This window comes from Nostoc sp. XA010 (assembly GCF_020829625.1).
Taxonomy (GTDB): Bacteria; Cyanobacteriota; Cyanobacteriia; order Cyanobacteriales; family Nostocaceae; genus Nostoc.
Genome location: NZ_JAIVFX010000010.1, coordinates 81,782 through 197,124, shown reverse-complemented (window position 1 = coordinate 197,124; position 115,343 = coordinate 81,782). Strand labels below are relative to the sequence as shown.

99 protein-coding genes, 4 tRNA genes and 3 pseudogenes are annotated in these 115,343 nt (G+C 41.7%); 57 read left to right on the top strand and 49 right to left on the bottom strand.

All coding sequences use genetic code 11. The features are described from left to right. Positions 1-118 precede the first annotated feature (118 nt). The gene (locus LC608_RS17115) at positions 119-1,501 is read left to right on the top strand and encodes an aldehyde dehydrogenase (RefSeq protein WP_229554673.1); all 1,383 of its coding nucleotides are present in this window, start codon (positions 119-121) and stop codon (positions 1,499-1,501) included. Between the two features lie 125 nt (positions 1,502-1,626). Here the strand turns inward: LC608_RS17115 and LC608_RS17110 are convergent, their stop codons facing one another. The 3 genes from LC608_RS17110 to LC608_RS17100 all read right to left on the bottom strand — a co-directional run bounded on the left by LC608_RS17110 (position 1,627) and on the right by LC608_RS17100 (position 3,253). Next, positions 1,627-2,229, bottom strand: a complete 603-nt coding sequence (locus tag LC608_RS17110; RefSeq protein WP_229554672.1) for a sulfite oxidase-like oxidoreductase — start codon at positions 2,227-2,229, stop codon at positions 1,627-1,629. Between the two features lie 269 nt (positions 2,230-2,498). Continuing rightward, positions 2,499-2,672 (bottom strand): 50S ribosomal protein L32, encoded by a 174-nt coding sequence (gene rpmF, locus LC608_RS17105; protein WP_094328804.1) that lies wholly within the window; start codon positions 2,670-2,672, stop codon positions 2,499-2,501. A 113-nt stretch (positions 2,673-2,785) separates the two neighbouring features. After that, entirely contained in the window at positions 2,786-3,253 is a 468-nt protein-coding gene (locus LC608_RS17100; RefSeq protein WP_229554671.1) for a hypothetical protein, read from the bottom strand. Between the two features lie 200 nt (positions 3,254-3,453). Here LC608_RS17100 and LC608_RS17095 point away from each other — a divergent pair, with 200 nt between their 5' ends. Continuing rightward, complete coding sequence (locus LC608_RS17095; protein WP_229554670.1) at positions 3,454-5,301, top strand: caspase family protein; 1,848 nt, start codon at positions 3,454-3,456, stop codon at positions 5,299-5,301. 85 nt (positions 5,302-5,386) lie between these two features. Here the strand turns inward: LC608_RS17095 and LC608_RS17090 are convergent, their stop codons facing one another. Further along, positions 5,387-5,764 (bottom strand): Mo-dependent nitrogenase C-terminal domain-containing protein, encoded by a 378-nt coding sequence (locus tag LC608_RS17090; protein ID WP_229554669.1) that lies wholly within the window; start codon positions 5,762-5,764, stop codon positions 5,387-5,389. Positions 5,765-6,291: 527 nt separating this feature from the next. On the opposite strand from LC608_RS17090, the gene LC608_RS17085 reads away from it, so the two are divergent. Then, positions 6,292-7,488 (top strand): anion transporter, encoded by a 1,197-nt coding sequence (locus LC608_RS17085; protein WP_229554668.1) that lies wholly within the window; start codon positions 6,292-6,294, stop codon positions 7,486-7,488. An 18-nt stretch (positions 7,489-7,506) separates the two neighbouring features. Here the strand turns inward: LC608_RS17085 and LC608_RS17080 are convergent, their stop codons facing one another. From LC608_RS17080 to LC608_RS17065, 4 genes are all read right to left on the bottom strand, one after another. After that, positions 7,507-8,067: a Uma2 family endonuclease gene (locus tag LC608_RS17080; RefSeq protein WP_229554667.1), complete on the bottom strand. Its 561-nt coding sequence runs from the start codon at positions 8,065-8,067 to the stop codon at positions 7,507-7,509. Positions 8,068-8,215: 148 nt separating this feature from the next. Next, the gene (locus tag LC608_RS17075; protein ID WP_229554666.1) at positions 8,216-9,988 is read right to left on the bottom strand and encodes a ribonuclease J; all 1,773 of its coding nucleotides are present in this window, start codon (positions 9,986-9,988) and stop codon (positions 8,216-8,218) included. A gap of 279 nt (positions 9,989-10,267) precedes the next feature. After that, complete coding sequence (gene dapA / locus LC608_RS17070; protein ID WP_229554665.1) at positions 10,268-11,152, bottom strand: 4-hydroxy-tetrahydrodipicolinate synthase; 885 nt, start codon at positions 11,150-11,152, stop codon at positions 10,268-10,270. Positions 11,153-11,285: 133 nt separating this feature from the next. Next, on the bottom strand, positions 11,286-12,332 hold the full coding sequence (locus tag LC608_RS17065) for an aspartate-semialdehyde dehydrogenase (protein WP_229554664.1): 1,047 nt from the start codon (positions 12,330-12,332) through the stop codon (positions 11,286-11,288). Positions 12,333-13,208: 876 nt separating this feature from the next. Between LC608_RS17065 and tig the strand changes: the two genes are divergently transcribed. From tig to LC608_RS17045, 4 genes are all read left to right on the top strand, one after another. Further along, entirely contained in the window at positions 13,209-14,657 is a 1,449-nt protein-coding gene (tig, locus tag LC608_RS17060; RefSeq protein ID WP_229554663.1) for a trigger factor, read from the top strand. 363 nt (positions 14,658-15,020) lie between these two features. Further along, on the top strand, positions 15,021-15,719 hold the full coding sequence (clpP, locus tag LC608_RS17055) for an ATP-dependent Clp endopeptidase proteolytic subunit ClpP (protein ID WP_229554662.1): 699 nt from the start codon (positions 15,021-15,023) through the stop codon (positions 15,717-15,719). A 9-nt stretch (positions 15,720-15,728) separates the two neighbouring features. After that, positions 15,729-17,069 carry an ATP-dependent protease ATP-binding subunit ClpX gene (clpX, locus tag LC608_RS17050; protein WP_229554661.1) on the top strand — a complete coding sequence of 447 codons (1,341 nt, stop codon included), beginning with the start codon at positions 15,729-15,731 and terminating at the stop codon, positions 17,067-17,069. Between the two features lie 104 nt (positions 17,070-17,173). Next, positions 17,174-18,094 carry an alpha/beta fold hydrolase gene (locus tag LC608_RS17045; RefSeq protein WP_229554660.1) on the top strand — a complete coding sequence of 307 codons (921 nt, stop codon included), beginning with the start codon at positions 17,174-17,176 and terminating at the stop codon, positions 18,092-18,094. Positions 18,095-18,108: 14 nt separating this feature from the next. Here the strand turns inward: LC608_RS17045 and LC608_RS17040 are convergent, their stop codons facing one another. Next, positions 18,109-19,320, bottom strand: a complete 1,212-nt coding sequence (locus LC608_RS17040; protein WP_229554659.1) for an FAD-dependent oxidoreductase — start codon at positions 19,318-19,320, stop codon at positions 18,109-18,111. 126 nt (positions 19,321-19,446) lie between these two features. Beyond that, a complete protein-coding gene (locus LC608_RS17035; RefSeq protein ID WP_229554658.1) occupies positions 19,447-20,430 on the bottom strand; it encodes a GntR family transcriptional regulator in 984 nt (327 codons plus the stop codon). Between the two features lie 286 nt (positions 20,431-20,716). On the opposite strand from LC608_RS17035, the gene LC608_RS17030 reads away from it, so the two are divergent. The 4 genes from LC608_RS17030 (at position 20,717) to LC608_RS17015 (ending at position 25,325) form a co-directional block, all read left to right on the top strand. After that, on the top strand, positions 20,717-21,457 hold the full coding sequence (locus tag LC608_RS17030; protein WP_229554657.1) for a dienelactone hydrolase family protein: 741 nt from the start codon (positions 20,717-20,719) through the stop codon (positions 21,455-21,457). 115 nt (positions 21,458-21,572) lie between these two features. After that, the gene (locus LC608_RS17025) at positions 21,573-22,475 is read left to right on the top strand and encodes a S1 RNA-binding domain-containing protein (protein ID WP_229554656.1); all 903 of its coding nucleotides are present in this window, start codon (positions 21,573-21,575) and stop codon (positions 22,473-22,475) included. 353 nt (positions 22,476-22,828) lie between these two features. Beyond that, a complete protein-coding gene (locus tag LC608_RS17020) occupies positions 22,829-23,704 on the top strand; it encodes an SDR family oxidoreductase (protein WP_229554655.1) in 876 nt (291 codons plus the stop codon). A 124-nt stretch (positions 23,705-23,828) separates the two neighbouring features. After that, the gene (locus LC608_RS17015; RefSeq protein WP_229554654.1) at positions 23,829-25,325 is read left to right on the top strand and encodes an HlyD family efflux transporter periplasmic adaptor subunit; all 1,497 of its coding nucleotides are present in this window, start codon (positions 23,829-23,831) and stop codon (positions 25,323-25,325) included. A 576-nt stretch (positions 25,326-25,901) separates the two neighbouring features. Here LC608_RS17015 and LC608_RS17010 read toward each other — a convergent pair. Next, a tRNA-Arg gene (locus tag LC608_RS17010) sits at positions 25,902-25,974 on the bottom strand. Between the two features lie 146 nt (positions 25,975-26,120). Here LC608_RS17010 and LC608_RS36885 point away from each other — a divergent pair. The 5 genes from LC608_RS36885 to cutA all read left to right on the top strand — a co-directional run bounded on the left by LC608_RS36885 (position 26,121) and on the right by cutA (position 29,322). Then, the gene (locus tag LC608_RS36885; protein ID WP_267871103.1) at positions 26,121-26,246 is read left to right on the top strand and encodes a hypothetical protein; all 126 of its coding nucleotides are present in this window, start codon (positions 26,121-26,123) and stop codon (positions 26,244-26,246) included. A gap of 85 nt (positions 26,247-26,331) precedes the next feature. Further along, on the top strand, positions 26,332-26,991 hold the full coding sequence (locus LC608_RS17005; protein WP_229554653.1) for an Npun_F0813 family protein: 660 nt from the start codon (positions 26,332-26,334) through the stop codon (positions 26,989-26,991). 124 nt (positions 26,992-27,115) lie between these two features. Continuing rightward, positions 27,116-27,967: a hypothetical protein gene (locus tag LC608_RS17000; protein ID WP_229554652.1), complete on the top strand. Its 852-nt coding sequence runs from the start codon at positions 27,116-27,118 to the stop codon at positions 27,965-27,967. A 21-nt stretch (positions 27,968-27,988) separates the two neighbouring features. Beyond that, positions 27,989-28,990, top strand: a complete 1,002-nt coding sequence (locus LC608_RS16995; protein WP_229554651.1) for a transposase — start codon at positions 27,989-27,991, stop codon at positions 28,988-28,990. A gap of 5 nt (positions 28,991-28,995) precedes the next feature. Beyond that, positions 28,996-29,322, top strand: a complete 327-nt coding sequence (gene cutA, locus LC608_RS16990; protein ID WP_229554650.1) for a divalent-cation tolerance protein CutA — start codon at positions 28,996-28,998, stop codon at positions 29,320-29,322. A gap of 354 nt (positions 29,323-29,676) precedes the next feature. On the opposite strand, the pseudogene LC608_RS16985 reads toward cutA, so the two are convergent. Together LC608_RS16985 and LC608_RS16980 are read right to left on the bottom strand one after the other, a co-directional pair. Further along, positions 29,677-30,182, bottom strand: a pseudogene (locus LC608_RS16985) (ADP-ribosylglycohydrolase family protein). A gap of 87 nt (positions 30,183-30,269) precedes the next feature. After that, positions 30,270-31,211 (bottom strand): ADP-ribosylglycohydrolase family protein, encoded by a 942-nt coding sequence (locus LC608_RS16980; protein WP_229554649.1) that lies wholly within the window; start codon positions 31,209-31,211, stop codon positions 30,270-30,272. A gap of 391 nt (positions 31,212-31,602) precedes the next feature. On the opposite strand from LC608_RS16980, the gene LC608_RS16975 reads away from it, so the two are divergent. The 5 genes from LC608_RS16975 (at position 31,603) to LC608_RS16955 (ending at position 37,170) form a co-directional block, all read left to right on the top strand. After that, on the top strand, positions 31,603-32,142 hold the full coding sequence (locus LC608_RS16975) for a porin family protein (RefSeq protein WP_229554648.1): 540 nt from the start codon (positions 31,603-31,605) through the stop codon (positions 32,140-32,142). 263 nt (positions 32,143-32,405) lie between these two features. After that, positions 32,406-34,322, top strand: coding sequence for a sulfite reductase, ferredoxin dependent (gene sir, locus LC608_RS16970; protein WP_229554647.1), 1,917 nt, complete (start codon positions 32,406-32,408; stop codon positions 34,320-34,322). 327 nt (positions 34,323-34,649) lie between these two features. Continuing rightward, positions 34,650-35,294, top strand: coding sequence for a Uma2 family endonuclease (locus tag LC608_RS16965; protein ID WP_229554646.1), 645 nt, complete (start codon positions 34,650-34,652; stop codon positions 35,292-35,294). Positions 35,295-35,307: 13 nt separating this feature from the next. Continuing rightward, positions 35,308-36,036, top strand: a complete 729-nt coding sequence (locus tag LC608_RS16960; protein ID WP_229554645.1) for a 16S rRNA (uracil(1498)-N(3))-methyltransferase — start codon at positions 35,308-35,310, stop codon at positions 36,034-36,036. Positions 36,037-36,096: 60 nt separating this feature from the next. Then, a complete protein-coding gene (locus tag LC608_RS16955; RefSeq protein WP_229554644.1) occupies positions 36,097-37,170 on the top strand; it encodes a tetratricopeptide repeat protein in 1,074 nt (357 codons plus the stop codon). A 189-nt stretch (positions 37,171-37,359) separates the two neighbouring features. Here LC608_RS16955 and LC608_RS16950 read toward each other — a convergent pair whose 3' ends face one another. Next, positions 37,360-37,896 (bottom strand): hypothetical protein, encoded by a 537-nt coding sequence (locus LC608_RS16950; RefSeq protein ID WP_229554643.1) that lies wholly within the window; start codon positions 37,894-37,896, stop codon positions 37,360-37,362. Positions 37,897-38,405: 509 nt separating this feature from the next. Between LC608_RS16950 and LC608_RS16945 the strand changes: the two genes are divergently transcribed. Further along, positions 38,406-39,041, top strand: a complete 636-nt coding sequence (locus LC608_RS16945) for a triacylglycerol lipase (protein WP_229554642.1) — start codon at positions 38,406-38,408, stop codon at positions 39,039-39,041. A 43-nt stretch (positions 39,042-39,084) separates the two neighbouring features. Here the strand turns inward: LC608_RS16945 and LC608_RS16940 are convergent, their stop codons facing one another. Beyond that, a complete protein-coding gene (locus LC608_RS16940; protein ID WP_229554641.1) occupies positions 39,085-39,516 on the bottom strand; it encodes a VOC family protein in 432 nt (143 codons plus the stop codon). Between the two features lie 428 nt (positions 39,517-39,944). Between LC608_RS16940 and LC608_RS16935 the strand changes: the two genes are divergently transcribed. The 4 genes from LC608_RS16935 (at position 39,945) to LC608_RS16920 (ending at position 46,814) form a co-directional block, all read left to right on the top strand. Next, on the top strand, positions 39,945-40,742 hold the full coding sequence (locus LC608_RS16935) for a TIGR00297 family protein (RefSeq protein WP_229554640.1): 798 nt from the start codon (positions 39,945-39,947) through the stop codon (positions 40,740-40,742). Positions 40,743-41,291: 549 nt separating this feature from the next. After that, entirely contained in the window at positions 41,292-42,074 is a 783-nt protein-coding gene (locus tag LC608_RS16930; RefSeq protein WP_229554639.1) for a peptidylprolyl isomerase, read from the top strand. Further along, positions 42,023-44,725, top strand: a complete 2,703-nt coding sequence (locus LC608_RS16925) for a type I secretion system permease/ATPase (protein ID WP_229554638.1) — start codon at positions 42,023-42,025, stop codon at positions 44,723-44,725. The genes LC608_RS16930 and LC608_RS16925 overlap by 52 nt, the downstream gene beginning before the upstream one ends. Before the next feature lie 442 nt (positions 44,726-45,167). After that, positions 45,168-46,814: a S8 family peptidase gene (locus LC608_RS16920; RefSeq protein WP_229554637.1), complete on the top strand. Its 1,647-nt coding sequence runs from the start codon at positions 45,168-45,170 to the stop codon at positions 46,812-46,814. Here the strand turns inward: LC608_RS16920 and LC608_RS16915 are convergent. Then, on the bottom strand, positions 46,793-48,478 hold the full coding sequence (locus LC608_RS16915; protein ID WP_229554636.1) for an NAD(P)/FAD-dependent oxidoreductase: 1,686 nt from the start codon (positions 48,476-48,478) through the stop codon (positions 46,793-46,795). The genes LC608_RS16920 and LC608_RS16915 overlap by 22 nt on opposite strands. A gap of 925 nt (positions 48,479-49,403) precedes the next feature. On the opposite strand from LC608_RS16915, the gene LC608_RS16910 reads away from it, so the two are divergent. Further along, positions 49,404-50,510, top strand: coding sequence for a site-specific integrase (locus tag LC608_RS16910; protein WP_229554635.1), 1,107 nt, complete (start codon positions 49,404-49,406; stop codon positions 50,508-50,510). Between the two features lie 231 nt (positions 50,511-50,741). After that, on the top strand, positions 50,742-51,734 hold the full coding sequence (gene xerC, locus LC608_RS16905) for a tyrosine recombinase XerC (protein WP_229554634.1): 993 nt from the start codon (positions 50,742-50,744) through the stop codon (positions 51,732-51,734). A 565-nt stretch (positions 51,735-52,299) separates the two neighbouring features. Here the strand turns inward: xerC and LC608_RS16900 are convergent. Further along, on the bottom strand, positions 52,300-52,500 hold the full coding sequence (locus tag LC608_RS16900; protein ID WP_229554633.1) for a ribbon-helix-helix protein, CopG family: 201 nt from the start codon (positions 52,498-52,500) through the stop codon (positions 52,300-52,302). Between the two features lie 352 nt (positions 52,501-52,852). Between LC608_RS16900 and LC608_RS16895 the strand changes: the two genes are divergently transcribed. Next, entirely contained in the window at positions 52,853-53,875 is a 1,023-nt protein-coding gene (locus LC608_RS16895; RefSeq protein ID WP_229554632.1) for a hypothetical protein, read from the top strand. Positions 53,876-53,951: 76 nt separating this feature from the next. Here the strand turns inward: LC608_RS16895 and LC608_RS16890 are convergent, their stop codons facing one another. From LC608_RS16890 to LC608_RS16880, 3 genes are all read right to left on the bottom strand, one after another. After that, on the bottom strand, positions 53,952-54,491 hold the full coding sequence (locus LC608_RS16890) for a hypothetical protein (protein ID WP_229554631.1): 540 nt from the start codon (positions 54,489-54,491) through the stop codon (positions 53,952-53,954). A 148-nt stretch (positions 54,492-54,639) separates the two neighbouring features. Next, positions 54,640-55,173: a hypothetical protein gene (locus LC608_RS16885; RefSeq protein WP_229554630.1), complete on the bottom strand. Its 534-nt coding sequence runs from the start codon at positions 55,171-55,173 to the stop codon at positions 54,640-54,642. Then, positions 55,163-55,603: a hypothetical protein gene (locus LC608_RS16880; protein WP_229554629.1), complete on the bottom strand. Its 441-nt coding sequence runs from the start codon at positions 55,601-55,603 to the stop codon at positions 55,163-55,165. Before LC608_RS16880 ends, LC608_RS16885 begins: the two co-directional genes overlap by 11 nt. Before the next feature lie 112 nt (positions 55,604-55,715). On the opposite strand from LC608_RS16880, the gene LC608_RS16875 reads away from it, so the two are divergent. From LC608_RS16875 to LC608_RS16865, 3 genes are read left to right on the top strand one after another with little or no spacing between them, the layout of a single operon-like run. Further along, entirely contained in the window at positions 55,716-55,967 is a 252-nt protein-coding gene (locus tag LC608_RS16875; protein ID WP_229554628.1) for a hypothetical protein, read from the top strand. After that, positions 55,960-56,484, top strand: a complete 525-nt coding sequence (locus LC608_RS16870) for a hypothetical protein (protein WP_229554627.1) — start codon at positions 55,960-55,962, stop codon at positions 56,482-56,484. Before LC608_RS16875 ends, LC608_RS16870 begins: the two co-directional genes overlap by 8 nt. A 5-nt stretch (positions 56,485-56,489) precedes the next feature. Then, positions 56,490-56,714 carry a hypothetical protein gene (locus LC608_RS16865; protein WP_229554626.1) on the top strand — a complete coding sequence of 75 codons (225 nt, stop codon included), beginning with the start codon at positions 56,490-56,492 and terminating at the stop codon, positions 56,712-56,714. 208 nt (positions 56,715-56,922) lie between these two features. Here LC608_RS16865 and LC608_RS16860 read toward each other — a convergent pair. The 3 genes from LC608_RS16860 to nadA all read right to left on the bottom strand — a co-directional run bounded on the left by LC608_RS16860 (position 56,923) and on the right by nadA (position 58,266). Then, positions 56,923-56,994: transfer RNA gene (locus LC608_RS16860), tRNA-Thr, on the bottom strand. Positions 56,995-57,081: 87 nt separating this feature from the next. Then, a tRNA-Tyr gene (locus LC608_RS16855) sits at positions 57,082-57,167 on the bottom strand. A gap of 124 nt (positions 57,168-57,291) precedes the next feature. Continuing rightward, positions 57,292-58,266, bottom strand: coding sequence for a quinolinate synthase NadA (gene nadA, locus LC608_RS16850; protein ID WP_229554625.1), 975 nt, complete (start codon positions 58,264-58,266; stop codon positions 57,292-57,294). Between the two features lie 149 nt (positions 58,267-58,415). Between nadA and LC608_RS16845 the strand changes: the two genes are divergently transcribed. Together LC608_RS16845 and LC608_RS16840 are read left to right on the top strand one after the other, a co-directional pair. Continuing rightward, positions 58,416-59,336, top strand: a complete 921-nt coding sequence (locus LC608_RS16845; protein WP_229554624.1) for a TIGR04168 family protein — start codon at positions 58,416-58,418, stop codon at positions 59,334-59,336. Between the two features lie 131 nt (positions 59,337-59,467). Further along, positions 59,468-59,552, top strand: a tRNA-Ser gene (locus LC608_RS16840). A gap of 169 nt (positions 59,553-59,721) precedes the next feature. On the opposite strand, the gene LC608_RS16835 is transcribed toward LC608_RS16840, so the two are convergent. Genes LC608_RS16835 through LC608_RS16825 form a run of 3 tightly spaced genes read right to left on the bottom strand, consistent with a single transcriptional unit; the run spans position 59,722 to position 62,003 of the window. After that, a complete protein-coding gene (locus LC608_RS16835) occupies positions 59,722-60,489 on the bottom strand; it encodes a hypothetical protein (protein WP_229554623.1) in 768 nt (255 codons plus the stop codon). A gap of 7 nt (positions 60,490-60,496) precedes the next feature. After that, positions 60,497-60,862, bottom strand: coding sequence for a hypothetical protein (locus tag LC608_RS16830; RefSeq protein ID WP_229554622.1), 366 nt, complete (start codon positions 60,860-60,862; stop codon positions 60,497-60,499). A 4-nt stretch (positions 60,863-60,866) separates the two neighbouring features. Further along, complete coding sequence (locus LC608_RS16825; RefSeq protein WP_229554621.1) at positions 60,867-62,003, bottom strand: hypothetical protein; 1,137 nt, start codon at positions 62,001-62,003, stop codon at positions 60,867-60,869. A gap of 179 nt (positions 62,004-62,182) precedes the next feature. Between LC608_RS16825 and LC608_RS16820 the strand changes: the two genes are divergently transcribed. Further along, positions 62,183-62,449, top strand: a complete 267-nt coding sequence (locus LC608_RS16820) for an Arc family DNA-binding protein (protein ID WP_174710242.1) — start codon at positions 62,183-62,185, stop codon at positions 62,447-62,449. After that, a complete protein-coding gene (locus LC608_RS16815) occupies positions 62,446-62,904 on the top strand; it encodes a type II toxin-antitoxin system VapC family toxin (protein WP_229554620.1) in 459 nt (152 codons plus the stop codon). Before LC608_RS16820 ends, LC608_RS16815 begins: the two co-directional genes overlap by 4 nt. Positions 62,905-63,031: 127 nt before the next feature. On the opposite strand, the gene LC608_RS16810 is transcribed toward LC608_RS16815, so the two are convergent. Then, a complete protein-coding gene (locus LC608_RS16810; protein WP_229554619.1) occupies positions 63,032-63,898 on the bottom strand; it encodes an aldo/keto reductase in 867 nt (288 codons plus the stop codon). Between the two features lie 857 nt (positions 63,899-64,755). Here LC608_RS16810 and LC608_RS16805 point away from each other — a divergent pair. Further along, positions 64,756-65,025, top strand: a complete 270-nt coding sequence (locus LC608_RS16805; RefSeq protein WP_372726526.1) for a DUF3146 family protein — start codon at positions 64,756-64,758, stop codon at positions 65,023-65,025. Positions 65,026-65,077: 52 nt separating this feature from the next. Here LC608_RS16805 and LC608_RS16800 read toward each other — a convergent pair whose 3' ends face one another. From LC608_RS16800 to ntcA, 3 genes are all read right to left on the bottom strand, one after another. Next, entirely contained in the window at positions 65,078-65,530 is a 453-nt protein-coding gene (locus LC608_RS16800) for a Holliday junction resolvase RuvX (RefSeq protein ID WP_229554618.1), read from the bottom strand. Between the two features lie 117 nt (positions 65,531-65,647). Continuing rightward, positions 65,648-67,138 (bottom strand): DUF3084 domain-containing protein, encoded by a 1,491-nt coding sequence (locus LC608_RS16795; RefSeq protein ID WP_229554617.1) that lies wholly within the window; start codon positions 67,136-67,138, stop codon positions 65,648-65,650. A 168-nt stretch (positions 67,139-67,306) separates the two neighbouring features. Next, positions 67,307-67,978 carry a global nitrogen regulator NtcA gene (gene ntcA, locus LC608_RS16790; protein ID WP_017652326.1) on the bottom strand — a complete coding sequence of 224 codons (672 nt, stop codon included), beginning with the start codon at positions 67,976-67,978 and terminating at the stop codon, positions 67,307-67,309. 381 nt (positions 67,979-68,359) lie between these two features. Here ntcA and fabI point away from each other — a divergent pair, with 381 nt between their 5' ends. The 5 genes from fabI (at position 68,360) to LC608_RS16765 (ending at position 75,666) form a co-directional block, all read left to right on the top strand. Then, positions 68,360-69,136 (top strand): enoyl-ACP reductase FabI, encoded by a 777-nt coding sequence (gene fabI / locus LC608_RS16785; protein ID WP_229554616.1) that lies wholly within the window; start codon positions 68,360-68,362, stop codon positions 69,134-69,136. A 135-nt stretch (positions 69,137-69,271) separates the two neighbouring features. Then, a complete protein-coding gene (gene hisB / locus LC608_RS16780; RefSeq protein WP_196526286.1) occupies positions 69,272-69,913 on the top strand; it encodes an imidazoleglycerol-phosphate dehydratase HisB in 642 nt (213 codons plus the stop codon). A gap of 154 nt (positions 69,914-70,067) precedes the next feature. Continuing rightward, positions 70,068-71,051 carry an ABC transporter ATP-binding protein gene (locus tag LC608_RS16775; protein WP_229554615.1) on the top strand — a complete coding sequence of 328 codons (984 nt, stop codon included), beginning with the start codon at positions 70,068-70,070 and terminating at the stop codon, positions 71,049-71,051. 507 nt (positions 71,052-71,558) lie between these two features. Continuing rightward, entirely contained in the window at positions 71,559-73,031 is a 1,473-nt protein-coding gene (locus tag LC608_RS16770) for an SLBB domain-containing protein (RefSeq protein ID WP_229554614.1), read from the top strand. 1,192 nt (positions 73,032-74,223) lie between these two features. Further along, positions 74,224-75,666, top strand: a complete 1,443-nt coding sequence (locus tag LC608_RS16765) for a right-handed parallel beta-helix repeat-containing protein (RefSeq protein ID WP_229554613.1) — start codon at positions 74,224-74,226, stop codon at positions 75,664-75,666. Between the two features lie 648 nt (positions 75,667-76,314). Here LC608_RS16765 and LC608_RS16760 read toward each other — a convergent pair. From LC608_RS16760 to LC608_RS16740, 5 genes are all read right to left on the bottom strand, one after another. Further along, positions 76,315-78,531: a polysaccharide biosynthesis tyrosine autokinase gene (locus LC608_RS16760; RefSeq protein WP_229554612.1), complete on the bottom strand. Its 2,217-nt coding sequence runs from the start codon at positions 78,529-78,531 to the stop codon at positions 76,315-76,317. 254 nt (positions 78,532-78,785) lie between these two features. After that, positions 78,786-80,036 carry an O-antigen ligase gene (locus tag LC608_RS16755; RefSeq protein ID WP_229554611.1) on the bottom strand — a complete coding sequence of 417 codons (1,251 nt, stop codon included), beginning with the start codon at positions 80,034-80,036 and terminating at the stop codon, positions 78,786-78,788. Positions 80,037-80,363: 327 nt separating this feature from the next. Continuing rightward, entirely contained in the window at positions 80,364-81,353 is a 990-nt protein-coding gene (locus LC608_RS16750; protein WP_229554610.1) for a glycosyltransferase family 2 protein, read from the bottom strand. A gap of 59 nt (positions 81,354-81,412) precedes the next feature. Continuing rightward, positions 81,413-82,816 carry an oligosaccharide flippase family protein gene (locus LC608_RS16745; RefSeq protein ID WP_229554609.1) on the bottom strand — a complete coding sequence of 468 codons (1,404 nt, stop codon included), beginning with the start codon at positions 82,814-82,816 and terminating at the stop codon, positions 81,413-81,415. Positions 82,817-83,118: 302 nt separating this feature from the next. Beyond that, on the bottom strand, positions 83,119-84,561 hold the full coding sequence (locus tag LC608_RS16740) for a sugar transferase (protein ID WP_229554608.1): 1,443 nt from the start codon (positions 84,559-84,561) through the stop codon (positions 83,119-83,121). A 1,279-nt stretch (positions 84,562-85,840) separates the two neighbouring features. On the opposite strand from LC608_RS16740, the gene LC608_RS16735 reads away from it, so the two are divergent. Beyond that, entirely contained in the window at positions 85,841-91,804 is a 5,964-nt protein-coding gene (locus LC608_RS16735; protein ID WP_229554607.1) for a non-ribosomal peptide synthetase, read from the top strand. A 533-nt stretch (positions 91,805-92,337) separates the two neighbouring features. Beyond that, positions 92,338-93,519 (top strand): aldo/keto reductase, encoded by a 1,182-nt coding sequence (locus LC608_RS16730; RefSeq protein WP_229554606.1) that lies wholly within the window; start codon positions 92,338-92,340, stop codon positions 93,517-93,519. Between the two features lie 77 nt (positions 93,520-93,596). Here the strand turns inward: LC608_RS16730 and LC608_RS16725 are convergent, their stop codons facing one another. Beyond that, positions 93,597-94,925: a hemolysin family protein gene (locus tag LC608_RS16725; protein WP_229554605.1), complete on the bottom strand. Its 1,329-nt coding sequence runs from the start codon at positions 94,923-94,925 to the stop codon at positions 93,597-93,599. Positions 94,926-95,165: 240 nt separating this feature from the next. Here LC608_RS16725 and mfd point away from each other — a divergent pair, with 240 nt between their 5' ends. The 6 genes and pseudogenes from mfd (at position 95,166) to LC608_RS16695 (ending at position 100,522) form a co-directional block, all read left to right on the top strand. Further along, entirely contained in the window at positions 95,166-98,753 is a 3,588-nt protein-coding gene (mfd, locus tag LC608_RS16720; protein WP_229554604.1) for a transcription-repair coupling factor, read from the top strand. A 124-nt stretch (positions 98,754-98,877) separates the two neighbouring features. Beyond that, complete coding sequence (locus tag LC608_RS16715; protein WP_229554603.1) at positions 98,878-99,141, top strand: hypothetical protein; 264 nt, start codon at positions 98,878-98,880, stop codon at positions 99,139-99,141. Continuing rightward, positions 99,125-99,430, top strand: coding sequence for a type II toxin-antitoxin system RelE/ParE family toxin (locus LC608_RS16710; RefSeq protein ID WP_229554602.1), 306 nt, complete (start codon positions 99,125-99,127; stop codon positions 99,428-99,430). Before LC608_RS16715 ends, LC608_RS16710 begins: the two co-directional genes overlap by 17 nt. Positions 99,431-99,497: 67 nt before the next feature. Next, a pseudogene (locus LC608_RS16705) lies at positions 99,498-99,815 on the top strand (TRCF domain-containing protein); the annotation flags it as partial. Between the two features lie 56 nt (positions 99,816-99,871). Beyond that, on the top strand, positions 99,872-100,132 hold the full coding sequence (locus LC608_RS16700; RefSeq protein ID WP_229554600.1) for a hypothetical protein: 261 nt from the start codon (positions 99,872-99,874) through the stop codon (positions 100,130-100,132). 9 nt (positions 100,133-100,141) lie between these two features. Next, complete coding sequence (locus LC608_RS16695; RefSeq protein WP_229554599.1) at positions 100,142-100,522, top strand: PIN domain-containing protein; 381 nt, start codon at positions 100,142-100,144, stop codon at positions 100,520-100,522. A gap of 125 nt (positions 100,523-100,647) precedes the next feature. Here LC608_RS16695 and LC608_RS16690 read toward each other — a convergent pair whose 3' ends face one another. Further along, entirely contained in the window at positions 100,648-101,118 is a 471-nt protein-coding gene (locus tag LC608_RS16690) for a DUF29 domain-containing protein (protein ID WP_229554598.1), read from the bottom strand. 181 nt (positions 101,119-101,299) lie between these two features. On the opposite strand from LC608_RS16690, the gene LC608_RS16685 reads away from it, so the two are divergent. Together LC608_RS16685 and LC608_RS16680 are read left to right on the top strand one after the other, a co-directional pair. Then, the gene (locus LC608_RS16685; protein ID WP_229554597.1) at positions 101,300-101,518 is read left to right on the top strand and encodes a hypothetical protein; all 219 of its coding nucleotides are present in this window, start codon (positions 101,300-101,302) and stop codon (positions 101,516-101,518) included. A gap of 69 nt (positions 101,519-101,587) precedes the next feature. Further along, entirely contained in the window at positions 101,588-101,758 is a 171-nt protein-coding gene (locus LC608_RS16680; protein WP_308189886.1) for a toxin-antitoxin system HicB family antitoxin, read from the top strand. A 16-nt stretch (positions 101,759-101,774) separates the two neighbouring features. Here the strand turns inward: LC608_RS16680 and LC608_RS16675 are convergent, their stop codons facing one another. The 3 genes from LC608_RS16675 to LC608_RS16665 form a co-directional block, all read right to left on the bottom strand. Further along, a complete protein-coding gene (locus LC608_RS16675) occupies positions 101,775-102,206 on the bottom strand; it encodes an NUDIX hydrolase (RefSeq protein WP_229554595.1) in 432 nt (143 codons plus the stop codon). An 8-nt stretch (positions 102,207-102,214) separates the two neighbouring features. Continuing rightward, positions 102,215-102,667 carry a DUF3531 family protein gene (locus LC608_RS16670; protein WP_229554594.1) on the bottom strand — a complete coding sequence of 151 codons (453 nt, stop codon included), beginning with the start codon at positions 102,665-102,667 and terminating at the stop codon, positions 102,215-102,217. A gap of 74 nt (positions 102,668-102,741) precedes the next feature. Continuing rightward, on the bottom strand, positions 102,742-103,671 hold the full coding sequence (locus LC608_RS16665; protein ID WP_229554593.1) for a Sll0314/Alr1548 family TPR repeat-containing protein: 930 nt from the start codon (positions 103,669-103,671) through the stop codon (positions 102,742-102,744). Positions 103,672-104,178: 507 nt separating this feature from the next. Between LC608_RS16665 and LC608_RS16660 the strand changes: the two genes are divergently transcribed. From LC608_RS16660 to LC608_RS16650, 3 genes are all read left to right on the top strand, one after another. Then, positions 104,179-104,853, top strand: a complete 675-nt coding sequence (locus tag LC608_RS16660; protein WP_229554592.1) for an ABC transporter ATP-binding protein — start codon at positions 104,179-104,181, stop codon at positions 104,851-104,853. A 60-nt stretch (positions 104,854-104,913) separates the two neighbouring features. Beyond that, on the top strand, positions 104,914-105,648 hold the full coding sequence (rsmG, locus tag LC608_RS16655; protein WP_229554591.1) for a 16S rRNA (guanine(527)-N(7))-methyltransferase RsmG: 735 nt from the start codon (positions 104,914-104,916) through the stop codon (positions 105,646-105,648). Between the two features lie 155 nt (positions 105,649-105,803). After that, the gene (locus LC608_RS16650) at positions 105,804-106,418 is read left to right on the top strand and encodes a hypothetical protein (protein WP_229554590.1); all 615 of its coding nucleotides are present in this window, start codon (positions 105,804-105,806) and stop codon (positions 106,416-106,418) included. 46 nt (positions 106,419-106,464) lie between these two features. On the opposite strand, the pseudogene LC608_RS16645 reads toward LC608_RS16650, so the two are convergent. From LC608_RS16645 to LC608_RS16610, 8 genes and pseudogenes are all read right to left on the bottom strand, one after another. Next, a pseudogene (locus LC608_RS16645) lies at positions 106,465-107,420 on the bottom strand (reverse transcriptase domain-containing protein); the annotation flags it as partial. Between the two features lie 772 nt (positions 107,421-108,192). Continuing rightward, entirely contained in the window at positions 108,193-108,960 is a 768-nt protein-coding gene (locus LC608_RS16640) for a superoxide dismutase (protein ID WP_229554589.1), read from the bottom strand. A gap of 111 nt (positions 108,961-109,071) precedes the next feature. Next, positions 109,072-110,214, bottom strand: coding sequence for an ABC transporter ATP-binding protein (locus LC608_RS16635; protein ID WP_229554588.1), 1,143 nt, complete (start codon positions 110,212-110,214; stop codon positions 109,072-109,074). 51 nt (positions 110,215-110,265) lie between these two features. Next, positions 110,266-110,511, bottom strand: a complete 246-nt coding sequence (locus tag LC608_RS16630; RefSeq protein ID WP_229554587.1) for a hypothetical protein — start codon at positions 110,509-110,511, stop codon at positions 110,266-110,268. A gap of 7 nt (positions 110,512-110,518) precedes the next feature. Beyond that, positions 110,519-110,791, bottom strand: a complete 273-nt coding sequence (locus LC608_RS16625) for a BrnT family toxin (protein ID WP_229554586.1) — start codon at positions 110,789-110,791, stop codon at positions 110,519-110,521. A 7-nt stretch (positions 110,792-110,798) separates the two neighbouring features. After that, positions 110,799-111,017: a type II toxin-antitoxin system HicB family antitoxin gene (locus LC608_RS16620; protein WP_229554585.1), complete on the bottom strand. Its 219-nt coding sequence runs from the start codon at positions 111,015-111,017 to the stop codon at positions 110,799-110,801. A gap of 25 nt (positions 111,018-111,042) precedes the next feature. Continuing rightward, positions 111,043-111,771, bottom strand: coding sequence for a GUN4 domain-containing protein (locus tag LC608_RS16615; RefSeq protein WP_229554584.1), 729 nt, complete (start codon positions 111,769-111,771; stop codon positions 111,043-111,045). 91 nt (positions 111,772-111,862) lie between these two features. Further along, positions 111,863-112,126 (bottom strand): hypothetical protein, encoded by a 264-nt coding sequence (locus tag LC608_RS16610; RefSeq protein ID WP_229554583.1) that lies wholly within the window; start codon positions 112,124-112,126, stop codon positions 111,863-111,865. A 45-nt stretch (positions 112,127-112,171) separates the two neighbouring features. Between LC608_RS16610 and LC608_RS16605 the strand changes: the two genes are divergently transcribed. Continuing rightward, positions 112,172-113,593 (top strand): NADP-dependent isocitrate dehydrogenase, encoded by a 1,422-nt coding sequence (locus tag LC608_RS16605; RefSeq protein ID WP_229554582.1) that lies wholly within the window; start codon positions 112,172-112,174, stop codon positions 113,591-113,593. An 833-nt stretch (positions 113,594-114,426) separates the two neighbouring features. Here the strand turns inward: LC608_RS16605 and LC608_RS36880 are convergent. Continuing rightward, on the bottom strand, positions 114,427-114,624 hold the full coding sequence (locus LC608_RS36880; RefSeq protein WP_267871112.1) for a hypothetical protein: 198 nt from the start codon (positions 114,622-114,624) through the stop codon (positions 114,427-114,429). Between the two features lie 552 nt (positions 114,625-115,176). On the opposite strand from LC608_RS36880, the gene LC608_RS37565 reads away from it, so the two are divergent. Continuing rightward, positions 115,177-115,343 (top strand): FG-GAP repeat protein (locus LC608_RS37565; protein ID WP_374108407.1); only part of this gene is annotated, 167 nt, incomplete at its 3' end.

The window sequence follows — 115,343 nt, the reverse complement described above, 5'->3', positions numbered from 1 at the left end:
CACCGAAATGTTCAAATAAATGTTTTCGCTATAAAGTAAAATACTAAAAATTAACGAATCAAATATACTCACATAGCAACGCTAAGATTAAATAAATACTTTTTTAGGGTACAAAAGAATGATTACCACTGAATTATCTAACGTTGGCAATATTATCCAGAATCAGCGTGAGTTTTTTAATAGTGGCAAAACTAAAGATGTCACTTTTCGCATTGAGCAGCTTAAAAATCTCAAGCAAGCAATTATTGAGCATGAACAGTCAATAGTCGAGGCATTAAAAGCAGATTTACATAAACCAGAAGTGGAGATTTACCTTACAGAAATTGGTGTCATCAAAGAAATAGATTATGCCATAAAACACCTCAAAAACTGGACTAAGCCCAAAAAAGCACCCGTTTCTTTTGATTTTTTTTCCTACTCGGCGAGAATTTATCCAGAACCGTTGGGGGTTGTCTTAATTATTGGCCCTTGGAACTATCCATTTCAATTAATTATCTCACCGTTAGTAGGTGCGATCGCAGCCGGTAATTGTACCATTATCAAACCTTCAGAAATTGCTTCTCATACCTCTGATGTCATTGCTAAGATTATTACCAAACATTTTGATCCTGCTTATATTGCAGTGGTTCAAGGAGGCGTCGAAGCAAGTCAAAAATTACTGGCAGAAAAATTTGACCATATCTTTTTTACTGGTGGCACAGCCGTCGGCAAAATCGTTATGGCAGCAGCAGCAAAATATCTCACACCAGTTACTTTAGAATTAGGTGGTAAAAGTCCTTGTATTATAGATAGTGACATTAATCTTGAACATACTGTCAGACGAATTACTTGGGGTAAATTTATTAATGCTGGACAAACATGTATTGCCCCTGACTATCTTTTAGTTAATAAAACAATCAAAAAAGATTTAATAGATGGACTAGAAAAATGCGTAAAAGAATTTTATAGCGATAATCCAGCAAACAGTCCTGATTTTGCCAGGATTATCAGTCAAAAACACTTTGATAGATTGGTTAACTTTCTCAAAGATGGTGAAGTTATCATTGGTGGAGAAACTCAACCTTCAGAGTGTTATATCGCCCCCACAGTGATTGATAATGTCTCCTTAGAAGATTCTATAATGCAGGAAGAAATTTTCGGCCCCATTCTACCCATCATTGAATATACTGACATTGCAGAAGCGATCGCCTTGATTAACTCTAAATCTAAACCCTTGGCGTTATACTTATTTTCTCAAAACAAAAATCTACAAAATCGAGTCTTGCAGGAAACCTCCTCTGGTGGAGTTTGTATTAACGACACAGTGATGCAGGTTGGTGTCTCGTCTTTACCATTTGGTGGGGTGGGAGATAGCGGTATTGGCAACTATCACGGCAAAGCTAGTTTTGACACCTTTTCCCATAACAAAAGTGTATTGCAAAACTCTTTCTGGCTCGATTTAAAATGGCGATACGCACCATATCAGGGCAAATTGCCTTTAATCAAGAAACTTTTGGGTTAAAAAAGTTAGGAGTTATGAGTTAGGAGTTATGAATTAAGAATTATGAGTTATGAATTTTTAACTCTAAATTCCTAACTTCTATGTTCTAACTCCTAACTCTTAATTATTAAAACCCAAAACCGTTGCTACCCAAAAGCGTTGCTGTAACGCTCCTCAGCCCAAGGTTCACCACGGCGGTGGTAGCCATTGCGCTCCCAAAAACCAAGTTCTTCAGCAGCTAAAAATTCCAAGCCATTAATCCACTTAGCACTTTTCCAAGCGTACAAATGGGGAACAACTAGCCGCATCGGGCCACCGTGTTCAGATGGAAGGGGTTCACCAAAGACTTTAAAAGCAAAGAAGTTTTCTTCGCGCATAAAATCTTCTACAGAAATATTGGTAGTGTAGCCGCCGTAACAGTGTTCCATAATATGGGCTACTTTGGGGTCTAGTTCAATCAGACCCATGAAATCTGTTACTTTTATGCCAGTCCATTTGACATCCAGTTTAGACCAGCGCGTTACACAGTGAAAGTCTGCCGTGAATTCGTGTTGAGGCAGCGCCATAAAGTCTGACCAACTAAAAGTAGCAGGTTTTGCCAAACCCCAAACTCGAAATTCCCATTCCTCAATGCTGACTTGGGGAGTTGCACCGTAAGTTAATACGGGGAAACCTTTAGCTAAGTGTTGACCAGGAGGGACGCGTTCACCCTCTTCCTTCCCTGGTTTCTGAAAAAATTTTCCTAGCATAGTTAGAGAAAACTTATTTTTCTCAAGATGTGTACAAGCTTTTTTGCTGAGTTGCCAACAGCACCAGATGTTTAACTCTTTATATGATTACTTGATTGTTACTCGTAAATGATAGGTAATGGGTAATGGATATTCCCAATTACTCACTACCAATTTTTTCGATCTAATGAGCTTGTGTAGAGTATCTAAAATTCATAATGCAATCAGGAAAGCTAAAAAAAGCATTTATCCAATGGTCGGTGCTGTTCACGCTTTTCCTGACTGGGAAATTATGATTCTTCTTCCTCTTCTTCAGCAGCTGGATATACGAATGTAGAACGTCCAGTCAAAATTGATTTGCCCAGAGATAGGGCTTTTTGAGCTTCAACGACGGCTTTGTGCCTCCAGGTAGCTCGACGTTTATCTCGTTTTGATTTTGAAGTTTTCTTCTTAGGAACAGCCATGTCAGCAGATATCGCGATTCTTGACAACCTTACTATTCTAGGCCATCCACTGACGCGAAGGACAACAGTAAAGGCAATTAATCAATTGCCTCTACTGAAAATTAGGGTTTCGACTATTTTTTGGGTAAGCCCTGGTTACTTTCCAAGAAAAGTAGCGATCGCGCAGTTTTGAAGTAAGTTGCCCAATTTTGAGCATCGGGACGCGATCGCCACTGGGGACGACTGACATCTAATGTCAGAACGGGTGCGATCGATCCATTATTTTGTACGGACACAATGATTGAAACATCTGTCACCAAGATATCTTGATCGAAACTCCGTTGAGCAGATGCTCTAGCGGCTGCTTCCGCCCTTCTGAGAACGGTTTCATAGTTTTCATCTGGCAGGCGGTCAATAGCTAGATCAACTCTAGCTGTGTAAGCTCGTACAACCTGAGGTGCGATCGCTTCCATCAAAAACCACGCAGGAACAGTAGATATAAGCAAAACTACTAAAGGAATTATCCGGATTCTTCTGGCAATTTGGCTAATAACTGACAAGGGAGTGATCGATGATGGTAGGTGAGCAGAAATTTTGCTCATAACCTTCTATCTCCTTAGTAATAATCTTTTATTGAAATTAGGTAAAAGGTATTTTCCGGTCTATCTACGTAATAAAAATTACATTCTAACTTAAGATTCAATCAGAATCACCTAGACTATAAAACATAGGTTAGCTTTGTTTTTTGGGCAAAGCCAACCGCAATTTTAAGACCAGCAAACAATAACTGACAAATAGCGGGATGGCAAATTACTGGGCGATTGCGATTGGCATCAATCAATATCAGTTATTTCAACCTTTAAGTTGTGCCCAAGCAGATGCTGAGGCACTAGAGGATTTTTTGGTGACGGAGGCAGGTTTTCTCCCCAAACACTGTCTGCTAATGACGGATACCTCACCGCCGATTGGGGATAGATCAACTTATCCGACTAAAGAAAATATTTTGCTGCTGCTTGAGGATTTGGCAGCGACAAGTTGGCAACCAGAAGATTATCTGTGGTTATTTTTTAGCGGTTATGGGGTCAACTACAAGGGCAAAGATTACTTAATGCCAGCAGAGGGCAACCCCGATCTCGTGCAAGAGACTGGCATAGAATTGCGATCGCTAATGCAAAGTCTGCAACTTGCTGACTTGAATGTATTATTATTACTCGATATCAACCGCGCTTTTGGCACTCAAGCGGATGCTCCCGTTGGTGAAGAAACAATAGAATTAGCCCAAGAACTACAGCTGGCGACAATTCTTTCTTGTCAACCAGAGCAATTTTCTCATGAAAGTACCGAATTAGGTCACGGATTCTTTACAGCAGTCTTGTTAGAAGCTTTGCGTTCTGGTAATGGCAGCAACTTGGCAGATTTAGAAAGCTACCTAAGCCTGATCATGCCAAAAATATGTCACCACCACTGGCGTCCTGTCCAAAACCCTGCCACTATTATCCCATCAAGGCAGCAGGTAATCTTGCCAAAATTGGTGATGGAAAGCGACTTGCAATCAGAACCGGTGATTTATCCCGAAGAATCCTTTGCTGTTGCCCTTGCGGCTCCTCCCCTCGACGATTACCCTAAAACTTCAGCAGAACGGGGCAGATGGGGAGAAGCGACTATGAACTCCTCCCAACAGGTAAAAGCTCGCAAGGTAGAAAAATTTAAAGCTCAACAAGTCCAATCAGCTACCGGCTTAGTTTCCCAGCCAATGGCGGAAACTTCTTTAGGAGTGAATCCAAGCGGAAGATTTATCCCCAATTCCTCGAAAGGTTACGTTTCTCGATTGCCATCGAATCAGCCAAGCATCCCTTTTTGGAAACAGTTTATTTTATGGGGCGGAGGCAGCTTGCTAGTAGCAGGTTTAATCGCCGTAGTTTTTCTCCGTAATCAAGAAACTTTTAAAATTAAGCAAATATCAAGTACATCACCCAATGTTGCTGCAAGCGATCGCACTCCACCAGTTAGACTTAAAAATCAATCTAGCGCTCAAATAACTTCTAGTTCCGAGCCAGAAAAGCGGAATCAAGCAGTATTAGACTTGGCGAAGATGTCGCTCAGACAAACTCAGGCTAGCGATTTGAGCATGGCGATCGCTACAGCCCGGAAAATTCGACCTGGTGAACCACTCTACGATCAAGCTCAGGAGAATATTAAGATTTGGAGCCAGATGATTTTAGATTTAGCAGAGGGACGTGCTAAACAAAGACAGTATGCTAGCGCTATTGCTGCTGCTCGATTAATCACCAAAGATGAAGCCCCCTATGCCAAAGCACAAGCAGCAATTAACCTGTGGCGGTTAGAGGGCAAGCAGTATGTAAGTAACAAAACTCTTTTAGATGCAGCTAATGCCTTAATTAAGTCTGGACAGGCATCTACTTACAATCGGGCGATCGAAGTTGCGAAGAAAGTATTACCTGGTCAACCTGGTTTCGATACTGCCCAAAAATCGATCAATAAATGGAGTGAGAAAATTTTAGACCTGGCCAAGCGTCGCGCCACTGAAGGAGAACTTAATGCCGCAATTGCGACTGCTGCTTTAGTGCCAGAGGAGACAGGCGCTTACGAAGACGCTCAGGATGCTATTCAAAAATGGCAAAAAAAATAGCCAATTAATAAATAGTTAGGAGTTAGGAGTTAGGAGTTAGAAATTTTAATTCCTCACTCATCACTCCTCACTCCTCACTTTTCCCTCAGCAGTACTGTGATACATCTTCGCCGCATTCATCGGCTAGATAGCACAGTGCTCGGAAACGTAAACCAACCACTTCTTCATATAAGGGGTTGAGTTTGCACATGGGCGGAATGTGAAACAAGGTTTTCCCAAATAATTTGACATCTCGCTCAAAGGGGCACTGAGATGGAATCAGCTTGCACAAGCGGTGAGCTAGTTGGCGATCGCGGACTTGAATGTTTTCTACACGCTGCCGTAGGGGTTGGAGAATATCCCAGTAAGGCTTAGAAACAGAACGGTTTAGCTGGGTTTTTTGATGGTCACTAGTTTCTGCTTGATTGATTGATACCCAGCTTGCCAGAAAAATCTTTTTTGTGGTATTGTCGAATACCTTCATGGTTAATCCTCTGTGTTATTGAGGTTATTCATCTTTTGGATGAATATATACAACGTGGCAACGAACTTTCCCGGAAAAATCGCGTTCTGACTGCGATATAATGTAATACCTGATTAGCCACTTAAGTCAGAACCTAATTTATTACTACGTCAAGTTAATCGCAAATTTATGGGGATCGGTAGTGTAATATTCCGATCTTGTTCATAACTTGACACAGTTTAAATTTTAGTAAAGACATCCGTCATTGGATAGGTTTTAGTGTAACATTTACAAACCTTAATATAAGATTTTTCTGAAAGTATTTTTGCTAAGTATAAATATCAGTAATATCCTAGCAGCCGTCTTTCCTCCCCGTATTCCCACTTCCCCACGTTCCCGCATCCTTTTTATTCCTGGCTGAATCTTGTAGAAATAGAGAAAAGTCTGTAGACGCTGTTGCTGTTTAAAGCCAGGTGGGTTGGCTTTCTCAGTGGATGCAGAGCGGCTAGACATGAAACATCGGTCGTAGCAAAGTCTCGGTAAAGAAAGTGATTCTTCTCCAATTTGCAATCTATAGCGTCTTAGGGCTAACTTATCTGGGGTTAGCATTGGGCTACATTCCTGGTTTACGCATGAACCGCGCCACCATTGCTTTGGTCGGTTCTGCCTTTTTAATTGCTTTAGGTGTTCTGAATTTACAGGAAGCATGGCAGGCTATTGATGCCAATACCATCGTATTTCTCTTGAGCATGATGGTAGTTAATGCCAACCTATCCTATGCAGGGTTTTTTAGGCGATCAATCTCAGCGATATTGAGTATCACTCGCAGTCCTCTAGGTTTGGTGATTGCTTTAACTTTTGGTAGTGGTATTCTCTCCGCCTTTTTTCTCAATGACACTATAGCGTTGATTTTCACACCCTTAACTTTGAGCCTGACTCAAGCTTTGGGTTTAAATGCAATTCCTTATTTACTAGCGATCGCTGGTGCAACTAATATAGGCTCGGTAGCAACTTTGAGCGGTAATCCTCAAAATATCCTGATTGGCTCCTTTTCAGGCATCTCCTATCTAGATTTTCTGCGTGTATTGGCCCCAGTTGCCCTTGTCGGCTTGGTAATTCAGATGATATTACTGTGGCTATTTTACCCAGATGTGCGCTCAGTCAAACCTTGTCAACAGGTAATAGTTGATAACCAACGTATTTTTAAACCCTTATTTAAAAAAACATTAGTCATCACAATTGGGCTGCTAATTGCATTTACTGTCGGTTTACCGTTAGGGGAGTCTGCTTTAGTTGCTGCTAGCTTATTGCTAATCACTCGGCGGGTTAAACCGCAACGCATATTGCAAAAGGTCGATTGGAACCTGCTGGTAATGTTTTCTGGATTGTTTATCTTGACGCGAGTCACGCAAAAGTTGAATTTGCTCCAGCCATTTACCCATGCAATCAACTCTGCTGCAAGTTTTTTGGGTGTAACTGTTGTTTTATCTAACTTGATTTCTAATGTGCCTGCTGTACTTCTGCTGCATCCCCTGGTTCCTCCAGGTGACACTAAGTATTGGCTATTGTTGGCAGCCGGATCAACTTTGGCAGGGAATCTAACTTTGTTTGGTTCAGTCGCCAACTTGATAGTTGTAGAAGCTGCTGCTGATTTAGGCTACAAACTAACTTTTTGGGAACATCTGCGCTTTGGAGCGCCTTTAACAGTGTGTACTTTAGTTCTAGTATACCTTTGGGTTCATTGAGGATATGTAGCAACAACCCTAAGCTGAAAACACCTGCTGGGCTGTCAGGGTTAGTTCTGCGAATGTTTGAGAAATAATCTGCTGGTTTCCAGTAAATATAGTTTGCTTGTAACTATTATTGTCTAACAAACACACCGTTACCTTATTTTCCAGAGGATCAACAATCCAATATTCGACCACACCTATAGCTGCATACTCAAAAGTTTTTTGATTATAGTCTCGGTCAATAGATTCAGGGCTTACCACTTCAACTAAAAGGGGTGGGGCAGTTTTGAGAATAGCTGAAGTACTTTCAATACTTTTTGCCTGTTCATTGGTAATCACACAAATATCAGGTCTTCTAAGTTGTTTATTGATCAGTACCTCTGTACCGTTAGGGCGCGGTTGTAAAGGCAGTCCCATTTTTTGAATTTCTAAAAAAAAGCGAACTAACAGTAGGGTGATAATCGCCTCATGTTTGCCAGTACCAGGAGGCATTTCTACCAGCACGTCATCCTCAATTCCATAGCGCTTGTCTGTGCCATCATCAAAATTAATGTATTCTTCAAGAGTACTAATTTTTATTGGTGTTTTAGTCATAGCAATCGCTTCTAAGAACTATAGGCAAGTACTATTTACTGTGATTTCTATACCCATAATAAAAGACTATATCTCACGCGAAAGCGCAAAGACGTTAGAAAAACTCTACGTCTCTGCGCCTCTGCATGAGATTTTTATCTTAAATTCTCTATGATGCTACCTGAGCAGCAGTCCGAGTGCGTCGTCTTCTCCCATCGGCAACTTTCACAGGTGGTTCATCAGGGATTTGCATCAACAAAGTCACAGATGGCTGACATTGCAATTCCCGACGGATGGAACGTTGCAATTCTCTTTCTAAAGTTCCTTGCAATCCACCCCAGTCTATATCTGCTGCTTGACCTTCGCTAGGAGCAAATTCTGTCCAGCGCACAGTTAAGATTTCTTCAATCCGTTGTTTGACCCAGGTTTGTAGGAGCGATCGCTCTACACTTGTAACTACACCCCGTAGGTGGACTTCTGGTTTTGCCAACAGTTTACCATTCCAATCAATGGCAGCTGCGATCGTAATAATGCCTTCTGAAGCCATGCGTTGCCGTTCTTGCAGGACGTTGGCACTTACCATACCCGAACTAGTAGTATCTACCAATTCGATCCCAGATGGCACTTTACCAGCGATGCGAATGGCATCTTCAGTCAGTTCGACAATATCACCATTCTGAATAATGATCATGTTTTCTGCGGGAATACCCATACTCTGAGCCGTTTCTGCGTGCTTCACTAGCATCCGATGTTCGCCGTGAAATGGCACAAAGAACTTGGGTCGAGTTAAGGCAATCATCAGCTTTTGTTCTTCCTGACAGCCGTGACCGGAGACGTGAATCCCTTTATCCCGACCATAGACTACTTTTGCACCCTGAATCATCAACTTATCAATGGTGTTGACTACTGCGATCGTATTTCCGGGAATTGGGTTAGCAGAGAATACTACCGTATCTCCTTGGCGAATTTTAATGTGAGGATGTTCTTTGTTGGCAATGCGGGTCATTGCTGCCATCGTTTCACCCTGAGAGCCTGTAGTTAAAATTAGTACTCTCTCATCAGGCAGATTCCGGACTGCGTGCAATGGTTGCAGCAGATTATCTTCACACTTGATGTAACCTAAATTACGGGCATGAGCAATCAAGTTCAGCATCGAACGCCCGACAATCGTGACTACACGATTTTGCTTCTTCGCGATATCCAAAATCATGTTGATGCGATGGACGCTGGAAGCAAAGGTAGTGACAAATAATCGTCCAGTAGCTTGACTAAATACTCTCTCAAGATTGGGATAAACTGAACGTTCCGAAGGTGTAAACCCTGGTATCTCAGCATTAGTGGAATCACTTAGCAGGCAAAGAACGCCTTTTTCACCATGTTCTGCTAAACGTTGCAAGTCAAACTTTTCACCATCCACTGGGGTATGGTCAATTTTAAAATCCCCTGTGTGAATGACTACACCAAGGGGAGTGTGAATGGCAACAGTAAAACTATCAGCAATGGAGTGGGTATTACGGATATATTCAACTAAAAAGTTTTTGCCAATCCGCACCACATCGCGTGGTAGAACTGTTCTGATTTCTGTGCGATCGCGCACTCCTGCTTCTTCTAATTTACCCTCTAGCATTGCCATTGCTAGTCTGGGCCCATAAATTACGGGGATATCAAATTGCTTGAGATGAAAAGCAATCCCGCCAATATGATCTTCATGACCGTGAGTAACGATCATTCCTTTAATTTTGTGGCGATTTTCCCGCAGATAGGTCGTATCTGGCAGAACAATATTTACTCCATGCATCGCCTCTGTGGGAAAAGCCAATCCTGCATCTAACAGGATAATTTCATCGTCATACTCAAAAAGACAGGTATTTTTCCCAATTTCATGCAAACCGCCCAAAGGAATAATTTTCAAGGCGGAATTATTAGCTTCGTTTTTAGCCATTTTCTCCTTAGATTGTTACTTGTGGTTAATTTAGTTGATAGTTAACGAACTTGTATTTAAGACAACATCATTTGTCTCTTAATTCAGTCCCAAAGCAATCAAGTTTTAATTGAAGATTTCAATTTTTTATTCAATAAAATCGACTGTACACTGAAGAATTTATAGTATGTCTATCAGTCCTAACACAGATTTTTAAATTGCAACTTATAAACAATTATGACCATTGTTTATATGTATCTTTAGAAAGCAGCAGATTAGCAGCCTTTAACCAGATGATGGCTAGATTAAACTAAGTTCTTTCAGAACCGCTTCTAACTTTTGACTTACTTCTAAGTCAGCTTCACATAGGGGCGGACGAGTTGAACCAACTTCCCAACCTTGAAGTTTCAGTGCTTTTTTCACTGGAATGGGATTTGAAGTGAGAAATAAAGCTTTAAACAACGGAAAGAGTTGGAGATGAATGTCGCTTGCTACCTCAATTTTCCCCATTCTAAAAGCTTGAATCATCTGCTGTAGTTGGTTTCCTACCAGATGAGAAGCCACACTTACCACGCCCTTTGCCCCGATGGCTAACAAGGGCAAAGTCATGTAATCATCACCAGAGTAGATGTCAAATTCTTTTGGTGTCAAGCGACGAATTTCGCTTGCCTGATCTATACTACCAGTGGATTCTTTAATTCCGACAATATTGCTAACCTCAGCTAACCGGGCAACTGTTTCTGGCTGAAGGTTTTGTCCGGTACGGCCGGGGACATTGTATAACAACAAAGGTAAGTCGGGACAGGCTTGTGCTATAGCCTGAAAGTGCGCTTCCAATCCCGCTTGTGGCGGTTTGTTGTAATAAGGAACAACTTGTAAGGAACCATGTACTCCTATTTTAGACGCTTTTTGGGTGGCTGCGATCGCTTCTTTAGTAGAATTTGAACCACAACCTGCAATCACCTTCGCTTTTCCTGCCACGGAGTGCAATACCTCGACAAACAATTGGTATTCCTCATCCCAAGTTAGGGTAGGGGATTCTCCGGTTGTGCCGCACACCACCAATGTATCTGTACCGTTGTTAGCTAGATGTGCCGCCAGTTCTGCCGCTACATCATAATCTACACTACCGTCTGCTTTAAACGGCGTAATCATAGCGGTTAAAACATTGCCAAAATCTCCCACCCTGTTTTCACTCCTGATTACCCATGTTTTTATATCTTGGTGGTTTTCTATTGTAATAACCTATGTGCAAATTTCTTTCAACAGTAATTTGCACATTTGCTCTTTTTCATTAGTTGTTGGTTTTTACTAATGACTAGCTTGAAACGTAAGCTTTAGCTGATGGTTTGAGTAGATTTTTTTCTACGAGCAATTCGGCGATTTGTACTGCATTTAATGCTGCGCCTTTCCGGATTTGGTCACCACACAACCATAATTCCAAGCCACAGGGATGAGAAATATCCTGGCGAATTCTTCCCACTAAAACTTCGTCTTTACCAGTTGCTTCAATTGGCATCGGAAAATAGTTAGTTTCCCAATTTTCTACCAACTTCACTCCAGGGGAGGAATTTAAAATCTCTCTGGCTTCCTTTGCACTAAAGGGAGTCTCAAATTCTAAATTAATGGCTTCTGAGTGGGCGCGGAGTACGGGAACCCGTATACAGGTCGCAGTGATTCTGATTTGCTGCGTACCAAATATTTTTCGGGTTTCATTGACCATTTTCATTTCTTCCTCACAATAACCCAAATCGTTTAATGGTGAGTTATGCGGGAATAAATTAAATGCCAGTGGGTAAGGCAATACCTCAGCGACTGGCGGCTGTCCTTGTAGTATAGCGCTTGTTTGCCTTTTGACTTCTGCCATTGCTCTAGCACCAGCACCACTAGCAGATTGGTAGGTTGCGGCTACGATGCGTTGCACGGGTTTAACTTTATGCAATGGCCAGACTGCCACTGCCATTAAAATTGTTGTGCAGTTGGGGTTGGCAATAATGCCTTGGTGATTAGCTGCGGCTTCTGGATTCACCTCTGGCACTACTAAGGGAACTTCCGGGTTCATCCGAAAGGCACTGGAGTTGTCAATTACCACTGCGCCCTTTTCGACAGCAATTGCTGCCCAAGCTTTGGATGTGGAACCACCCGCACTAGCTAGTACTATATCCACATTTTCAAAGGCGCGATCGCTCACTGCTTCTATTGGTATATTTTCCCCTTTAAACCGCAGCGATCGTCCGACACTCCGTTCTGATGCCAATAGCTTCAAGTTAGCAATCGGAAAATCACGGCTTTCTAATAATTCCAGCAACTCTGTGCCAACGGCACCAGTCGCCCCCAAAATAGCTACACGATAGGATTTAGACAAACTCACTTCCTCCTTTAAGAGGTTTATTTGCAATTTGGAACAGTTGAAGATTTACTTATATTTAAATGGCGATGACTGCCTTGAAATACATTTTCAATAAGTTGAAATTTTTCTCTAATTTTAGTCTATTCTCTGCCAATCTCTAATTTATAAATATTTAATACATTTATTTTCTTGGCTATTTAATAATTTAAGTGACGTTGCACTTTACAACAATGACTATTCAATTTTTCCATCGATTTAAAGTATATATTATTATACAACAAACAGCCATTTAGCAGAAAAATAGAGATATCTGCACTTAGGCGTTTCATAGGCATCCCACTTGTAAGGCTAACAAACGTCTTAGCTTCAAAGTTACTGACCAAGATGATGAATATACTATGATCTCAATGAATAAAACCAGCAAAGCATAAAACTGAGCTATACGGTTAGGTAATAGATGCGCTCTTGTATCACAACTTAATAATAGCTAGACTCAATACTATATTTAACTTGGGAGTACTAACCAGTCGCTGAGAACCAGGATATCACGGCATTAGCCCAGTGGATAATTAATTCCTAAGTTTCAGAGCGAGTGGGGAGTGAAGAACAGAATAGGTTATGGGGTACAGATTATTCCCTATCACCTCTTACCTGTCACCTCTCCCCTAATCCCAATGCCCCCATTAACTAAATTGTTATGAAGGTAAAATGTCAAGTCCTTGGTGATTGGCAGTAAACTGGATCTTTGCCCCAGGACAAACATCCAACCTTGGATGTCATAAAGCCTTTTGGCATCCCATTTCCTTAAGACACATCAAGCCATAAACGCAAACAATTATTGCATCTTGTGTGTACTTGGAGTATAAAATACCAGAAAACTAGAGACTAAGCATGAAAGTTACCCAGGAAAAACTTCCCGCCAGCCAAATTGGCCTGGAAATAGAGATTACGCCGGAAATTACCAAGCAAACTTACGAACAGGTCATTAAAAACTTAGCCAGTACTGCCAATATTCCTGGGTTTCGTAAAGGCAAGGTGCCTCGGCCGATATTGCTACAACGGCTGGGTACAACTCGTATCAAGGCAGCAGCCCTAGAAGAACTAATTCAAGACGGTATTGAGCAGGCGGTTAAACAAGAAGCTATCCCAGCAATAGGTCAGCCGCAATTGCGCTCCTCTTTTGAGGATTTAATTAAGAATTATGAACCTGGAAAACCTCTGATAATTTCGGCTGCTGTCGATGTAGAACCAGAAGTAAATTTAGTTCAGTACACTGACTTGCAAGCTAAGGCTGAAGAAGTCAAGTTCGAGCCAGAACGAGTAGACGCAAACCTTGATAAGGAACGTCAAGAATTGGCGACATTGATTCCTGTGGAAGGACGTGCAGCCCAAATCGGTGATATTGCCGTAGTCGATTTTAAAGGTTCATTCGCCAGAGTTGAGGGCGAAGACGAAACAGCCGAACTAGAACCGATTCCCGGAGCCGAAGCAACTGATTTTCAAGTTGAGTTGCAGGAAGATAAGTTTATTCCAGGCTTTATTTCGGGAATAGTGGGGATGAATCCTGAAGAAACTAGAGAAATTGCGGCACAGTTCCCAGATCCTTATGCTAACGAAGATTTAGCTGGAAAAGCGGCAACTTTCACGGTGACGCTCAAAGAACTCAAAGAAAAGGAACTACCAGAAGTAAATGACGATTTCGCCCAAGAAATCAGCGATTTTGAAACCTTAGAGGAGTTACGCGCTTCTTTGGTCGAGCAATATCAAAAAGAGGCGGACGACAAAACAAAAACAAATAAACAGGAAGCGTTGTTAACGGAACTGCTTAAGCACGTAGAAGTTGACTTACCAGCAACCATGATTGAGCAAGAAGTGGATGCGATGCTAACGCAAACAGCAATGCGGCTGTCTCAGCAGGGATTGGATGTGAGGAAGTTGTTTACTCAAGATATTATTCCTCAATTGCGGGAGCGATCGCGCACTGAGGCAATTGAACGCATCAAACGCTCTTTGTCCTTGCGTGAAGTCGGTAAACGCGAATCTATCCAGGTAACACCAGAAGAAATTGCAACCAGAGTCACAGAACTTTTGGAACAGTACCCGGAGGAACAAGACGTTGATGAAGATAAACTACGCTCAATCGTGGAAAACGAACTATTAACCGAAAAAACCATCGATTGGCTCTTAGAACACTCCTCAGTTGAACTTGTACCCGAAGGCTCGTTAAATCCCATAGAGGAAATAGAAGCCACAGAATCAGATGCTGATGCTGATGTTGATGCACCTCAGACAGAGGAAGAAACCAACGAAGCTTCAACAACTGAAGTCACAGAAGGATAATTAAAAATCTCACAGCCATCAATTCACCAGTTCTGAGTTAAAGTACTGGTGAAATGGGTAAGCTAAAGGAGATGAGGGAGGAGGGGAAGCAGGGGAAGCAGGGGGAGAAATAACCAATGCCCCATGCCCAATACCCAATGCTCCATGACTCTTGAAAACTCAGGGATGAAGACAGAATTTAAAGAATTAATGAATTTTCAGCAAATTGTGACACATGTTATGGACTGAGCTTGATACTGTGTTCACGAGAGGAAATTATATGAGGCATAATGGTTAACACGTACCTATAAAAATCCCATTCGTCGAAAAGGCAGCATCCGCTGCTGAAACATTTGTCCTAAATTATCGTCAAAGAAAGCTTGTATGCTTGTATCGCAGTCGGGAAATAACCCCATCAGCAACCAAAGTCGAATAAACATTAACTCCCAGTTGAACAGCCCTAGCAACATCGTGCCGATGGTGGTGGAACAGTCTGGCATGGGAGAAAGGGCTTTCGACATCTACTCCCGCCTGCTGCGAGAGCGGATTATCTTTTTGGGAACGCCAATAGACGATACCGTAGCCAACTCAATTGTGGCTCAGTTGTTATTCCTAGACGCCGAAGACTCAGAAAAAGACATCCAACTGTATGTTAATTCTCCCGGTGGCTCAGTCTACGCAGGCATGGCAATCTATGATACAATACAACAAATTCGCCCTGATGTAGTTACCATCTGTTTTGGATTAGCCGCGAGCATGGGGGCATTTTTGTTAACAGCAGGGGCTGCCGGTAAGCGAATGTCTCTGCCCGACTCCCGGATTATGATTCACCAACCACTTGGTGGCGCTCAAGGTCAAGCCATTGACATTGAAATTCAAGCCAGAGAAATTCTTTACATTAAGGGTAAGTTGAATGAGTTAATGGCTCATCATACTGGTCAACCCATAGAAAGAATTGAAGCAGATACTGAGCGCGACTTTTTTATGTCGGCAGAAGAGGCGAAGAACTACGGTTTGATTGATCAGGTCATTTCCAGGCAAAATCTTCCCACAGCAGGGGAAAACGTCACCATTCTGAAATAAGAGGCTGGTATGTCTAAGTACGACTCCCATTTAAAATGTTCATTTTGCGGCAAGTCTCAAGAGCAGGTGCGTAAATTAATCGCGGGGCCGGGAGTCTACATCTGCGATGAATGCGTTGACTTGTGTAATGAAATACTAGACGAGGAGTTACTCGATACTAATGGTGCGGCAGCACAACCGGCACCAAGAGCAGAACCACCTCAAAAACGGCGTACCCAATCTTCTAGTATTTCGTTTAATCAAATACCCAAGCCAAGAGAGATTAAAAACTATCTAGACGAACACGTTATTGGTCAAGAGGAAGCCAAGAAAGTGCTGTCGGTAGCCGTTTACAATCACTACAAGCGGTTGGCGGTAATTCAGTCTAAAGCCAGTGGCAAAGGTGGGGCGGATGATGCTGTAGAACTGCAAAAATCCAACATTTTGTTAATTGGCCCGACTGGTTGCGGCAAAACTCTTTTAGCGCAAACCCTAGCGAAAATCCTGGATGTACCCTTTGCCGTCGCTGATGCTACGACGCTGACAGAAGCGGGGTATGTGGGAGAAGATGTGGAAAATATCTTGCTGCGACTGTTGCAAGTGGCAGATTTAGATATAGAGGAAGCGCAACGAGGAATCATCTACATTGATGAAATTGACAAAATTGCTCGAAAGAGTGAGAACCCGTCAATTACCCGCGATGTTTCTGGCGAAGGCGTGCAGCAAGCCTTGCTGAAAATGTTAGAGGGAACGATCGCCAATGTACCACCCCAAGGAGGGCGCAAGCATCCCTATCAAGACTGCATCCAGATTGATACAAGCAATATTTTGTTCGTCTGTGGTGGTGCTTTTGTAGGCTTAGAAAAGGTTGTGGATCAGAGAGTTGGCAAAAAAGCAATAGGCTTTGTGCAACCGGGAGAAGGGCAAACGAAGGAAAAACGGGCAGCAGATACTCTCCGCCATCTAGCACCAGATGATCTAGTAAAATTTGGCATGATTCCCGAATTTATTGGGCGCGTGCCAATGGTAGCAGTAGTAGATCCGCTAGATGAAGAAGCGCTGATGGCGATTCTCACCCAACCACGCAGCGCCTTAGTGAAGCAGTACCAAAAACTGCTGAAGATGGATAATGTCCAGTTAGATTTTAAACCAGACGCTTTACGAGCGATCGCTCAAGAAGCCTACCGCCGTAAAACTGGTGCGAGAGCGCTGCGGGGCATTGTGGAAGAATTGATGCTGGATGTTATGTACGAGTTACCATCTCGTAAGGATGTGACACGTTGTACAGTAACACGGGAGATGGTCGAGAAGCGATCGACTGCCGAACTGATAATACATCCATCTTCACTACCGAAACCAGAATCAGCCTAATAGTCATTGGTCATTAGTCATTGGTTATTAGTCAAAAACTAAAGACTAATAACCATGTATTAAGGGAAAATGACTAATGACAACTGACAAAGGATTAATGACTAATGCCTTATATTAAACTTCGTGGCGTTGAGCATTACTATGAATGGGTGAAAAAACCATCAGGTTCTTTGGTGAAACCAGTGATGGTTTTTATGCACGGTTGGGCTGGTTCGGCTAGGTATTGGCAAAATACCGCGAATGCTTTATCGGAGCAATTTGATTGTTTACTCTATGATATGCGGGGATTTGGGCGTTCTGGTGGGAAGCCAACCATAGCCGAAGCAAGTGAAGCTGTTGCCGAATCTGAATCTCCCCAGGAAGAATCACAAGCAATCAAAGAGTTAACCTATGAATTAGAGGAATACGCTGATGATTTGGCAGCTTTGTTAGATGGGTTGCATCTTCAGCGTGTTTATATCAATGCTCACTCAATGGGCGCGTCTGTTGCTACTTTATTTTTTAACCGCTACCCCCAACGAGTGGAACGAGGAATTTTAACCTGTAGCGGCGTTTTTGAGTACGACGAAAAATCCTTTAGTGCCTTTCATAAATTTGGTGGCTATGTAGTAAAATTCCGTCCCAAGTGGTTAAGCAAAATTCCATTTGTTGACCGGATGTTTATGGCCAGATTTTTGCATAGTTCCATACCACATTCTGAGCGACAAGCTTTTTTGGAAGATTTTCTCGAAGCAGATTACGATGCGGCTTTAGGAACAATTTTTACTTCAGTCAGTAAGGCTCAATCTGAAGTGATGCCGCAAGAGTTTGCGAAGCTGACAGTCCCGACTCTGCTTGTGGCGGGGGAGTATGACAAGATTATTCCAGCCGAGATGGGGCGTCAAGCAGCCGCACTGAGTGACAAAGTGGAATTTGTGATGATTCGTAACACAGCGCATTTCCCAATGTTGGAAGATGCGCCAACTTACTTGCAACGGGTACAAGAGTTTTTGCAAATTAACACCCCACAAACACAAGTCGGATAACTGATGACGGTTTTTTAGACAGTTAAGTGTACCTGTGTGATACCTTGACGCATTTTATATTGTCGCCTTAACCAAGACTTTTTAATTATTTTACGGAGTAAGGGAGCAAGTTGAATCAACAGCGATCGCAGCAGTGCATTTTTTCGCAGTAGTTCGCCTTGTTTAGCTTCCTCTAACTGGAGTTGCTGGGCGCGGATAATTTCTGGCTCACGTTCTGCTTGGATGTGCGATAATGCCATATCAATATCCTGGTGTCCAGCTTCTCTGTGCAACAGTGGCACAAGATAATTAGCAGCAACAATCACATCACGGAATGCTAGATTAATTCCTTGGGCGCGGACAGGAGACATTGGGTGTGCAGCGTCACCTAGAAGTAGTACCCCTGGTGCGTGCCATTGTGGACAATAACCAACCACAACAGAAAGCCGAATGGGGGATTCGATAGTGTCTGCATGATTCCGGAAATGCTCTGCTAGCCATGAGGGTGATAGTGAGGCAAAAATCTCTGCCCAGTTGGCTTGCTTGGAGTCAGTGCTTTCCGTTGCCGACATCACCCAAGCCAGATGCAGTTTACCTGACTCTGCTCCGTGAAAGATGCTAAATACGCGATCGCCATTTACAATAGTACGAAATACATTATCGGCTGCAAACTCAGGGCTGGCAGCAAGCTTAAACCAGAGAATATCAATATTTTTGGGCTGGCGTACCAATTCCAATCCTATACGTTGTCGCACCAGAGAATTTCGACCATCTGCCCCAATCACTAAGTCAGCAGTTAGTTCTCTCCCATCGCTCAGTACTACACCTGCGACACGTTGATTACTCCAGCGTAAATCTTTGACTGGAACACCCTGGATAAATTCAAACCCATCATTAGTTTGAGCTTCCGAAATGAGTGCATTGAGTAGCGGTGGTTGTGAAACCAGTGTACAAGGTCGGGTTGATCCAATTGGTTCATCAACTCGAAACAACTGCTTATCACCCAGAATGAATTCCCATGCGTCGAGTTGTCGATGGGGAATATCCTCTAACAATGGCGATAGACCCATTTGCTCTAGTGCATCTAACCCACTGGGCATTAATCCTTCACCGCGAAAAACACGATGAAAGTCTTTTGCTGCTTCAATTAACGTTACAGCAATACCACGTTTTGCAAGGAGCAGAGCAAGTGTTACACCTGTTGGGCCTGCGCCCACAATTACAATTTGCACTACCTCATCCCTCATTTTATAGATGTTGGTCGAATTATCTTTGGATTAATAGGACTTGGCAAGAGTTAGGGAATAACGAACCACAGAGGCGCAGAGGGCACAGAGAATGAGAGTTTGAGAAATATTTTGCGTAAGTCTTAATTAACCCAAACCCAGTTCTCGTTTTAGCAAGTTAATTGAGTTAGTACCTATATAATTTTCAACCTTAATCAACTTTGGTGGACGAATAATATCTTCATCACATGCTTGCACGGCTGCTTGCACTGCCGCAAAACTGGCTTGATCACTTATGATTACCTCAGCCCGTTTAACCATTGCCTGAAGTTTATAAACATCTTTTGGTTGCGAAGTCATCACTAATAGTTCATCTCCTCGCAGACCGTGGAGGATGACTTCTGCTGCTCGTGCAATCCCGGAACTGAGGCTAACTATACCTACACAGTTTTCTTTTGGTAGGGTTTTCAAGAGGCTGAGTTCTTTGCTGTAGTCGTAGATATCTAGAGGAATTACCCGTGCAGCTTTAGGAGCTGCGATCGCTTCTACATTACTGATAAAATACCGACTTGTGACTACTGTCGCAGAGGTAGTTTTATCTAACACAGCTGTTAATTCTTCCATTGCTACCAACTGGACTGGTATTTTTAGCGATCGCTCTAATTCATACACCATCAACTCACCAGCACCCATATCATAAGATGGAACTGCAACCAGTACCCGCGCACTACAACGCAAGCGCCAGTCAATTTCCGCTAAAAATAGCTCTCTGGCTTGATTGAGTGAACATCCTTGAGTAAGTAAATCATCGAGTGCTTTCTGGACAACTTGATATGCATCAGGATTTTGTTTGAGTATTGGTGATTGCAGCCTGCTACCGCCCTCATGACCTTGGGGACGAACATAAATCCCCGAACCAGCCATACTTTCAACAAATCCGTCTTCTTCTAGTTGACGGTAAACTTTGCTAATGGTATTGCGGTGTAACCCAGTTTGCATTGCCAGCGCTCTTGTGCTTGGCAATTTGTAAGCAGGGGGATATTGCCGAGAAGCGATCGCAAACCGGATTTGATTAAACAGCTGGGTTGATGCGGGAATTTCGCTGTCTGGCTGAATACGGAATTGAATCATCAGCAAACCTCCTGAATACTGAGTGGGGAGTGGGGAGTGGGGAGTAGGGAGTGAGGAGTGTTGGTTTACTACTCAGCACACAGCACTTTTAACTCAGCCCTCCTTTAGTGACCAGCTGCATTTGCTACATGTCAAATATTTTATTTACACATGAAGTTTTTCTGGTACAAATTTTTAATGCGCTCCTAGTGGTAATTGATAATTTAAATGGAAATGACCTGGGCATACTGGCATAGTTATATCAAATAAACACACGGCTAATCATACAGCACTAGCAAAAATTATTATGACAGAGCAAGCAATAATTACCACAACGGTTAATCTTTTGCAAGATAATATTCAAGTCTCTGCTTATTTAGCAGAGCCAAAAGAAGCTGGATCTTACCCAGGAGTGGTGGTATTACAAGAGATTTTTGGTGTTAACGTTCACATTCGGGATGTTACAGAGCGAATTGCCAAACTTGGGTATGTAGCGATCGCACCTGCACTTTTTCAACGGACTGCTCCTGGTTTTGAAACCGGATACACACCCGAAGATATTGAAACGGGTAGAGGCTACGCCATGCAAACTCAAGCCTCAGAGTTATTGAGCGATATTCAATTAGCAATTGCCTATCTCAAAAATCTGCCCCAAGTCAAAAAAGATAGTTTTGGTTGTATTGGTTTCTGCTTTGGCGGTCATGTCGCATATCTTGCAGCTACCTTACCAAATATTAAAGCTACGGCTTCCTTCTACGGCGCTGGAATTACCACTCGCACACCAGGAGGTGTAGCTCCCACTGTTACCCGCACCAGAGAAATTCCAGGCACTCTCTATGCCTTCTTTGGCACAGAAGATGCTAGCATCCCACCCGAACAAGTAGATGAGATTGAAGCAGAGTTAGAAAAATATAAAATTCCTCATCGTGTGTTTCGCTACGATGGAGCTGATCACGGATTTTTCTGTGACCGTCGTGCCAGTTATAATCCTAAAGCTGCTGCTGATGCTTGGGAGCAAGTCCAACAACTCTTTAGTCAACTGAACTAGTCATTAGTCATTAGTGAATAATAAACGACAACTGACAAATGACAAATGACAAGTGACTAATGACAATCTAAACTCCAGTTGCACCATATCAAATAACAATTAATCTTCAAAAGTCATGAATTCCGAATCGAAACTTTCTCAAACAGCCAATTCGCCGTTTACAATGGACGATTTTGCTAAAGCACTAGAAAAACACGACTACCAGTTTCAAAAGGGACAGGTTGTACATGGCAAAGTGTTCCAACTTGACCATGATGGAGCTTATGTCGATATTGGTGGCAAGTCGTCAGCTTTTCTGCCGCGCGATGAGGCTTCTTTGAGAGCAGTTACCGATTTATCGGAGGTGCTGCCATTGCAAGAGGAAATGCAGTTTTTGATTATCCGAGATCAGGATGCAGAAGGTCAAGTCACCCTTTCTCGAAAGCAGTTGGAAATTCAGCACATCTGGGAACGACTGGCCGAAATGCAGGAAAATGCTCAGACTGTGCAAGTTCGGGTTATGGGTGTGAATAAAGGTGGTGTCACCGTCGATATTCTCTCCTTGCGGGGGTTTATTCCGCGATCGCACCTGACAGAGCGTGATAATTTAGAAGCTCTCAAAGGTCAAAATCTGAGTGTGGGTTTTTTGGAAATTAATAAAAACACCAACAAACTCATCCTTTCCCAGCGATTAGCAACTCGTTCTAGCAACTTCAGCTTATTAGAACTAGGTCAACTGGTGGAAGGTAAAGTTACTGGTATCAAACCTTTTGGTGTGTTTGTTGATTTAAATGGTATGGGGGCTTTGCTTCATATCAAGCAAGTAAGCCAAAAATTTATCGACTCATTAGAAAAGGTATTTCAAGTTGGTCAGCAAATTAAAGCTGTAATTATTGACTTGGATGAGGGTAAAGGGCGGGTTGCTCTTTCTACCAGAGTTTTGGAAAACTTCCCTGGTGAAGTGTTAGAGAATATGGATGAGGTCATGGCTTCGGCTGAAGCGCGTGCCAATAGAGCTAATAACAAAGCTTCTGAATAGTTTTGAAGTGGGTTGTTTGCACAAAGCGTTTAAATACCCATGTGAAACAATTTTGAATTGTTAATACTCCCCCCTGCATCTACAAAGATGTGGGGGATAATTTTTTGAGATTAAGATAAATAAGGTGTGAGTTATTGGCTAATAAAGACCTAACCCCCAACCCCTTCCCTACCTCTCCCTAACCCTCTCCTACGAGGAGAGGGAAGCGGAAAAACTTTTGTTGCTGGAAGGGGAGTAAAATTCAAAGCCTCTCTCTTAAAAGGAGAGAGGAATGGAAGTGAGGTCAAAGTGTATTGCATACAAACGAGCGAACCCCTATATAAACCCTGTAACTATTCAATTTAGGTATTTATATGTTTCTAATAACTGGAGCAACTGGAGGAATCGGTCGCAGAGTTGTGCGACTACTACGGCGACAAGAACAGTCTGTGCGGGCATTTGTCCGCCTTACCTCGCGTTACAGCGAGTTAGAACACCGGGGTGCAGAAATCTTCATCGGTGACTTGCTAGAAGAAAGAGATATCCAGAAAGCTAGTCGGGGTGTCAAGTATATTATCAGCGCCCACGGTTCTAATAGCGATGCCCTATCTTTAGATTACCGCGCCAATATTGAACTAATAGACCAAGCGAAAGCCAATGGCGTAGAGCATTTTGTCTTTATTTCTGTACTGGGAGCCGATCGCGGATATGAAGACGCTCCTGTATTTAAAGCCAAACGAGCAGTAGAACGATATTTGGCAGCTAGTGGCTTAAATTACACTATTTTACGCCCATCTGGATTAGCATCTAACTTGCTGCCATTAGTAGAACAATTTCGGCAAACGGGATTGTATTTGTTAATTGGCGATCGCAAAAACCGTACCTCAATTGTCAGTACCGATGATTTAGCAAGGATAGTGGTGGATTCTGTGACAGTTGAAGGCGCTCGCAACCAGATTTTACCTATAGGAGGCCCGGAGATTTTATTACGAGAAGATATTCCCCGGATTTTTGGTCGGATCTTCAACAAACAGCCAGTAATAATTAACTCACCACTATTTGCTGTTGATGGGTTACAAAGTGCATTGGGTTTAATTAATCCCCAAATCCAAAAAGCTTTGGGAACTTATCGCACATTGCTAGCAAATGAATTTTTCTGTACAAAAGATGAAATTGCCAATTTGGAGGCGATTTATAACTTCAAGTTGGAGACATTAGAAAGTTTTTTGCGGCGTTATCTAGCAGTTTAAATGGGGAGTGGGGAGTAGGGTGAAGAAAAACACTATAAATGATAAATAAACAATAAATCATTCCCCCATTCCCCATTCCCTCACTCCCCACTCCCCACTCCCCATTTTTAAAATCTAAAATTCTATGAAATCTTCCTTAGCTGTAAATGCTGCTCAAGCACGTCAGACAAAAGAGCGATTCGCCCAACCAGAGGAACAGCTTACTTATGAGTTGGGGAAGGCGGTACAAGAATTGCCACCCCTGTACACGAGATTATTAGCGGGAACGATGAGCGTCATCGTATTTGGAACGATCGCCTGGGCGTACTTCTCGCAAATAGATGAAGTAGCAACAGCACCAGGGGAATTAATTGCTTCTACACAGGTAAGACCGGTGACATCCTTGGGTGGGGGGTCAATTGTTGCTGTTAAAGTGCGAGAAGGCGATCGCGTTACTAAAGGTCAAATTCTGGTTCAAAAAGATCCAGACTTGCAAATAACCGATGTTTCCCGCCTAGCCAAATCTTCTAGATTGATTCAAGACGATTTGCAACGTTTGGATGCAGAACGCACCGGAGGCAAAAGTACTGGGACGAAAGTGCAAGATGAACTGTTAAGTTCTCGCCTGCAAGACTTCCAAGCGCGGCAAGCAGGGGCGGAAGCAGAAGCAAATCGCCAATTAGCACTTATAGATCAAGCCAAAGTCCGTTTAACTCGGTTGCAAGACAACTTAGTGAATGCCAAAAGCAGCGTTGCCAATGCCAAAACCAACCTTGCCAACGCAGATAGCATCCGAATTAAAATTGAAAGTAATTTGGCACTTGCCGAACAAAGGGAAAAAAGCCTACGCACCCTAATGACTCCTGGTGCTGTACCTCGTGTCGATTACTTAGATGCCCAAGAAAGATTAACTCGTGCAAAGACAGAAATCACTAGATCGCAAGATGAAGTGACTAACGCCCAGAATAGAATCACAGAGGCTCAAGATAAAGTCACATCATTAGAAAAAGATATTGCTGCCCAAGTCCAAGAAATTCGCCAAGCACAACAAGCTTCCAATGCTGCACGTAGTCAAGCCCAGCGTGTAGCATCAGAACGCCAAAGTGAAATTTTGACCCAGTTTAACAAGCGTAAAGAAGAACTGACAACTGTTCAAGGTCAATTAGAACAGGCGAGGAAGCAGCAAGCTTTAGAAACGATTGAAGCTCCTGTTGCCGGTACAATTTACAGAGTTAAAGCCACCAAGGGGCCAGTGCAATCAGGTGAAGAATTGCTGTCAATTTTGCCGGAAGGGGAAGAAATGCTCCTAGAGGTGAAAGTTCTCAACCGCGATATTGGGTTTATTCGTCAAGGAATGAAGGCAAAAGTGAAAATGGCGACTTTCCCCTTCCAGGAATTTGGCACTGTGAATGGGGAAGTTATGCAAGTCAGTCCGAATGCAATTGTTGATAAAGAATTAGGCTTAGTTTTTCCGACCAGAATTAAGCTAAGTAAACACTCAGTTAACGTGCGGGGTCAAGAAGTAGAATTTACACCAGGTATGTCTGCTTCAGGTGAAATTGTCACTCGTAAAAAGTCAATTTTGACATTCATCACTGAACCTGTGACGCGGCGATTCAATGAGGCATTTTCCGTTAGGTAGGTTTATAGCCTCTGCTGTTCTTATAGCTATTTCAACAGCAAGACCTAGCATTCTATAAACCACATTTAAAATGTAAAGGTTTAGCATTGCTCATTGGTGTCATCTTAACGTGAAACCCCTGTAAAGACGTGATAAGTAGGTCAACCAAATATGTTTAATTAGGTTGACCTACTTAATTGAGAAAGTTCACCGTTTTAATTTTTTAAGTTTTGAAGAGTATATAGATTTTACAGTTGCATATACCAGTAGTCTTTTGGGAAGATGCTTTGAAAAAGCTAAGGATTATGACAAAAAACGAATTCCTTAATCTTAGATTATGAAGATTAATTATATCGTAGAAACATAAAACTTTATACTTTTTAGTATATTGGTAAATCTATTAGAAAAATATCAATTATGAGCAAGGTTTCCCATACCATCATAAACATAAAGATCATCTTTACCGAAAAGAGTGGCATGAAACAGAAGAAGGTTTTATCTCAGATTTAAGAAAAATGATTTATTCAATAATGAACTCTCAAGCCTATTTGGTAATTACCATGAAAAGGCTTTTTTAGAGTTCGTATTAAGTTAAAACGAGCGCGGCAGGGTTCGAACCTGCGACCAACGGATTAGAAATCCGTGGCTCTATCCACTGAGCTACGCGCCCAACATAAATTAATGGCTCCCAAAGGAGTCATCTACACTATTATATCGTCTTCACCTACCAAGAAGCAATCGAAAATTGCAGATTTACTACTAGCAAGGCTAAGATGCTAGTCGCTAGTTAGTTAATTTACACCGAAAACGAAACAGATGGAGTATTGGTTTAGATATATTGAGTTGTCAAGGGGTTATTTGCCTGTTAACGCCACCGTCTTCTGGGCGGCTACCTTCGGGAAGGAACTGGCGATCGCTAGACCCATTTCCACAGTATGCTAGGTAATTTCAGCCTTGCCGATGCTGCCAAATGCCATTATATATTCCATATTAAGAGTGCCCCTGTGAGGAGTTATTTGCTAGTGCCATGTTTATTCTCAAACGGCAGGATGTTGAAATATCAAGCATTCAGCACCCAAAAAAGGATCAGCAGGTGCCGATCCTCAGTTATCAAGGGCAGACTTTTCGCTTGATTAGTGTCTTCAAAGCTAGTCAAGAAGAAGAAGCTAGAGCCTTATGGAGAGAATTAACGGATAACCGAGGTAAAGCGTGTGTTTTACTAGAAGAACCCGAACGGTTTAGTGTTTGGGGTAAAATCCGTTTAGAGCAACTGGATACTGACACAGGTGGTCATGGCAAAACGGCGATTTTAATCCAAGCCAGTATTTTGCTGTTGCAGGGTGTTTCTATCGACATTGAAGAGTTTTTAGGTGCTAGGCAAGCTGCATTATTTGAAAAAGATATTGCCGAGGTGTTCAAGCAGAAACAATTTCCCCAAGCATCTTCCCTAGAAGCAGTTAAATATTTGGTATCTACTAATCCGTTACCGACAGCCAAAATACCTGATTGGCAAGAAAATCATGTAGTGATTCTGTTACAAGAACTGCATCGATTAGGAAAGGGCTATTTTGGCAACGCTAATTTTACCAAACAAGTGATTTATAAGCTAGAAGATATGCCAGAAGCCGAGCGATCGCTGTTTCTCAGTTGGCTAAATCAATCGCCACTGGGTAAACTATGGCAGTAACAAAATTCTCACCAATGGCACTTGCTTTTGGTGTCCGATTGTGCATCAGTTAGCAGACACACTGCTAGATATACAGTCCCTTAACTCAAAATACTGCCAGAGAGCATCTACATAGTCAAGTCTTATGAATAACTCTTACGAGAATTCGTTCTTTTCTAAATCCATTTTCAACACTCAGAACATTGTCTTAGCTAATATTGGCTGGGCCGTACTGGCACTGCTATACTTTTTGTTGTTTAGTGCCAAAGTTCCCGGAGCAGATGGCATAGAAAGCCGAGCCGAGTGGTATGTGATTGGCACAAATATTTTTGAAGCTTTAGCTTATTTGGCTGCCGGTATCTTATGCTTGAGGAACTGGCTGAGTCCGCAAATCGTCAGTGGTCGAAATGTTTGGCTCTTGATTGGCTTAGGTATGCTTTCCTATTTTGTCGGGGGGATAATTTTCGGCTATACGGAAATAGTTTTAAAAGATGAACCGGATGTGTCTGTAGGCGATATATTTTTTGTAGTTAGTTATCTATTACTTGGCGCAGGCATGATTTTAGCTGTGGCTTCCAGGCGAATCAATCTGGAAAAATGGCAGTGGCTAATTGTGTTAGCAATTGCAGTTTTCGGTAGTTTCTTAGCATGGTGGATTTCTATGCAACAGGAAAAACCCTCAGAACTACTAGTCGCTATTTTGAATTGGTTTTACGTAGTTAGCGATGTGGTTCTGTTAATTATTGCTACCACTCTGCTGTTAGCCTTTTGGGGGGGAAGAGTTTCCCAGTCTTGGCGAATGATTGCAGCCGCGGCCTTTTCGCTTTACATTGCAGATATGTGGTTTAAATATGCCCAAGGCGCCAATTATCAAAGTGGAGAGATATTAGAAGTGTTTTGGGTATTTAGTGGAGTGTTATTTGGCATGGGCGCTGTCTTAGAATATGACGCATCACTAAGACGAACGCGCCGTACCAGTGGACGAAAACGAGCTTAGTAAAGATTTTTGGTATCTACCGTGAGAAAATTAACAGACTCTGACAAGCAAGAAATTCTTAAGTTATATCGAGAGACTGCCGAAACAACCTCAACTTTGGCAGACCGCTATGGTGTGAGTAATTCGACAATTAGTCGCCTGCTCAAAAGCACTTTGCCAGAAGACGAGTATGAATACTTAGTCTCCTTAAAGCGGGCTGCGAGAACTCCTGAGGGTAGGGCGCAGGTAAGCTACGAGCAGTTACCTCTGCTGACTCAACCAGAGCCGGAGATAGAAGTTCCACCCATCGAGAGCCACCCTGTGGAAGTACCAAAGGTTGAGCCGCAGCCACGCCGGGTAATTCATGTAGAGCAGGAACTTTTCTCAGAGGAAACGGCGGAGTCACTCGCTGCTAGTAGACGGGTGCGGCGACGCCCCTCGGCGACGGAAAAACCCAAGCTCCGAGTCACAGAGAAATTAGAAACTCCAGAGCCAAAGCCGCCGGAAATAGTCAGTATTCCTATCCCACCGCTAAAGAATGAACATCCAGGAGCGGCTGTCATCGCGCAGATGCTGGGTGAAGATTTGCTCGACGAATCGGAGGATTTGGACGATTTAGAAGATGATGATTTAGAAGATGATGATTTTGAGGAAGAAGACTTTGATGACGATGACCTGGATGACCAAAGACCTTTAGTCACAAAACGTAGGCCAGGTGAAGCATCAGTTCAAGTTTTACCTCTGTCGATAGCCAATTTGCCAAAAACTTGCTATTTGGTGATTGACCGTTCTTCGGAATTAATTACCCGTCCTCTCAAAGACTTTGGTGATTTGGGGCAAATTCCTAGCCTGGAAACCCAGCAAAGAACTCTACCGGTGTTTGATAACCATCGCGTCGCCAAGCGCTTTTCTACGAAGCGCGATCGCGTGATTAAAGTTCCTGATAGTAAAATGCTCCATAAGGCTCGGACTCATTTGCAAGCTAAGGGCATCACCCGATTGCTAATTGATGGTCAGGTCTACTCCTTGTCTACGACGGTTTAGAGGTCATGGAGACACCGACTGGCTATGGTGTGGTATTGGTGACAACTGGCAACATGCAGGAGGCAGAAGCAATTGCAAATGCCCTTGTGGAAGCTAAACTAGCTGCTTGTGTGAGTCTGTTACCAATCCACTCAATTTACACCTGGCAAGGAGAACTGCATAAAGAGCAAGAATGGCAATTACTGATTAAAACTGATTTGGCGCAATTTCCGGCAATGGAAGCCAAAATTAAGGAATTGCACTCCTATGAAGTGCCAGAAATTATTGCTTTACCAATTGTTGCTAGTTCTCAAGCCTACTTACAGTGGATTTCTCAGCAAGTTAAAAGCTAGAGCGGTAAAACTTGCTAGAGTAGATTTTTAATGATTGAAATAGGCGTAAATAGGTAAACAAAAATTTTCAATAATAACGAATTTACTAGGTTTAAGTTTTTGCTCTAGCTAGCTTTGCCACTCTAGGTTAAAAGTAAAGATTGAGGAGTTAGGATTTTCATAACTCCTCAATCTTTACTCTCAACTAATAACTCTAAGTACAGCTTTGCGTAAAATCGTGGCGAATTGAGGGTTGAAATTTAAACGCATAGACGCTTCTCTACGAGACGCTACGCGTAGCTTGCTTCCCCGTAGGGGTACGCCTTCCCGCAGGGGTAAGCGCAGAGGGACGCAAAGAATTAATGAAATGTTGTACTAAGGGTAAACAGCCCTTGCAAAACGCTCGGCCAAGTAAATAATGTCTTGTCTACGAGCAATTTGATTTATCCATTGTTTGGGAATATTTTCTACCCCGTAATAAATTCCGGCTAACCCACCGGTGACGGCGGCGGTAGTATCAGTATCTCCGCCTAAGTTGACAGCTTTCAACACCGCTTCAGAATAAGACGAACTATTTAATAAACACCACAGGGATGATTCTAAAGTATCAATCACATAGCCACCAGAATTAATCTCTTCCACTGGTATCTTGGCAATCTCACCACTGAAAATCCCTCACAAAGACATTCTGCCAAGCAAAAGCTTAAGGAACTGTCATCTGACCATGTACCAGGAGGAACATCCCAAGTTCCATAACCCAACATGGTTGTCACTGGAGATTTTACTCGTTCAGCGCGGCTGGTGAACTCCACTGGCACACCCAAGGCATCACCAACACATAAACCCATCAAACCAGACAACGTTTTTGCAGAGGTTAGCATTGTTCAACCAGCATGAAACTTTTCTACAACTGATTTTACTTGCGAAAAAACATTGATTAAACGCTTGGTATAATTTTTAATTTCAAACTAACTGTAAACAGCCCTTGCAAAACGCTCCGCTAAGTAAATAATGTCTTGTCTACGAGCAATTTGGTTCATCCATTGTTTGGGAATATTTTCCACGCCGTAGTAAATTCCCGCCAACCCACCAGTAACGGCGGCGGTAGTATCGGTATCTCCGCCTAAATTAACAGCTTTCAGCACCGCCTCAGAATAAGACGAACTATTTAACAAACACCACAGGGATGATTCTAAAGTATCAATCACATAGCCACCAGAATTAATCTCTTCCACTGGTATCTTGGCAATCTCACCACTGAAAATTCTGCCAAAATGCGGCTTCTCTAACAAAAATTCTCGGACAGAATAAATTGTTTGGATGTCTTGCAGTGCTTGTAAATAAGCTGTTTGAAGGTCAGCCCCTTCCAAGAGCGCCACTGCAATACTAATATAAATGCCACAGGCCATTTGCGATCGCGCATGAGCATGAGTAATCGCCGAAACATCATGCACTCGCGCCAGCAATTCGCCTAAAGTTAAACTTCTGTGACAATAAGCCATCGGCAAGATTCTCATCAGCGAACCATTGCCATTACTATTTTCAACCTTCCCACCCGCCTGATGGGGAACAACTCCCTGCTTCAGGCGCATAATTGCTGTGTGGGTAGTTTGACCAATATCAAAGACATCGCCACGAGGAGTCCAGTAAGCCTCCTTGTACCAGCGCCAGAAGGAATTGGCTATGGCATCCAACGAATACCCCCTACAAAGGCATTCTGCCAAGCAAAAGCTTAGGGAACTGTCATCTGACCAAGTTCCTGGTGGTTGATTCCATGTGCCATAACCCTGCATCGTTGTTACTGGAGATTTGACTCGTTCAGCGCGGCTAGTAAACTCCACCGGCACACCCAACGCATCACCGACACATAAACCCATCAAACCAGACAACGTTTTTGTAGCGGTTAGCATTATTCAATCTCCACAATAATTGCTCAAAATTAACTTTATAGATTCCCTCTATAGCTTGTTGCAACGGATGCTACAGCCTACTTTTCATCATCTGTGAAAAGCTAGGCAAAAAATTGTTAATCAGGTATTTTTTTACCATATCCCAACTTAGTTTTAGTTCCAAATATTGTGCCAGTTTTAAAAGCGTCTATTTTTGGAACAAAGAACCCAGATGAAAAGACATTGAATGTAATTATAACAGCTTATTCTTGATTTTCCGGGTAGTTAACCTATAAACGTCAAGCATCAATAGCAACATTCATTTAATAAAATCTTGGAAATATTTGGAACATTCTCATACAATTTTCGACTTGGAATATACAAGTAAAAAATACAAAATTTGGTAAAAGATATGAAGCGCTTACTCAAGTCTCTCATGACAATTTCTGCATTATCTTCTTTAATAATTGCTCCTCTTGTTCTATCAGCTGGTCAAGCTTCTGCTGAAACAAAAAAAGGTACTGATGCTAGCTATGTTGGTGCTGGTGTTGCAGGTGGCGTTACCAGTGGCGGACAAGGTATCAACGATGATGCCACATTTGGTGGTAATGTCACAGGTCGCGTGAAATTAGGAACTACACCATTTTCTGCACGCGGTAATGTCCTCTGGAGTGATAAGACAAGTGCCATTATCCCAGAACTTTCTGTGGATGTGCCTATCGCTAATAAAACTAATGCCTATTTAACTGGTGGTTATTCTTTTGTAGAGAAAGATGGCTCACCAACTCCCATAGGTAATAAAGATTCAGTAGTGGTAGGTGCTGGTGTTGAATCGGAAGTTGCTAACAATTTCCTCGTCTACACTAACGCCAAGGTAGGAATTGGTGCTTACCAAAATAGCGATACTCCTGCTGTTAGCATCAATGGCGGTTTTGGCTATCGCTTCAAATAAAAGATTATTGAGTCCTCGGTCAGTTTATACTTTACTTAAGTACTCAGGACGGGCTAAACGCCCCGCTACCGCTAACAGCACTTAAAACTCACTACTTCAAAAAGCTGGTTTTGTTAAGTGTTACATCACTGGCAAAGCCTGCTTTTGCCGTGGTAAAATTAAACTATTCCTCATTATTCCGGCCGGATTACCGGGGATCAAATAGCCGAAAGGTGCTGATTCGGCGTCTACTAATGCTTTATTGAGAATACTATACAAGTCTAATGGTTAAATCTGCTCCTTCCCCCATCGCAACCCGTAAGCCTTCCAAAGTAGAAGGAATCAAGGAAAATAGTAATTTTTTGCGTGAACCTGTAGCAACTGAGATCCTTCAAGACACTACCCATTTTACTGAAAATGCGGTACAGCTTTTGAAGTATCACGGTTCTTATCAGCAGGATAACCGCGACAACCGCACCAAGGGACAGGAAAAAGATTACCAGTTTATGCTGCGGACAAAAAATCCGGGTGGTTTAGTACCGCCGCAGTTGTATCTAGCTTTAGATAAAATAGCTGATGAGTATGGCAACCACACGTTACGAGCAACTACCCGTCAAGGTTTCCAACTGCACGGAATTTTAAAGAAGAATCTTAAATCAGCAATCGCCACCATTGTTAACAACTTGGGTTCGACTTTGGGAGCTTGCGGCGACATCAACCGCAACGTGATGGCACCACCAGCCCCCTTTAAGAATCGCCCAGAGTACCAGTATGCTTGGGAGTATGCCCAGAATATTGCTGACTTGCTGACAGCGCAAACAGGCGCTTATTACGAAATTTGGCTAGATGGGGAAAAAGCAATTAGTGCTGAAGAAAACCCAGAGGTGAAGGCGGCGCGACAACGCAATGGGAATGGCACAATCATCCATGACAACGAAGAACCGATTTATGGCACGTACTATATGCCCCGCAAGTTTAAAATTTGCGTGACAGTGCCAGGGGATAATTCGATTGATTTGTATTCTCAAGACCTGACGTTGGTAGTGATTACCAATAAGAAGAAGCAATTAGAAGGATTTAATATTTTTGCTGGTGGTGGTTTAGGTAGAACCCACGGTAAAGAAGAAACTTTCGCTAGGTTAGCAGACCCCATCGGTTATGTGGCGAAGGATGACGTTTACGACATAGTGAAAGCGATTGTTGCAACTCAGAGAGATTATGGCGATCGCACCGATCGTCGTCATGCCAGATTAAAATATTTAATCAACGATTGGGGCTTAGATAAATTCCGTGCCCAAGTTGAAGAATATTTCGGTAAATCAATTGAAGCCTTCAAACCACTACCAGAGTTTAAATATTACGACTTCCTCGGCTGGAATGAACAAGGTGATGGCAAGCTATTCTTAGGAATTTCCATTGACAATGGTCGAATCAAGGATGAAGGTTCGTTTCAACTGAAAACCGCTTTGCGGGAAATTGTCGAGCAGTTCAACTTGTCCATCCGTCTGAGTGCCAACCACAACCTGATTTTTTACGATATCGAACCAGATAGCAAGCAAGCTATTCAAGACATTCTCAGCCGTCACGGTGTCGTAGATGACCCTACTAAAATCGAACCTTTAGTGCGGTATGCAATGGCTTGTCCTGCTTTGCCCACTTGCGGCTTGGCAATCACGGAATCAGAACGAGCAATACCGGGTATTCTGGAGCGGGTTCGCGCTCTATTAGATAAAGTTGGTTTACAAAATGAGCATTTTGTGGTAAGGATGACAGGATGCCCCAACGGGTGCGCTCGTCCCTACCTAGCAGAATTGGGCTTTGTCGGTAGCGCTCCAGAATCTTACCAATTATGGTTAGGGGGTTCGCCAAATCAGACTCGACTGGCGCAACCTTACACAGAAAAGCTACACCATAATGATTTAGACAGCTTTCTAGAGCCAATTTTTGTTTACTTTAAAAAATCTCGGAAATCGAAGGAAAAATTTGGTGATTTTTGCGATCGCGTTGGTTTTGATGCCATCCGCGAGTTTGCTGCTAGCTACGATCCTAATAGCGCTAATGGTGCAAACAAATCACGCCATCGGGTGAATTTGAAAGAAGAGGTTTATAGCAAGTTGAAGGAAGTAGCAGAAAGCCAAGGTAAGCCCATGACTCAGTTAGTGACTGAAGCGCTAGAGACTTACTTCCAGAATCTTTCGTAAGCCGAAAAATTGAAGATAATAGAAATCAAAGAGAGACACAGATAAATCCATCTGTGTCTCTTGCGTAAGTCCTAATACACTTAGTACACAGTTTCGTAAATTCGTGGCCAATTGAGGGTTTAAGTTTAAACGCATAGGCACTTCTCTACGAGACGCTACGCGTAGCTTGCTTCCCCGTAGGGGTACGCCTTTCCGTAGGGTAGGGGCACAGAGGTAAGCGCAGAGGAGCGCAAACTTTATTTGGAAGTATTTTTTTCTCCCCCTGCTTCTCTTCTTCCCCTGCCTCCCCTGCTCTCTTCGGTGACACATCCATAGGAAAACTGAAATATGGTTACGACAGCAAAATTCGCAGAAACTAGGGATGTGCTGCAAAACATCAGCTGGCAAACATTCAAAGCTATGCTGGCAGATATGGGATCTGAGCGAAATAAAAGGCTAGCTTATGACAACGGAATAGTAGAAATTATGACTCCGCTAATGCCGCATGAGAACTCAAACCGTCTCATCGAAGGTTTTGTTCTTGTGCTGTGTGAAGAATTTGGTTTAGAAGTTAAAAGTGCTGGCTCGTTGACTATGACGCGGGATGATTTGGAACGAGGAGGCGAGCCGGACAGTAGTTACTATATCCAAAACGAATTCTTAGTCCGCAACAAAGAAAGTATTGACTTAAATACAGATCCACCACCAGACATAGTACTAGAAGTGGAATATTCCAGATCCAAAATAGACAAGTTAGCTCTTTACGCTTCAATGGGAGTCCCAGAATTCTGGCGATATAACGGAAATGTCTTGAGAATCTACGCCCTTAATAATGGGCAATACTCGCAAAGCGATCGCAGTCCAACTTTTGCGCCTGTGCTGGTAACAGAGATTCCCCGATTTATCCAAGAAAGTAAGAAAGTTGGACAAATAACAGCAACTCGTGCTTTCCGTACCTGGGTTAGACAACAGATATCTACAGCACGGCAATAATTTATTAAGAAAAATGTCTCAACTGCAAAGAATTGCGATCGCACCCTCCCAATTCCAACAAGGGCAAATTTTACTCACCAAAGAACAACAACATTATTTGGGGCGTGTGTTGCGCTTGCGTGAAGGTGATCGCTTTATTGCAATGGATGGTAAGGGAAAATGGTGGTTAGCGCAGCTAGCAGGGGAGCAAGCACAGGTTTTAGAAACGCTTTTGGTAGAAACAGAATTACCTGTATCAATTACGTTGATGGTGGCTTTACCCAAAGGCAATGGATTTGATGAAGTGGTGCGGTGTTGTACAGAGTTGGGAGTAACTTGTATTACACCAGTATTGAGCGATCGCACTTTGCTTCATCCTAGTCCTCAAAAGCTTGAACGCTGGCGGCGCATCGCTGCGGAAGCCGCCGAGCAATCAGAGCGCTCTTTTGTACCAACAATTTTAGAGCCTGTTGCTTTTAATACGGGTTTGTCATTTGCAAACAGCCAGCAATATATCTGTGTGGCGCGTGGTGAGTTTCCCCATTTAAAAGATTGCTTACAGCACAAAGGACAGATGACAAATGATATAGGACAAGAAACGATTGTCATTGCTACTGGACCAGAAGGGGGATGGACAACACAAGAAGTAGAGAATGCGATCGCATTTGGATTTCAACCTGTTTCCCTTGGCCGCCGCATCCTCAGAGCAGTTACAGCCCCAGTAGTAGCATTATCCTTGATTACCGCAAGTTGTGAAGTATAAATGATTTATAGCTCACGCAAAAATGATTTTGCGCGAGACATTGATCCAGTGGATTGAAACATGATTGAGCAAGTTGCGATCGCCTTTGAGCATAAAGATTATCAAACAGCTGCTAAATTACTCAAACAGCTGCTAGTAGAATCGCCAGAACATCCTTGGGTACAATTTTATCTCGGTCGGCTGCATGAAGTATCTGGAAAGCTCCAGGATGCGGAAAAAGTTTATCGGCAACTGCTGCGAGATACGAGGAATAGTAGAATAGTGACCCTCACACGTCAAAGTTTGCAACGGCTACAAGAAATCGAACTAGAAGAAAGACAAAGAGCTATTTCCCAAGCAACAGCCGAAGCGAATAACACCGAACTTGGCGTACTAGTTTTAGAGCCACTCAGTAACGAACTCAAAACAGAAGCTTCTCGAAAATTTGCCCAAATTATGCAGCTAGACCCTTACACTGCACGACTATTACTGCCAAGTCGTGGCTGGAGATTGTACCGCACTGGCCAAGTAGGAGAACTAAAATTTTACGGGAAACAGTTACAGCAGGCTGGCATTCCTTGCTTTTGGGCAACAATAGCTCAAATTCAGCAAATTCAAGTTTATCAAGTCAAATATTTCCAAGAATCTACTCCACAAGCTACTGTTGTTTGCCGTAATGAGACAAATCAACTAGGTTCTCTCACCTTTGATTGGTCAGAAGTTACAGCAAGAGTAGTGGGACTGTTGCCCATTTTTGAGGAAGTAGTAGATCGTGATGTGCGCGGTAAACTAGAACGGAAAACTCAAACACAAGACTATGCTCAGTTTTGTGATTTACACATACCTGGTAGACGTTGCATTCTCCGATTTTATGATAATGGCTATGAATTTCAACAAGGTTTAGAAATTATTCCCCAAGCTAGCCAAAATACAATCAGAATTAATTGGAATAGTTTATCGAGTTGGATTAACCAGCAACTACCTCAAGTCCAAATCTGGTCAGATTTCACATCTTTTGCAGATACAACATTAGATCAAACAGAAATGCTGAGTTATATCAAGTCTCACATTGATTTGTTGCGTAGAGAAGAGACTAATTGGGACTCAGCTTTTCATTTATATAGTGGATTGGTATTTGTTAAAGATGCCAATTAGTTATACAAATAAACTATCTAACCAACCCTAAAAAATGCAGTTGTAGTGGAGAAAATTAAGCGATCGCTCCTACTTTGGAGAGTTCCCCCATCTACAACTGGTAAACTTGTCTTAATATTGCGTATTCACACTTAACTCATCGGTAGTAGATAGACACGAAAGAGACGCAAAATTTTGCGTCTCTATGATTTAACCAGGGGTTTTAACCTGACGTGCCATGTCTAGGTAAGCGCTCATATTTGCCCCTGGACGGCGACGGCCATTAGAGCTAGTAGCCGAAGGAGCGAGATATTTAGGCGCAAAGGTAGTTTCTTTTGGCTCCTCTTTGAGGACTTTGGCTGCTGCGGCTTTTGCATTTTTGCCAGGTTCAACTTTAAGACCCTCAGCAGTCTGGACAAGCGTAACATCAGGTGGTTTGGGATTTTTAGCTGATTTTTCCTTACCCTTAGCTACTGGTTTTTCCTTACCCTTAGCTGCGGCGGTTTTTGTTCCGTTCAATAAAGCTGGCTTGGATGCTTCTGGCGCTTCTGGTGCTTCTGTTGCCGTTACTTTCTTAACATTCGATACAACTGTCTCTGCTACTTTCTTTGCGTTTGATGCTACTTCTTGAGCAGCATCTTTGGCTTCGTCCAATTCCAAGAAGTAGCCGTTGCTTTTCTTCTTTCCTCGTAACAGTCCGGTAACGAAATCCAAAATACCTGAAATTAACTTTTTGATAAAATCCATTACAATTACTCCTGCCTTTTACCTTTTATATTTGAAACTCGACCGTAATTGTTAAAAATTACGACTAAATGTTACATTTTTTACTTTGCGTCACCCCATTCTGGTGACAACCCTTATAGGTTTGTCCTTAATCAACATTGTAGTAAAACTATAGGGCAAATGTTCTTTTGCAAGCACTTGCGACCTGTATACACCGAGAACTAATTATTAAATTTTACTGTAACTAAGAGCAAGATTCTGAAACCTGGCTTTACAAAATTTAACATTTATTTGTTTGAAAATTACTGATTGGAAAAAAGTAAACGCTTTACTTTCAACCAGTGGGGGGAGTGTCATAGCCTGTTGGCAGATGGTGAGATTAATTAGTTAAATTTTATACTAACTATCTTTGGAAGTATTTCAGTTTTGTAAAAATATTTAAAGAATCCGAAAAGCAACAGCTTCAGTTTGTAGAGCAGTATGTACCTACAAAAGTGAAATATACCCCTTAATTCAGCCAGATTTTGTAAATGAACATAGAAAATCAACAACGAAATCCCGTTTTGTTAATACACGGCATTGACGATACGAGGGCAGTTTTCCAGAAAATGGCGGTTCACTTAGTATTACAGGGTTGGTCTGTATATTCCCTGGATCTCGTACCTAACAATGGTAATGTGGGTCTTGATAAGTTGGCAAAGCAAGTAGCAGATTATGTTACAGCCACCTTTGCACCAGAACAATGTCTGGATTTAGTAGGCTTCAGCATGGGAGGAATTGTCAGCCGTTACTATGTCCAGCGATTGGGAGGAATTAAGCGCATTCAGCGATTTATCACAATATCTTCGCCCCATAATGGAACTGTAGTTGCTTATGGTTCCTGGCGTCCTGGTTGCGTACAAATGCGCCCCGAGAGTATTTTTCTTAAGGATTTAAATTCTGATGCTGAGATGTTAAAACAGCTAAACTTTACATCTATCTGGACACCTTATGATTTGATGATTGTCCCAGCGAATAGTTCACAAATGTCCGTAGGACGCGAAGTAATAGTACCAGTTGCTCTACACCCTTGGATGCTAACAGACCCCAGGAGTTTAGCAGTAGTAAAAGCAGCTTTAGTAGAGCCTATTGAGCTGCCCTTACTTAAAAAAGGATCCAGTCAGTAGCCAGGATGCTTGTTACACATTTTTAATTTTTAATTTTTAATTCTTAAGTCCTATCCCCAATTTGCGTATGTTCGTAACTCCCAAAAATCGCCTCTGGGTGACGATAATACTTGAACTCCATGAGGTTATAAAAGGGATCTTCTAAAAAGAAAGTGCGATGCTCAAGAGGAGAGCCAACAAAGCGGTTCTTGGTTTCCTCACGAAAAAGTAGCTGTTGTTGTTGTGCCCTTTCTAATAAGTCTTGCCAGTCACGTTCTTGGGTAAAAATTAGCCCAAAGTGTCTAGGATATATACTGTGTTGCGGTGTCAAGGGTTCTTTGGTGACGTGAGCCACTAGTTGATGACCGTAGAGATTAAGAATCAGGGCGTGATGGTTTTCACGGCCAGGAATACAGCCCAAGCCATCCACGTAATATGCTTTTGTTTGGGAAATGTCAGTTACAGGGAAAGCAAGATGGAATAAAGTTTGGCTCATAGCTTGTGTGGAAAAGACTAATAGTTGATACTATCTATAATTTATGCTGTTAAATATTGATTGTGGTCAACTTGAACACAGTTTTAATTGGCATTAACTTATATCCTTTATCCTTATGAATAAGATTGGGGACTGAGTACCACTTCAGTCTAGAAATTGCTTTGAGTATGTTACCCGCTCGAAGAGTCCACTCAACTAAATAGAAGTTTTGCATTTTGTTTAATCCACGTTCTTTAGTCAATATTGCAGTGTATATCTAGGACATTGTTTGTTGTTTTACACTCAGGTTTCAGGGTGATGTCTACGAAATTTAGTTAATAATACAAATAATTACTTTAGCTGCGGAGGTGTCATAAATTAAGCGCTAGGGGTAACAAATTAGTTATTCTGTTGATATTCAGACAAAATTACTCATTGATTAATTGCTGATGTCATCCTTAATTGATTCTGTTAATCCCTGGTTCGTGGCGGTAGGATTAAACACAATTCTATTGGGTTTAGCTTGGATTGCTCCGAAAAAGCTGCTTACCCCTGCTGGATTATTCCACGCCTGGTTTCTAGCCATCCTAATTTGGGTAACTCTGGGCTGGCAAGGATATGCAGTAGTAATGTTCTATTTTCTCGTTGGTTCTGGCGTTACCCGCATCGGAATGGCGCAGAAGGAGGCTGAAGGAATTGCCGAAAAGCGTTCTGGGGCAAGAGGCCCAGAAAATGTTTGGGGTTCGGCTTTGACTGGGGCGCTGTGTGCTTTGGGAGTAGGGATAATAAATTCAGGATTTATTGTACCTAGTTCCCAATCTTTAATCCCCAATCCCCAGTCCCTATTATTGTTAGCCTATGTAGCAAGTTTCAGCACCAAGCTAGCTGACACTACTGCTAGTGAAGTCGGTAAAGCCTATGGTAAAAGCACCTTTCTAATTACTACACTCAAACCAGTGCCTCGCGGTACAGAAGGAGCGGTAAGCTTGGAAGGGACTTTAGCTGGAATTGTGGCTTCTGTAGCGATCGCATTTGTTGGTTGGGGAGTTGGGTTAATTGATCTATTAGGAGTAGCTTGGTGTGTACTCGCAGCATTTATTGCCACTAACTTAGAAAGTGTGATTGGAGCAACATTGCAATCTAAGTATACTTGGCTGACTAATGAGGTCGTAAACATTGTTAATACATTAATCGGTGCGATCGCGGCTGTGCTACTCGCCTGGACATGGATAAGTATAATTAAGTAGACAGGTGAGAATAAAGGATTACTTATTAAGGTTCCGCCTTCAGTTGCTACAACTTTGGTTATGTAAGCAACTGGCAATAAACTATTCTTAATATGTTTTACTTTATTTTCGCCTATCTAAACTAATCATCATATTTCCAGAACGATTAGCTTGTAGTGAGTTAGCGCGGTCTTTCTCCAAAAAGAGAGGCTAGAGCGCAAGGGGGTTTCCCCCATAAGCGACTAACTGTCTTCGGAGCGTCACCCAAAGGGTAAGCGGCTCAAGTCCTGCTTTTATGTAACTTCAATGCTCTCTCTGAATTTATAAAGATTTGGTTACACAACATATTTTGGCTTATAAATGATATTTTAAATCCTGTTCTATCTCTACTAGACCGTAAAACTAATTATGGGAAATTATTTTATTTACTAGTTATATAATTTTTTGACCATTTAGATGTAATTAGTTCATAAAATCTTCATCATATTTAATCATCAATGACCCAATACTTTCTATATGATTTAATTTAAAAGTCTTATAAGTGCTTAACCATTTTCACATAGTTATTTCATGGAATCTTTATCATTTTTGACAATCAATGACAAAACAATTTCTATTGAGGAAGCAGTAAAGTACCTGCAAGCCTCTGGAAAATTGGGACAGTTCATTGGAGATATTCTCCGCCAGTACGTAATTGAAGAAGAAATCCGAACAAGAGACGATATTGAGATTGGTACAGCAATAACTGAACAAGCAATTATTGACTTTAGGCTGAAAAACCAACTGATTGATCCTCAAAGTTTTCAAGAATGGTTAAAAGCCAACAACACAGATTACGCTACCTTTCACACATCAGTAGCTTTTGGTTACAAGTTAGAAAAGCTAAAAGCTGTAGTGACTCAAGCAAAAGTCCCAGAATATTTTATTGAACGTAAAATTTTTTTGGATCGGGTAGTACTTTCTCGGATCGTTGTTGATAATCGAGAATTGGCAGACGAACTACAAACCCAAATTGAAGAAGGAGGTAGTTTTGAGCAACTAGCTAAAGAGTATTCCCTTTCAGATGACCGAATTGTGAACGGCATGATGGGAATACTCAGCCGAGGAAGTATGCCGGATATATTACGGGCAGCTATTGATGTGGCCAGTCCTGGACAATTGATCGGCCCAATAGAAATCGTTGGCAAAGACTCTCCCCAAGGAGAAGGACCTTATGGTTTGTTTCGAGTAGAACAATTTCTGCCAGCGTCTTTAGAAGATACTCAACTGAATCTTGCACTACAAAATGAGTTGTTTGAGAAATGGCTAGCAGAGAAAATTCAAAAACTGACAGTCAAATTACAAGTGAGTTAAATATTCTGGATAATGAATCTTTACGATTAAAAGTGCTAGCTTCTTTGCCTTGGAATCAGCCACCGTTATGTTGGCTGACTCCCGAACAACAATCCCGATTGGAGAAGGAGTCCCAAACTCGTCAGTATCGTCTTGGAGAGAAAATCTGGTCAAACGATGTTGGCGGTTACCAATTTTTAATTGTGGCTGGAAAAGTCCGCTTACGAGAAGAGGGGGTTGGTAAACCTTTAGCAGCCCTAGATGTGGGGGATTGGTTTGGTGATTTCCAAAAGCTATCTGGGGATTTTAAAGCTGTAGCTGCTAGTAAAGAAGTAGTAGTAGTGTGTTGGCATACAGCGCTATGGGCAGAATTTTCTAACCCACAAATTCAGGAATTCTGGCAAGTTTTACCAGTGAATGTGGAGAGAGAGAAAGACACATTTTCCTTTTCTTCCACTCCTTCATTAGCGCCAGCCTCAGAGGGAACTTCTAGCCCCCACAGCCTCCAACCCCAAAGAGGACTTCCGGCTGCCAATCTGATCATCTCAAATTATCCTTTTGTTGCCAGCTGGAACACTGCTGCTGCCTGTTTAACAATGGTAGCGCAACAGTTAGAAAATTCTGTGCAACTGGAGTGGGTGCAGCGCCAACTCAGAGGACAACGCCCAAAACAGGTTGTGGAAGCAGGAGAAAAGTTAGGGTTAGTGTTGCGGCGGTTACAAGTGAGTTGGGGTGAGTTGCGACAGTTGTCATTTCCAGCTTTACTGCTGTGGAATTCTGATTCACCCCAGAGTCCATCTTGGGTGGTAGCCTATGGAGTTAAAGGCGATCGCCTGATTATCGCTAACCCTCTAAATCCCGATCGCATTTGTGAAAGCTTACCGCAGTCGATAGTTGAAGCATCTTGGGATGGGCGATTGTGGCAAGTAGAACTCATATCCCAGCAAGAAAAATTTAACCTCAGTTGGTTTACCCCAGCAGTTTTGAAGTATAAGGGATTGCTCACAGAAGTATTGTTAGCATCTTTTACCTTACAGCTTTTGGGGTTAACAACACCATTAATTACGCAAGTCGTCATTGATAAAGTGATGGTGCAGGAGAGTTTGCCGACTCTCGATGTAATGGCGATCGCACTTTTGTTCGTAGCCATATTTGAATCCATACTTGGTATTCTGCGCCTATTCATCTTTACCCATACAGCTCGTCGTCTGGATTTAAGTTTATCAGCACAGCTATTTCGGCATTTGATGCGTCTGCCATTAGCTTATTTTGAGTCGCGGCGCGTCGGAGACACAGTAGCACGAGTCCAGGAACTCGAACAAATACGTCAGTTTCTCACAGGTACAGCATTAACTGTGATTTTGGATAGCATCTTTGCTGTGGTGTACCTAGCATTGATGTTTTACTATAATATCCCGCTCACCTTTGTGGCCTTAGCAGTACTGCCGCTATTTGCAACTTTAACGATAGTTGCAACACCAATCCTGCGTAACTGGCTCAACGAAACCTTTAACCGGAGTGCCGATAGTCAATCGTTTTTAGTAGAAACAATCACCGGAATTCACTCCGTTAAAGCCCATGCAGCCGAACCAGTAGCCCGCGATCGCTGGGAAGGCTTATTTGCTCGCTTTATTCGCACAGGTTTTAAAGCTTCTACTACCTCCAATATCAGCAGCAATATTGGTGACTTCCTCACCAATTTGTCTACTATACTGATTCTCTGGTTTGGCGCAAAATTAGTCATCGAACAAAAGCTTACAATCGGACAACTAGTTGCCTTTCAAATGCTCTCTGGTAGAGTCACAGGCCCACTTTTGCGCTTAGTACAGTTGTGGCAAACCCTCCAACAAGTGCTACTTTCTGTAGATCGCATTGGTGATATTCTCAACGTCTCCCCAGAAGCTGAACTGGGAACTGGTCTAGTTTTACCACCCTTGAAAGGACAAGTCACCTTCGAGCAAGTATTTTTCCGCTACCGGCCGAACTTTGAAGCAATTCTGCGGGGAATATCTTTCAATGCCGAACCAGGGCAATTTGTTGGCATTGTCGGACGTAGCGGTTCTGGTAAAAGTACTCTGTCTAAGCTATTGCAACGCCTCTATCAAATTGAATCAGGACGCATCCTTATTGATGGTTTTGATATAAAAAGTGCCGATTTAGCCTCACTGCGGCAACAAGTTAGTGTAGTTCTCCAAGAAGACTTTTTATTCAACGGTACCATTTTGGAAAATATCACTCTCGGTAGTCCCGACATTACCGCAGAGCAAGTAGTAGAGGCGGCAAGACTAGCAGTAGCCCACGACTTCATCAGTCAATTACCCTACGGTTACGAAACCAATGTGGGTGAACGCGGTACCGCTTTATCTGGTGGACAGAGACAACGTATTGCGCTTGCAAGGCTATTTCTTTCCCAAGCGCCGATTTTAGTTTTGGATGAAGCTACCAGTGCTTTGGATAGTGAAACTGAACAACAAGTACTGCAAAACCTGCAAAAAATTTCTGCGAATCGTACCGTGTTTTTAATTGCTCACCGCTTTGCCCCTCTCAAACGTGCTGATTTGATTTTGGTATTGGAGCAAGGCGTGATTGCCGAACGTGGTACTCACTCACAATTGTTGCAACAAAAAGGTTTGTATTGGTCACTATATCAACGGCAGCAAGCAAATATTTAACTAACTTAAAGCTTGTGGTTACATAAAAGATAAACGTTTGGAAAGGGGCTTAAGGATAGTTTTTGGCGAATGGAGTTATGCTCCATTCGCCATTTTAATTTTGATGATTTTAATAATTACTCTCGCCCCAGCCTGAGTGGTGTAAATAATTTTACAGGCAGCGATCGCAGTCGTTTTAAAGGTAGTAACAGTCATAACATTTTCTTCTCATTGTACTAGTGTACATTAATACACTCTAAATATTTAATATTCACTCGATGAATTTACTCTTAATAAAAACCACAGTTGCCAAAACATTTTTTGGTAATAAAATTAGCATTTTCTTATGAAATTTCATAGTAATTATTGACAATGGGGCTTATTCACATATTGAATTTTCTGAGCCAGATTTTAAAGCTTCAAACTGTCAAAAAACGATTGCTATCTTTGAGAAAAAATACTTATGCTCTTTGATGATGTTAATAACAATGTGTTGTCAAATCAACAGCTAAATGTCACTTCAATTTCCTCATTAGATAGCTTTAACACGAAAGATAGCCACAGCCTCAACTTCAGCAGAAGTAGTAGCTATAACTCAGCCGATGCTGATGTACACTTGCTAAATAATGCTGACTCCGAAAATAGCAATAACGCTACTACAAATACTTTTAGCACTCAAAATTATAACTCCACAAATGGCTATGGCTTGATTAATGGGGCAGCAGCAGTGGCTAGAGGTATTGGTCAAAATACCTTTGCTGATGTTGCTGATCTTGGTGGTAATAATTGGGGGGCAGACCTTGTTAAAGCACCGGAAGTCTGGGCACAGGGATACACAGGTAAAGGTGTTGTTGTTGCTGTTGTAGATACTGGGGTTGACTATAACCACGAGGATTTAAAAAATAATATCTGGACGAATACCAAGGAGATTGCGGGTAATAGTATTGATGATGATGGCAATGGCTATATTGATGATAATTACGGTTGGAACTTCTCTGATCAAAACAACAACACCCTAGATAACAATGGTCATGGCACTCATGTTTCTGGCACGATCGCAGGAGAAAATAATAACTACGGTGTCACTGGTATTGCTTATGATGCCAAGATTATGCCCGTCAAAGTTTTGAATGAATCTGGCTCTGGTTCCTATAGTTCCATATCTAAAGGTATTCGCTACGCTGTGGATAATGGAGCTAATGTGATTAACCTCAGTTTAGGAGGCGCATCTTCCAATCGTTCTTTAGAGTCAGCCATTAACTACGCCAGCAGCAAAGGAGTGATTGTCGTCATGGCAGCAGGTAATGATGGTGACTCATCACCAGACTATCCCGCCCGCTATGCATACAAATCGGGAATTGCCGTTGGAGCTGTGGATAAAAATAATAATATGCCCGACTTCTCTAACCGCTCTGGAGCAAATGAAATTTCCTATGTCACAGCCCCAGGAGTCAAGGTGTACTCCTCAGTTCCAAATAATCAATATGCCACTTATAGCGGCACGTCTATGGCTGCTCCCCATGTTGCTGGTGTAGTTGCCCTGATGCTTAGTGCTAACCCCAACTTGACTGATGCCCAAGTCCGTCAGATTGTGGCAGAAACCGCAGGAAATAGTACACAAAGTACAAATAGTTCAAATATTTCTAGTTCTGTGCCGAGTCAGGCGATGGCTATGACGAGCCACACCTACGCAGACACAGCAGAAGAAAATAGTTTACAAAGCACAATCTCTAGTTTCTCTAATTTTAAGATTTCTAATGTTAGTTCTCTGGCAAAGCAGGTGATTTCTAACAACAACTTGCTACCTATAAACACAATAGCCAAAAATTATCTAACGCCAGAGGCTATTTCTAGTTTTAATAGTTTCAATTTTGGTTCTCTAATCGGTCAGGGGATTACAAAAACAGCACAATATCTAACGCCAGAAACTATTTCTAGCTTTAATAGTTATGATGTCAATTCTTTAATCGGTCAGACGATTACAAAAACAGCAGAATATCTAACACCAGATACTATTTCTAGTTTTAATAGTTATGATGTCGGTTCTTTAATCGGTCAGCCGATGTCTAACGCCAAGCTGTTAAGCAATTACCTTGACTCTTGGGTATAGTCGTCAGAAAAACGTTCATCCCTTGGAATCCTGGGATGATAGCGATTTAATCGATTGGTAGTAATTGGTTTTTTCTGTTCAGCAGAAATATTTCGCCAACCTAAATCTTTGAGGATTCTCTTAGCTGCAACTTCACCTGTTCTACAACCCCCTTCCATATATCCCTGGTAGGACAAAGAGCAGTGTTCACCAGCAAAAAATAGATTACCTACACGTTCTTGTTCAGCTCCACTTATCCCTGTCCATTGTCCAACTAAATAGCAAGCATAGGAGCCTTTTGTGTACTGTTCTCCAGGCCAATAGGCGCGAATAGCTTGACCTTGACGTAGGTTTTTGATTCCGGGGAAAATTCGATCTAATTGTGGTAATAGTATTTCGGCTTGAGATTCTGCTGAACCTTTGCCCAAAGATAAACCATGTTCACCACCAGTAAAATTAGTAATCAGACCTTTGGGGCCTTTTTGGTAGCGACTGGATTCCCAGGTGCTTTGAAAGCCTGTATCAGTAAATGTTGCTGCTGTTGAGTTATATTTAGTGCGCCACAATTTTTGTTGATAGGCTGTAATTAATTTGGCATTTGTACCATATCCTAATTCTGCGATCGCTTTCTGTTTGATTGCTGGTAAATTGACTTGCAACTTCACTAAACGCAAAGTGCTAAAGGGCAATGTCAACAAAATTCTTTCATAAGTACGATCAAAGGTTCTATAGCCAGACCGTAAACTGACTCGATAGCGACCATCGGGACGGATACGGATAGCCTCTAATTCTGTTTCAGTTTGTATAGCATTTGCTAAGTAATCCGCTAGCAGACGGGGTACTTGGTCGTTACCACCACGAATAGTGTAACGTTCATCGCTTTCACCGTAGACTGAGAATGTATCAGTGTTAGTACCAATCAAAAACACTAGATTCAAACACGATTGTTCTGTTGCTTCTCGACCATATTCGGTAGTATAGGCAACATACAGCATTTCTTGCAGAATGGGATTAATTTTTGCTTGCTCTAAATACTCTGCAATGGAGGTATTATCTAAAGCGAAAGTTGCCTGATTGTAAGAACGATAAGTTATATCTCCATCCCCAATGGCAACTAAATCTTCCTCAATTTTCTTTGCTAAAGGGATGAAGTAATTAATAATTTCTAATTCGGGAATTTTGCGTCCTTCAAAGTACCATGTTTCTGGCACTAATCCTTTATCAGTAGCGATTAGATCGACTATTGTTAAACCAAGTTCTTGAGCAAGCGATCGCAATTTAGTATGATCTGTATCAATAAATTCTCCGCCAAGTTCTACAGTCACCCCAGTACCTGCTGCGTTAGCTAAACTACGCATCCGACCACCAACGCGATTCCTCGCCTCAATGATGTCTACAGGAACTCCAGCTTGACGTAAGCGGTAGGCAGCAGTCAAGCCAGCAATTCCCGCACCCACTACCAGCACTTTGGGAATTGTGGCAAAAGCCGTAGAATCACGTCCATTATGCCAAGTAGTTGTAGCTAATGCGCTTGCTAATCCCAAACCCCCATAAAGTATGCGGCGACGAGTGGTTCTTTGTTTTAAAATATCAACTATCTCATCGGTAGGAATGCCAGTTTTGAGCGATGCCCTCGTAATTTTATAAGCGCGTTGCAAAGATACCATTAATGCAGACCTGGCCATTAAGCACACCTTTATTGCCGCTAATTATAGCGGTTCTCGTTTACGTGAGATATACCCCGTAGAGGCACGGCAGTGCCGTGCCTCTACACCTCGTTATGTAATGTTGTACTCCATCTAAATGGGAACCGCCATATCAAATAGGATTAATAATTGCAGGTTGAAATGACTTTTTTGATGAAGTAATGAAATTAAATAGGATAAAATAATTAAATTCTTCTTGAAAGCTTTGGGTTACCAAAACTAAACCAGTGTTTTGTGGGTTTAACTGTATTTATGAGAGGTTAGTTACTGCGGGAAAAATATAAGCGCATCATGATAGGTAACTGAGTGAACTCAATAAGTAGGTCAACCTAATTAAACATAAAACGCTTAACTTGATAGTGACCTTGTGCTGCTCTGTTTTTTATACCCTCAAGTGGTACATTCCATCCGTGTGCATTTAGGCGTAAAGCCATCCCTCTTTGTTTGGTTCGACGCGGTACCCTACCAGCACAACTGAGTTCTAAAAGAGTCCGGTCTTCTTCTAAGGTCAGTATTATTCTTAATAGACTAAAAAATAATCTACAAAATACAAAATAGTTCCACGATAGAACTTCGTAAAACTCTTATAAATTCATGATTTGTTTGATGTTCTATTAAAAACCAAAATATCTAATGAAGAAGATTAAACTTGCAGTCTCAGCTTTACCAACTTACCAAATAGATGGACTTGAAGTAAGGGACTAACTTTTTCAACGCCTAGCCTAGGTCTCTTTAGAAGGTTAAAATCCTTAACCTTTTGTATTTTGAATAGTTTAAAAAAGCCCGTGACGAGGATTGAACTCGTGACCTCACCCTTACCAAGGGTGTAGCCCAGAAGCCCAGAAGCCTTACCTATAAGCACCCTAGCGAGTCCTAGCACAACCTTTAAGACGGGTTTAGGACAATGAGGGAAATCAAGCCAGTTAACAATAACGGGTCTATCCAGCTTAAGTTTTCCGTAGGGGGTAAAAGGTACTCATTTAATCCAATACCTAGTGGGCAGTTTACTAACCACAGGGACTACAAGACGGCTCAAGCGATCGCTAGCCAAATACAAAATGACATCCTAGCCAAAAACTTTGATCAAACACTAGACCGCTATCGGCTAACTCCAAAGCAACCTATACAATCCAGTACCCAAGCCTCAAAACCTCCAACGCTTCTAGAACTGTGGGATTACTGGGTAGATAGCCTCAACCTTTCAGTTGCTACCAGCCAACATCATTACAAAGCTATTAGGCAGCAGATCATAAAAGCTAACCCTGATTTGCTCGATACCCTGTGGTTGACCCAATCCAACTTAGGAGCCTCAACTTTTAATCAACGCTTGGGGTATTTGAAAAGGTGCTATCGATGGGCTGTATCAAAAACCCTGGTAACTAGTAACCCCTATGACGAGCTAAAAACCCGTAGAGTGTGCGCTAAGTCAATCAAGCCCTTTACGTCCAAAGAGATTAGAGTGATTATCCGGGGTTTTGAAGAGTCAGCCATACACTACGCGCCCTTTGTTAAGTTTTTACTGGCTACAGGTGTTAGGACATCTGAAGCTATTGGGTTACGTTGGCGTCATGTGGACTTTGACCAGGGGTTTGTAACCATCCAAGAAAGTCTTTCTAGAGACTGGGCCGGTAACGGGTATCAGAGGGTTAGAAAGGAGACTAAAACAGGTAGCAGCAGACATCTGGGAATGACTGATGAGCTACGGTTACTGTTACGGTCAATCAAACCGCCGCAATCTGACCAGGATTCCTTAGTATTTACTACGGTCAAAGGAAAACCTATAGATGATGGTAACTTCCGAGAGAGATATTGGGTTAAGGTACTAACTAAAGTTGGTGTAGATTACCGAAGACCTTACACAACTCGGCATACAACTGCTAGTCATGCCATAGATCAAGGAACCCCGATTACTGGGGTGGCATATTTACTAGGGCATAAAGACACCCGAATGGTTATGCAAACTTATGGTCATCTGGTTAACCGCCCATATTTGCCTAAAATACCTTTTTAACCCATCTGATTATCTGAAATAGCTCAACGCCCTCTAGAAATACTAGAGGGTTTATCATCTGTACACAAAAGCCATTTAATGTATTTATAAATCTATGTGTTTTAAGTGTTTATTAATAATAGGGTTAACCCATAGTGCTGACCCTATAAGCTTTTAATGAAGATATTGTATTACATTTTTTTGATAAATATAGGATACTGTTAGTTACTTATAATACTGGAGATTTACTCAATGAACTCTAGTGAGCATACCGTTCATATTTTAGGACTGGCTGAGGCGATCGCTACCCAGATTGAGAAGGACATTCAGGCGGGGCATTTTGACCCTATACTGAAAAGTTATTGCTTACCCCATAAAACTGACCCAAGTAAACCTAAAACCTTACTAGAACTCTGGGATCTTTGGGTGGCTTCCTTAGACTTGCCGGAAGAAACCAAGGCTAATCATTATAAGTGGGTTAGGCAAATGATAGCTAAAACTAACCCAGGCTTGACAAATACGGATTGGCTAACTAAGTCTGAGATATCACCCAGAACGTATAAGGATCGTCTGAGCTTTATTAGGTCTTGCTGTAGGTGGGGGCTGGCTAATGGGCTGATAGAAACTAACCCCTATGAGAACATCAAGCTACGGAAAGCCGCCACTCAAGAGATTAAGCCTTTTAGCCTCGATGAACTCAAAGCGATCATTGACGGATTTGATGAGCTATACCCCCACTATTCAGGCTTTATTAGATTTTTAGCCATTACTGGGGCTAGACCTTCAGAAGTAATAGGTCTTACATGGGGTTGTATAGACCTAACTAAACCTGAAGTAGTTATCAAGGAAAGTCTTAGCCGTGACCCTCTAGGTAATGGTTACACCCGTACACGTAAGGGGACTAAGACAGGTAATATCAGATACTTGACGTTACCTAATGAACTCATACCCCATTTTGGATCGCCCAAGGCTACAAATGAGTTAGTTTTTAGCACTCCAGAAGGGAAACCAATAGACGATAGTAACTTCCGCGATCGCTATTGGAAGCAAGTTTTAAAACACAAAAACATCCCCTATCGCAAGCCCTACACACTTAGGCACACTATGGCATCTCACGGTATAGAGCAAGGGATACCTATTACTGGAATGGCATACCTGTTAGGGCATAGAGACACTACGATGGTTATGAGGACTTACGGGCACATGGTAAACCGTCCAGACCTACCAGAGTTACCTATTGGCTGAGGTAACTAGGGTAGTTGGGAATAGTCCTACCAGAGTTTTTAGGGATTATCTGACTAAGTAGTAGCAGATGTAAGTTTTATAAAACCTCTATTTTTAACTAAGTTTTCCTTTGATAGTTTTTGTATAGATAACAGCCCTCTGGTTAACCTTCCAGAGGGTATTTTTTATGTATTGGTCATTAGGTATTAGCTGTTAACTATAAGTTTCTATTCCATCCCCCTCTTAGTCTTAGTGTCATACCAGATACCATTAACTATTCATCGGATTACTTGATCCCCCTTTTACCCCTCTCTTATATGTGGTATCATACTAGATACCAGAAGGCAATAAGTTATGGTTTAGTCAGATTTATATCCTATCTCTCTCTCTTGCTTGATACCATACCAGATACCATAGTTACTAACCTGATACTAAGCTCCTCAAATCATCTTAAATATAAGTAATGTATCCTATCTCTCTCTTCTAAATGGTATGATACTAGATACCATAATAGAGGTACTAGATACCATAAGAAAACCCCAGGTATTACCAAGGGTTAAACAAGAGAGATAATGAGTATTAATACTTATTCCAGGGTAGCTAGTTTAGACTCCACTTGATCTAGCCTGTCCAGTATGGATAACTTAGCGGCTGGGTAATCCCCTAGAGCCTGTTTAATAGCATCAATGATTAACTGGTTCTGAGACTTCCCTGTAACCGCCTTAGCCGCCTCTAATAGCGCCTTAGCATCCTCTGGCAGTCTTAATAAAGTAGTATGTCTTTCCATAACTGTTTAACTATATTTCTATATACCATTATACCATGATATAACCCTACTTAGTCAAGTTTCTGGTATCTAGTATCATACTTTTACCAAGAGGGGGATAAACAGTAATACCTCTGTAGGCAACCTATATTTCATAACTAAAACTTATCAATAGTTAAAATATCATCAGTTATTCAAACAGTATCTATATTGCATGGTATCTGGTATCACACCAGTTAGAAGAGAGGGATAAAGCCAAAACCTAGTAGTTACAAGGGTTTTATAAATAACCTCCATACTTAGACCAATATTTGACAATCTATATTATAGATGGTATCATGGTATCACACCGCAAGAGAGAGAGGGATAGGCAATGGCTAACAATATTACAAACATGACTCTGAGACTACCTGATGATTTAAATATGCAACTACAGGTAGCATCTAAGACGGCTGATGTCAGTAAACATCAAATGATAATAGACTTTATCCGGGCTGGTTTATCAGGTAATGTCTACCAGTCTTTAGAGGCTGCACAACTGGTTAAGGAACAACTAGACAGCGATCGCCCCATAACTGATGTAGCGCTGGACATCCAGAACGCACTAGATATGTTACAGGCCCAGATACACAGCCTTAAGGAAGAGAACAAGCTTATCCGGGAAGAGTTAACCAAGAAAAAAGAGGAGCCAGAACACAACTTTAAGCCTAACTATGAAGTAACTAAGCAGTCTACTGTCAGATTCTATATGCTTCTTGCCAGCAAGTACTATGAGCAAGAATGGGGCAAGGGTAGAAATAAAGATAAATACCGCTACCACTATGAGTTAGGTATAGTAACTAGACTGGGTACTACTAAGACAGGTAGAAAGTCATTCTGGGTATGTGCGGTTGATTTAGATGATCTCCAACTAAGCCCAGACGGAGAGTTTATGAGTCCACTAGGTAACTATGGTTATGACCCGGAATCCTGGGCTAAGGAAGAGGAAGAGGCAAGACTTACCTCTACTAGAGGCAAAGACCCCTACAAATACCAAATAGGAGAGGATGAGGAGTTAGCTAGAGATTGGCAACCCGGTATAACCTCAGAGTACCTACATGAAACCTTTGATATTGACTATAAAGAGCTAGTTAACCGGACAGGCTTAGACCTATGTATTGATGGGGTTTGGACACGCTTTATAAAGCAAGATGCTAGCACCTGGAATAGGACAGGATATGTTAGGAAGATAAACTATGAAGCCAAAGTAGTAGAGAAAAAGATTGAAGCATTAAAAGAGCAGTTAGGGCAGTCCGATAAGTTATCCAGAGAGTCAATAAAACAAGAGATTAAAGAGTTAGAGCAAAAGTTACAGGATTTAACCTATGTGCAACCAGTAACCCCAGCGATCGCCTAACCATCCTTAGCCCCCTTGGTATCCCTTAGATAACCAGTGGGGGCTTAAGTTATCCCCTAAATCATCTAGCGATCGCTTAATCAACATCACAGGTATTTAATAACCCTGCATTACGGCTTTCCTGTACTGCTTTTGCAAAAGCACTAGTACCTATAGCTGCATACTTATAGTTATCTAGTAGCGAATCTAGTTCTTTTAAGCCCTCTGGGGGTAATACCTTCGCTATTTCTGCATAATCAGAACCCCTGAAACCAGAACTAGACCACCAAAAAATACCAAAGGGGCTTCTATCAAACGTCTGGATAACATCAGGGTCATCTGTAAATAACATATTATCTAGCTTGCCATCTATACCCTTGAACTGGTAAACCCAAGCGCCCAAAGCCACCCCCATGTTGTATACCTTACATTGGGTTCTATCAAAGGGTTCATCATCCCCATCATTATCTAAATCACCTACCTGGTTTTGGCTTTGGGTTTGTTCCTGGGGTTGATTTGTTCTAGGTATACCCTGAAACACCATATATGGTAAAGACCCTAGCCCACCTATGACAGCTATTGTGGCAGCTAACCTAATAGGATGCTTTTCAATGAGGTCTAGATATTTATTTAGCATTAAACTTACTAGTATCCAATATTACTTACCTCAGTCTATTCTGGTAAATAAATGAGGTCAAGGATACCAATCAGCTAGGCTAACCACTTATTACTCACAAGAAAACCCCGGTAAGTACAAATACTCATCTGGGGTTTATATTGGTCACTTAGGCTAATGAGTTAGCTTTAAACTCAGCCCAGTCATTGTTTATGGTATTTCTGATTAGAGCTACTAAGCCCTCGGCATCTGTTCCCGCTTGGGGAGCTATGGTAAATGAGGGATTATAGGAGATTTGTTTTGCTCCATTGTTCCCCTTGATTTCCGGTAACGGGCTGGTAGCACCTTTATTACCTCCTGAGAAAGTATCATAAGTATCTAAACTTGATTTGATAGCTCCCCCAATACCAGGGATAGTCCCTACTGCCTGTTTGATACCGTAGTTAGCTACTTTGTTTATTACTTGGTCTTGACTACTACCTTCGGTAATACCTAAAGCTTTCTTGGCATTTTTGATTGGATTAACTGAATCAACAAATCCCATTATTTGATCTGAAAGATATTTGAAAGATGCCTTAATCCCTTCAACGGCTTCATAGGTAGCATTAGATATAGCCCCAGCCAATATTTCAGCAGGGACAGTTACAAGTACCTTAAAAAGAACTCTACCAACAGCCGCCCAATCAATCCGATCAAGGGTCAAAGTTAGCTATTAAAGCAACTAGGGCTTCATGGAGTTCATGGACATTTTTGTAAGTCTGACCACGCCAAATAAGACCGCCGTTGCCAAAACGCGCCGTGGTTGACTCTACCCCGGTCTGAGGATGTGTAAGTAACTGAATAGCTAAACTTAAGTACTCAGCAACTAGGGCATCATCTCCATATTCTTTGCGATAGTTGGTTAGATAGATACTGATTTGTTCAGAGGTTACATTACCAAACTTTACAGAAGTTGCTATGAACTGTCTTAAGAACTTCATTAAAGCTTTTCTAGACTCTAACTTAGCCTGTTTTTCATCAGCAATCTTCTTTTTCTCTGCTAAATCTTCTTCCATAAGTCTAGCTGTTTCAGCCTTAAGTCTAGCGAGGTTAACCTCGCGCTCTTGAGTAGCTTTCTGATAATGTCCAGCCATTTGTATTGTCCTTTAGATTATTGGTCTATTTAGCTGTATTTTGTCAAGAGGCTGGAATGACCAAAAACCATTAAAGATGTATTGACAATCTATAGTTAAATGGACTAATAAAATGAAAACCAAAGCATTATCTTTTAGGGTTGAGGAAAGTACATATAACTTTCTGGTTGAACTAGCAGAAAAGTCAGAACTACCAATATCAGAAGTAGTCAGAGAAATCTTAAAAACTAATCAGATGACAGAGGGAACTAGGAAGGCATACGGCGAATGTTTAACTTATTTGGCATCAGTAGAAGCTGATGATTTCTTAGTTGGTCTAGATGCTCTTGTAGAGGCTATTAAGGAGGTTAAGACCAATGGTTAGAAAGACCACCTGTCCCCTCTGTTCACTTAATACCGATGCTAGGCAAAGCTTTGAGGATAAGGTCAGGTTAGGGCTACCAGCAACCGCATTAGTTGATTACCTGATAACTCTGGGAATATCTGTAACACCTCAGCAAATATACTCCCACAAGAAGCATTCAAAGCCCCTACAACGCACAGTACCCCAGAGTAACCCGGTAGCCCCAAGGTTAACTACTAATGTCTCAGCCGATGGCTTAACCACTGATGACAAACAAGAGCGGTTGCTAGCGATAGCTCTAGAGGCTGTGGATTCTCTAGCCGCCCAGTTCAATGCAGACAATAATCTCAGGGTAGCCAGGATGCTTAAAGAGATGGGGGAATGGGCCAGCCAGCTAGTTAAAGACCGGATGGCTAGGGAAACTCTACCAGAACCTAACATCTCAGTCAGTATCAACCTCGGTTCACTTGAGGCACAACTAGGGCTACCAGAACGGGACATGACCGGACAGGATATCAAATACCAAACAGAGGAATAAAACCAATGATTAATCGCAACCAAGTATTTATTAAGTTTGATTTGAATGCTGACCAAAGGAACATATTTGACCAGTTGACCCCGGCCCAACAAAGAAGGCTTATCAAAGTCCTTGAGGGTAGACAAAGGCAACGCAGGGTTATTAAGGCATCATCCAACCCCAGACGCGCCAAGGTTCTACAAGATGACTCCCAAGACATTGTTAATCAGTACCAAGACCGCCTGCATTAAACCTTTGTCGAAATGTTTCGATTTCCCGGTAAATATTTCGATTTACCCCCGCTAGCCAGGGAGTCTAACGACACCTAGAAGTTTTACAGGTCTGCCCTAAGTTAAAGATTTGATATATCTCTAGCAAACCATCGTTAGACTGTCCTATGCTTAAGACACGTTTAGGACAGTCTAGGATGTTTTAGGACTGCTAAGTATCTCTGGAAAAAGCCCGTGACGAGGATTGAACTCGTGACCTCACCCTTACCAAGGGTGTGCTCTACCACTGAGCCACACGGGCAAAATATAACTTTGGCTTTTTAGTTGTAAGTTACAATGCTGGGAGCTTTGCTCTTAACCCAGTCATTATAACTTATAACTTCGTAAGTGGTGGGCCGGGCTGGATTTGAACCAGCGTAGGCGCTAGCCAACGGATTTACAGTCCGTCTCCATTAACCACTCGGACACCGACCCGATTTGTCTCACGATTTAAAATCTTAGCACCATGTTTTAGAAATTGCAAGTGGTTAGAAAAAATAACTTGCAGGTAGAGATCGCAACAAAACTGCGCCTCTACCTTATGTATAAAAAATACTCGTTAGACGCTCATTTCCAGCATTCGTTGCATTGGTCGCAGTCCAGCAAGGCGAATATCCTCTGACATGGTAATTTCAGGAGTACGATTTTTCATTGCCCAGTAAAGCTTTTCTAGGGTGTTTAATCGCATAAATGGACATTCGTTACAAGCACAGTTATTCATCGGCGGTGCAGGAATAAAATGCTTGTCAGGAGCTAGTTTTTGCATTTGGTGAATGATTCCAGGCTCCGTAGCAACGATAAATTCTTTGGTGGGGCTACTTTGACAATACTTGAGTAAAGCGGCTGTAGAGCCAATAAAGCTGGCGTGGCGCAATACACTACTTTCACATTCTGGGTGTGCGATCGCCTCTGCTTCGGGGTGGGCAATTTTTAACTGGACAATTTTCTTTTCCGAAAAAGTTTCATGAACAACACAGCTACCTTGCCATAGCACCAAATCTCGTCCCGTCTGTTCCATGACATACCGCCCCAAATTCCGATCTGGGGCAAAAATAATTGGCTGTTCCTTCGGTATCTGCTGCACAATTTTCACAGCGTTGGAACTGGTACAAATAATATCGCTCATCGCCTTGATATCAGCAGAGCAGTTGATGTAAGACACCACCAAATGATCTGGATGCGCTGCTTTAAAAGCTGCGAATTCGTCTGCTGGACAACTGTCTGCTAAAGAACAACCAGCATTCAAATCTGGTAAAAGTACTAATTTATCGGGATTAAGTATCTTTGCTGTTTCTGCCATGAAGTGAACACCAGCAAAAACGATCACATCCGCATTAGTCTTTTCTGCGGCTTTCGCCAGTTGTAATGAATCTCCAATAAAGTCTGCAATATCCTGAATATCTGGCTCTTGATAATAATGCGCCAGGATAACGGCGTTGAGTTCTTTTTTGAGACTCTGAATCGCGGCAAACAAATCTAGTGGTAGTTCACCCAGTTGGGTGTTTTCTCGTTGAGCTAGTGCAGTGGTAAACACAGTTTAGGGGTGCTTTATGTTGCAAATTTATGTCCTGTGGAATCAATTATAGTAGTTTTTACCAAAAATAGTGGACGGTTGATATTTTGGGGTTGTGTCCAAATCGGGCTGAGTTTCATATCCTGGAGATAGACGGCAAGGAAAGTGGCATGACCAGTCAGAAAACTCAATCGATAAACCTCAAAATTGCTGTAGTTGGAGATATTCACGACCAATGGGAAGTGGAAGATGGCGTTGCACTCAAGCATTTGGGTGTTGACTTAGTGCTGTTTGTCGGGGATTTTGGCAATGAATCAGTGGAAGTGGTCAGAGCGATCGCATCTCTCGATATTCCCAAAGCAGCCGTGATGGGCAACCACGATGCCTGGTACACCGCCACCGAATGGGGACGCAAAAAGGCTCCTTATGACCGCTCTAAGGAAGACTGGGTACAGGAACAACTCGATTTATTAGGTTCGTCCCATGTTGGTTACGGTAAGTTGGATTTTCCCGCTTGGAATTTAACTGTAGTGGGGGGGCGTCCCTTTACTTGGGGTGGCCCAGAGTGGAAATTCGCGGAAATCTGTAAAGAACGTTACGGTGTGACGAGTTTGGAAGAATCCGCCGATCGCATCTTCAAAGCAGTTAAAAGCGCCGCTTACGAGACAATTATATTTTTGGGCCACAACGGGCCTAGTGGATTAGGCGATCGCCCCGAAGACCTCTGCGGCAAAGACTGGCATCCAATTGGCGGCGACTTTGGCGATCCAGATTTTGGCGAGGCGATTTCTCATGCCTTGACTGCTGGTAAAACCATTCCTCTGGTGACATTTGGTCACATGCACCGAGAGTTACGCCATACCAAGAAGGTGCAGCGCAAGCCCATCTTTAGAAGTCCAGAGGGGACAATTTACTTAAATGCGGCTAGTGTCCCCAGGATTGTGGAAAATGACAGCGAGAAATTGCGTAATTTTTCCATTGTCACCCTAGAGGCGGGTGTGGTTTCGCAAGTTTCCCTAATTTGGGTGGGGAATGACTTTCAGGTGGCACAGGAAGAAATTTTGTACGAGCGATCGCGTATTGTGTCGTAGACATTCGCATCCAGTAGTGCAATCTGCGTAGATAATAGGGTATAGTATTATCTGTCAAGTTTAGTGCTAACCAACAAAAGCGCCTGAATAGCGTCTGAAACTAGGATAAGCACAAGTTTGACAGATTTACTGGAGAGGTGGCAGAGTGGTCGATTGCGTCCGACTTGAAATCGGATGAGGCTAAAACCTCCGGGAGTTCGAATCTCCCCCTCTCCGTTGAATAGTTTGGGAATTAGATATTGGTTAATAGTTATTGCTTATCAGTTCATACCAATTCTCTATGAAGATGCACAGAATAAAACGCTTGAAACTCCATGCCCGACAAGAAACTTATTCTATGCAGCCTCACATAGATTTGGTATCAGCAGGAAGTTGATACCAAATCTCATATCACATCCTCATATAGGTGCTTTAAGTGATCAGGTAAATCTATTTCCTGGGTTTGCTCAACTGATGTAGTTGGAAGACCGCTCAGTTCGTCTAAATCTCGGATTTTTCTAACAAGTATCTGAATTAGAGAACCGTTTTTACCTAACTCAAAAATGTCATTTTTGTCTAAGACAACTATTCTTTTTTGTGTCTTAGCATGAAAAATTACTTGACGTAATCTACAGTCACTGATTGCCCTCTGTCTAGTATCACCTGATTGGGGAAAGCCTGCTGCTCCGTTCAGTGTAAAAAATATTCCCAGTCCGACTGTGCTTGAGAGATTTAAGTCTAAGATGCTGCATAGTCGCGCAAACTGTTTGTCAGGCAAGCGCTCTTTGGTTGCCTTTGCTTCAACAACTATGCCTCTTTGATTCTCTTTAAGATAGAGCTGATTACAAACATATAACCAAGCTGGTTGATCTCCACTAACTAAAAAGTCGTATTGAGGCCCTGCTGACTGAAAGCTCTTGAAGCTTGTGGCTCCTTGAAGTCCACGAAAGACAAGACAGACAATTTGCTCAAGCAATTCACCAGCTTGTTTACTTTGTGGAAGTGTAGGATTTTTCAGTTCTGTAAAGTCTTTGAGTTGTTCTAGATATTTTGAAAGTCTTGGGTCTTTTACGGTGTACAAAAAAGATGCTAACTTATTTGATGCTGGGTCGTCTCTGTTAAGAAGTGCCAGAGTATCGAGAGCTGATTGAACTAACTCTTCTTGACTGGGCATACCTTAATTAGAGAAATTCGATTGAATGCATAGACTTTGCCATAATATCAAAGGACAATTCATTGTAGTCTTTAACACTCTTTTGGCAAAATGGACAAACCCAAGGCAAGTTCGGAAAGCCTTGACCATACGGAATTGCCCCTGCTGGCACATCTGGCTCACAGTTGTGATAAATGAGAAGGTGATTTTCACAAAGTCCCTCAGCTTCAAGAACAGCTATAATTGCAAGCGCTTCAGAGTATTCCAATCCCAATCTGACGGCAAGCTGGTGTGGCATAGCCGTTTTTGATGGTTTCTGAAAGTGCCTACTTAGTTCAGCCCTTTGCTCACCAGACAGGAAATCTAAACGCCCTTCACAAATCACGCTGACCATTGCCTTAGCCTCGAAGTCCAAGTTCCCTTAGAAGAAACTTTAGTACACCAGTACTCCCACCATAGTATCCTGAATGGCACTTTAGGTGCTGAAGAGAATCTTGGGTTTTAAAGCTGGGTTTGAGTCCAAAGTAACAATGTGCCTTGAAAAGCTTTTCTAATTCTGCTTTTGTTTTTGAACCTTCAGTGTCAGCTTCCCTTAAATTGGCTTCTCTGTCTAGACTGAATTCATAAGATTTAGTGCCCCATTCTTTGAGCAGAGTACGCAAAATGGCATTTTCAACATTACTAATTTTCTCTATATCATCTGCAAAGCCAAGTGTCTCTAGTGCAGACTCAGCTAATTGTCGAGAAAGCGCCTGTAACCCACTCGCATCAATTTCGCGCACTCCAGAACTATGAGCATTCAGAGCCACCCCAGCAGATTCTGCTCTTATCCGCAAGTGCTGCCATTTATAGTGAAAATCATTAATAGATTTATTGAGATATTTGTTCCACATTTCATGCAGAACTAAACGAGGGAGATTGGGGTGAACCCATTGACCTTGCAGATAATCAGCTAGTTGATCGAAGAATGCCGGAATATACAACCAGAAAGGAAACTGCGTTGATTTCTCTGTGTGTTCATCACTGCGTGGAGTAAATGAGAAGCCTTCCCATGATAAAGCAACATAATTATGACCAACCTCAGCAATGACAGACCACCGAATATTGCATTCCTCAAATTGACTAGTTTCACCAGTCCTCCTGCGGATATAATCAGGAATTTTATAGGTGCGAATATACCATTTCTTTAATCCCGTAGTCTCTTGAATAGGGCCATACCAGCCCTCTTCACCAAATTCTCTTAATAGCAAAGCGGGCGACTTTAAACTAGGTGTATGGGCACTCTGTCCTTGCTTGATGCTCAACCACATCCTTGGCTGCTTGACATACGCTAGTAGAACTTTGTCTGTAGTAAGTTCACCCTTTTCAAGAGAATCAGCTATGTGTAAAGCTATTTTTTCTTTCTTTTCTTTACTCGTAGCTGACGGAGCAATTTCTCTGAGGGTTGCAGCCTTAAACTCCGAACTAGACAAAAATTGTACGCAAAAATCTCTGCCAGAAGGGAAGCCATAATCCACAAAAGCGTTAATGCTCATAGAATTTTTTTGAGGAGGTCAATTTTACTAAGTGGAAGTGATATTAGCACTCAGAGCATACTAAGATAGCGTCTACTTTAAGTATTTAGTTTTGATATTTGTTTCAAAAGCGATCGCTCCCTTCACCCTCTGCTTGCATCGTGCTAGCATGATGATAAATTCTACTTTGAGGTAAAGCGATGGCTACCCTTTATGTGAGAAATTTACCCGATGATTTGTATGCAAAGCTGCAAGAGTTAGCGGCATCTGAACACCGTTCCATTAACGCCCAAGTTATAACTCTGTTAGAACAAGCTTTAAAAACTGAAGCGCAGCAAATAGAAGACCAGAAACGCCAGAATGTACTTAAAGTCCTAGAAGAAAGTCGCCAGCGTCGCCGTGTGAATCCAGCAGACTTCGGATTACCTGATAGTACTCAACTGATTCGAGAAGACCGCGACAGATGACCACCCCTCTAAGATGCGTTTTAGATACCAGCGTGTGTATCAAGTATTTTATTGCTGATCCATTAACTTCCAAAGTTAATCAACTTTTCGACCATTTTGCCAATCCACAGACGGAAATATTTGTTCCAGACCTCTTTTATATTGAGTGTGCTAACGCCTTATTGAAGTACGTCCGTGCAAGGATGTACACTGCTGCTGAGGTTCAGACAGATTTAGCCACCCTCAAAGCTTTTCCTTTGCGTGTTGTCTCCACGGCTGATTTGATGGCGGATGCAATTACGATCGCATTAAATTATGGAATCTCCGCCTACGATGGCTCTTATGTCGCGCTTTCACAGCAGGTAGGTGCTACTTTGCTTACTCTCGACGGTAAGCTGGTGAAGGCTCTAGCTGGTTCGTCTTACAATGTTTGCTCGTTTAATGACTTCGAGGTTCCGGCGTTGGAGTCAATTTAGAAGCGATCGCTTTTCCTCACTATATATTCAACCCCAAAGTATTGGATGAGACTAAATATCTCGATACATCAGGGTTGGGGATGAGGTTCAGACTGCATTGCACCGAAGTGAAAATCACTTGGAATGATTAAGTTGCCCGATCAATTTTTTGCACTTCTTCATCAGATAGTTTCACATTGATACCTTGTGCTGAGTCTTCAATGCTAGAAACCTTGCTAGCACCAGGAATTGGCAAAATAGCGGGTGACTTGGAACGCAACCACGCCAAGACGATATTATATACTGACACGCCTTTTTCTTTAGCTAAGTTAGCGATCGCAGGGATATCTTGTAAATCCTGATGGCGACGCCTACCACCAAAGGGACTCCAAGGCAAAAAGGTCAATCCTTGTTCTTCGCAATACTTCAACACGCCGTCATTTTCTGGCTGTCGTTGCCAAGGGCTGTATTGATTCTGCACCGAGACAATATCTACTACATCCCGCGCCTGCTTAATTTGTTCAACGGAAAAGTTAGAAACTCCGACAAATCGAATTAAACCTGCCTCGACTGCTTCTTTAACTGGCGCAAGGGATTCTTCGATTGTGTACTTAGGATCGGGCGAATGATATTGCCAAACATCGATGGGTTTAGCACCACCTAACGCTTCAAAGCTAACTCGAATTGTTTCGCGTAAATGTTCTGGGTTCCCGTTGCTTGTCCAGTTTCCATTGGGACGCATCAAACCGCCTTTCGTTGCCACAATTACTTGGCTAATATCGCCTTTATAACTAGTAAGTGCCTTGTGAATTAGTCGCTCGTTGTGGTGCTTATCTGACTCATCTTTGCAGTAGGAATCGGCAGTGTCAATCAATGTAATACCCAGATCCAAGGCCCGATGAATAACTTGGATTGATTCCGATTCGGGAGGGCGATTAGAAATTGACATGGGCATACCACCCAAACCGATCGCACTTACAAAGATACCAGTTTTTCCTAGCTGTTTGGTTTCCATGCTTCTAGCTCTAGCTTTCTGCCCCAATTATCTACCAGCTAGCCAAAGCTTGTTTAGCGATTGATCATAAATCCTCCCTAGTACTTAGACTTAGTGATCAGTGAATGGATTACCAAGGGAATACTCTACTTAGGGGTTAAGTATTCTATACACAAACACTGATGAAAATTGTAGAGGAAACGCGTACCAGATTACAGCTAAAGCATCAACCACTCAGATATTGATTCATCGGGTGGTGCCTTTTTACTGGTTGTTTAAGCTTTTTGATTTACTGCTTATTATTTGAGCCTGTAACTACCTGTACCTTTTATAAAAGTATCAATAAGGTATTTATTGAACGTAAAAGTTTCCGTGTCAACGAAGTTATCGAACATCCACTAGAGAATATTATGAGTTTTGATATCCAAGAAAAGCAATTTAAATACTTTAAGCTTTATCGGGCTGTAATTATAATTAAATTCTTCAAGGAAATTCCAATTAACCCACAATATACTGATGAAAGGAGTATCAGATATGCAGTTTCTAGGATACAGTCATTCCTAAAATCTTAATAAAAATTACCCGCATTACTTACCAGTGTGTTGATAGACGAAAGTCATAGATCACTGACTTTAGCATATAAAATTGGGGATTTTGTTTCTCACGAATGACTTAGGATTGCTATACAGACACGGAACGCCGAGATTAAGTAAGTTTGAGTCACTTTTAACTGAAATTTTACAGCATCCTCGATAAGTATAATTCTTGCTCAACTACAAATACTCACTTTGTCAGTTTATCTATTTAAGCTATTTTGGTAAATAAAATAAGAAGCCAGCTTAATATGAGCGGCTGTTATTCTACACTTGACATAAAGCATTGTGAGTGCTAAAAGACGACTGCCAGAAACTATTGCCCATGTCAGAATCACCCGCCAATCCTGGCAACACGGCTTCCTTGAGGGTGAAGTGAGTGCAGGTGAGTTTGAGTGGCATTTCCAGTGGCATTTTCGCCGGGGAGAACTTGCCGTCAAGCCTTCCCAAGGCCGCGCCTTAATCAAAGAACCCCTCGGTCGATTTTTGGAGCAACAAGATTATCAGCTAGAACCTGGAGGAGATTATGCTTTTACTATTCGGGCGGAACTTTAAAAGTTAGGAGCCATTCAATTTTGGATTTTGGATTGGAGAAAAAATCTAAAATCTAAAATTGGCTGACTGCTGATTCAGTGAGGCGATTTAAGTATCTTTCGATTAAAAGGATGGCAACAATGTCATCTATCGGTCTTGGTGGCTGTCGCAGACCCTGTGGCAATAGCTTTATTAACCCTTTGGGCGGGAACATTTGCCAATAGCGATCGCGTGCTTCTAAGGTTGTGTAGCGCTCATCCACTAAAATAATACTCAACGGTTCTCTCAATTCCTGATATAATTGCTGTCTCCACTCCTTGGCTGTAGTTTGGTCGCCCATCACCATCAAAGAGATCGGAAACTTTTGACGCAGTGTCTCAATGGTAGCGATCGCCTCTTTTGCTAAGACGACCTGATGATAATACAATTGCCGATCCAGTCCCATCACCGCTAAACCACACTTATCTCGACCTGGATCAAACCCCAATATGACTGGTTGCGTTGGTGAAAATTCCGGGAAAGTCATAATAAATTAAAAATTAAAAATTAAGAATTTAGAAATGAATAAATTCAATCACAGCAACTATTTTGACTGCTGTTCGATATGTTTAAATCTTACTAATAACAGTGTGCAAATAATGTTTTAAGTACTAAAAATAATTTGTCCGTTGACTATTGCCACTAATTTTACTCTCAATGGCCCGGCTGTGTAAGTGTCCTCTGCTGCGATCGCTTTAATCTCCAAGGGTTGATTGTATTGTCTTAATTGGCTGACAAAGCGTAAGAAAGTCCCTTCTACTTGCACATCTTCGACAATTCCGGCATTACGGGCCCGAAATTGGGAAGCAGAAATCAGTATCTCCAGTCGCTGCTGTAATTGATAAGATGTCATGGTTTTGGAATCAGCAGTGGTTGTGGCCAGCACTGCGCCTCCCGAAAAAACTAATTCATTTCGGGCTGTATCGGTGAAAAATTCTATCTGCTTTTCTCCCCTGACGTAATTACCAGCCGAGAAAATTCGCACCACGTATTCTTGACCATCGCCAATCTGCTTGCTCAATTGGTCAACTCTATCCTGGGTCACGCGCACTAGCTCTACATTTGCCGGATTTGCCCCAGGCTCACTTAATCTGAGGTTAGCGTTGCGATTGGCTTCTTGTAAAAGTTGTATCACTGCCTGACGAGCAGCAGCAGGTTGAGTAACACGAAGTACAGCAGCAGATAGAACTTGACCGCGAACTAAGGCTAGCTTACCTAGACGCAGGTCGCGGTAAGACTGATAATATTTTTCCAGCCTTGCAACTTCCATTTCTAGTTGCTCCTGTTGTGCTTCCAATTCTTTGAGGCGCGATTCCCGTGTAGCAATCACTTGCTCTCGCGCTGCAACTTCTACATTACGCTTTTGAATCAATTGATCGAGTTGGGCGATTTTTTGATCGCGCACTTTTATGGCTTCTTGGCGATTAGCAAGTTCGCGATCGCGTTTTTCAATAGCTGTTTTGGCTTCGTCAATAGCTTTTTTAGCTTCAGCGTACAGTCGTTGACGTTCTGTCTTTAGTAGTTCAACTGCCGCTTGTAGCTCCTTTCTCTGATTGTAAACGCTTTGCAATTCAGCTATAGCTTTTTGGTACTGAGGTACAACTTGTTCTAGCTGGCCTTGAGTGCGTTGGAGTTGAGTTTGAGTTTGGGCTTGTTGACTAATGGTGCGATTCAACTGAGCTTGTGTTTGGCGTTGTTTGGCATTCGCCGCCTGCAAAGATTGATTGATTAGCTGCAAGTCTTGTTGTGCCTTTGCTTGGGCAATTCTTGCTTGGTTTAGCTCACTCTCTACCTGACTTTTCTGAGTTTCTGCGGTTTTTAGCTGTTCCCGCTTCTGTCTAAGGTCTGTTTGAATATCTTCTAATTCAAAGACTCCCTTTCGCAAGCCTTCGTCGGCAGCGAATAAAATTCCTAAGGTTGATGCTGAAATCAAACCGCCCGTAAAAATGGTTACCAATACAGCAGTATTTTTCGGACGTAGGTTAAAAAGTGAGAGGCGGGCTTTGCCAACTCGTGTGCCGATGCGATCGCCCACGGTTGCAATTACGCCTCCCAGAATTAAAATTGCTGCAATGAGGATGTATCCGGTGGTCATCTTTAGCTACCGAAATCCTTCCAGATACAGCCTACTACTTTTAAGCATTGTCTGGAAAGAAGTGGAAATTGGCAATAGCTGAAATTACTCAATTTTAGATTTACCTCTAGCTATTAGTGTCATTTTTCAAAATAGAACACGCGCCGATTCCCCTTTCTCCAATTGATTTTATGTGAATTGCCTACTTAAGGTAACAGGTTTGTGCACAGTAATTTTCTTTTTGTGGATAGAAATCATCTTTTTTTCACGCAAGTCCCCTAATAGCCTAGTAACGGTAACACGAGTTGAACCAATTGCCTCTGCGATCGCTTGATGAGATAACTTCAGATCAATTGTGATCCCATCTGCACAAGGAACCCCAAAATCCCGACAAAGAATTAGCAAAAAACTCACCAACCTAGAACCCATATCTCGGTGAGCGAGAGTTTCAATCATCATCTCTGTTTGTAAAATGCGCGAAGACAGACCTCGCAGCATTAACATTGATAATTCTGGATTTTCCTTGAGTGCTTGCTCCACTTGTTCAATTGGTGCTGACAGTAATTCCGCAGGCGTAAATGCAACCGCATGGTAAAACCGATCCGACTTATTTCCCGTCAGCAATGACAATACACCAAAAACACTATTTTCCCGCAGCAACGCTACCGTTATTTCCTCTCCTGCCTCGTACACCCTGGAAAGTTTAACAGCACCTTTCAAAAGAAAATAAACTCGTTCGGCAGGATCGCCAGGAAAAAAGATCGTTTTATTGCGTTCAAACGTTTCTACAACTGGCGGAAACGCCCCGGTCGCCATCTGACGAAATACATTTGCTAGGGCTTTATCTTGTGTCACGATCATCTCCCTTCCCCTACCCAATGCCGGAAAAACAAAAACTGATTACCTAAGAATACACCTGAAAAATGAATAAAGCACCGTCAACCTTTCTGTACTTTCCTATACTCAAACTAATCTCTTCATAACTGTTTGTTTATAATGATACATAATTGTTGATCCTTTCAGCTATAAATTGTTGATAAGTACTTCCAATAGCAGTATTAAAAAGGGTTTTTTAAAGAACAAATAAAGTTATTTTGGGAATATCTTTAGGAAAAATCAAGATTTTTGTCACAGCAAACACTCTTACCAATATTCATTTTTGCAAATCCTGTATAAAACAAAGACAAAACGTGCCTCAGATTCTAGTATGCTCCTAGATGATCGATCGCATTAACAATTTATATGCTAAATCTGACTGGAAAAAATGCTCTTGTTACAGGTATTGCCAATAACCGCTCGATCGCCTGGGGCATCGCCCAACAGCTGCATAAAGCCGGAGCAAACCTGGGTATTACCTACCTGCCCGATGAACGCGGCAAGATGGAAAAAAAAGTTGCAGAATTGGTAGAACCCCTCAACCCCAGCTTATTTCTTCCCTGTAATGTCCAAAATGATGAACAGATTCAATCTACTTTTGAGACAATCCGCGAACAGTGGGGAAAGCTAGACATCCTCATCCATTGTCTTGCCTTTGCCAGCAAAGATGATTTGACTGGAGATTTTAGCCAAACTTCTCGTTCTGGCTTCAACACCGCCTTAGAAATTAGTACCTACTCGCTGGTGCAGTTAAGTGGTGCAGCTAAACCTTTGATGACAGAGGGAGGTAGTATCGTCACCCTCACATATTTAGGCGGTGTCAGAGCAATCCCTAACTATAATGTCATGGGAGTTGCCAAAGCTGGCTTAGAAATTAGTGTGCGTTACCTAGCTGCCGAACTAGGGCTACAAAATATCCGTGTCAATGCCATCTCCGCAGGCCCCATCCGCACTTTAGCATCTTCAGCAGTGGGTGGGATTTTGGATATGATCCATCATGTAGAAGAAGTAGCTCCCCTACGACGCACCGTAACTCAGCTAGAAGTGGGTAACGCTGCCGCTTTCTTATGTAGTGATTTGTCTAGCGGCATTACCGGACAAATTCTATATGTAGATGCAGGATATGAAATTATGGGAATGTAAGATAATTTGGGGAGTAGGGAGTGGGGAGTAGGGGGAGTAAGGAGAGCAAGCGAATTATTCCTGTGCATTCCCAATTCCCCATTCCCAATTCCCAATTCCCAATTCCCCACTTTCCACTCCCCACTCCCCATTCCTATGCAAACAACCAATCGCCAAGTTAATTCAAACTACGATCAGTCAACTAAAACCCCTCGGATTGCCACTGTTCACCGCACCACTGGTGAAACTAATGTGCAAGTTACCATCAATCTGGATGGTAGAGGCACTTGCACGGCAGCAACAGGCGTTCCCTTTTTGGATCACATGTTGCATCAAATTGCCTCCCACGGGCTGATTGATATAGATGTTCAAGCCAAGGGAGACTGGGAAATTGATGACCATCACACCAACGAAGATGTAGGTATTACCTTAGGACAAGCCTTTAACCAAGCACTAGGCGACAGAAAAGGCATTGTCCGCTTTGGTAATTTTCTTGCGCCACTGGATGAAGCTTTAGTTCAGGTAGCCCTAGACTTTTCTGGACGCCCTCACCTCAGCTACGGCTTGCAAATTCCTACCCAGCGTGTAGGAACCTATGACACCCAACTAGTACGCGAATTTTTTGTGGCACTTGTGAACCATAGCCAAATGACACTACACATTCGGCAACTAGATGGTATTAATTCCCATCACATTATTGAAGCTACATTTAAGGCATTTGCGAGGGCAACCCGGTTGGCAGTGGAAATCGACCCTCGTCGTGCTGGTCTAATTCCCAGTTCTAAAGGCGTTTTGTAAAGCTAATCATAGTTTCTGACGAGGACTGATACTTTTAGTGTTAATTCAGCTAATCTTATTTGCAATAATTGACACACAGGTTAGTGATGGTTATTATCAGCCTATCGGGTAACTTGTAATTAGTGCCAAGCTGGTAATTAGTAATTGAACCGAGATGAAGTCTGTTGCAGATGACCCTAATTCTCAACTTAATACGACGGACGCTCCGCCAGTAGTCCTGACTTCTGAGTTGCGAAAAGTCTATCGCACTGGTTTTTGGCTAAATCAAAAAGTCGTATCTCTTAAAAACTGTTCTTTAACAGTTTATAAAGGCGAAACCTTTGGGTTGCTGGGGCCAAACGGTGCTGGTAAAACCACCCTTTTAAAATTGTTGCTAGGGATTATTCGCCCTAGCTCTGGACGGGGATTATTATTGGATAAGCCTATAGGCGATCGCAGTGTTAAGCAACATATCGGTTATCTGCCGGAAAATCCCTATTTGTATGACTATCTCACTGGCTGGGAATTTTTACAGCTAGCCGCCGGGCTATTTCAAATTCCCCAAAGTGTCCAACGCCAACGCATTCCTCAACTGCTGGAATTAGTGGGTTTATCCCAAGCCGATGCCCGCAAAAAGCTGCTGCGTCGCTATTCTAAAGGAATGCTACAGCGTGTTGGTATGGCACAGGCGCTAATTAACGAGCCAGATTTGGTTTTTTTGGATGAACCGATGTCTGGTCTTGATCCTGTGGGACGCTACCAAATGCGGGAAATTATCCTGGCGTTAAAAGCTGCTGGTAAGACGATTTTTTTCAACAGCCACGTTCTTAGTGAAGTAGAACAGATTTGCGATCGCATTGCTATCCTCGCTCAAGGTGAATTAATTTGCTCTGGTTCCCTCAATGAACTCTTAGGCAGAAACAACACATATCACGTCAAAGGTCAAGGTGGTGACTGGGAAATTCTTCAAAAATGGATACCCACTCTCAGATTTGAACCAGATGGTTCCTGGCAGGGTACACTACAAGACGATTACTATGATTTTCTCGCCAGTCTTCGTCTCATGGAGGGTAAAATTATTGCCATGAGCTTGTCACGTTACTCCCTAGAAGAGTTTTTTATTCAACAAATCCAAAGAAAAAATGACTCACTGAATTAGTCTTCCTGCTTATTGCCAAATAGAAAATTTTGGCTTAACTTAAGGAGCAAAATCAACCTTTATGCTTTTTTGAGTTCATCTTTCTGAAGCCAATCAGCAAAGAAATAAATTCCAATCTCTTGTTAAAGTGATTTATATTTATTTAATGAACTTGTTCATAATTTTGGTACTCATAGCAGATTTTAAACCGCGCTTCAAATGTCATAAAATTGACTTTCACAAGAAAATTTTATTCGTCAATGCCTTGTTGATTAACAGATAATTTATTGGATCAACTATGTTTATTTGCGGAAGTCCTTAATATTTTTTTAGAATTTCTATATTCAAGTTGGCTTAACTTTAAATTAGCTTCACCAAAAATTCAAATTCAATAAACAAATTTCCTCCGGAAAATGACATTTTTCGAGGAAAATAAGAGTGTCGGGGAACTTGAATACTTAGGTATAGTTCAAATAAAAATGTTAAGACAGTACATTATTGATTGTAGTTTCAGAGTCTCAGGTAAATATGCTTAATACAAGTTTGTTTAAATTCCTAACTCAGCCAGTTGTGGGTGTGGCTTTGTTAACTGCTGTCAATGCCGTTGTGCCATTTGCCAGTCTCGCTCAGGGACAACCATTACCACCAACAACACCAACACCAAACACATCAACACAATTAGATACTAATTATTCATTAGGAGGCGGCGATCGCATCCGTGTAAATGTATTTGAAGTACCTGAATATACAGGTGAATATCAAATTCCCCCGGGTGGAGCCATCAACTTACCTTTAATTGGCAGTGTGTCAGTCCTCGGACTCACAACTGAACAGGCTGCTGACGAAATTGCCAGAAGGTATGCTCGCTTCCTCAAACGTCCTTTGATTTCAGTTAATTTGTTATCGCCTCGTCCCATTAATGTTTTCGTTGCTGGAGAGGTGACACGTCCAGGCGCTTACACTCTCAACTTGAGCGGAGGTGCGGGAGACAATCCAGGCGTACAATACCCCACTGTATTAGCCGCATTGACAACAGCACAGGGGGTAACCTTGGCTGCGGATGTGACTCAAGTTCAATTACGGCGTAAATTAGGACGCTCCTCAGAGCAAACCGTCAGTGTCAATTTGAAGGAACTCATCCAAACAGGCAGGTTATCACAAGATATTACCTTGCGGGATGGAGACACTATACTTGTGCCAACTGCAACCAACTTCAACGTGGCAGAATCCCGCAATATATTTGCATCTAACTTTGCCGCTAGCCAAACCACACCCCGCACGGTAACAATTATTGGCGAAGTTAACCGTCCCGGCTCATATCTTGTCACCCCAGCCAGCACAGATGCACAGGGGGGGGGCGCAACCACTAATAGTGGCACTGCTTCTCCCTCTGGTCTACCAAATGTGACGCGGGTAATTCAACTAGCTGGGGGAATTACAGCACAGGCTGATATTCGTAATCTGAAGCTACGTCGACCTACAAGAACCGGCTCAGAACAAGCTATAGATATCAATCTTTGGCAATTATTGCAGAGTGGTGACGCCAATCAAGATATTATCGTGCAAGACGGAGATACAATAGTTATTCCGACAGCAACTGAAATCAACCCCGCAGAAGCCACTCAATTAGCTACCACTACTTTGTCTCCTGCACGTATTCAAGTTGGTGTAGTAGGCGAAGTTAAAAGACCAGGATTAACAGACGTTCAGCCGAATAGCTCTTTAAATCAAGCTATACTCGCGGCTGGCGGATTTAATGATGCCAGAGCTAGTAGTCGTGCTGTTGATTTGATTCGCCTCAACCCTAATGGTTCTGTGACTAAACGTATAGTAAAAGTGGATTTCTCTGCTGGGATTAATGAGCAAACTAATCCTATACTCCGCAATAATGACGTTGTGGTAGTCAACCGATCTGGTTCAGCTAAAACTGGCGATACCATAGGCACTGTAACTGGGCCTCTAGGTGTTATCTTTAGTATTTTTAACTTGCTCGGATTCTAGTTTAAGATACAGATGTGAATTGGGGGCGTTGGTCAAATCTCTCCGTCCCCAAAATTGCACTACCTAGGAGTCACGGCTCAATAGTCAAAAGTTAATATAGCTCTACTTAATCATTTGTGAGAAACAAAAAGTTGAAAAGCTTGTAAATAGGTATTTTTATCTGCCTATTTTTTCACGATTTAATTTGGATTGCTATAGAAAAGAACTATAGACTCATAATGGCAGTCTTAAATTAACTCTTGTACTGCCTTTTGAGAGCAAGAATAAGTAAGTGGGCGTGAATAATTAAAGGTTTTTACTAAGCGGCTTCAGCCATATTTTAAGGGTTGGAGCCGCTTAGTACCAGCAAATTGAATGAATTTTACATTACGTAATATAGTTTTATTTATTCTTGCCCACTTACTTAAATGATGCGTTTAAATAGGACGCACAGAGCCGTACTCTTACAGAGAAGCAAGCTATGCAACACGTCTCTTATTCCAAAGAAAAACTTCTAAGTTAGAGAATAGCTGTTCTCGTACTCCTATGGGAAGGCAAGCTACGCACCCTCAGCCACAGGATAAGACTAGTACGCCACGGCGGAAATAGAGCAACCATTTAAAATCCCTAAAAAGCTGATTCCATAATACCTTTGACTTTTGAATGCGTGACTTCCGCCTTGCAGTACTAGGGTACAGAACTACTGTATACCTAAAGTTTTCACTGAAAATTCTTAATCTGCTATTGATAGGCTTTTTCGAGCTTTGTTTTAGTTACTCTGATACTTTATGATAATGATAATCATCAAAAGAATTTATTCCTAGAACACAGTCTATACAATGATATTCTATATTTGTTGATTATCATTATAATAAGAATTATTTAAGTAAATTAACTAATTTATAACAGATATACTATCTTAACCACAGATATCGCGTATACACAGTACAATGATTTCGAATTGGAAATGACGCCATTTGTACAGTTGCTTGGTGTCCATTAATGGAATAGCTCTGGATACTGAATCATTTTCCTTCAGTACTTTTACTATATAATTGCTATTTTTTGGAAGACAAGCTAAAAAGGCTTTTCAGGCATATCTACGTGGGAATTCTCAGGTTGAAACCTGATAAAGGGTGTATAAACTTACAAATGGCAGTTACACGACTGTATCCAATACTGAGTTACTGACTAAGGCTAGAGCTACTGACCGTTGACGAATCAGTTTTTGCAACATACCCTATTTTTCCCTATGATGATTCATGGTTTAGGTTTTCTCAGTTTAAGCGCATCTCTTGTACTTCCCTGGGCATTAACAGGTCTGGTTCAAGGACAGAGAATAACAGAGTCTTTTGTTAAAGATGTACGTCAGCCATTAACTGATCAAGAAATTCCACTACCAAGCCGCAAGCTGATCAGTTCTATTTCAAATGCGACAACATACTATGTTAGTGGTAAAGGAAACGATAGAAATAGCGGACGCACTACCTCATCTGCCTTTAGGACAATTCAAAGAGCCGCAGATCTGAGTAACCCTGGGGACACGGTACTTATTATGGATGGGGTATACAAGAATGCACATCCATCTGGAACAGTAATAGATATTAAACGCTCTGGAAGGGCAAATGCATGGATTACGTATAAAGCATACCCTGGACAGCGACCGAAACTTCAGCACAATGGATGGCATGGAATTCGGATTAACGATGGAGCATCATATATTGAAGTTGATGGGCTGGAGGTTGTAGGGAACAATGGCAAAATTTCTCGTAGTTATGGGCTGAGTCAGAAGTATAACCAATCAAACCCCCTGACCAATGGAAATTGTATCAGCATAGAAGGAGGACGAGATGGTCGTTCCCACCATATACGTATTCTCAACAACAAGATACATGATTGTGGAGGCGCAGGCATTTCAGCCATTCAATCAGACTATCTAACAATAGATAATAACGAGGTATTTAATAATGCCTGGTACTCAGTTTTCGGCTGTAGTGGCATTTCGGTGCTCAACAGTTGGAATTTTGACAACAACCAAAACTACAAGATATTTGTGACCAGAAACAAGGTCTACAACAATAAAATGCTCGTTCCCTGGATTTCTAATGGCAAGATCCAAGACGGTAATGGCATTATTGTTGATCGTGGAATGAATAAGCAAAAGGGATCAAAATTGAGTGCGTATCGAGGACGTACTTTGATTGCCAGCAATATCTCATATAAAAATGGTGGTGGCGGCATTCACACTTTCCAAAGTGAGAATATTGATATTGTCTACAACACTAGTTATATGAATAACCAGAGTCCGGGAATTTCATACGGGCAAATCTCGGTTAATGATTCAAATAATATCAAGGTTCTCAATAACATCCTTTATTCTGAGCGCGGGAAACCGATAAACGTAAGATACGGTGGTGACAACGTCAGGTTTGACTACAACCTCAACGCCAATAGTTCCTTGATACGTGTTTCCGGATCTAATGATATGATTGCAGATCCCGTGTTTATGAATGCCTCGGGTGGTGATTTTAGACTGAAGCCTACGAGTCCGGCAATCAATAGTGGTATGAACTTCAATCGTGTGACAACTGATTTTCTAGGCGATCCTCGTGTGAAGGGTTCACGATCCGATAGAGGGGCATACGAAATGCGGTAGTAGTTAAGAGTATGGAATTGGGTTGTATGGCAAAATCCTGATTTATCCAGCCTTTTTGTCTACAACCCGTTTTTGTAACACACTGTTGGCTCATTTATTAAAAACTAAGAAAAAGTGTGGTAAAGAATCAGGGTTTCAGCGTTTGCGAAGATAGTTAATACTTGTATCAGGCTACGCTAATGCATAGATAATTACGTGCTAAACCTAGGTGTTGCTTCAACGGCAATCAATTTTCTATATTCAATCCCCGATCAAAACTAAATTTCTGATTTTTCCTAACTCTAATAAAAATAAAATGGGCAAAATGTAAGTTTTAACTTACATTTCCCATCTTAAACTATCAAAGAAGAAGAAAAGGAGCAGTTTTTGCTGGGGAGAGAACCCCATACATAAATGCAAGGGCTTGAAACAAGGACGCATTATTGCTTGCGGCTTACGTCGACGCTCGATGACTCGCTAACGCTGCGCTATCGAAATAAATATTTTTACTTTTGGGCATAAATAATTTATTTGCTCTAAAAGCCTTGTGCCAGAGTAATTTAAATATTTTTCCCTCAGCAAAAACTGCTCCCTGCTTTCCTGCCTCTTCAGTCACATGAATTATGATCATGGCTTATCAATAGGAGTAGTTCCTAACCTTTGAAAGTTTTATTTTTTTGCAAGTCCCTGAAACTCCTTTGCCAACTTCGTTGGTTTAAAATATTCGTGCTCGTGATATAAATAACTGCTAGATTCATTTTTGTCAATGATTCCATTCACGACTAAGCCTAGTACGTTGTAATTGGATCTTTCTAACATCTCTTGAGCAGCATTAGCACTGTTAGAATCAATTACCCCAGGTCGAGCTACTAACAAAATCCCGTCAGTCATTTGGCTTAAAGTCAAAGCATCAGCTGCCAAAAGGAGGGGAGGAGCATCAATAATTACAAAATCATAGTTATGTTGGGATGAAAAATTTTCAATTAATGATGCCATCCGTTTCGAGTCAAGCAAAGCCAGTGGGTTGGGAGGTCTAACCCCAGCAGTTAAGACATCAAGATTATCCATCACCTTAGATACAGTAACGTCAAATTCAGCCTGACCTACAAGAACCTCACTCAAACCAACTGCATTGGTTAGCTGCCAAAGATGATGCTGAGAAGGAACTCGCATATCTGCATCAATTAGTAAAACTTTACGCCCTAGTTGAGCGATCGCTGCTGCCAAATTAGCTGAAACTGTAGACTTGCCTTCTTTAGGAACTGCGCTAGTTACCACAATAGTTTTAAGCACTTTATCTGAACTCAGGAATTTCAGGTTGGCTTGAATCATGCGGTACATTTCGCTAGTTAAAGAGTAAGGCGTATCTCTGACAGCAATTTTTGGTTCTACATTTGAATCACGACGAATCTTTTTGACAGACAAAGGAATAATTCCCAGCAATGTATATCTAAATACATCTCTGACTTCCTTAAGCGTTTTCAATGATCTATCTCTCATGCTTAGGAAGAGAACAGTTGTAGTAGCCAAAAATAAACCAAACATCACTCCTAGCAATAAAATGATAATTTTTTTGCCTGTTACTGGCTTGTTTGGCACTAAAGCCGGAGCAATAATCCGCGAACTGGCTGTATTTGTATTCTCAACTAACTGTAATTCTTGTACCTTTTTCAAGAGAGTTTGATATGTAGATTCTGCAACTTCAACTTTCCGTTCTAACTCCCGCTGATTTTGTGCTAACTGGGGTATGATTTTCACTCGCTGCTCGTAGGCAAAACGGGAATTAGACAGAGATGAAAGTCTTTTAGCTAAACCAAAGCGCTGTACTTCTGACTGTAAAAAACTTTGGATCAGGTTTTGTCTGAGGTCTCCAATCTGCAATAGTCTCTGCGGAATTTGTGTTTGATTACCAACAGTTTGACCAACTTGCTGTTGCAGGAGCGATTGTAAACTAGCTTTCTTTGCTTCTAAGTTAATAACTACGGGGTTGTCATCTAGAAAACGGCTACGCTCTACCGCTAGCTGTCGGTCAGTATCTTGAAGTTGTGTAAGAACTCCCTGTACTGCGGGTGACTGACTAAGGGCACTCACAGCGATCGCTTCCTGAGAATTTAGCTCTACTTTCTGGCGCAGTTCATTGGTTTGGGCGTTTACCTCATCCAGTTGAGCCTTAACAGTATTCATCTCATTGTCTAGATTTCCAATAGTTGCAACGGCTGATTTTGTCTCCTCTGATAAATCAGCTATCTGATGCTTCTGTTTAAATATACGTAGCGCTACTTCTGCATTATTAACAGCCTCTTGAGTTTTAGGAAGCTGCTTGGCCATAAATTGACGAGTTGCTGCTGCCTCAGAGCGATTTGTCAAAATATCATTTTCTAAATAAAGACTCATGATTGTGTTGACGACTGCCGCTGCTTGTTCAGGGTCACGGCTGGTATAGCTAATTCGCAATACATCTGTGCCGTTAACAATTTTCAGTATCACGGCTTTCCGTAATTGGTCTACCTCTATAGATTTACCTTCTTGGTCTTTAAGCCCTAGTTTGTCTATTGTTCGCTGCAATAGACTAGGTGAAGAAATAACTTCTATTTGAGTATTTATAGGATTTTGAGTTGCTAACAGGGATTTTAAATCTCCTGCATCTCCTCCTTCATTGTTAGTAGGCAAAAGATTGGAGCCTACTACTTTAAAAGAAGGAATTCTAAATAAAAGTTTTCCTTCGGCTTCATAGGATGGCCTCATAAATTGTGTAGCTATAGCACTGAGCATAACTGTAGCTGCAAATATCGCAGTACCAGGTAGCCACCATCGTTTTAATATCAATAAGTAACGGCTAAGGTCTAAATCGATAGATTCTCTAGATTCCATAGATTTTTTTGACATAAATCTTCAAAAGTACAGGTTTTAAGCAAGAAACAAAAAATTGACTTAGAGAATGCACAAACCACTGCAATTGACAAGACTGATCTGTTTGACAATCTGACAATAGTATAGACTATCTCAGTTACAAATTTAGTTTCCATCTGAGATTTAAAGTGATTACTAGCTTTGGCAAATTTTATCATAAGCCTCTAACAGTTTCGGAGCTTGATATTGCCACTCAACTATCTTCTCTATTTTGCGTTGCCCCTCGGCTCCTATCTCAGAACATAATCAATTCTCTCTGGTTCAGCCTTTGCATCTGTAGAAACTTTGCTTGATAATATGGCTGATACATAAAGTATCCAATCAAAACTATTTTGCTCTAATAATGTAGTTTCAGTTAGATTTGAAAGAATAGTATAAGTAAAAAAAACTAAGAGCCATAAATTTTCTATTTGATTCCATCGAATTAAATATATTGCTCTTAATAAATTAATAATGAACCCAACTATAAAAACCAAAACTCCTACTAGACCCAACCCTAGCCAGAGATCCAAAAAACCATTGTGAGCATTAGGAGAATTCCATTGTACGATTTGTAAAACAAGAGAAGACTCACTATTATTATCCCAGAATGCTCCATAGCCATATCCTAGCCACGGTCTTTTCGCAATCATGTCCAACACAGCAGGCCATAGTTCTGCACGTCCAGTGAGTGTTGTGTCCTTACCTACAGTACCTAAAATTGTCTCGGCTTGGGAGACAAATAAAGTATAAAGAGCTATACCAACTGTTGTCATCAACGTCACAACAGGTATCATTACTTTATACTTTAAACGTAAAATTCGGTAATATATCAGAAAAGCAGCAGTAATAATTATAAAGTTAAATAGGGATGTTGCTGATTTTGATAATAATACAAGTAATCCAGAACTAGCATAGCCAAGCCATGAAACCCAGCGATTTTCTCGATTGGTCATGACAAAAAAGAAAAATACTGCTCCAGCAAGTACAAATTTCCTGCCAAGAACATTCTTTTGTGGGTATATCCCCCGCCAAGAACCTGTGTCAATACCACCAGCAATACCATATTTTGGTATTAATAAAGCAAACAAAAAACACATTACTGCGGAGATTCCAAGCATGTATGCACAAAGCTTCAGTTGTTGTTTTAAGGTGTAGCGTGAAGCAAAATAAAGCCCAAAGAGCATTGTTCCTGCCAGACCGAAAACACGACGTATGGTAGTGTCTGAATCTAAAGACCAAAAACTAGAAAGTGCACAAACTCCGAGTAGTAACCAAATAAATTTATCTTTGCTAAAGACGTAAGTAACCTTTTTCCAACGCAGAGTAATCAAGGAAAGGCTAAATATATACGTAAAAATGAAAAGCAATCGGCCTATGGTGTTATCAGCTTCTTTAATGGTAAAGCCATTAGTTATAAACGGAACTAGTGGAGTTCCTGAATAGATCATCAAGCAAAGAACTGTAACTAATTCTTCAGCAGAAATTAGAAATTTTTTCATTTTTTATTATGTGTAAATATCATCGTATATATAAAAAAGTCACAAAATTTTAATTACTAGTAACCATTGATTTAGAAAAATACTTTACTATATCTATCCACTTACTTTTTATGAGATGACTGGATTTTTTGAATTGGCATTTTTTCATTTACCCCGAAAGACAGAAGTAACATAAGTTTAAAAGCATGTAACTGAACTACAGACGTTTTGTATCTCGCACTATGGCTATGGCCACAACTCCCTTTTTTAGTGGTCTTTAAATTCACGCTTCAAGCTTTTTGGTAAATTTTCTCTTCTGCTTTTTGCTTTTCTTTTGTGAAGAGCCTCTTATTTTTTGAACTTCTTGCTCAAAATAGAGCTAACTTGTTGCCTCAACTGCTGAGGGAATAGCCACATAATTAAGTACAAGCATATATCAATTGGGCGGGGCTTGCCGCAGCGTATAGCTTCCCACAACAAAGGAAAAAAGGCTTTCCAATCACCTACTGAGGACGCAGAAGGAGTAATCATTGTTGCAATAAAGCCTGAATAAGCCTTTGGTGTTACTAAATAGCGGGTGGAACGAATCCAATCCAAGGAATATTGCCAGTCGTTGATGTTGCTTAAGCGCTTGATTCCCATTTCTGAATGCCAAATCGCCATAGGCTCAGGCACAAACTCTACTCCTACACCTTCGATAGCAGTAACTCGAAGCAACCACTCCCAATCCTCATGTCTGTAAAATTTTTCTTCCAGAGGCATTTTTTGCATTAATTCTTTTTTCACCAAGATAGTTGAGGTTTGTATGCAGCCTTCTTCTTTAAAAAAAGAGTTACGTGCAAAAAGATATTCGCTTAGAGGTTCAGAGACGTTAGGTAGCCTTATCGGACGAATAAACTCACCTTTTGGAGTCTGGGAAATGAAACGACTGGCGACAACTGGAAAATCATAATGGGAATTATTTGCTACTTCAAGTTGACGCTCCAATTTTTGTGAAAGCCATTCATCATCATCATCTAAAAAGGCTATCCAAGTACCTTTAGCTTCCCTTACACCAGTATTTCTAGCCCCTGATGGTCCAATATTTTTTGATAGTTCTATGACTCTCAATCTTGGATCGGCTATTTGAGATAGCACATTGACTGTTTCCTGATCGGGGCCGTCTATTATTACAATCACTTCAATTGATTGAAATGTTTGAGCTAATGCAGTTTTGACACCCCTGGCAACAATTTGTGGTCTATTGCGTGTAGGAATCACGACGCTGACTATTGTTTCGTTACTTTCATTTACCATTGCTAATTTTTTGGTTGTTGATTTTTGCTTGAAGATATTCAATACTCATTGCTTTGCTTATCTTAAATCCGGCAACTTTACTGTTTTATAAGCAGGATACATTAAAACTTCGTCCTTATTTTTACAATTTTTTCCTTTACAACATTAATTCCACCTAAAGCATCAATACTCAGAAAAATAACGAATAAAATATAGAAAGAAATTGCAATAATTAGAGTCGATAAGAAGTCTAAGTTTATTTTTTTTAAAATTAAGAATACAATTAGCATCAAAGTGCTTATCATCACAGGACGACGAATAACTCGCCATAAATTTAATGGAAATAGGAGAGTATAAGTAAAGTAAAGATACTGGGTAAAGGAAAGAATAGTCATTAGCAATACCATTATAGCTGCACCTACTAACTGATATCGGGAAACTAATACTACACCTCCTAAGCCTCCTAATGTAGTTGTAATAACCAGTTCACGAAGGTTCACTCTCTCAAAATGGTTGGCTACAAGTAGAGAGCAAAGTGTGCGTGTGAAAGGCAACAAAAGGAGTGACATAGCGCTTATACTAAGAGCTAAACTTCCTTGAGCGAAGCTAAAATCATAAATAAAAATCAGTAAATCTTTCCCGAAAAATAATAATCCAAGCAATAAGGGTAATCCCATCGTTAGTAAAATTTCAATAAAGCTTTCAGTGATTTTCTGCTGCTTTTCCCGTCCTTGATCTACTACTTTTGAGAGCCTCGGAAACATTGCTACAGTTATACTGTTGGCAATAATTAAAAATGGTTGTAGTAATTGTAGGATTGCACCGAAAAGACCTACTAAAAATTCATTTCCTAACAATGAAAGAATCAAGATTTCAATTCTACTACTGATTACAGCTATTGCTTCAATAGCAAAAAATGTTCGTGAGATTTTAATTGTATCCCATACAAAATCTTTATCAATCTGCCATTGTATTTTGACTAATTGTGTGATTATAATCCATTCAATTACGAGAATTAATGTTTCAGAACAAAATAGTATCCCTCCCAGATATTCAATTCCATACTTCAATTGCATCGCCCAGATCATTATTATTAGGCGTAGTACATACACTGGGACTGTAGCAATGGCAATCAAATGCATCTTTTCTTTAGCTTGGAAAATTGCCTCTGTTACGTTGGAAAGTGCAAAGGGAATTATCGTTAAGCCCATTATGTAGCAAAGAGTCGAGGTTTTGGAACTATAAGGAAGTAAAAATACTACAATCACTAATGCCCCATAACTGAGCAGACTAAATATTAACTGCAAGCAGGTACCACTCATCAAATAAACTGATGTTTTTTGTGGTTCACGGGCTAGTTCTCTTGTAAATAATATCTTTAGCCCCTGTGAAGCAATGCCCACAAAAATAAAGTAGTAGCTATAGGCTAGTAGATACTGACCTATAGCTTCAGCTCCTAGATTACGAGCAATAGCAGCGGTTAATACAAAAGCTGTTATACTTTGCGCTAACCGATTGACTATCATTGAGAGGGAATTACTTATGAATTTGTACTTTTCTACCATTCTTAAATTATTAATTCACCTTAATTCGCTCATTTTGAATTGCCAATACCTATATATCTCATAACCTCATTTTTTTGGATATATCGTTTAGAAGCTTGAGTTGTAAACGCAAAACCTTTTATCGTCTTTAAGTAGGTAGTTACTTAACAAATTAGACAATCTAAATTTAATGCGTTAGAAACAGAAGCTCCACTGAAAACTGCAATAATTTTAGCAATATCTAAATACAATTATTGCTGTTCGCTATAATTTTTTTCTAATCTTTAGTAAGCACCTTCTTTTTTCAAAACTACCATAACTGTTTTGAGGAGAATTTCAAAGTCTAACCGAAGCGACCAATTTTCGATGTAGTTAAGATCAAGATTTATCACTTGTTCAAAGTCTAAAATGTCCGAGCGACCTGAAACTTGCCAAAGACCTGTAATACCAGGTAAAACTTCATGGCGAATAAAATGATGTTCAGAAAACTTATCTACATCTCTAATAGGTAAAGGCCGAGGGCCTACTATACTCATTTCTCCAAGGATAACGTTAAAAAGTTGGGGTAATTCGTCTAAGCTATAACGTCGAAGGAATTTTCCAACACGGGTAATGCGCGGATCATCTTTAATTTTAAAGATAATCCCATCTTTCGTTTCATTTAATGCTTCTAATTCTTTTTGGAATTTTTCTGCATCAGACCTCATAGTTCTGAATTTCCATACTTTAAACTGTTGCCCATGTAAACCTATACGGGTTTGTTTGTAAAATACTGTGCCGGGAGAGTCCAGTTTGATAGCTATAGCTATAGCTATATAAATAGGAAATGATAACATTACAAATAAAGTCGCAAAGCAAAAATCACAAGTACGCTTTATCCAAAAATCTTTACCTGTAATAATTGGACAATCCAAACTCAGACAAGGCATTCCCCCTATTTTATTAAATTCTATGTTTTTATAAATTGGTTTTAATTCCATCGGTAAAATATGTACTTGGATGCCAGATGCTTGAAATAACCAGCATAAAAACATTCTATTTTTTAGAGCATCCCAAGATATAAAAACTTCTGTTACACCTAATTCATTAAGTTGATTCAATGTTTTTTGACGTTGATATCTATCTAATGAATTAGCTTTAGCAGTTCCAGATACAATATAATGTTTTTCTTTTTTTATAAAGCTATTTATCAGTTCATGGTCTTGAGAATCGCAAATAATGAAAACAGAAGAACGAACTATTTTTTTCTGTTTCCGCAGATATTCAAGCGTAATATTTATAGCATATCTACCAGTACAAACAAACAATATACTTAGCAACCAAGATAACAATATTAATCTTGGGCGTGTAATATCAATCACTGGCTGATATAAAAGACAAACTAGGAGTATTAATCCATGTGCAAAAGTTAACGATTTTATAATATTGAAATAGTCATAGCGTTTTTGACCTTCTCGATAAATACCCTCGATAGCTAATGAGCCTATTTGAATAGCAATAGTTATTAGAATCGGCAAATAATGACTCTGTATATACGAAGTAAAATGACCATAAGAAGATTGATATCCAGCTATAACCCAAGCCAAGGATAAAAGAGTATAGTCTACTAAAAACAATGTTGTTAATCTCAACCACCACGAACCCTTACGTACCCTGGCAAATGAAGATGCACGTAAATCTAAAGGCACTTCATTGAATTTACTTGTTGTGATGCTTTGATTAGTCATAGTTATAAAGACTTGGTGTAGTTAAAATTCGATGGAAGCTTATATTAACGGTGTGGGAAATTTCATATTTTTCTTTCAAAGAAACCTGGACTTTATAGCCTAATAATTAACCATTTTTCTTTGCACTAACTTTAAAATTAAATTCTTGATCAAAAGCATCTTTTAGGGTCGGTTGAGCGCATTTACTACCCAGATGCCTAGCTTTTATTGCAGGATAGAATCCACTTTAGCCTGGAAATTTTGAGCTTTAGATGCCAAAACAAAGATTTTTTCGTGAGTGTTAACTTAATAGCAGAATAAAATCACTGACGTAAATAATCAAGTAGGTCAGGTAATCAAGTAGCTCAGATAAAAATATTAGGAAGGATTTTTTAGGTGCGTAAGAGTTGAACTAAGTTACTACAGTTCCATTGCAGATTTTCACTTCTATTAGGCAATGATATACCTTCGGAAATTACTCTAGCATGTTTAGCTAGACTAATTCAGCTTTGCTTAGAAGTTGTCTGTTTTTTTACGCATAATTACTGACTAACAAAACTTACACACATAGGATATAACAAAATGCATTAAAAATTTGATTATCGTTACAAAACTTTACATAAATTCCTGTGATGGTTGAGATCGAGTAAGTTTTATGGGCATCTCTAGATAATTGGTCATAAAGTAATATCAACAGTGGTTGATATCTGTTGAGTGTTGTCATATCTGCATTATAGACATTTTTACTTACTGACAGAGAATCAATTCTTTAGCTTTACAGTATTTTTATATTTGAAGAAACACAATGAAGATTGGGTAATAATTGTTTTTTCTTTCAGCAAATTTTCGTAGAAAAAGATAAAGTCTTTTCAGTCATTGTATTTGAACAATATAGAGATTTATACAAAAAAGTATTTGTAAAGTAAACAAACATATTGAAACTAAAGGCTTGTACCTAACTGTACCTCAATAATGTAATCAGGCATTTTTTCAATTTAAATGGGTTTTAAAGTTTTAATTAGGAATAAAATATTTGGTAAAATTTTAGCAGTTATTGTGTTTAATAAAAAGTGATTAATTAGAGTTTTAAGTATCAAGGACGTTTGAAGATGCATATAATTAACATGGGTAGTGCAAACCAGAAGCATTTCGCGCACTGGACTGGTCTTAAGCCTAGCTAAACTTCTATCCTGAGGGCATTTATTAATGTGCAGACTCACAGATAATTTTGTATAAAAACATTTACAATAAATAATAAATTAAAATAATCGCATTTGTTGATGGAGTTGATATATAAAAAATGCAGAGAAATAGCCAGACTCCAGAGTATAAGCAAAATATTCCGTTAAATACCTTAACTCACATCATCGGCACTCAAGTTCTAGAGGTATGTAATAACACTCAAGTAGTTGATAACGATCTGTGCATCCATCAGATGTTTGAGATGCAAGTAGAGCGATCGCCTCAAGCAATTGCTGTAGTATCTGAAGATATACAACTTACTTATCAACAGTTAAATAAGCGGGCGAATCAACTAGCGCACTATCTACGTACTTTGGGAGTTGGTCCTGAAGTACTTGTGGGAATTTGCGTGGAGCGCTCTTTGGAGATGATTGTAGGAATACTGGGTATTCTCAAAGCTGGAGGCGCTTATGTCCCTTTAGATCCGGCATATCCCCCAGAGCGTTTAGCCTTCATCTTATCAGATACCCAGACACCAGTATTGTTGACCCAAGAAAAATTGGTTAAGAACCTACCACCGCATGAGGCGCAAGTGGTTTGTCTAGACTCAAACTGGCAAGGTAACATCCAAAACAGTCAAGAAAATCCTGTAAATCAAACGACGGCTGATAACCTGATCTATGTAATCTACACATCTGGTTCTACAGGACAGCCCAAAGGTGTAATGATCCCTCATCGTGGTATCTGCAATCAACTATACTGGCGGCAAACAAACTTTAGATTAACTCCAGCAGATAAAGTTTTACTGACTATCTCTTTTAGCTTCGACCCCTCAGTGTGGCAGATATTCTGGCCATTGTGCTTCGGGGGGCAATTGATCCTGGCTCGCCCTGGTGGACAGCAAGATACTACTTATCTAGTGAAGGTGATTATTGAGCAGCAAATCACTGTCTTGGCTTTAGTACCTTCTATACTGCGTGTCTTATTGGAAGAGAAGGGAATTGAGAATTGCCGATTTCTTAGGCATATTACCTGCGGTGGTGAAGCTTTACCTAGCGAACTCATAGAACGCTTCTTTGCCCAACTGAATTTGGACAATGTTTTCCATAATTGCTATGGCCCGACAGAAGCTTCCATTGATGCCACTTTCTGGACTTGTCAGCGCGGTACTAACTATACCATTGCTCCCATTGGTCGCCCCATTGCTAATGCAGAGATTTACATCCTTGATGAAAATTTGCAGCCTGTGCCTGTTGGTGAATCAGGTGAACTGCACATTGGCGGGATTGGTTTAGCGCGAGGCTATCTTAACCGTCCGGAATTAACCACAGAGAAGTTCATTCTCAACCCTTTTAACTCTGAAGTTGGGACACGTCTTTACAAAACTGGGGATTTGGCACGTTTTCTACCAGACGGTAATATCGAGTTCCTTGGTCGTATTGACTACCAAGTGAAAATTCGTGGCTTCCGAATTGAATTGGGAGAAATTGAAGCGATATTAGGTCAACATCCAGCACTAACACAGACTCTAGTCATAGCTAGAGAGGATGTTCCTGGTGACAAGCAACTTGTAGCATATATTGTTGCCAACCCAGAGAAAATTCCTAGTCAGGTTGAATTGCGTCGCTTTTTGCAAGGTCGGTTGCCTGAATATATGGTGCCTGCCTCATTTGTATTTTTGGACAACCTGCCATTAAACCCCAACGGCAAAGTAGACCGCCGCGCTTTACCTGCACCGCATACATCTGACCTTAGTCTGTCAACTAACTTTGTCCCACCCCAAAATGCTACAGAAGAAGTCTTAGCTACCATCTGGGTAAAAGTTTTGCGTTTGGAACAAGTAGGCATTCACGACAATTTTTTTGAATTGGGAGGCCATTCACTGCTGGCGACGCAAGTCATGTCTAGGGTTCGCCAAACCTTTCAGATAGAAATGCCGTTGCAGATTTTATTTGAGAATCCAACGATCGCTAGTTTAGCTCAAGCGTTAGCTCAAACCCAAACTCAAGAAAATGATCCTCAAAACCAGACTATTCCCCTAATAGCCAACCGCGAGTCAGCCCCTTTATCCTTTGCCCAGCAGCGAGTGTGGTTTTTGGAGCAGTTGGAACCTAACAGCCCAACTTATATCATCTCCAATGCACTGCGCTTAACGGGCGAGTTCAACGCGAGTATATTGCAACAGGCACTAAATGCGATCGTTATTCATCACGAGGCACTGCGAACAAACTTTATTACATCGCCGGATGGTAGCCCCATACAAGTTATTGGCAAGCCTCGCTCAGTTGAACTCAAGATAGTTAAAGTAACTCAGGAGCAGGTGCAATCTCTGCTGAATCAAGAGGCGAAACGCCCCTTTAACTTAGAATCTGACTTAATGTTGCGAGCTTGCTTGCTCCAGATAGACGAACAGGAGCAGATACTTTTGTTAGTGATGCACCACATCGCTTCCGATGGCTGGTCAATGGGTATTCTCTGGCAGCAGTTAGCATCCCTTTATGAAGCCTTATTGAGCGGTAAGCCTTTTCCCTTGGCAAAATTACCCATTCAGTATGCCGATTTTGCTGTTTGGCAGCATCAATGGCTATCGGGTGAAGTCCTCTCGAGTCAAATCAACTACTGGAAAACCCAGTTAGCAGGTGCTAATACTGTACTGGAATTGCCTACCGACCGACCACGGCCATCAGTGCAAACTTACCACGGGGCGGCCCAATCCCTCATGCTCCCGCAGACTCTGAGTGCAGCGCTCATTGAACTCTCGCGTCAGGAAGGTGTTACCCTATTCATGACCTTGCTGGCGGCCTTTGGGACAATCCTGCACCGCTACAGTGGGCAAGAAGACATTCTCATTGGTTCTCCCATCGCTGGACGTAACCGTTCTGAAATTGAAGGGTTAATTGGATTTTTTATTAATACTGTCGTTTTACGGACTGATTTTTCCGGCAACCCTAGTTTTCGTTCAGTGCTGAGTCGAGTTCGCCAGATGGCATTAGGTGCTTATGCCCATCAAGATATGCCTTTCGAGAAACTGGTAGAAGAATTGCAACCAGAGCGAGATACCAGTCGTAACCCACTGTTTCAAGTGTGGTTTAATATGCTCAACTTAAAGGATATCCAACTGGAACTACCTGGGGCGGCGATAGAACCAGTCTCGATGTTAGAAACAGCTTCTAAGTTCGACTTAACCTTGTATGTGACAGAAAAAAATCAGGGAATCCAACTTGATTTAGTCTACAACACCGATCTGTTTGCTTCAGAGCGGATGATGGAAATGCTAAATCAATTCCATCATTTGTTGAATCAAATTGTTGCTGCAACGGAATGCCAGATTAGTTTGTATTCTCTTGTGACACCAGGAGCCAGAACTTTGCTACCAGAACCAAGGGCGGTTTTGCCGGAACCTCGGTACGAATTGGTAACAACAATGTTTACCTCTTGGGTAAATCGCACTCCAGAACATTCGGCACTCCGTCAAGGATCTCGCACTTGGAATTATGGGGAATTAGGCAAAAGCGCTCAAGCTTTAGCACGGGTGCTGTTGTCTTACGGAGTCCAACGGGGAGATGTTGTAGCCGTGTTCGGGACACGAAGCTTTGCACTGATTGTGAGCATGAACGCTGTACTTTTGAGTGGTGGTGTTCTACTGACTCTCGATCCGAAACTTCCTAGCGATACCTACGGTGGGTTACGCCAACGCCACTTGCTCATGCTAAAAGAAGCTAAAGCTAAGTACATATTATATATTGATAGTCAGCATCCAGAAGACAAAGAAATATACAAATCTTTAATTATCATCCGTGTAAACCCAGACACAGGAGAAGCGATAAATTCCCCCAAAGACAGCAGTAAAGCAATAAACTTGCCTGAAATCACTGCCGATGATCCAGCTTATATTTTCTTTACTTCTGGCACCACTGGTATACCCAAAGGAGTGCTGGGATGTCACAAAGGGATGGCACATTTTCTCAACTGGCAGAGGCAGACATTTGAAATTGGTCAGCAAGATCGGGTAGCCCAATTGACAGGTCTTTCCTTTGATGTAGTTCTTAGAGATATCTTCTTACCTTTGACTAGTGGTGCAACCCTGTGTTTGCCAGAGGAAGGGCATAACCTAGAACCAACTAAAATTCTGAATTACTTGGAACATGAGCAAATTTCTGTGCTACACACAGTTCCATCGCTGGCGCAATCATGGTTAGCTAATGTGCCGTCAGGAGTCTATCTACGTAACTTACGCTGGTTATTCTTTGCTGGAGAACCTCTCAAGGAGACACTGGTATATCGGTGGCGCGATGCTTTTCCCGAATCAGGTGAAATTGTCAATCTCTATGGGCCGACAGAGACAACTTTGGCGAAGTGTTATTACAGAATACCTGTGGAGTGTACACCAGGGATACAGCCAGTAGGATTGCCGCTTCCTGAAACCCAAGCACTAGTTTTAACACCTAATAACCAACTCTGTGGCATTGGTGAACCAGGCGAGATAGTTATAAGAACGCCATTTTGCACTTTGGGTTACATAAATGCTCAAGAAGAAAACCGTTCTCGGTTTGTCAAAAACCTCTTTCGGAATGACGAACGAGATTGGATTTATTATACAGGCGATCGCGGTTGCTATCGTCCAGATGGCTCTCTAGCAATTCTCGGTCGCCGAGATCATCAAGTTAAAATCCGTGGGATACGCATTGAGCTAGGAGAAATTGAGACGGTATTAGCCCAGCACCCGCATGTACTCCAAACCGTGGTAATTGCCCGTGAAGATATTCCTGGCGATCAACGTTTAGTAGCTTACATTATCCCGAATCAAGACTGGGCATCTACAATTAGTGACATACGGAGTTTCCTTTTAACAAAGCTACCACAGTACATGCTCCCTTCGGCTTTCGTCTTGCTGGACACCATGCCTTTAACCCCCAACGGCAAGGTAGACCGCCGCGCCTTACCAGCACCCGACTCATCAAGGCAAGAATTGGAAGCCACCTTTGTTGCTCCCCGCAATGAAGTGGAACGCCAGCTAACAGAGATTTGGGAACAAACTTTAGGTGTCCAGCCTATTGGCGTCAAGGATAACTTTTTTGAGCTAGGAGGACACTCGATATTAGCAGTAAAACTGTTTTGGCAAATTGAGAAGACATTTAATAAAAATCTGCCTCTTGCCATTCTCTTCCAGTCCGGAACTGTAGAGGCTTTAGCCAAAATAATCTGCCAAGAAGATGTAGCCGCAAATAAGACTTTAGTAAATACCTTAGACGAATCAAGAACTACTTGGTCATCCTTGGTAGAAATTCAACCCAATGGTTCCAAGCCACCTTTTTTCTGTATTCACGGACTGGGTGGAGAAGTTTTGTGTTTCCGTGAATTGGCCCAGCATCTGGGGCCAGACCAACCACTTTACGGACTACAACCACAAGGGCTAGATGGAAAACATCCTTTCCATACACGGGTTGAAGATATGGCAACTCACTACATTCAAGAAATCCAGACCCTTCAGCCCAATGGCCCTTATTATCTGGGAGGTTATTCTTTTGGGGGTGTGGTTGCTTTCGAGATGGCTCGGCAACTCCAAGAGCAAGGCGAACAAGTTGGTATTTTAGTTATGCTCGATAGTTGTCGTCCGGGTTATAGCTGGCGGGCATCATTTCTCAAGCGAGTTTTCTTGCATTTAAATAATATTGTTCAACAAGGGCCAGCCTACCTTTGGCAAAGGGTTGTGAGATGGAGTTATTGGCGTAAGTCTCTGCTCCAAAATACATATAACCGTTACTTGGAAGTGGCACTAGATATACCTGTAAGTGACAAGCACTTAAAGATTATAGATGCTAACACTCAAGCTGTTAGTGAATATATTTTCCCGGTTTACCCTGGTCGAGCGATCCTCTTGCGAACGGAGGATCAAAATCGGGACGAAGCTATAGGCACACAATACGATCCTCAATTCGGCTGGGGCGAAGTAGTTGCTGGAGGATTAGATATCCATTATATTCCTGGATCTCACCTTGGCCTACTTAATGAGCCGCATGTACAGCTGTTAGCCGAAACATTAAGAAATTGCTTAATCCAAGCGCAGTCCCCAAAGAATTAACCTGACAACCCCCACCGCAAGGCGGAAGTCAAAAGTCAAAAGTCAAAAAGTTTATTCTATAGGCTTTTGAGCGATTTAAAATGGTCTGTTTATTTACCCCGGACTGTACTTGCTTCGCAAAATAAATCAATCAATTTTAGATCTGTTCCAGTCTCAAATCAGCACTGCTGGCTAGTTTTGTGATGTTTTAGTCTAAACACTAGTTGGGAGAATATATAGAGAAATGCTTGCTAGTGCTAACTAGAATGAGATAATTGTTCTATAGAACTGGAATACTAGTCGCAGTGCAATAAACAAAAGACCTGACCGATTTAATAATGCGATGAATATTGTTAGTGTCACAGATTGAACATAGGTAAGGGATTTCCAATTAAAAAATATTCCAACCAATAGTCCGTAGGGTGTGTTACCGCGACAGCATAAGACACCTACTGGATAATTTATTTTTTGGGAGTCCTTAATTATTGTGGCACTGTAGGCTTGAATGGCTGTTGTTTTAGATTTTAAGTTGGTAAGCAATCCACAATTTACTGATGCTATATAGACGATTTGGACGCACAGAATTACAAATGCCAGTGTTTTCCTGCGGTGGCATGAGATATCAGTTCAAATGGGAAGATGTTCCCAATAATGAAATTCCTGCTGATAACCAGGCGAATTTGGAAGCGACTATTATAAAAGCAGTTGAGGTTGGGATTAATCATATTGAAACTGCTCGTGGTTATGGTACTTCCGAAATGCAATTAGGGAGAATATTGCCCAAGTTTCCCCGCGAAAAGTTAATTGTTCAGACCAAAGTCAGTCCAAAGGCAGATGCGAAAGAATTTCGCGAGACATTTGAACAATCATTGCAAAATCTCCAGTTAGATTATGTTGACCTTTTAGGGTTGCATGGTATCAATCATGCTGAGTCGTTTGATGACAGCATCCGTCCAGGTGGCTGTTTGGAAGTAGCGCAGCAGTTGCAAGCAGAGGGAAAAGTTAAATTTATTGGCTTTTCCACACACGGATCAACAGATATGATTGTGCAGACAATTAATACCAATTTATTTGATTACGTGAATCTGCACTGGTACTACATTAATCAATGGAATTGGGCAGCAATTGAAGCAGCTAAACGCCACGATATGGGGGTATTTATTATTAGCCCATCTAATAAAGGAGGTTTATTGTATGAACCTCCGCAAAAATTAGTAAATCTTTGCGCCCCTTTGAGTCCAATGGTGTTTAATGATTTGTTTTGTTTGAGTCATCAAGAGGTACATACCTTGAGTTTGGGAGCAGCAAAACCAGAAGATCTTGATGAACACCTGAAGACTTTAGAATTAGTAGATCGGGCATCAGAAATTTTGCCGCCAATTTTAGCAAGGTTGGAAGAAGAAGCGATCGCTTCTTTGGGAGAAGATTGGGTAAAATCTTGGGAAACAAATCTACCAACCTTTGACGAAACCCCTGGTGAGGTAAATATTCGGGTAATTTTGTGGCTGCGAAATTTAGCGATCGCCTACGATCTGGTAGAGTATGCCAAAATGCGTTACAACCTGCTGGGTAATGCCAGCCATTGGTTTCCTGGCAACAAAGCTGATCGGCTAGACGAATTAGACTTGCGGCAATGTCTTGTCCGCAATCCCCACGCCGATAAAATCCCTCAAGTTTTGGAACAAACACATCAAATGTTGGCAGGTGAGGCCGTCCAACGTCTATCGAAGACTTGACAAATTGTAGGGATGGGGCATGGGAAATAGTAAACAATAATTGTCAATGCCCAATGCCCTATTCCCGATGCCCAATACTAATCAGATTTTTCCGTATCCGGTAATTTATTTCCCTTTGGTACGACCAGCACCTTATCAACGCGGTTCCCATCCATATCCATCACTTCAATTCGCATACTTTGCCATTCAAAATGATCTGCTGTGGCAGGAATACGACCTAAATGAGTGATCACAAAACCGCCTAAGGTTTGATAGCTACCGCGCTCCTCAGATTCCCACTCTTCCATACCGAAAAGTTCTAAAAACTCCTCTACAGGCAACATCCCATCTAAAAGCCAGGAACCATCCTCGCGTTGCACAGCTTGTGGATGATCCAGTCCATCTGTTGAAGGAACATCACCTACAATTTCGCTCATGATGTCGTTGAGAGTGACTAATCCTTGAATCACGCCGTATTCATCTACTACCAGCGCCATGTGAGTGATGGTTTGTTTGAACAATTCCAAAACTTTCAAGCCACGGGTGCTTTCTGGGACAAATATCGGCTGTCGCAATCCCACCGTCAAGTCTAGCGGTTCTCCTCGGAAACTCCTGGCTAATAAGTCGGTAACAGGGATAACACCTAGCACATTGTCAAGCCCCCCCTGACAAACTGGATACCGAGAATAGGCACTATCAACCATTTTGTGACGATTTTCTTCGGGAGAGTCGTCTAAGTCCAGCCAGACAATATCGGGACGGGGTGTCATTAAGTAGCTGACAGGGCGATCGCCTAAACGAAAGACTCGCTCCACCATATCCTGTTCGGCTTCCTCAAAGGTTCCCGCTTCAGTACCTTGCTCAATTAAGATTTTAATTTCTTCTTCGGTAACTTGCGGCTCAGTAGAAGCTGTAATTCCCAGTAATCGCAGGATCAGATCTGTAGAAGCGCTTAAAAGATACACCATTGGAGAAGCGATCGCCGATAAGGCTTGCATTGGAATAGCTACAGTTGATGCAATCCTTTCTGGGTTGTTTAATGCCAAACGCTTTGGTACTAATTCGCCAACAATGAGTGAAAAATAGGTAATCAGCAAAACCACTATTCCGAAAGATAGCGGTTCACTATAAGGTGCTAACAAAGGCACAAGTTTTACATAGACTGCCAGTCGGTTAGCAATTGTTGCTCCTCCAAAAGCACCAGTCAGGATACCAATCAGGGAAATACCCACTTGGACGGTTGACAAAAAATGATTTGGAGACTCAGCTAGTTTCAATGCTGCTTTTGCCTTGACATCTCCTTGATTAGCAAGCTGCTGTAGCCTAACTTTCCGCGCCGAGACAATCGCCATCTCAGACATAGAAAACACGCCGTTGGCAATAATTAGCACCAAAATGATTAAAATTTCAAAAGTGATGGAGGACATGTTTAAAATTGCCGCTTATCAGAGCGAACGTAGCTCAATACCTAGTATCTAGTATTAAAGGTGCTTCTATAAATGCTTTTACTGTACACAAAGTAATAGTTATAGTTCTTAAGTTTATTAGTCGCCGTAGATTATTCTTCCACGGAAAGAATCAGAAGGCTGTTAACACTTTTAAAATAGTTGACATAAACTGCCTCAATATTTTTTGATCCACAAAGACTCCCACTGCTAGTAGTACTTATGTCATTTTCTTCTATTGTGCGTGCCTTAGCGCGATCGCCGCTCACCACTGAATTTATTTCTAAGCTAAACCGACAACAAGAATTGCGGTTAAATGGCATTTCTCGATTGCCCAAGGGTTTGGTGGCTTCGGCATTGGCGCAGGCTACGGGCAAGGATTTGTTTGTAGTTTGCGCCACTCTGGAAGAAGCTGGACGCGTTTACGCGCAACTGGAGGCAATGGGATGGCAAACAGTACATTTTTACCCCACCTCCGAGGCTTCTCCCTACGAACCTTTTGACCCGGAAACTGAGATGAGTTGGGGGCAAATGCAGGTATTGGCAGATTTGGTAACAGGGGATAGGGGGCTGGGGACTGGGGACTGGGGATTAGGAGGACAAGAGGGAATTATTGAAAAAGTTACTCCCTTGTCTGTTCCCAATCCCCAATTCCCAATCCCCAGTACCGGAGCGAAGCGACCTTTGGCAATTGTGGCTACGCAAGGGGCGCTGCAACCCCACTTACCACCACCAGAAGCTTTTGGGCAATTCTGTCTTACCTTGAAGCGGGGGATGGAATTAGACTTGAATGCCTTCAGTGGGAAAATAACTATTCTGGGATACGAACGAGTACCTCTGGTGGAAACAGAAGGACAGTGGAGCCGACGGGGCGATATTGTTGATGTGTACCCAGTTTCATCTGAGTTTCCAGTCCGGCTGGAATGGTTTGGTGATGAAATCGAGCAAATGCGGGAATTTGACCCAGCAACCCAACGTTCCGCCCTGGACAAAGTTGACCAGTTAATTCTTACCCCCACTAGCTTTGCTCCCATCGTCATGGCGGCACTGAAGAATAGTTCTAAGTTAGGAGTTATGAGTTATGAGTTAAATTCTGACTCAGAACTTAGCACTGAGAAATCATCATTATTGGAGGGTAGTCGTCGCTTTTTGGGGTTGGCTTTCGAGCAACCAGCGTCCCTACTAAACTATTTATCAGAAAATACCCTGATTGCCATTGATGAGCCAGAACAGTGTCATGCTCATAGCGATCGCTGGGTAGAAAATGCCGAGGAACAGTGGAGACTGGGGACTGGGGAAGAATTAAACCTCCCAAAAATCCACCGTTCGTTTGATCAGTGTCTGGCTGACGTTGCCAAATTTAAAACCTTATATTTATCGGAACTCTCAGAGGAAAATGATGGAATTAATCTGGCCAGCCGACCTGTTCCAGTCATGCCACACCAGTTTGGTAAACTAGCTGAAACTATCCGCCAACAACGCGATCGCAATTTCTCGATCTGGTTGCTTTCTGCTCAACCTTCGCGTTCTGTCTCCCTGTTGCAAGAACATGACTGTCCGGCTCAGTTTATCCCCAATCCCCGCGACTACCAAGCGATCGATAAGCTCCAAATCAACCATACTCCCATAGCTATAAAATATTCTGGTCTGGCGGAACTAGAAGGTTTTATCCTGCCTACGTACCGATTAGTAATCGTTACAGATCGGGAATTTTTTGGGCAGCATTCTTTGGCGACTCCCGGCTATATCCGCAAGCGCCACAAAGCTACTTCTAAACAAGTTGATCCAAATAAGCTGCGTCCAGGCGATTATGTAGTTCACAGAAATCATGGTGTTGGTAAATTTGTCAAGCTCGAAAGTTTGACGATTAATAACGAAACCCGTGATTATTTGGTGGTGCAGTATGCTGATGGGTTACTCAGAGTCGCAGCCGATCAAGTAGGTGCTTTATCCCGGTTCCGCGCCGCAGGTGATAAAGCACCGGAACTCAATCGGATGACTGGTAAAGCTTGGGAAAATACGAAGAATAAAGTCCGCAAAGCGATTAAAAAATTGGCGGTGGACTTGTTGAAACTGTATGCAGCGCGATCGCAACAACAAGGTTTTAGCTTCCCAGGTGATATGCCTTGGCAGGAGGAATTAGAAGATTCTTTCCCCTACCAACCCACAACTGATCAACTCAAAGCTGTACAAGATGTAAAACGCGACATGGAAAGCGATCGCCCAATGGATCGCTTAGTTTGTGGCGATGTCGGTTTCGGGAAGACGGAAGTGGCGATTCGTGCTGTTTTTAAAGCAGTCACCGCCGGTAAACAAGTGGCACTCCTTGCGCCAACGACTATTTTAACACAGCAGCATTACCATACACTCAAAGAGCGTTTTGCACCCTACCCGGTAAATGTCGGTTTGCTCAACCGTTTTCGGTCTGCTGAAGAACGCCGCGAGATTCAAAAGCGATTGGCTACGGGTGAATTAGATGTAGTAGTTGGTACGCACCAACTTTTAGGTAAAGGCGTGACATTCCGAGATTTAGGGCTATTGGTAGTGGATGAAGAACAGCGATTTGGGGTGAACCAGAAAGAGAAAATTAAAAGCTTGAAAACTCAAGTGGACGTGCTTACCCTCTCAGCTACTCCTATTCCCCGGACTTTGTATATGTCCTTGTCGGGAATTCGGGAAATGAGTTTGATTACCACACCACCTCCAACCAGACGACCGATTAAAACTCATCTTTCACCGATAAATTCCGAAAGTATCCGCACTGCAATTCGTCAAGAATTAGACAGGGGTGGACAGGTATTTTACGTAGTTCCACGAGTAGACGGAATTGAAGAGACAACAGCCAATTTACGAGAAGTGTTACCGGGAGCTAGGTTTGCGATCGCTCACGGTCAAATGGATGAAAGCGAGTTAGAATCAACCATGCTCACCTTCAGTAATGGCGATGCAGATATCCTTGTTTGTACGACAATTATTGAATCTGGCTTAGATATTCCACGAGTCAACACCATTTTGATTGAAGATGCTCACCGCTTTGGATTGGCACAACTGTATCAATTACGCGGTCGTGTGGGGCGTGCAGGGATACAAGCTCATGCTTGGTTATTTTATCCGAAGCAACGGCAATTATCTGATGCAGCACGGCAACGATTACGAGCGATTCAGGAATTTACTCAGCTAGGTTCTGGATATCAGCTAGCGATGCGCGACATGGAAATCAGAGGTGTGGGTAACTTGCTAGGTGCAGAACAATCTGGTCAAATGGATGCCATCGGTTTTGATTTATACATGGAAATGCTAGAAGAAGCAATTCGGGAAATCCGAGGACAAGAAATTCCGCAAGTGGAGGATACCCAAATTGACCTCAACCTGACGGCGTTTATTCCGGCAGATTATATCACCGATTTGGATCAAAAGATGAGTGCATACCGAGCGGTAGCGACGGCTAAATCTAAATCAGAATTAAAGCAGATTGCAGCCGAGTGGAGCGATCGCTATGGTAGTTTACCTGTCCCTGCAAATCAACTTTTACGAGTCATGGAACTCAAACAGCTAGCGAAAAAGCTCGGCTTTAGCCGTATTAAACCAGAACAAAAGCAGCACGTTGTTTTAGAAACGCCGATGGAGGAACCCGCTTGGAATTTATTAGCGGCGAATTTACCAGACAATCTCAAGACGCGCTTTGTGTATTCTCCAGGTAAAGTTACGGTGCGCGGGTTAGGAGTTTTTAAAGCAGATCAACAATTGCAGAATTTGATTGATGCTTTCGGGAGAATGCAAGGTGCGATTCCAGAGGCGGCTATTGTTTGATTGTGAGAAAAAGACTTAGTTATCAAATGAAAACCTATGTCATTTTGAGCAGGCAGGAATTCCAAACCCGGCCCTTTGAGTCTAGTTAGTAGAATTAAAGGAAATACCAACCCGACTTCAACTCATGATAAAAACTATCGAAGGCATTTATCAGGATGGACAAATTCACCTTACCCAGCTACCGCCAGATGTTAGCGATCGCTCTCAAGTTCTCGTCACCTTTCTAGACACTGCTAAAATCGACCCCACCAAATTACGCCAACTGATTGATCAATTGGAGACAATTGCTGGTATTGGACAAGGTTTCGAGGAACTCAACGCTGGTAAAACTCGCTCAATTGAGAATTTTGTCCAAGAAATGCAACAAAAGTATGGCATTTCAGGTTGAGATTACCCCAATCGCAGAAACTCAGATTGAGCAAGCTTATCGCTGGTATCGAGAACGGAATCCTGAATTTGCCGATCGTTGGTTTCGAGGATTGATAAATGCTATTGCTACCCTACAAGAGAAGCCCCAACGTTATGCTTTAGGAGTCGAACATGAAATTTTTTCAGAAGAAGTACGTCAACTTCTTTATGGGAAGTCAAAAATGTATAACGAGTACTTTTTACGATTCGAGGTACTACAGTTAATGTATTGTATGTGCGCCATAGTGGCCAAGCACGACTCACAGTAGATGACCTAGAGCAGTTAGAAGGTGGAGTTTAGGATTTAAAGGCGTAGGCAAAGCCCGTTGCAGACATCGCTATGGTACTTTACCAGTCTCTGCAAATCAACTTTTGCGAGTTATGGAACTCAAACAGCTAGCGAAAAAACTCGGCTTTAGCCGCATTAAACCAGAACAAAAGCAGCACGTTATTTTAGAAACGCCGATGGAGGAACCCGCTTGGAATTTATTAGCGGCGAATTTACCAGATAATCTCAAGACACGCTTTGTCTATTCTCCAGGTAAAGTTACGGTACGCGGGTTAGGAGTTTTTAAAGCAGATCAACAATTGCAGAATTGGATTGATGCTTTCGGGAGAATGCAAGGCGCGATTCCAGAGGCGGTTGGTGTTTGATAAGTTTTGCTCAAGTTTCTATCAATTAAGAACCAAACCTACAGAGGATAACCAGAGTGAGTATTAATCTTGATTTGCCACCAGAGCTAGAAAATGAGCTTTTTACTGAAGCTTCTCGGTTAAATCTTCCTCTTTCTGAATACATTCTTCGGATTCTTTCTTTAAGGCAGGTTTTAGCAAATCCTCCCAAGACAGGAGCCGAACTCGTTGCTTATTGGCAGAGCGAAGGTGTGATAAACTCACGACCTGATATTACAGATAGTCAAGCATACGCTCGCAAGTTACGCCATGAGGCCCAAACCCGTGAGCGAGAATAGGTAAAGTTGATGTATTTGCTAGATACCGACGTTTTGATTGATATTCAACGAGGTCATGCTCCTGCAATAACTTGGTTTGCCAGTTTATCAGAGTTACCCAGTGTGCCCGGCTTTGTAGTCATGGAATTGATTCAGGATTCTCAAAACAAGCAACAATTGAGTAATGCTTTAAAACTGGTTGCGCCGCTACCTGTAGTCTGGGCTACTGAGGCTGACTTGACTCGCGCCTTGTCTGACTTTACGACATACCATTTATCTCACAGTTTAGGGTTGTTAGATGCGCTGATAGCTGCTTGTGCTGTTGGGCAAGGTGCAACACTTTGTACATTCAATATAAAACATTACCGTGTTGTTCCCGGTCTTGTTATTGCACAGCCCTACACACGTTAACAACCCTGAAGTACAAAAAATCCTATCAATTCCTGTTCACCGCAATCAAGATTTGAAAGTTGTAACCTTGAAAGCCTTGATGAAAATAGCCCAGCTATCTGAAGAAGATTTACTTTAATTTCAAATTACTGCTCTGATTCATCTAGTAACTTGCTTGGTTCACCGGGGTAGAAATCATAGTCCACAATCTCTGGCAAACTGTAAGGACACTCTACCGGAAAAGTCCGCTTGGGCAAATCTGTTTCTCCAACAGCTAATTCGACACCTTTAAGGTAGGCTTTGCGAAGTGCTTCTTCAAGGTAGGGTTTGAGGCTAGGATTGTCTTCGAGCAGTTCAGCAATATCTAAGCGCTGAATACGGAGTGTTGCTAACCAGCTACGGCTACGGCGTTGAGGCTGGTACTGCCATTTTAGTAAATGTCCAATCAACACACTCAGACGGTTTCGCAGTTCTTGACGTTGCTGTTTACCCAAAGATTGAATCTCCTCAATCAGATTTTGCAGATCAATCTGACTCCACTGCTCATTACGAAGTAAAGTTACTTGTTCCTGTGTCCAAGCGTAAAAATCAGTTTCATAGAGACTTGCTGAAGGCATTGGTATCTTTGGGTTTGTTTCAGGTACACCCATTAGGTTAGTTCAACCTCAACGTCTTTGCTTTTATTGTAGAACTGTCTCAAATACTAGTTTTGCTATTGAGAGCGATCGCACCCTAACAACCCCAAGAGACTACAAGCAGAGATAATTTATAGTATGACTTTCGTAACGATTCACAGCTATGACAGAGCTACTTGAACAAGCGATCGCTAAACTAAAAAATTTACCTGACAATGAACAAGATGCAATCGCAGCAATGATTTTGGCAGAACTAGAAGATGAACGCCGTTGGGATGAAACTTTTGCTCGTTCTCCAGACATACTTGCCAAACTTGCAGCCGAGGCAATGGCTGAATACCGTGCAGGTAAAACCCAAGAGTTAGATCCAGATACATTGTGAAGTCACGTATAACCGCTCAGTTTCGTCAAGGGTTTGCTGATCTAGACAGCTTATGAAGCCGACGATAATATTCCCTTACCAAGTAGTAATAATAGCTATAGCGGTAAACTACTAGTACGGATGCCAAAATCTTTACATCGACGTTTAGCTGAGACTCCTGAACGGGAAGGCGTTAGTCTCAACCAGTATATTGTGTCTTTGCTGAGTGCGGGAGCATCATTAACAGCAAAGCAATCTTAGTAAATTTCCAGATGATTTATAAATGGTCAAAAAAGACTTCAGGTACTAATCTGAATTCCCCAGATTTCAAGCGAGAGATATCTATCCATAAAGCTCTATGTTTATGAGTTTGTGATTCGGAAAAAACTAAACTTTCCAGTTGATAAAATTTTGTATCAGCAAAGTCACATTGATAAAGCTGAATAATTTCATGACCTTGCCTACCACTAAATGTAAACAGGTTCTCTATACAACCGAGATATTTAATATTCGTTAACTCTGCCTGAATTTCCTCTTGAAACTCTCGTTCTAAGGCGGCGCGGCTGGTTTCGCCAAATTCAACACCACCGCCTAAAGCGCGATAAAATGTTTCTTGTTTTACGGGATCGTAGCCTTCAGAAAGAAATATGCGTTCGCCATCCCGAATTAGCCCCAAGGCTATTACCCGAATTTCGCCTGCTTTATTCATTTTGGTAACTAATTATCGTAAATAGACTCAGGACGGCTTTCGCTACCCTCAATAGGCCAATCTGGATTTTCGCCACCGATGTACAATTCTTCAATGGTGACATATTCCTGACTTAGCTGGCTGAGGGCATTGATTAAAATATCCAATGCGATCGCATCACTGGTTCCTAAGTCAAACCAACAACGTCCCCACTGTCCCTCATATTCAAACTCACCAATGTTATGCATCAGTGCTAGTAGGCTTTTGTCATACCCTTGTTCATCATAATTCATGTAGCTGATATCGAGTCCTGTATCCTGCACCTGAAGATTCTCTGCATTAAATGCACCCAATTTACCCAGATAAAACCAGGAATTGAAAACTTCTTCTACATACTGCTTTTCACGCGCAGAAGGATTTGTGCTGAATTTCAGCCAAATCCACATATCAAAAGGATTAATTTCGCGGAACTGAATCTCCATTTTGGTCTAGTATCTCAATTACTCTTCTGCAAATAAGCATATCAAAGTAGGGAGTAGGGAGTAGGGAATGGGGACTAAGGATTCTTCAGGCTAACAGCACTGCTGCGTTCACGTTCAATTTGTTTGACTAAATCGCCTGGGAGTTGGGATTTTTTAGTCAGTGCTTTGTCAAAATTGGCGATTGCTTCCTGGATCATCTGCTGGCTTTTTTCTCTTTGTCCCAGTTGTTTCAGTATTTGGGCTTTAAGATAATAAATTTCTGGATTATCGGATGTCGTTTTGATCGCCCGGTTGACATACTCTAGGGCCTGTGGATACCGTTTTAAATCCCGATAAGCAAGAGCAATACCCCGATCTACTAGATAGCCAGGAGCAGCATTTTGTTCTAAGCGTCCAATTGCCTGATCTGGGCTAGCAAATGGCAAATTAACCGCCAACAATAAATCCATATAACCCTTGATTAAATTCAGTTCTGGATCGTTGGCAGAAATTGCTTCAGCTTTGTCTAAATATTCATAAACTTGCCGCAACCGACTAAAAGCTTGCGGCACACCGTTGACTGTACCCTCACGAGTGATAATTACTGCTCCCTTTAAAAAATGACCAACAGCAGTGTATAAATTACCGCGCAATGGATCGCTAGAAATCAGTTTTTGTCCAGTTTCTAGAGTTTTTTGGCTGTAAGTATCTAGTTTAGCCCAATCCTTATTTCCGTATGCTAAAGATGCGCTCATGGCATAAGCTAGAGGTTCATTTGGCTCTTTGGATAGTGCTTGTTCCAGATAACGCTGTGCTGCTGGATAATTGCCCTGCTGGAAAATCGCTTTAAAAGCTGCTTCTGTTTGATCGCCAATTTGATGAGGTTCACGATTGCGAAACGGATCGCCAGCCAGAGAGGGATTTACCCATAGATTAAGTGCGATTGCAGCGCCAAAAGCAGCCTGAGCAAGGTTAGTGAGTCTAGCAGACACTACTAATCGAGGCGAAGAAAACCTTTTAGTCATTTTAACCCTCAGAATATTTGCGGTTGAAATAGTTGTATGTGTTACTTAGAATGCAAAAAATGGTTAATTTTAACTTGGCTCTGCTTCAACCAAAATTTTCTTATAGAAAGGTTGACTTTGGTAATTTTTTCATGTTCCCAAGCTGGTTAGAGCCATTGTTTTAAGGGTCAAAAGAGGCAAGGGAGCAGGGGGCGCTTTGCTGGGGGAAAGACTGAGACGGAGCTTGTACTTTGCCCCAGTTAAACCGGACAAAGAAGGACGGGGCAACTCTAGGAGACGCTCCGCGAACGTACCCGTGTTTCGCTCCGCTCCACGCAGTTCTTGGAAGGGCTTGCTCCCCAAGCTTTTAGCTCCCTTCCCTCCTGCCTCTTCGGTGACTCTGCCACAATAGAGAAAAAGTGGATGATTCTTGCTGCTAGATTAAGGTGTTAATCCTTTCTTTGAATTTTCCAGATGCTTTCAGTGTAGCTAATCAGTAATTTGCTGACTTTTTGGTAATCTTAACAAATGCTCTATCTCCGAAATCTAAATTATCACCCGACAGCGTGCCCAACAGCGATTCTAAAATCGATCAACTTGGAATTAGCACCCCAGCAGCTAGGTCTGATTATTGGCGCGAGTGGTTCGGGTAAAAGTACCTTACTAGAAATTTTGTCGGGACTAGCCGAACCCACTAGCGGCGCACTCTTCTGGCGGGAACAAGAACTTATAGCCGAACAGCTGCAACAGTTAGCTGGGTTGGTATTTCAATTTCCAGAGCGTCACTTTTGCGGTGGTTCAATTTTAGAAGAATTGCGTTTAGGACATCCTGAGTTAGGGTCAGAACGAGTCAGACAGGCCCTAACCGAGGTGGGATTAGAGCATTTATCGCTTTCCGCTGCCCCCCATGCTCTGAGTGGTGGTCAGCAACGACGTTTAGCTTTGGCAGTGCAATTGATTCGCCAGCCAAATTTACTGTTATTGGATGAACCCACAGCTGGGTTAGATTGGTCAATGCGTCGGCAACTGGTAAATTTATTAGCGAAACTCAAACAAGATTGGACGCTATTGGTAGTGACACACGATGCTGGGGATCTGTTAGCGATCGCAGATCGTTGCTGGACACTCAACCACGGTGAACTACAATCAGTAGATCCAAAGACATTAGAAGCCAAAGTTAAAGAACCTTTACCAACGGTGTGAGACCAGAGCAGGGGAACAAGGGGACAAGGCTACAAGGAGAATAACCATGACAAATCACGAATGACAAACTTATTGCCTGAGATGGCAGAAATCTGGCAGCAAACTCTCAATTGGCAACCAAATGTCCAACAGCAAGCGCAATTCCAAAGGCTTTATGAGTTAATCCTAGAAGGTAATCGCCAACTAAATTTAACTCGGATTACTGACCCCCAAGAGTTTTGGGAAAAACATCTCTGGGATTCTCTGCGAGGAATTGCACCCTTGTTATCAGCAAATTTCTCTCCTGATTCCCCTGCTCTCATTGATATTGGTACAGGTGCGGGTTTTCCGGGTATTCCAGTGATAATTACTGTACCTAATTGCACAATTAATCTTCTCGATTCCACTCGGAAAAAAATTTCTTTTATCGACAATATATTAACTGAACTTGCCCTTGCCAATGCCAAAACTCTTGTTGGTAGGGCTGAAGAAATCGGCCATCACCCGCAGCATCGGCAAGCTTACGATATTGCATTGATTCGTGCTGTAGGGCCAGCTTCTGTCTGTGCAGAATATACTTTACCACTGCTCAAACAGGGAGGTTTAGCTATAATTTATCGCGGTAATTGGACAGAGGATGAAACAACTGCTTTGCAGAATGCTGTGAAGGAGTTGGGTGGCGCGATTGAATCAATCGAACAATTTACAACACCCCTGAGTCACAGCATCCGGCACTGTGTGTATTTGCGTAAGGTAGGCACTACACCAGTTCAGTTTCCCCGTGCTATTGGTGTACCCACCCAAAAACCGCTTTGACCTTTGAGGTTGCCTTAAAAATTGATAATTTAAAGATGCAGTAGCGATTTCAACAAGTTTACAAAAACTTTATCTCAAAGCCAATTTATGACAATATTTGTATTGTCTATTTGGGAATACTACTTGTATAGTCTATTTTATTTAGAGTGTATAAGATGAGTATAGATTTAGGTTCACTTTTTACTACTTTTAAAGTTGCTCAAGCTGTAAATAGTTATTTTAATATCTCCAAAAACTTAGGTTATAAAATTGATAAATTGATAAGTTCTGAATTTGAGGCTGGCTTTAGAGCATTAGAACAAGCTTCAATTTCAATCAATGAAGAAAAAACTTTGTTGAGGGAAGCTCGTAATAGATTTAACAAAGCTATTAGTTTAGAAATAAATTTAAAAAAAGGAATTACATATTTAGGACTTAGCCTAACACATCATCTTTTAGGTGATAAAACTAATGCTTTGAAAACACTAGAGCAAATATTATTTATAGAAATAGAAGCCAGTAATATTGTTGAAACCGTAGCATATAAGTTGGCTCGTGAAAAAAATAATAAGGAAGAAGTAGAAAAAAACCTTTCAAAAACCTATATGGCAGGTTTAGGTATTGGCTTATTATGTTTACCTTTTGGTGCAATTGCTGCGCCCATAGCTTTAGCAGCAGTTTTTACTGGTGCTTTTTGTGCTGATGTATCTGAAAAAGTTCGTGATGTTGAACCAATAGAAAATTTAAAAATAAATGTGAAAACCTATTTAGATAATAGGTTTTCTCTGTAGATATTTAATCCTTTGCTATAAAATTTGTATTTTTTTGATGTCAAGTTTTGGTTTTCTTTTGGCTTACATTCATTCCGCGTTTGCGGAGGAACTCGCTGATTCTTTCAAGTATCTCTGTTGCGTCATCTTCGGGTCGGAGTATAATAACCATGTCATCCGCGTACCGGACCGATGGCTCCATGATTGACTTATTTGGAGTCTTGTCGTGTACCTTCCGACCTTGTTTATAGTCGTAGTGGTATCTGTGTATACTCTCAATCCCGTTGAGTGCAATATTTGCTAGTAATGGGCTGACCACTCCCCCTTGAGGCGTACCCTGTTCGGGGAATTCTGGATTCACACCTGCCTTCAGGCATCGGAAGATACCGAGTTTCAAGCCTTTGGGGGAGATGAGTTCGTCCATTATTGCTGAGTGGTTAATCCTGTCGAAGCACTTTTCAATATCGAGTTCGATTACTCGTTTTTCTATTCCATTGACCTTCGAGCTAAGGTTTAAGTAGATGTACTTTTGTGCATCATGGGCGCAACGCCCAGTTCTGAACCCATAACTTCTAGCGTGGAAAGAGGCTTCGTGTGCTGGTTCAAGTGCATATTTTGCTAGGCATTGCCAAGCTCTATCCGCGATGGTAGGTATTTTTAGCATTCTCGTTGTCCCGTCCTTTTTGGGGATTGGGATTTCTCGTAAGCCTTGATGTTTCCAATTTCCACTGTTCATTTTTAGTAGTTCTTCAAGATTGAAGCGTTCCATGAATGAGAGGGATTTTTTTCCATCGATACCAGCCGTCTTTTTACCAGCATAAAGCTTGTGATACTTGTCTTATTGCAAGAAATCGAGCCGAGGTGGATTTTAGAATAAGCTTTTGGAGTAACCTGGCTTTCCGCTTGTCTCCAACTTGAACTGCTTTATACACGCGATGAGTGAAGGCGGAAAAGATTTCGGCGAAATTTCTTCCACGGTAGGGCTTTCCAAGATTCACTAGTTTGGTAACTGTGTCTAATCATTTTCTCTTCTAGAGTTAGTGTATTCTGAACACCTCCGACCAATTACGGTCTGTCCTACCCTAACTGTGGGGATTCCTCCGCTCGTCTGGTCTACCTAGGGTTCGACTGCCCTAAGACCCACAGCTAGTTTTTATTCGTTCCCTCGGAGAGATTGATTGTCCCGTTAGATGTAGCCAATTCGACTGCTGGATTCCCTCGACTCTTGCCACTCCAAAGAAAACTGTTGGCGGGAATAAACTCCAGCGAAATCAGGGGTTTTGTGTTGCGCCCTGTTTACCAGTAAGTCGCTTTTTTAGGCTCTGTTTCATCATTGGAACTCCCCGTTAGCGCCAGTGTCAACCCGCAACGGTCGTCTGATTGCGCCCTGTTAAGAGCTTCACTCCACAAGAACCGAGTTTGTTCGGTGTGGGCAGATAAGGAGTCAATTCTGAGTCTGAATGGTAGGGTTTTCACCTACATCTGACCGAGAGTTCAGCCTTTGATGACAGTAATCTGCTGTCGGGCTGGATTAGTTATGTACGGACTGATTACCGTGATTCACTAATCAACGAATCGCACTTTCTTTCTGGTCATTATCTTTAGTACAAAATTACTATTTTACATAATAAATCCTTATCTTATCCAATTTTGTTAATCAATTAAAAAATTATTATTTATTTGTACTTTATACCTTGATTCTTATAGAGAAAAGTTCGATGCTTGAAAGCTGACATTAAAATTACAGGCGAAGGGGAGAGAGTAAGTAATTATGATTTCTCCCCGTTGTACCTATCTAAGCCAATTTACTTGCTACTGCAAACCGCTTGTTAATCTCATCCCAATTAACCACGTTCCACCAAGCATCTAAGTAATCGGCGCGGCGATTTTGGTAATTGAGATAATATGCATGTTCCCATACGTCATTACCCAAAATGGGGTATCTACCTGCACTTAAAGGACTATCTTGATTAGCTGTAGTGGTCACTTCCAACTTGCCACCTTTGTTACGCACTAGCCAAACCCAACCACTACCAAAACGACCAGCACCAGCTTCGTTAAACTGTTTTTTGAAAGCTGCAAAAGAGCCAAAGTTTTGATTAATCGCGGAGGCTATATTTCCTGTTGGTTCTCCCCCACCTTTCGGCTTCATAATTTGCCAGAACATTGAGTGGTTCACATGACCACCGCCATTATTACGTACTGTATTACGAATATCTTGTGGTACATTGTCAAGTTTCTGCAACAGTTCTTCAACGCTTTTACCTTTGAGTTCTGGATGTTTAGCTAACGCTGCATTCAGGTTTTTTACATAAGTTGCGTGGTGTTTATCGTGGTGAAATTGCATCGTTTTGGCATCGATGTGTGGTTGCAGTGCTTCGTAGGCGTAAGGTAAAGGCGGTAGTTGGATAGCCCCTGTTGTATTTGGTGTTGCATTTGCTGTTGTATTTGGTGTTGCAGCGTTTCCCTCAGGAGATTTCTCTGCTAATGCACAAGCATCTAATGCAAAAGCACCCGCACCTGCTGTGAGTAAAAACAAGAAATTGCGTCGATTAATAGTCATATAAGTTTTTGCCGGGAATCCATTAAGTCTCTATTGCAGTTTTTATTCTCTTAGATTCTGGCTACAAAAAATTGGGAATTTGCAATTATTTCTGGTAGTTTAAGAAACTCTTTATAAGATTCTGTCCCCTGTTTTGGGATCAAATACGAATAAATGATTTAAATCAAGTTGTAGAGAAAGGCGATCGCCTGGACGCGGACGCACATCCCCGCCCACCTGAATATTCAACACTACCGGCGAACCAGGTAAACCAGCACGAATCAAAGTTTCCCTTCCCAAAGGTTCCACCACCTTAACTTCCACAATCAGCTGACTCTCATTTACTTCTTGGCAAGTTGGCGGTAGCCTGCGGCAAGCCGTTCGCGTAGCGTCTCGTAGAGAAGCGTCTACGTTAATAAAAATATGCTCTGGACGAATCCCCAAATCATAATTGTGTCCCTGACGCAACTGTAATTTCTCTTTCACAACTGCTGGAATCATTAGTAATTGTCCACTCACATCGAAAGCATTATTTGCATAGATTGCAGGCAAAATATTCATTGGTGGACTGCCTAAAAAAGTTGCCACCATCTGATTAGCAGGACTTGCATAAATAGTTTGGGGATCGGCAATTTGTTGAATCCGTCCGCGATTTAGTACGACAATTTTATCAGCCAGAGTCATTGCTTCGACTTGATCGTGGGTAACGTAGATTGTTGTAATGCCTAACTCTTGATGTAGCTGTTTCAATTCTGCCCTTGTATCATCGCGTAATTGGGCATCTAAATTAGATAAAGGTTCATCAAGTAAAAACACTTGTGGTTCACGAGCGATCGCTCTCCCTAATGCTACCCGTTGTTGCTGTCCCCCGGAAAGTTGTTTGGGCTTACGATCCAGCAGGTGATCTAGAGAAAGCGATCGCGCCACATTCATCACCCGTTCCTGAATGATTTTCCGCTCAACCTTCCGCATTTGCAACCCAAAGCCGATGTTTTCCGCCACACTCATGTGAGGATAGAGAGCGTAGTTTTGGAACACCATCGCCACATCCCTTTGTCTGGCTGGGATATTATTTACCAAGCGATCGCCAATATAGAGTTGGCCAGATGTAGCGGTTTCTAAACCAGCGATCGTTCGCAAAATTGTAGACTTACCACAACCCGATGGCCCAACTAAAACCCAAAATTCGCCATCAGGAATTTCAAAGGTAATATCCTCGATCGCGGTGACGTTATTAAATCTACGCTTAATATCTTCTAGACGAACGTTTGCCATTATCTGATTTGATATTTTCAGTTTGGGATTTGTGGCACTTCCAACTAAGCACTAAGAGGTTTTATCCGCATCCTCCGAGGAACTATGAGGCTGCTTTGCAAGTGCAGAAACTTGGTTTTTCTGCACAACTCTAATCAGAAATCTTAGAGCCTCATTCACGGCATCGGCATTGGGGAAAACCTCTGCAACATCAGGTTCTAAACGAATTGTTGTTTTCCCAAAACTCTTTCGTTCAGGGCCGAACTTTCTGACCCTTAGGCTCTTTAAGTCATACTCTGATCGCAGTTCATCTTCCATTTCTGGCTTACCCTTCTTTATATGCTTTTCGCTCCGATGGCGTTACTTCTCTTGCGCTAATGAGACGAATCGAATTTCCTCTCTCTGTATACGACATAATGAGTAAGCGTCCCCGACTTGACTCTCCAATAATAAGGTAACGTTCCTCATTATCAGAGTGGTCTGGATCATAGAAGTCAACATAGAGCGGATCATTGAAAACAGTTTTGGCTTCTTCAAAAGAAACCTTATGTTTTAAAAGATTTATTGCTGCTTTGTTTTCGTCCCACTCAAACTTCATGGAATTATTAAATTACTACCTTTTGAATACCTATAAATTCTGGTATTTCTTCATCACTTTTTGTTTCTAAACAAAGTTCAATTACTTCTTTCATATTAGCCATCAACTCATCAATTGTTTCTCCCTGACTGTAACAGGCTTTTAGCTGAGGAACTTCTCCAACATAGTAGCCATCTTCATCCGGTTCAATGATGACGTAGAATTCTCGGTTGGTGGGATTGATCATAATCTATTTGTACGTAGGCTCAAAATCATTTTTCTGGATTCTTCGACCAAGCTGGGTGAGAAAGTAAAGAAGCAAAGACTCGTACTCCCCGAAGTTGATTAGAGAGGGGTAAGTGACCTCTAGGCGCACTCAAATCCCAGGTAAACTCGTTAGGGTATCGCGTCCAGGTATTACCTGCTTTCCAGCCAATTTTCGGCCAGAAATTCTCCCAGTTTTTACCCAAACTTAACCAGATTTCTCGCTGTACTGAAAAGCCAAATTTACCTTCGGAGTGGACTAACCAAAGATTGTTAATGGTTTGTAAGTCAACAGCCGAAGTCTTTTCTACCTCAGTAAAATACAACCATTTTCGTTGTACAGCCGTTGGCCCTGATAGTTCACACATTTTTTCGATGGTGACGCGATCGGCTGCTTGGAAGTCTTGAACAGCTAGTAGCTGTTGCAAAGAATTGTAGTTAATCCCGCACTCTGATTTTAGAGGTACAATTCCCTCAGGAAAACAAGAGCGCAGAAATTCTTTGGCTTGAGGTGCATCAGAGTTGTAGAGGACTTGGTAAGCTTTGCCATCGATCCAAGTCGCTGGGTTTTCGCGCCGTTTCAGTAAAAATTCCATCAACACGTCTAATCCCTCATTACCCAACTCAGCTAATTGTGGGATTATCTGTTGTTGGACTTTTTCAGACCCAGCGATTAACGGTCGTCGCAGGGAGTCGATGTCATTTGCAGGGCCTGATAAAATCATTGGGTCTGTCATGCCATTCTCGTTTTAGCGGTCAGTGAAAAAGCGGTAAGCTATTAGGCTTCTCTAAGGTGAAGCACTGATAGCGAAAAGTAGTTTACTATTTTTAATCGTACAAAATTGCGATCGCTTCACTGAATCCCACACTTAATCCCCAAATAATGTACAAGGGGAATAGGGGGAAAATCTGGGGATTGGGGACTAGGGACTGGGGACTGGGAACTAGGGACTGGGTACTACGACTGAGGGGACATGGAGGACAAGGGTGAATTATTGAAAAAATCACTTCGTGTCTCTTCCCAATCCCCAGTACCCAATCCCCAATACCCAGTACCCAATCCCCAGTACCCAATATACAAGCCTGCCACATAAGGTTTTTTTGAATAGCAGCGTATCGATTAGGAGTGTGTGAACGATGTACGAAAAGATTACCCCCCCCGCAGCCGGAGCAAAAATCACCTTCAAAAATGGTGAACCAATCGTACCGGACAATCCAATTATCCCCTTTATTCGTGGCGATGGTACAGGTATAGACATCTGGCCTGCTACCCAAAAGGTGCTAGATGCTGCGGTAGCCAAAGCATATAAGGGTCAGCGTCAAATTAGTTGGTTCAAGGTTTACGCTGGGGACGAAGCTTGTGATTTATACGGCACATATCAATATTTACCTCAAGACACTCTAACGGCAATTGAAGAATATGGTGTAGCTATTAAAGGGCCTTTGACTACTCCCATTGGGGGGGGAATTCGTTCTTTAAATGTAGCGCTGCGACAAATTTTTGACTTGTATGCTTGCGTGCGTCCTTGCCGTTACTATGCAGGTACGCCCTCACCCCATAAAAATCCCGAAAAGCTGAATGTAATTGTTTATCGGGAGAATACGGAAGATATTTATTTAGGCATTGAGTGGCGACAAGGTAGCGAAATTGGCGATCGCTTAATTAAAATTCTCAATGAAGAACTGATCCCCGCCACCCCAGAACACGGGAAAAAACGCATTCCTCTTGATTCTGGTATTGGCATCAAACCCATCAGCAAAACTGGCTCCCAGCGTCTAGTCAGACGTGCCATCAAACACGCTTTGCTATTGCCCAAAAACAAGCAACAAGTAACTTTGGTGCATAAGGGCAACATCATGAAGTACACCGAAGGGGCTTTCCGCGATTGGGGTTATGAATTAGCAACTAGTGAATTTCGCCAAGAAACTGTCACTGAACGGGAATCTTGGATTTTGAGTAACAAGGAAAAAAATCCGAATATTTCCTTGGAAGAAAACGCCCGCGAGATTGATCCTGGGTTTGATAATCTCACTCCAGAGAAGAAAGCGCAAATTGTCAAGGAAGTTGAAACTGTTCTTAACACAATTTGGGCAACCCACGGCGAGGGCAAATGGAAAGAGAAAGTTTTGGTGAATGACCGGATTGCTGACAGTATTTTCCAACAAATCCAAACCAGACCGGATGAGTATTCGATTTTGGCGACGATGAACTTGAACGGCGATTATTTGTCTGATGCCGCCGCCGCCATTGTTGGTGGATTGGGAATGGGGCCAGGGGCAAATATTGGTGATTCTAGTGCCATATTTGAGGCTACCCACGGCACTGCACCCAAACACGCCGGATTAGATCGGATTAATCCAGGTTCAGTGATTTTGTCTGGTGTGATGATGCTGGAATTTATGGGTTGGCAAGAAGCCGCAGACCTAGTTAAGAAAGGTTTAAGCGATGCGATCGCAAATAGTCAAGTCACCTACGATTTAGCCCGGTTGCTGGAACCGCCAGTTGAACCTTTAAAATGTTCTGAATTTGCTGAGGCAATTATTCAACATTTTGGTTAATTCTATTAAGGTTAATTAGTCACAAGTTGAATTACCCCACCCTAACCCTCCCCTTGTAAAGGGGAGGGAACTGGATTTCTTGTTTCCCCCCTTTACAAGGGGAGGGAACTGTATTTCTTCTTTCCCCCCTTTACAAGGGGGGATTAAGGGGGGTAATTTGACTTGTCTGCTTTTTTAAGGGCGGTTAGGGGGGATAAACAAATATTTAATACTTCTCAGACATTCTCTGATAAATCAACCATTTTAAAAAAGCGAATGGCATTTTATTTGCAAAAAACACCAAAATGAGAAAGTAAACTGGGGTTTGAGTAAGCCAAATGGCATTTTGAGAAAGCAAAAGCTTCTTTTACTTGCGGAAAACACCAAAATCAGAAAGCAAACTGGGGTTTGAGTAAGTCAAAGCTTCTTTTACTTGCGGAAAACACCGAAATGAGAAAGTAAACTGGGGTTTGAGTAAGTCAAAGCTTCTTTTACTTGCGGAAAACACCAAAATCAGAAAGCAAACTGGGGTTTGAGTAAGTCAAAGCTTCTTTTACTTGCGGAAAACACCAAAATCAGAAAGCAAACTGGGGTTTGAGTAAGTCAAAGCTTCTTTTGAGAAAGTAATTGCGGATTTTACTTATTGAATTTAGTCAAAATATGAAGTTTAGATAAAATTATTGAAAAAATTACTGATAAATTTTGATCCGTCAGATTTTAAAGTAGTCAAAAAACAAAGTCCCCGGCTTTTCTAAAAAGTCGGAGATTTTTTTGGGGCAATCCCCTATAAAGTTTCTGTTATTCGGATTTAGAGCGATCGCTAGAGTTATCGACAACTCGGCGCAAGTTCTCCATTAATTCGGATTTAACCCAATCGGTAATTGCTTTAACTGTGATTTTGCTAATTTATTAGGTGCGATCGCTCCATTCTCTGTGATGATTAGGACTATGGTAACTATATCAATTAATTTATGCTTTTTGGTGCGCTCAACTATCTTGTCTTCTAAATTTTTAAAATGATCTGCAATTGTGATTTTTGGTGGTAGCTTCATTTGCAGATTTTGTCTCATTCAAATGAATTGAGAATACCACTTCATCCCATTTTATCGTGAATTAAAGGGTTTAAGAACCTGCAATCTACATGTAGCACCCATTTCAGTCGGGATTTAAATCCCCGTTTGAAATGTCTAAAATGTTTGAATTTTGAATTTTGAATTTTGAATTATTAATGGTTATTATAGAAACGAATTTACCATCAAATCTTCGTATATACATTTATTGCATTGATATTAACCTACTAATACTTTCCTTTTTCTCCATTCATATAAGTTACATTTTGTCAAAACAAAGTTAGATGCGTTTCCCCTGCGGGCTACGCCTACGCAATTAACAAAGGATGGTTTGTAAAAGCCTAAAATAACCTATTTACGTTAATACATAAGATAGTTTATTTGTACAGTGCATAAATTCTAATTATGTTACGAAAAAGTTACAAGAAATAGCTTTTTTCACTAAAAATTAGAGAGAAAGTTTATCTTGACTTCAACAAAGTCTTACGCTAAAAATAACAATTAAATTAGTTAAATTAAAAACCGAGGTAAGCTATGAGTTTTACGTTTTTGCCGGCACAAGATCGCTCGGAACGAGGATGGAGCACTTATGACGTTTTGACAGGTGACGTTAATGGCGATGGTCGGACTGATTTGATTTGGAACGAAACAGGAGACATCAATCGCACTTACGTCGGACTTGCTAACAGTAATGGAACTTT

What these genes read in the sequence shown, in the direction of transcription:
- LC608_RS17115 (WP_229554673.1), top strand. Translation starts at nt 119, where the DNA reads ATGATTACCACTGAATTATCTAACGTTGGCAATATTATCCAGAATCAG.
- LC608_RS17110 (WP_229554672.1), bottom strand. Translation starts at nt 2,229, where the DNA reads ATGCTAGGAAAATTTTTTCAGAAACCAGGGAAGGAAGAGGGTGAACGC.
- rpmF (WP_094328804.1), bottom strand. Translation starts at nt 2,672, where the DNA reads ATGGCTGTTCCTAAGAAGAAAACTTCAAAATCAAAACGAGATAAACGT.
- LC608_RS17100 (WP_229554671.1), bottom strand. Translation starts at nt 3,253, where the DNA reads ATGAGCAAAATTTCTGCTCACCTACCATCATCGATCACTCCCTTGTCA.
- LC608_RS17095 (WP_229554670.1), top strand. Translation starts at nt 3,454, where the DNA reads ATGGCAAATTACTGGGCGATTGCGATTGGCATCAATCAATATCAGTTA.
- LC608_RS17090 (WP_229554669.1), bottom strand. Translation starts at nt 5,764, where the DNA reads ATGAAGGTATTCGACAATACCACAAAAAAGATTTTTCTGGCAAGCTGG.
- LC608_RS17080 (WP_229554667.1), bottom strand. Translation starts at nt 8,067, where the DNA reads ATGACTAAAACACCAATAAAAATTAGTACTCTTGAAGAATACATTAAT.
- LC608_RS17075 (WP_229554666.1), bottom strand. Translation starts at nt 9,988, where the DNA reads ATGGCTAAAAACGAAGCTAATAATTCCGCCTTGAAAATTATTCCTTTG.
- tig (WP_229554663.1), top strand. Translation starts at nt 13,209, where the DNA reads ATGAAAGTTACCCAGGAAAAACTTCCCGCCAGCCAAATTGGCCTGGAA.
- clpP (WP_229554662.1), top strand. Translation starts at nt 15,021, where the DNA reads ATGCTTGTATCGCAGTCGGGAAATAACCCCATCAGCAACCAAAGTCGA.
- clpX (WP_229554661.1), top strand. Translation starts at nt 15,729, where the DNA reads ATGTCTAAGTACGACTCCCATTTAAAATGTTCATTTTGCGGCAAGTCT.
- LC608_RS17045 (WP_229554660.1), top strand. Translation starts at nt 17,174, where the DNA reads ATGCCTTATATTAAACTTCGTGGCGTTGAGCATTACTATGAATGGGTG.
- LC608_RS17040 (WP_229554659.1), bottom strand. Translation starts at nt 19,320, where the DNA reads ATGAGGGATGAGGTAGTGCAAATTGTAATTGTGGGCGCAGGCCCAACA.
- LC608_RS17035 (WP_229554658.1), bottom strand. Translation starts at nt 20,430, where the DNA reads ATGATTCAATTCCGTATTCAGCCAGACAGCGAAATTCCCGCATCAACC.
- LC608_RS17030 (WP_229554657.1), top strand. Translation starts at nt 20,717, where the DNA reads ATGACAGAGCAAGCAATAATTACCACAACGGTTAATCTTTTGCAAGAT.
- LC608_RS17025 (WP_229554656.1), top strand. Translation starts at nt 21,573, where the DNA reads ATGAATTCCGAATCGAAACTTTCTCAAACAGCCAATTCGCCGTTTACA.
- LC608_RS17020 (WP_229554655.1), top strand. Translation starts at nt 22,829, where the DNA reads ATGTTTCTAATAACTGGAGCAACTGGAGGAATCGGTCGCAGAGTTGTG.
- LC608_RS17015 (WP_229554654.1), top strand. Translation starts at nt 23,829, where the DNA reads ATGAAATCTTCCTTAGCTGTAAATGCTGCTCAAGCACGTCAGACAAAA.
- LC608_RS36885 (WP_267871103.1), top strand. Translation starts at nt 26,121, where the DNA reads ATGGAGTATTGGTTTAGATATATTGAGTTGTCAAGGGGTTATTTGCCT.
- LC608_RS17005 (WP_229554653.1), top strand. Translation starts at nt 26,332, where the DNA reads ATGTTTATTCTCAAACGGCAGGATGTTGAAATATCAAGCATTCAGCAC.
- LC608_RS17000 (WP_229554652.1), top strand. Translation starts at nt 27,116, where the DNA reads ATGAATAACTCTTACGAGAATTCGTTCTTTTCTAAATCCATTTTCAAC.
- cutA (WP_229554650.1), top strand. Translation starts at nt 28,996, where the DNA reads ATGGAGACACCGACTGGCTATGGTGTGGTATTGGTGACAACTGGCAAC.
- LC608_RS16980 (WP_229554649.1), bottom strand. Translation starts at nt 31,211, where the DNA reads ATGCTAACCGCTACAAAAACGTTGTCTGGTTTGATGGGTTTATGTGTC.
- LC608_RS16975 (WP_229554648.1), top strand. Translation starts at nt 31,603, where the DNA reads ATGAAGCGCTTACTCAAGTCTCTCATGACAATTTCTGCATTATCTTCT.
- sir (WP_229554647.1), top strand. Translation starts at nt 32,406, where the DNA reads ATGGTTAAATCTGCTCCTTCCCCCATCGCAACCCGTAAGCCTTCCAAA.
- LC608_RS16965 (WP_229554646.1), top strand. Translation starts at nt 34,650, where the DNA reads ATGGTTACGACAGCAAAATTCGCAGAAACTAGGGATGTGCTGCAAAAC.
- LC608_RS16960 (WP_229554645.1), top strand. Translation starts at nt 35,308, where the DNA reads ATGTCTCAACTGCAAAGAATTGCGATCGCACCCTCCCAATTCCAACAA.
- LC608_RS16955 (WP_229554644.1), top strand. Translation starts at nt 36,097, where the DNA reads ATGATTGAGCAAGTTGCGATCGCCTTTGAGCATAAAGATTATCAAACA.
- LC608_RS16950 (WP_229554643.1), bottom strand. Translation starts at nt 37,896, where the DNA reads ATGGATTTTATCAAAAAGTTAATTTCAGGTATTTTGGATTTCGTTACC.
- LC608_RS16945 (WP_229554642.1), top strand. Translation starts at nt 38,406, where the DNA reads ATGAACATAGAAAATCAACAACGAAATCCCGTTTTGTTAATACACGGC.
- LC608_RS16940 (WP_229554641.1), bottom strand. Translation starts at nt 39,516, where the DNA reads ATGAGCCAAACTTTATTCCATCTTGCTTTCCCTGTAACTGACATTTCC.
- LC608_RS16935 (WP_229554640.1), top strand. Translation starts at nt 39,945, where the DNA reads ATGTCATCCTTAATTGATTCTGTTAATCCCTGGTTCGTGGCGGTAGGA.
- LC608_RS16930 (WP_229554639.1), top strand. Translation starts at nt 41,292, where the DNA reads ATGGAATCTTTATCATTTTTGACAATCAATGACAAAACAATTTCTATT.
- LC608_RS16925 (WP_229554638.1), top strand. Translation starts at nt 42,023, where the DNA reads ATGGCTAGCAGAGAAAATTCAAAAACTGACAGTCAAATTACAAGTGAG.
- LC608_RS16920 (WP_229554637.1), top strand. Translation starts at nt 45,168, where the DNA reads ATGCTCTTTGATGATGTTAATAACAATGTGTTGTCAAATCAACAGCTA.
- LC608_RS16915 (WP_229554636.1), bottom strand. Translation starts at nt 48,478, where the DNA reads ATGGCCAGGTCTGCATTAATGGTATCTTTGCAACGCGCTTATAAAATT.
- LC608_RS16910 (WP_229554635.1), top strand. Translation starts at nt 49,404, where the DNA reads ATGAGGGAAATCAAGCCAGTTAACAATAACGGGTCTATCCAGCTTAAG.
- xerC (WP_229554634.1), top strand. Translation starts at nt 50,742, where the DNA reads ATGAACTCTAGTGAGCATACCGTTCATATTTTAGGACTGGCTGAGGCG.
- LC608_RS16900 (WP_229554633.1), bottom strand. Translation starts at nt 52,500, where the DNA reads ATGGAAAGACATACTACTTTATTAAGACTGCCAGAGGATGCTAAGGCG.
- LC608_RS16895 (WP_229554632.1), top strand. Translation starts at nt 52,853, where the DNA reads ATGGCTAACAATATTACAAACATGACTCTGAGACTACCTGATGATTTA.
- LC608_RS16890 (WP_229554631.1), bottom strand. Translation starts at nt 54,491, where the DNA reads ATGCTAAATAAATATCTAGACCTCATTGAAAAGCATCCTATTAGGTTA.
- LC608_RS16880 (WP_229554629.1), bottom strand. Translation starts at nt 55,603, where the DNA reads ATGGCTGGACATTATCAGAAAGCTACTCAAGAGCGCGAGGTTAACCTC.
- LC608_RS16875 (WP_229554628.1), top strand. Translation starts at nt 55,716, where the DNA reads ATGAAAACCAAAGCATTATCTTTTAGGGTTGAGGAAAGTACATATAAC.
- LC608_RS16870 (WP_229554627.1), top strand. Translation starts at nt 55,960, where the DNA reads ATGGTTAGAAAGACCACCTGTCCCCTCTGTTCACTTAATACCGATGCT.
- LC608_RS16865 (WP_229554626.1), top strand. Translation starts at nt 56,490, where the DNA reads ATGATTAATCGCAACCAAGTATTTATTAAGTTTGATTTGAATGCTGAC.
- LC608_RS16845 (WP_229554624.1), top strand. Translation starts at nt 58,416, where the DNA reads ATGACCAGTCAGAAAACTCAATCGATAAACCTCAAAATTGCTGTAGTT.
- LC608_RS16835 (WP_229554623.1), bottom strand. Translation starts at nt 60,489, where the DNA reads ATGCCCAGTCAAGAAGAGTTAGTTCAATCAGCTCTCGATACTCTGGCA.
- LC608_RS16830 (WP_229554622.1), bottom strand. Translation starts at nt 60,862, where the DNA reads ATGGTCAGCGTGATTTGTGAAGGGCGTTTAGATTTCCTGTCTGGTGAG.
- LC608_RS16825 (WP_229554621.1), bottom strand. Translation starts at nt 62,003, where the DNA reads ATGAGCATTAACGCTTTTGTGGATTATGGCTTCCCTTCTGGCAGAGAT.
- LC608_RS16820 (WP_174710242.1), top strand. Translation starts at nt 62,183, where the DNA reads ATGGCTACCCTTTATGTGAGAAATTTACCCGATGATTTGTATGCAAAG.
- LC608_RS16815 (WP_229554620.1), top strand. Translation starts at nt 62,446, where the DNA reads ATGACCACCCCTCTAAGATGCGTTTTAGATACCAGCGTGTGTATCAAG.
- LC608_RS16810 (WP_229554619.1), bottom strand. Translation starts at nt 63,898, where the DNA reads ATGGAAACCAAACAGCTAGGAAAAACTGGTATCTTTGTAAGTGCGATC.
- LC608_RS16800 (WP_229554618.1), bottom strand. Translation starts at nt 65,530, where the DNA reads ATGACTTTCCCGGAATTTTCACCAACGCAACCAGTCATATTGGGGTTT.
- LC608_RS16795 (WP_229554617.1), bottom strand. Translation starts at nt 67,138, where the DNA reads ATGACCACCGGATACATCCTCATTGCAGCAATTTTAATTCTGGGAGGC.
- ntcA (WP_017652326.1), bottom strand. Translation starts at nt 67,978, where the DNA reads ATGATCGTGACACAAGATAAAGCCCTAGCAAATGTATTTCGTCAGATG.
- fabI (WP_229554616.1), top strand. Translation starts at nt 68,360, where the DNA reads ATGCTAAATCTGACTGGAAAAAATGCTCTTGTTACAGGTATTGCCAAT.
- hisB (WP_196526286.1), top strand. Translation starts at nt 69,272, where the DNA reads ATGCAAACAACCAATCGCCAAGTTAATTCAAACTACGATCAGTCAACT.
- LC608_RS16775 (WP_229554615.1), top strand. Translation starts at nt 70,068, where the DNA reads ATGAAGTCTGTTGCAGATGACCCTAATTCTCAACTTAATACGACGGAC.
- LC608_RS16770 (WP_229554614.1), top strand. Translation starts at nt 71,559, where the DNA reads ATGCTTAATACAAGTTTGTTTAAATTCCTAACTCAGCCAGTTGTGGGT.
- LC608_RS16760 (WP_229554612.1), bottom strand. Translation starts at nt 78,531, where the DNA reads ATGTCAAAAAAATCTATGGAATCTAGAGAATCTATCGATTTAGACCTT.
- LC608_RS16755 (WP_229554611.1), bottom strand. Translation starts at nt 80,036, where the DNA reads ATGAAAAAATTTCTAATTTCTGCTGAAGAATTAGTTACAGTTCTTTGC.
- LC608_RS16745 (WP_229554609.1), bottom strand. Translation starts at nt 82,816, where the DNA reads ATGATAGTCAATCGGTTAGCGCAAAGTATAACAGCTTTTGTATTAACC.
- LC608_RS16740 (WP_229554608.1), bottom strand. Translation starts at nt 84,561, where the DNA reads ATGACTAATCAAAGCATCACAACAAGTAAATTCAATGAAGTGCCTTTA.
- LC608_RS16735 (WP_229554607.1), top strand. Translation starts at nt 85,841, where the DNA reads ATGCAGAGAAATAGCCAGACTCCAGAGTATAAGCAAAATATTCCGTTA.
- LC608_RS16730 (WP_229554606.1), top strand. Translation starts at nt 92,338, where the DNA reads ATGCTATATAGACGATTTGGACGCACAGAATTACAAATGCCAGTGTTT.
- LC608_RS16725 (WP_229554605.1), bottom strand. Translation starts at nt 94,925, where the DNA reads ATGTCCTCCATCACTTTTGAAATTTTAATCATTTTGGTGCTAATTATT.
- mfd (WP_229554604.1), top strand. Translation starts at nt 95,166, where the DNA reads ATGTCATTTTCTTCTATTGTGCGTGCCTTAGCGCGATCGCCGCTCACC.
- LC608_RS16715 (WP_229554603.1), top strand. Translation starts at nt 98,878, where the DNA reads ATGATAAAAACTATCGAAGGCATTTATCAGGATGGACAAATTCACCTT.
- LC608_RS16710 (WP_229554602.1), top strand. Translation starts at nt 99,125, where the DNA reads ATGGCATTTCAGGTTGAGATTACCCCAATCGCAGAAACTCAGATTGAG.
- LC608_RS16695 (WP_229554599.1), top strand. Translation starts at nt 100,142, where the DNA reads ATGTATTTGCTAGATACCGACGTTTTGATTGATATTCAACGAGGTCAT.
- LC608_RS16690 (WP_229554598.1), bottom strand. Translation starts at nt 101,118, where the DNA reads ATGCCTTCAGCAAGTCTCTATGAAACTGATTTTTACGCTTGGACACAG.
- LC608_RS16685 (WP_229554597.1), top strand. Translation starts at nt 101,300, where the DNA reads ATGACAGAGCTACTTGAACAAGCGATCGCTAAACTAAAAAATTTACCT.
- LC608_RS16675 (WP_229554595.1), bottom strand. Translation starts at nt 102,206, where the DNA reads ATGAATAAAGCAGGCGAAATTCGGGTAATAGCCTTGGGGCTAATTCGG.
- LC608_RS16670 (WP_229554594.1), bottom strand. Translation starts at nt 102,667, where the DNA reads ATGGAGATTCAGTTCCGCGAAATTAATCCTTTTGATATGTGGATTTGG.
- LC608_RS16665 (WP_229554593.1), bottom strand. Translation starts at nt 103,671, where the DNA reads ATGACTAAAAGGTTTTCTTCGCCTCGATTAGTAGTGTCTGCTAGACTC.
- LC608_RS16660 (WP_229554592.1), top strand. Translation starts at nt 104,179, where the DNA reads ATGCTCTATCTCCGAAATCTAAATTATCACCCGACAGCGTGCCCAACA.
- rsmG (WP_229554591.1), top strand. Translation starts at nt 104,914, where the DNA reads ATGACAAACTTATTGCCTGAGATGGCAGAAATCTGGCAGCAAACTCTC.
- LC608_RS16650 (WP_229554590.1), top strand. Translation starts at nt 105,804, where the DNA reads ATGAGTATAGATTTAGGTTCACTTTTTACTACTTTTAAAGTTGCTCAA.
- LC608_RS16640 (WP_229554589.1), bottom strand. Translation starts at nt 108,960, where the DNA reads ATGACTATTAATCGACGCAATTTCTTGTTTTTACTCACAGCAGGTGCG.
- LC608_RS16635 (WP_229554588.1), bottom strand. Translation starts at nt 110,214, where the DNA reads ATGGCAAACGTTCGTCTAGAAGATATTAAGCGTAGATTTAATAACGTC.
- LC608_RS16630 (WP_229554587.1), bottom strand. Translation starts at nt 110,511, where the DNA reads ATGGAAGATGAACTGCGATCAGAGTATGACTTAAAGAGCCTAAGGGTC.
- LC608_RS16625 (WP_229554586.1), bottom strand. Translation starts at nt 110,791, where the DNA reads ATGAAGTTTGAGTGGGACGAAAACAAAGCAGCAATAAATCTTTTAAAA.
- LC608_RS16620 (WP_229554585.1), bottom strand. Translation starts at nt 111,017, where the DNA reads ATGATCAATCCCACCAACCGAGAATTCTACGTCATCATTGAACCGGAT.
- LC608_RS16615 (WP_229554584.1), bottom strand. Translation starts at nt 111,771, where the DNA reads ATGACAGACCCAATGATTTTATCAGGCCCTGCAAATGACATCGACTCC.
- LC608_RS16610 (WP_229554583.1), bottom strand. Translation starts at nt 112,126, where the DNA reads ATGTGGCAGGCTTGTATATTGGGTACTGGGGATTGGGTACTGGGTATT.
- LC608_RS16605 (WP_229554582.1), top strand. Translation starts at nt 112,172, where the DNA reads ATGTACGAAAAGATTACCCCCCCCGCAGCCGGAGCAAAAATCACCTTC.
- LC608_RS36880 (WP_267871112.1), bottom strand. Translation starts at nt 114,624, where the DNA reads ATGAAGCTACCACCAAAAATCACAATTGCAGATCATTTTAAAAATTTA.